66 protein-coding genes and 1 pseudogene (1 of these 67 only partly in view) are annotated in these 80,905 nt (G+C 62.7%); 49 read left to right on the top strand and 18 right to left on the bottom strand.

Going from position 1 to position 80,905, the window contains the following annotated elements; all coding sequences use genetic code 11:
* Nucleotides 1-390: the 3' end of a mechanosensitive ion channel family protein gene (locus QRN22_RS22010; protein WP_042554937.1), read on the top strand. It extends 447 nt beyond the left edge of the window; the window shows 390 of its 837 coding nt (coding positions 448-837); its start codon lies off the left edge, out of view; it ends in the stop codon at nt 388-390.
* A gap of 61 nt (nt 391-451) precedes the next feature.
* Here the strand turns inward: QRN22_RS22010 and QRN22_RS22015 are convergent, their stop codons facing one another.
* Nucleotides 452-1,996 (bottom strand): AmpG family muropeptide MFS transporter, encoded by a 1,545-nt coding sequence (locus tag QRN22_RS22015; RefSeq protein ID WP_042554938.1) that lies wholly within the window; start codon nt 1,994-1,996, stop codon nt 452-454.
* 103 nt (nt 1,997-2,099) lie between these two features.
* Entirely contained in the window at nt 2,100-2,468 is a 369-nt protein-coding gene (locus QRN22_RS22020) for an MGMT family protein (protein WP_042554939.1), read from the bottom strand.
* 149 nt (nt 2,469-2,617) lie between these two features.
* Between QRN22_RS22020 and QRN22_RS22025 the strand changes: the two genes are divergently transcribed.
* On the top strand, nt 2,618-3,622 hold the full coding sequence (locus QRN22_RS22025) for a DUF481 domain-containing protein (protein ID WP_042554940.1): 1,005 nt from the start codon (nt 2,618-2,620) through the stop codon (nt 3,620-3,622).
* 66 nt (nt 3,623-3,688) lie between these two features.
* On the opposite strand, the gene QRN22_RS22030 is transcribed toward QRN22_RS22025, so the two are convergent.
* The gene (locus QRN22_RS22030; RefSeq protein ID WP_042554941.1) at nt 3,689-4,447 is read right to left on the bottom strand and encodes an SDR family oxidoreductase; all 759 of its coding nucleotides are present in this window, start codon (nt 4,445-4,447) and stop codon (nt 3,689-3,691) included.
* A 92-nt stretch (nt 4,448-4,539) separates the two neighbouring features.
* Here QRN22_RS22030 and QRN22_RS22035 point away from each other — a divergent pair, with 92 nt between their 5' ends.
* From QRN22_RS22035 to QRN22_RS22065, 7 genes are all read left to right on the top strand, one after another.
* Nucleotides 4,540-5,271 carry a HugZ family pyridoxamine 5'-phosphate oxidase gene (locus QRN22_RS22035; RefSeq protein WP_042554942.1) on the top strand — a complete coding sequence of 244 codons (732 nt, stop codon included), beginning with the start codon at nt 4,540-4,542 and terminating at the stop codon, nt 5,269-5,271.
* A gap of 63 nt (nt 5,272-5,334) precedes the next feature.
* Nucleotides 5,335-5,799 (top strand): FxsA family protein, encoded by a 465-nt coding sequence (locus QRN22_RS22040; protein WP_042554943.1) that lies wholly within the window; start codon nt 5,335-5,337, stop codon nt 5,797-5,799.
* Nucleotides 5,800-6,071: 272 nt separating this feature from the next.
* Complete coding sequence (locus QRN22_RS22045) at nt 6,072-6,365, top strand: co-chaperone GroES (RefSeq protein ID WP_042554944.1); 294 nt, start codon at nt 6,072-6,074, stop codon at nt 6,363-6,365.
* 48 nt (nt 6,366-6,413) lie between these two features.
* A complete protein-coding gene (gene groL, locus QRN22_RS22050; protein WP_042554945.1) occupies nt 6,414-8,054 on the top strand; it encodes a chaperonin GroEL in 1,641 nt (546 codons plus the stop codon).
* A gap of 174 nt (nt 8,055-8,228) precedes the next feature.
* The gene (locus QRN22_RS22055) at nt 8,229-8,456 is read left to right on the top strand and encodes a hypothetical protein (RefSeq protein ID WP_042554946.1); all 228 of its coding nucleotides are present in this window, start codon (nt 8,229-8,231) and stop codon (nt 8,454-8,456) included.
* A gap of 112 nt (nt 8,457-8,568) precedes the next feature.
* Complete coding sequence (locus QRN22_RS22060) at nt 8,569-9,399, top strand: isocitrate lyase/PEP mutase family protein (protein WP_042554947.1); 831 nt, start codon at nt 8,569-8,571, stop codon at nt 9,397-9,399.
* A 2-nt stretch (nt 9,400-9,401) separates the two neighbouring features.
* Nucleotides 9,402-10,091, top strand: a complete 690-nt coding sequence (locus QRN22_RS22065) for an extensin-like domain-containing protein (RefSeq protein WP_042554948.1) — start codon at nt 9,402-9,404, stop codon at nt 10,089-10,091.
* Nucleotides 10,092-10,095: 4 nt separating this feature from the next.
* Here the strand turns inward: QRN22_RS22065 and QRN22_RS22070 are convergent, their stop codons facing one another.
* Entirely contained in the window at nt 10,096-10,509 is a 414-nt protein-coding gene (locus tag QRN22_RS22070; RefSeq protein ID WP_042554949.1) for a hypothetical protein, read from the bottom strand.
* 128 nt (nt 10,510-10,637) lie between these two features.
* Here QRN22_RS22070 and QRN22_RS22075 point away from each other — a divergent pair, with 128 nt between their 5' ends.
* The 4 genes from QRN22_RS22075 to QRN22_RS22090 all read left to right on the top strand — a co-directional run bounded on the left by QRN22_RS22075 (nt 10,638) and on the right by QRN22_RS22090 (nt 15,397).
* The gene (locus QRN22_RS22075; protein ID WP_373565168.1) at nt 10,638-11,384 is read left to right on the top strand and encodes a class I SAM-dependent methyltransferase; all 747 of its coding nucleotides are present in this window, start codon (nt 10,638-10,640) and stop codon (nt 11,382-11,384) included.
* A gap of 325 nt (nt 11,385-11,709) precedes the next feature.
* Nucleotides 11,710-12,219 carry a (2Fe-2S)-binding protein gene (locus tag QRN22_RS22080; RefSeq protein ID WP_042554951.1) on the top strand — a complete coding sequence of 170 codons (510 nt, stop codon included), beginning with the start codon at nt 11,710-11,712 and terminating at the stop codon, nt 12,217-12,219.
* Nucleotides 12,216-13,205: an FAD binding domain-containing protein gene (locus tag QRN22_RS22085; RefSeq protein WP_042554952.1), complete on the top strand. Its 990-nt coding sequence runs from the start codon at nt 12,216-12,218 to the stop codon at nt 13,203-13,205. Before QRN22_RS22080 ends, QRN22_RS22085 begins: the two co-directional genes overlap by 4 nt.
* Nucleotides 13,202-15,397, top strand: a complete 2,196-nt coding sequence (locus QRN22_RS22090) for a xanthine dehydrogenase family protein molybdopterin-binding subunit (protein WP_042554953.1) — start codon at nt 13,202-13,204, stop codon at nt 15,395-15,397. Before QRN22_RS22085 ends, QRN22_RS22090 begins: the two co-directional genes overlap by 4 nt.
* Here the strand turns inward: QRN22_RS22090 and QRN22_RS22095 are convergent.
* On the bottom strand, nt 15,375-16,340 hold the full coding sequence (locus QRN22_RS22095; protein ID WP_042554954.1) for a DMT family transporter: 966 nt from the start codon (nt 16,338-16,340) through the stop codon (nt 15,375-15,377). The two genes, QRN22_RS22090 and QRN22_RS22095, sit on opposite strands and share 23 nt — an antisense overlap.
* A 98-nt stretch (nt 16,341-16,438) precedes the next feature.
* Here QRN22_RS22095 and QRN22_RS22100 point away from each other — a divergent pair, with 98 nt between their 5' ends.
* The 7 genes from QRN22_RS22100 to QRN22_RS22130 all read left to right on the top strand — a co-directional run bounded on the left by QRN22_RS22100 (nt 16,439) and on the right by QRN22_RS22130 (nt 21,593).
* Entirely contained in the window at nt 16,439-17,293 is an 855-nt protein-coding gene (locus QRN22_RS22100; RefSeq protein ID WP_042554955.1) for a LysR family transcriptional regulator, read from the top strand.
* A gap of 91 nt (nt 17,294-17,384) precedes the next feature.
* Entirely contained in the window at nt 17,385-17,966 is a 582-nt protein-coding gene (locus QRN22_RS22105) for a TetR/AcrR family transcriptional regulator (protein WP_042554956.1), read from the top strand.
* 56 nt (nt 17,967-18,022) lie between these two features.
* On the top strand, nt 18,023-19,126 hold the full coding sequence (locus tag QRN22_RS22110; protein ID WP_042554957.1) for an alkene reductase: 1,104 nt from the start codon (nt 18,023-18,025) through the stop codon (nt 19,124-19,126).
* Nucleotides 19,127-19,197: 71 nt separating this feature from the next.
* The gene (locus QRN22_RS22115) at nt 19,198-19,941 is read left to right on the top strand and encodes an SDR family oxidoreductase (protein WP_042554958.1); all 744 of its coding nucleotides are present in this window, start codon (nt 19,198-19,200) and stop codon (nt 19,939-19,941) included.
* 64 nt (nt 19,942-20,005) lie between these two features.
* Entirely contained in the window at nt 20,006-20,392 is a 387-nt protein-coding gene (locus QRN22_RS22120) for a nuclear transport factor 2 family protein (RefSeq protein ID WP_042554959.1), read from the top strand.
* Nucleotides 20,393-20,453: 61 nt separating this feature from the next.
* Complete coding sequence (locus tag QRN22_RS22125; protein ID WP_042554960.1) at nt 20,454-21,119, top strand: SDR family oxidoreductase; 666 nt, start codon at nt 20,454-20,456, stop codon at nt 21,117-21,119.
* Nucleotides 21,120-21,155: 36 nt separating this feature from the next.
* Nucleotides 21,156-21,593 (top strand): SRPBCC family protein, encoded by a 438-nt coding sequence (locus QRN22_RS22130; RefSeq protein WP_042554961.1) that lies wholly within the window; start codon nt 21,156-21,158, stop codon nt 21,591-21,593.
* 101 nt (nt 21,594-21,694) lie between these two features.
* Here the strand turns inward: QRN22_RS22130 and QRN22_RS22135 are convergent, their stop codons facing one another.
* Nucleotides 21,695-22,489 (bottom strand): pirin family protein, encoded by a 795-nt coding sequence (locus tag QRN22_RS22135; RefSeq protein WP_156152740.1) that lies wholly within the window; start codon nt 22,487-22,489, stop codon nt 21,695-21,697.
* Nucleotides 22,490-22,716: 227 nt separating this feature from the next.
* Here QRN22_RS22135 and QRN22_RS22140 point away from each other — a divergent pair, with 227 nt between their 5' ends.
* A complete protein-coding gene (locus QRN22_RS22140; RefSeq protein WP_042554963.1) occupies nt 22,717-23,628 on the top strand; it encodes a LysR family transcriptional regulator in 912 nt (303 codons plus the stop codon).
* 27 nt (nt 23,629-23,655) lie between these two features.
* Here QRN22_RS22140 and QRN22_RS22145 read toward each other — a convergent pair whose 3' ends face one another.
* Complete coding sequence (locus tag QRN22_RS22145; protein WP_042554964.1) at nt 23,656-24,066, bottom strand: GFA family protein; 411 nt, start codon at nt 24,064-24,066, stop codon at nt 23,656-23,658.
* 90 nt (nt 24,067-24,156) lie between these two features.
* Entirely contained in the window at nt 24,157-24,792 is a 636-nt protein-coding gene (locus QRN22_RS22150) for a TetR/AcrR family transcriptional regulator (RefSeq protein ID WP_042554965.1), read from the bottom strand.
* 91 nt (nt 24,793-24,883) lie between these two features.
* On the opposite strand from QRN22_RS22150, the gene QRN22_RS22155 reads away from it, so the two are divergent.
* Both QRN22_RS22155 and QRN22_RS22160 read left to right on the top strand, forming a co-directional pair.
* Nucleotides 24,884-25,987, top strand: a complete 1,104-nt coding sequence (locus QRN22_RS22155; RefSeq protein ID WP_042554966.1) for an efflux RND transporter periplasmic adaptor subunit — start codon at nt 24,884-24,886, stop codon at nt 25,985-25,987.
* Between the two features lie 6 nt (nt 25,988-25,993).
* Nucleotides 25,994-29,086 carry an efflux RND transporter permease subunit gene (locus QRN22_RS22160; protein WP_042554967.1) on the top strand — a complete coding sequence of 1,031 codons (3,093 nt, stop codon included), beginning with the start codon at nt 25,994-25,996 and terminating at the stop codon, nt 29,084-29,086.
* A gap of 51 nt (nt 29,087-29,137) precedes the next feature.
* Here the strand turns inward: QRN22_RS22160 and QRN22_RS22165 are convergent, their stop codons facing one another.
* From QRN22_RS22165 to plsB, 3 genes are all read right to left on the bottom strand, one after another.
* Nucleotides 29,138-29,815 carry a DUF4197 domain-containing protein gene (locus tag QRN22_RS22165; protein WP_042554968.1) on the bottom strand — a complete coding sequence of 226 codons (678 nt, stop codon included), beginning with the start codon at nt 29,813-29,815 and terminating at the stop codon, nt 29,138-29,140.
* Nucleotides 29,816-29,936: 121 nt separating this feature from the next.
* The gene (locus QRN22_RS22170) at nt 29,937-31,037 is read right to left on the bottom strand and encodes a peptidoglycan-binding domain-containing protein (protein ID WP_156152741.1); all 1,101 of its coding nucleotides are present in this window, start codon (nt 31,035-31,037) and stop codon (nt 29,937-29,939) included.
* 110 nt (nt 31,038-31,147) lie between these two features.
* Entirely contained in the window at nt 31,148-33,631 is a 2,484-nt protein-coding gene (gene plsB, locus QRN22_RS22175; RefSeq protein WP_042554970.1) for a glycerol-3-phosphate 1-O-acyltransferase PlsB, read from the bottom strand.
* Nucleotides 33,632-33,967: 336 nt separating this feature from the next.
* Between plsB and QRN22_RS22180 the strand changes: the two genes are divergently transcribed.
* The 10 genes and pseudogenes from QRN22_RS22180 to QRN22_RS22225 all read left to right on the top strand — a co-directional run bounded on the left by QRN22_RS22180 (nt 33,968) and on the right by QRN22_RS22225 (nt 44,970).
* On the top strand, nt 33,968-35,236 hold the full coding sequence (locus QRN22_RS22180) for an SfnB family sulfur acquisition oxidoreductase (protein ID WP_285404034.1): 1,269 nt from the start codon (nt 33,968-33,970) through the stop codon (nt 35,234-35,236).
* A 3-nt stretch (nt 35,237-35,239) separates the two neighbouring features.
* Nucleotides 35,240-36,439 (top strand): SfnB family sulfur acquisition oxidoreductase, encoded by a 1,200-nt coding sequence (locus QRN22_RS22185; protein ID WP_042554644.1) that lies wholly within the window; start codon nt 35,240-35,242, stop codon nt 36,437-36,439.
* Complete coding sequence (locus tag QRN22_RS22190; RefSeq protein WP_042554645.1) at nt 36,439-37,839, top strand: LLM class flavin-dependent oxidoreductase; 1,401 nt, start codon at nt 36,439-36,441, stop codon at nt 37,837-37,839. Before QRN22_RS22185 ends, QRN22_RS22190 begins: the two co-directional genes overlap by 1 nt.
* Nucleotides 37,840-37,858: 19 nt before the next feature.
* The gene (locus QRN22_RS22195) at nt 37,859-38,653 is read left to right on the top strand and encodes a MetQ/NlpA family ABC transporter substrate-binding protein (RefSeq protein WP_042554646.1); all 795 of its coding nucleotides are present in this window, start codon (nt 37,859-37,861) and stop codon (nt 38,651-38,653) included.
* A gap of 53 nt (nt 38,654-38,706) precedes the next feature.
* Nucleotides 38,707-39,753 (top strand): annotated as a pseudogene (locus tag QRN22_RS22200) (methionine ABC transporter ATP-binding protein); the annotation flags it as partial.
* Entirely contained in the window at nt 39,737-40,390 is a 654-nt protein-coding gene (locus QRN22_RS22205; RefSeq protein WP_042554648.1) for a methionine ABC transporter permease, read from the top strand. The pseudogene QRN22_RS22200 and the gene QRN22_RS22205, both read left to right, overlap by 17 nt.
* Before the next feature lie 217 nt (nt 40,391-40,607).
* Nucleotides 40,608-41,210 carry an HAD-IA family hydrolase gene (locus QRN22_RS22210; RefSeq protein ID WP_197077030.1) on the top strand — a complete coding sequence of 201 codons (603 nt, stop codon included), beginning with the start codon at nt 40,608-40,610 and terminating at the stop codon, nt 41,208-41,210.
* 617 nt (nt 41,211-41,827) lie between these two features.
* Nucleotides 41,828-42,607, top strand: a complete 780-nt coding sequence (locus QRN22_RS22215; protein WP_197077031.1) for a cytochrome b family protein — start codon at nt 41,828-41,830, stop codon at nt 42,605-42,607.
* Nucleotides 42,608-42,644: 37 nt separating this feature from the next.
* The gene (locus tag QRN22_RS22220) at nt 42,645-44,000 is read left to right on the top strand and encodes a GntT/GntP/DsdX family permease (RefSeq protein ID WP_042554650.1); all 1,356 of its coding nucleotides are present in this window, start codon (nt 42,645-42,647) and stop codon (nt 43,998-44,000) included.
* A 37-nt stretch (nt 44,001-44,037) separates the two neighbouring features.
* The gene (locus QRN22_RS22225; protein ID WP_042554651.1) at nt 44,038-44,970 is read left to right on the top strand and encodes an SMP-30/gluconolactonase/LRE family protein; all 933 of its coding nucleotides are present in this window, start codon (nt 44,038-44,040) and stop codon (nt 44,968-44,970) included.
* 54 nt (nt 44,971-45,024) lie between these two features.
* On the opposite strand, the gene QRN22_RS22230 is transcribed toward QRN22_RS22225, so the two are convergent.
* The 4 genes from QRN22_RS22230 to QRN22_RS22245 form a co-directional block, all read right to left on the bottom strand.
* Complete coding sequence (locus tag QRN22_RS22230; protein ID WP_042554652.1) at nt 45,025-45,963, bottom strand: LysR family transcriptional regulator; 939 nt, start codon at nt 45,961-45,963, stop codon at nt 45,025-45,027.
* 112 nt (nt 45,964-46,075) lie between these two features.
* On the bottom strand, nt 46,076-47,599 hold the full coding sequence (locus QRN22_RS22235) for a tripartite tricarboxylate transporter permease (RefSeq protein ID WP_042554653.1): 1,524 nt from the start codon (nt 47,597-47,599) through the stop codon (nt 46,076-46,078).
* Nucleotides 47,596-48,126, bottom strand: coding sequence for a tripartite tricarboxylate transporter TctB family protein (locus QRN22_RS22240; protein WP_042554654.1), 531 nt, complete (start codon nt 48,124-48,126; stop codon nt 47,596-47,598). Before QRN22_RS22240 ends, QRN22_RS22235 begins: the two co-directional genes overlap by 4 nt.
* Nucleotides 48,127-48,193: 67 nt before the next feature.
* Nucleotides 48,194-49,204 carry a Bug family tripartite tricarboxylate transporter substrate binding protein gene (locus QRN22_RS22245; protein ID WP_197077032.1) on the bottom strand — a complete coding sequence of 337 codons (1,011 nt, stop codon included), beginning with the start codon at nt 49,202-49,204 and terminating at the stop codon, nt 48,194-48,196.
* Nucleotides 49,205-49,461: 257 nt separating this feature from the next.
* Between QRN22_RS22245 and QRN22_RS22250 the strand changes: the two genes are divergently transcribed.
* The 10 genes from QRN22_RS22250 (at nt 49,462) to QRN22_RS22295 (ending at nt 60,177) form a co-directional block, all read left to right on the top strand.
* Nucleotides 49,462-49,830 (top strand): hypothetical protein, encoded by a 369-nt coding sequence (locus QRN22_RS22250; RefSeq protein ID WP_042554655.1) that lies wholly within the window; start codon nt 49,462-49,464, stop codon nt 49,828-49,830.
* Complete coding sequence (locus QRN22_RS22255; protein ID WP_042554656.1) at nt 49,827-50,843, top strand: 4-hydroxythreonine-4-phosphate dehydrogenase PdxA; 1,017 nt, start codon at nt 49,827-49,829, stop codon at nt 50,841-50,843. Before QRN22_RS22250 ends, QRN22_RS22255 begins: the two co-directional genes overlap by 4 nt.
* Nucleotides 50,844-50,981: 138 nt before the next feature.
* Nucleotides 50,982-51,509, top strand: a complete 528-nt coding sequence (locus tag QRN22_RS22260; RefSeq protein WP_042554657.1) for a TRAP transporter small permease — start codon at nt 50,982-50,984, stop codon at nt 51,507-51,509.
* On the top strand, nt 51,506-52,786 hold the full coding sequence (locus QRN22_RS22265; protein WP_042554658.1) for a TRAP transporter large permease subunit: 1,281 nt from the start codon (nt 51,506-51,508) through the stop codon (nt 52,784-52,786). The genes QRN22_RS22260 and QRN22_RS22265 overlap by 4 nt, the downstream gene beginning before the upstream one ends.
* A gap of 32 nt (nt 52,787-52,818) precedes the next feature.
* Nucleotides 52,819-53,808, top strand: a complete 990-nt coding sequence (locus tag QRN22_RS22270) for a TRAP transporter substrate-binding protein (protein ID WP_052493817.1) — start codon at nt 52,819-52,821, stop codon at nt 53,806-53,808.
* Between the two features lie 52 nt (nt 53,809-53,860).
* Nucleotides 53,861-54,787, top strand: a complete 927-nt coding sequence (locus tag QRN22_RS22275; RefSeq protein ID WP_042554659.1) for a YncE family protein — start codon at nt 53,861-53,863, stop codon at nt 54,785-54,787.
* 26 nt (nt 54,788-54,813) lie between these two features.
* Entirely contained in the window at nt 54,814-55,824 is a 1,011-nt protein-coding gene (locus QRN22_RS22280; RefSeq protein WP_042554660.1) for a TRAP transporter substrate-binding protein, read from the top strand.
* Between the two features lies 1 nt (nt 55,825).
* Nucleotides 55,826-56,785, top strand: a complete 960-nt coding sequence (locus tag QRN22_RS22285; RefSeq protein ID WP_042554661.1) for an amidohydrolase family protein — start codon at nt 55,826-55,828, stop codon at nt 56,783-56,785.
* A gap of 865 nt (nt 56,786-57,650) precedes the next feature.
* Complete coding sequence (locus QRN22_RS22290) at nt 57,651-58,970, top strand: MFS transporter (RefSeq protein WP_042554662.1); 1,320 nt, start codon at nt 57,651-57,653, stop codon at nt 58,968-58,970.
* A 31-nt stretch (nt 58,971-59,001) separates the two neighbouring features.
* The gene (locus QRN22_RS22295; protein WP_042554663.1) at nt 59,002-60,177 is read left to right on the top strand and encodes an L-rhamnonate dehydratase; all 1,176 of its coding nucleotides are present in this window, start codon (nt 59,002-59,004) and stop codon (nt 60,175-60,177) included.
* A gap of 21 nt (nt 60,178-60,198) precedes the next feature.
* Here QRN22_RS22295 and QRN22_RS22300 read toward each other — a convergent pair whose 3' ends face one another.
* Nucleotides 60,199-61,104: a LysR family transcriptional regulator gene (locus QRN22_RS22300; protein ID WP_042554664.1), complete on the bottom strand. Its 906-nt coding sequence runs from the start codon at nt 61,102-61,104 to the stop codon at nt 60,199-60,201.
* Between the two features lie 147 nt (nt 61,105-61,251).
* Between QRN22_RS22300 and QRN22_RS22305 the strand changes: the two genes are divergently transcribed.
* The gene (locus QRN22_RS22305; RefSeq protein ID WP_042554665.1) at nt 61,252-62,214 is read left to right on the top strand and encodes a DMT family transporter; all 963 of its coding nucleotides are present in this window, start codon (nt 61,252-61,254) and stop codon (nt 62,212-62,214) included.
* Here QRN22_RS22305 and QRN22_RS22310 read toward each other — a convergent pair.
* Both QRN22_RS22310 and QRN22_RS22315 read right to left on the bottom strand, forming a co-directional pair.
* The gene (locus QRN22_RS22310; protein WP_042554673.1) at nt 62,211-63,587 is read right to left on the bottom strand and encodes a M16 family metallopeptidase; all 1,377 of its coding nucleotides are present in this window, start codon (nt 63,585-63,587) and stop codon (nt 62,211-62,213) included. The two genes, QRN22_RS22305 and QRN22_RS22310, sit on opposite strands and share 4 nt — an antisense overlap.
* Before the next feature lie 17 nt (nt 63,588-63,604).
* Entirely contained in the window at nt 63,605-65,248 is a 1,644-nt protein-coding gene (locus QRN22_RS22315) for a Na/Pi cotransporter family protein (protein ID WP_042554666.1), read from the bottom strand.
* A gap of 414 nt (nt 65,249-65,662) precedes the next feature.
* Here QRN22_RS22315 and QRN22_RS22320 point away from each other — a divergent pair, with 414 nt between their 5' ends.
* The 5 genes from QRN22_RS22320 to QRN22_RS26490 all read left to right on the top strand — a co-directional run bounded on the left by QRN22_RS22320 (nt 65,663) and on the right by QRN22_RS26490 (nt 80,766).
* On the top strand, nt 65,663-66,799 hold the full coding sequence (locus QRN22_RS22320; RefSeq protein ID WP_042554667.1) for an RNA ligase RtcB family protein: 1,137 nt from the start codon (nt 65,663-65,665) through the stop codon (nt 66,797-66,799).
* On the top strand, nt 66,799-67,419 hold the full coding sequence (prfH, locus tag QRN22_RS22325) for a peptide chain release factor H (protein ID WP_042554668.1): 621 nt from the start codon (nt 66,799-66,801) through the stop codon (nt 67,417-67,419). The genes QRN22_RS22320 and prfH overlap by 1 nt, the downstream gene beginning before the upstream one ends.
* A 766-nt stretch (nt 67,420-68,185) precedes the next feature.
* On the top strand, nt 68,186-80,182 hold the full coding sequence (locus QRN22_RS22330) for a hemagglutinin repeat-containing protein (RefSeq protein ID WP_502945153.1): 11,997 nt from the start codon (nt 68,186-68,188) through the stop codon (nt 80,180-80,182).
* A gap of 7 nt (nt 80,183-80,189) precedes the next feature.
* Nucleotides 80,190-80,483: a hypothetical protein gene (locus tag QRN22_RS22335; protein WP_024651179.1), complete on the top strand. Its 294-nt coding sequence runs from the start codon at nt 80,190-80,192 to the stop codon at nt 80,481-80,483.
* Nucleotides 80,484-80,562: 79 nt separating this feature from the next.
* Nucleotides 80,563-80,766, top strand: coding sequence for an endonuclease toxin domain-containing protein (locus tag QRN22_RS26490; protein WP_082045735.1), 204 nt, complete (start codon nt 80,563-80,565; stop codon nt 80,764-80,766).
* Nucleotides 80,767-80,905 lie beyond the last annotated feature (139 nt).

Here is an 80,905-nt window from a genome sequence, read left to right on the forward strand (position 1 = left end):
TTGCGTACCGGCGACAACAAGGTGGTGATCGTGCCCAACGGCACGCTGTCCAACGGCATCATCACCAACCACTCACGGCAGACGACCCGCCAGGTGCTGTACGACGTGAAGCTCGATTATGACGCTGACCTGTCCAAGGCCCGAGACGTGTTGCTGGCGCTGTCCAAGGACGCGCGGGTGCATCAGGATCCGGCACCGGTCGTGGTGGTGTCCAGCCTGGGCGAGACCTCGATCAACCTGTCGCTGCGCATGTGGACCTCGGCCGGCGACTACTGGCCGGTGATCTTCATGCTCAATGAAAGCGTGCGTGATCGCCTGCGTGCCGAGGGTGTCGAACTGGCGCAGCCACCACGCATGGTGCAGGTGCAGCAGCAGGGCAGGTCGGGTTGATAGCAGCCCCTCTGCCAGACATGAAAAAGCCGACGGTCGTCGGCTTTTTCATGGGCCGAAGTCAGGCTTCGGGCTTCTCGGGTTCGCTGCTCGGCGCCATCGGCCGGCCGCCATGGCGGTGCCACTGGACCAGGATCAGGATCAGGGTCGGAACGCCCATCAGCGCGGTGATCAGGAAGAAGTCGGCATAGCCGTACTTTTCCACCAGCACGCCCGAGTAGCCGCCGATCAGGCGTGGCAGCAGCAGCATGATCGAGCTGAGCAGGGCGTACTGGGTGGCCGAGAACTTCAGGTTGGTGAGGCTCGACAGGTAGGCGACGAAGGCGGCAGTGGCCAGCCCCGAGCTGAAGTTGTCGGCGGAGATGGTGAAGATCAGCATCTGCAGATCCGCGCCCATGCCGGCCAGCATCAGGAACAGCAGGTTGGTTGCCGCCGAAGCCACGCCGCCGATGAAGAGGATCGGCATGATGCCGAAGCGCACGATCAGCAGGCCGCCGGCACCGGCACCGACCAGGGTCATGATCAAGCCGAACAGCTTGCTGACGCTGGCGATCTGATCCTTGGTGAAACCCTGGTCGATGTAGAACACGTTGGCCATTACGCCCATCACCGTGTCGGACATGCGATAGGTGGCGATCAATCCGAGCAGCAGCAAGGCCTGCCAGCGGTAGCGCAGGATGAAGTCGTTGACCGGAGTCAGCACGGGAGCCAGGCCGCGGCGGCCGAAGGTCGACAGGCACAGGCAGGTGAGGATGGTGTAGAGGATGGCGCGCAGGAAGGCACGGTCCTCGAGCAGCAGATCCAGCAGGGTGGCTTCACCGGTGATCAGGCTGGGGAAGTCGGTATTGTACAACTGGGTGAACATGGCCGGTACCGAGACCAGCAGGACGATCAGCACCAGCACCGAAGCGATCTGGTGGCTGAATCCGTACTTGGCGGCTGCCAGCTGGGTCTTCAGGGAGACGTCGGGCTCCTTCATCCACAGGCTGGTGAGCAGGCCCGGCAGCATCAGCAGGGCGAACAGCAGATAGGTCCCGGCCCAGGCAGCGTGCTGGTAAAGCAGGGTGGTGGAGCCCAGCCCTTCGGCCACGTAAAGCGCGCCGGCGGTGGCCAGCAGCGCCGCGACCCGGTAACCGGCCATGTAGCTGGCAGCCAGAGCGGCCTGGCGGGTGTCGTCGACGATCTCCAGGCGGTAGGCATCGACGGCGATGTCCTGGGTCGCCGAAGCGAAGGCCACCAGCACCGCCAGGGCGATCAGCCAGGTCAGGTGGGTATGCGGATCGCACAGCGCCATACCCGCGAGGCCGATGGCGATCAGAATTTGCGACAGCACCAGCCAGGAGCGGCGCCTGCCCAACTTGCCGAGCAGTGGCAGGCGCCATTGGTCGAGCAATGGCGACCACACCCATTTGAATGCATAGGCCAGGCCGATCAGGCTGGCGAAACCGATGGTTTCCCGCGCCACGCCTGCTTCGCGCAACCACACGGAAAGTGTCGAGAACACCAGCATGTAAGGCAGGCCAGCGGCGAACCCGAGCAGCAGGAGAACCAGTGTCGAAGGACTGGAATAGGCGGCGATCGCGTCGCGCCAGCTTTTACGATGCATTGAACGGGGTCGGCCTGGAGGGAGAAGACATGAACAAATGGCGCACTCTAGGGGCTAGGGTCGGGTCAGTGCAAGCCAGCCATGCCGTGGTCGCATCGAGGTGTCAGGCCTCGTGCTCCAGAGGGCGCCAGCCATGACGTCGGATATCCACCCGACCATTGTGGGATAGCACCCCTTCGACGCGCAATCGGGCGCGTTGTTCAACACCGCTTGGCGTGTCGTCCGTCAGGCTCAGACGGCCCCCTGCGGCGACTACCCGGTGCCAGGGCAGGACGGTGCCGTCAGGCAGCTGGCTCAGCGTACGGCCCACCCAACGGGCGGCGCGACCCAGCCCGGCGAGGTCCGCCAATTGACCATAAGTGACCACCTTGCCGGTGGGTACCTGAGCGAGTGCCAGGTACAGGGCATCGCGGCGAGCCTGCTGATCCGCATCGGCCAGTGGCATGCTGTAATCCGCTTGTCGTTTGGCCATGGCTGGCTCCTGGGGGCGTGACCGCCTGGCGCGGCATTTTCTGCGCCCCATCGTGAACTCGCGTGAATTCCGTCGGTCATTTCTTGCTCATATAACGGGTATGCGGATAATGCCCGATTTATCGCGAACCGGAGCACCAGCATCCGCTTATGTTTACTCGAACTCTGTTGTGCCTGAGCCTCAGTACGGCGGCGATGCCGCTGATGGCCGATACCGTCTGGATGAAGAACGGTGACCGTCTGACCGGAACCATCAAGGTTCTCGATGGCGGCAAGCTGCTTCTGGAAACCGATTACGGTGGTTCCATTCCTCTGGACTGGAAAAAGATCGCGACACTCGACAGCGAACAGGAGTTGCTGGTCAAGGAGAACGACATCACTGGCGAGCGGGCCAAGTCGCTGCAGGCCTCCGACGCTGGCAAGGTCACCCTCGCCAACGGCGATGCGCCGAAGACCGTCGAGCTGGCGAGCATCAAGCAGATCATGAAGCCCAAGCCCTTCGTCGAAGACTTCATGTGGAAGGGCAACGTCGACGTGGCCATGGATTACAAGCGCGCCGAGAGCGACACCGATGACTACGACATCGATGTGAAGACCCAGGCGCGGCATGGCAAATGGCGCCACAACGCCACGCTGGACTACAACCGCGAGCTTCGCAACGACGTGGTCAGCACCGACAACTGGGGCACCGAGTACGCCCTGGACCGCTTCCTCGACGAGCAATGGTTCTGGCAGGGGCGTCTGGAGTACAAGCGCGACAAGATCGAAGATCTGGAGCGTCAGCGCACCATCGGTACCGGTCCGGGTTACCAGTTCTGGGACAACGAGCTGGGCGCGTTCTCCGTTGCCGGGCTGCTCAACCGTTCCGACTACGAATACTCCAATGGCGAGAAAGACAATTTCTACGCCATCAGCATGCGCTGGGATTACAACCGTTACCTGATCGGCAAGACCTTCGAGCTGTTCAGCACCGGTGAGCTGGGCAAGCCGCTGGCCAGCGCCGCCGACTACTCCCTGGATGCCGAAGTGGGCCTGCGTTACAAGGTCACCGACTGGGCATCCCTGAACATGAAGGCCTCGAAGGATCAGGTCAGCGGTTCGGAAGGCGACAAGGACGAGACCCGCTACACCGTTGGTTTCGGGGTAGGTTGGTAATCCGCCCCAAGTGCCGCATGCAAAAAAGCCCTGCATTATGCAGGGCTTTTTCGTGGGCCATGGCTATTACAGGCGAACGCCACCATCGAGCTCGAGAATGCGCCCGGTGAAGTAGTCGTTTTCCAGCAGGTAGGCCACCGAATGGGCAATTTCCCGAGGCTTGCCCAGGCGCTTGAGCGGAATGACCGCCGTCATGCGCTCCAGTACTTCGGGTTTCATGCTGGCGACCATGTCGGTTTCGATGAAACCCGGCGCCACCCCCGCCACACGGATGCCATAACGGGCCAGCTCGCGGGCCCAGACCACGGTGTCGGCGGCGACGCCGGCCTTGGCGGCCGAGTAGTTGGCCTGACCGACGTTGCCGGCCCGGGAAACCGATGAAATGTTGATAATCGCCCCTTCGTTCTGCAGTTCGATCATCTTCGCCGCCACTTCCCGCGTGCACAGGAACACGCCGGTCAGGTTCACGTCGATCACCGACTGCCACTGTGCCAGGCTCATCTTGCTCATTTCGCCGTCCTTGACCTTGATGGTCAGGCCGTCGCGCAGAATCCCGGCGTTGTTGACCAGGCCATTGATCGAGCCGAAGTCTTCGGCGATCTGGGCGATGGTCTGGGTGACCTGCTCTTCACTGGCCACGTTGCACAGATAGGTGCGGGCCTGAACGCCCAGCGCCCGGCAGGCCGCTGCGGTGTCATCGAGTTTCTCCTGGTTGAGATCGACCAGGGCCAGACGCACCCGTTTCTCGGCGAGGTACTCGGCCATGGCCCGGCCAAGGCCCTGACCGCCGCCGGTGATGATGATGACCTTGTCTTCGAGTTGCATGCCAATCCCCTTCGAATCAGTTTGGCGGGATGCCGTTACCGCACTGTAGCGATTATCCTAAGCGCTTGTCTGCGTCCGTCGGGAGTCTTGATATGAGTGTGCAAGCCAATCGCCAGGCCCGGGAGTTGCTGCTCGGGGAGTACCGTGGCGCGTTGTCCACTCACTCCAGAGCGATGCCCGGCTTTCCTTTCGGCTCGGTGGTGCCCTACTGCCTGGATGCTCAGGGTTGGCCGCTGATCCTGATCAGCCGCATTGCCCAGCACACCCATAACCTCAAGGCGGACGCGAAGTGCTCGCTGTTGGTCGGGGAGCGCGGTGCCGAAGACGTTCAGGCGGTGGGGCGTCTGACCCTGCTGGCCGAAGCGAAGACGCTCCATGAGGCTGCCGATATCGAAGCGGCCGCCGAGCGCTATTACCGGTACTTTCCCGAATCACGCGGTTATCACAGTGCCCACGACTTCGATTTCTGGCGCTTGCAGCCCGTACGCTGGCGTTACATCGGCGGTTTCGGCGCGATTCACTGGCTCGATCAGGTGGCGCTGGATAACCACTTCGCCGGTGACACCGAGCTGCGCATGCTCGAACACATGAACAGCGACCATGCCGACGCCATTGCGCATTACGTCGCCCTGAGCGGGCTGCCCGCTACGGAACCTGCGCGGATGGTGGGTATCGACAGTGAGGGATTTCACCTGCGTATAGGCCACAGCCTCTACTGGCTGGCCTTTCCAATATCCTGTAACACTGCCGGGGAGGTGCGCGAAGCCTTGGTGCGCCTGGCGCGGGCCGACACGTGGCCAGAGCAATTCGAGACTTCAGCTTGAATTAAGCGCAACACCCCATACTTACCTCCTACTGGAAGTCGTTCTTCCGTCAAGGAAACCGCGATGCGCATTTTCATGTTGTTGTTCCTGCTGTTCCCGATTCTGGAACTGGCAGTGCTTATTTCGGTGGGCAGTGCCATTGGCGTGCTGCCGACCATTGCCTTGGTGATCGCGACGTCGATCTTCGGTGGCCTGATGCTGCGTATTGCCGGCATCACGACTGCCTGGCGTGCCCGCGAAAGGCTGGCCCGTGGTGAAATGCCCGACCAGGAGGTTCTGCAGGGCTTGATGATGGCGGTTGGTGGCGGTCTGCTGCTGCTCCCGGGCTTCATCACCGATGTCATCGGCCTGCTGTGTCTGCTGCCGTTCACCCGTCGCAAGCTGGTCGAACGCGTGCGTCGCCGGGCCGCCGAGCAGGCCGAGCGTCAGCGCGCCTTCGCCGACGACCTGGCTGCGCGCAATGGCCAGCCGGGCTCCGGTGGCCATCGTCCGAACGTGCTCGAAGGCGAGTACGAACGCCGCGACTGACCGAGCCCGGTTTCGCTGCAAGCGAGCCCCGATCTGGCCACGCCAGTTCGGGGCTCGCCGTTTTCGCACGGACGATTTTCGTTCCCCAGGCGGGAAAAAAATTCACCCCGCACCCTTGAATTGCTCTTGTTCGACCTTATGTAGCGGTCACCGCAAGGTTTTTCAGCGTATCTGCGCTGAAACATATTTCGGCGTTACGTGTAGTGCGCAGCGCCATGATCCTGCCGGTGAGAACACCGGTTGAAGTCAACAACTATTGGGAGAGATCGACAATGAAGCTTCGTCCTTTGCATGACCGCGTCGTGATCCGTCGCAGCGAAGAAGAAACCAAAACCGCTGGCGGTATCGTGCTGCCGGGCTCGGCCGCTGAGAAGCCGAATCAGGGCGAAATCGTTGCTGTTGGCACTGGCCGCGTTCTGGATAGCGGTGAAGTCCGTGCACTGGCCGTCAAGGTCGGTGACAAAGTGGTTTTCGGCCCTTACTCGGGTAGCAACACTGTCAAAGTCGACGGCGAAGACCTGCTGGTGATGAGCGAGAACGAAATCCTCGCTGTTGTCGAAGCCTGATTTCCCGCGAATCTCCGTTTAACCGTCAAGAATTGAGGATCAATTTCCATGGCTGCTAAAGAAGTTAAGTTCGGCGACTCCGCCCGCAAGAAAATGCTCGCCGGTGTGAACGTCCTGGCTGATGCCGTCAAAGCGACTCTGGGCCCGAAAGGCCGCAACGTGGTTCTGGAAAAGAGCTTCGGCGCTCCGACCATCACCAAGGACGGCGTTTCCGTCGCCAAAGAAATCGAGCTGAAAGATCGCTTCGAGAACATGGGCGCTCAGCTGGTCAAGGACGTTGCGTCCAAGGCCAACGACGCTGCCGGTGACGGCACCACCACCGCTACCGTTCTGGCTCAGGCCATCGTCAACGAAGGCCTGAAAGCCGTCGCTGCCGGCATGAACCCGATGGACCTCAAGCGTGGTATCGACAAAGCCACCATCGCCATCGTCAAAGAGCTGAAGAACCTGTCCAAGCCTTGCGCTGACACCAAGGCAATCGCTCAGGTCGGTACCATTTCGGCCAACTCCGACAACTCCATCGGCGACATCATTGCCGAAGCCATGGAAAAAGTCGGTAAAGAAGGCGTGATCACCGTTGAAGAAGGCTCTGGCCTGGAAAACGAACTGTCCGTCGTCGAAGGCATGCAGTTCGACCGTGGCTACCTGTCCCCTTACTTCATCAACAAGCCGGACACCATGGTTGCCGAGCTGGACAGCCCGCTGATCCTGCTGGTCGACAAGAAGATCTCCAACATCCGCGAAATGCTGCCGGTGCTGGAAGCTGTCGCCAAAGCTGGTCGTCCGCTGCTGATCGTTGCTGAAGACGTCGAAGGCGAAGCGCTGGCTACCCTGGTCGTCAACAACATGCGCGGCATCGTCAAGGTCGCTGCCGTCAAGGCGCCGGGCTTCGGTGATCGCCGCAAGGCCATGCTGCAAGACATCGCCATCCTGACTGGCGGTACCGTGATTTCCGAAGAAGTCGGTCTGAGCCTGGAAAGCGCCACTCTGGAGCACCTGGGTCAAGCCAAGCGCGTTGTCCTGAACAAGGAAAACACCACCGTCATCGACGGCGCTGGCCAGCAAGCCGACATCGAATCGCGCGTTGCGCAGATTCGCAAGCAGGTCGAAGACACTTCGTCCGACTACGACAAAGAGAAACTGCAAGAGCGTCTGGCCAAACTGGCTGGCGGTGTTGCCGTGATCAAGGTCGGTGCCGGTACCGAAGTCGAGATGAAAGAGAAGAAAGCCCGCGTTGAAGACGCCCTGCACGCTACCCGCGCAGCCGTCGAAGAAGGTGTGGTGCCTGGCGGTGGCGTTGCCCTGGTGCGCGCGCTGCAGTCGATCTCCGAGCTCAAGGGCGACAACGAAGACCAGAACGTCGGTATCGCTCTGCTGCGTCGCGCTGTCGAAGCGCCGCTGCGTCAGATCGTTGCCAACGCCGGTGACGAGCCGAGCGTCGTGGTCGACAAGGTCAAGCAGGGTTCGGGCAACTACGGCTACAACGCTGCAACTGGCGTCTACGGCGACATGATCGAGATGGGCATTCTCGATCCGGCCAAGGTCACCCGTTCCGCGCTGCAAGCTGCTGCGTCCATCGGTAGCCTGATGATCACCACCGAGGCGATGATCGCTGAAGTGCCTGACGACAAAGGCGCTCCGGCCATGCCTGACATGGGCGGCATGGGTGGCATGGGCGGCATGATGTAAGCCACCCGGCACCTGCAGTAACGAGAAACCCCGCGCTTGCCGCGGGGTTTTTTTATCTGTAGTTTCTGGCGACCGCCATGGCGGTATACCGTTCGTCTTGAGAAAAGTTGCAACTGCTTATCGTGATCTAGTGTTAGCAGACGGCGTTTGCAGCGCCATCAAGAGGTTGCACTCATGAGATTAGAAATAGCGCGAGGTTTGTTCCTTGTGGCGGCGCTCAGTGTATCGGTGGCAGCGGCTGCTTCCTGGTACGAACCTGGCCATGGCGTGGTGAGCAGCCATGGGCGCAGCTATTGTGCCAACCCCGATCTCAAACGCACCTCGGCGGCCCAGGCGCAGGCCAGTCAGAATCTGCTCTGGTTGGTGTTGGGCCTGTCTCAGGGCATGCGACCGCAAGGTTGAAAAAACCCACTCTCGTTCCGTTGGCAAAATAGTGAATTTCTCCACGGCTGGAAAACTCCGATACCCTGCGAGCTGACCCGAGCACATCGGCCAGATTTCAGGGAGTTCCAGCATGTCCGCACAACAGCGCCTCGGCGAACGCTTCAGTCAGTTGCATCGACAGGATGGTCTGCTGGTGCTGCCCAACCCCTGGGATGCCGGCTCGGCGAAGATGCTCGCCAGCCTCGGCTTCCAGGCGCTGGCCACCACCAGCGCCGGGTTGGCGTTTTCTCTGGGCTGGCGTGACGCGGAAGGCGCGATATCCCGTGACGAAGCCCTGGCCAATGCCCGGGATATCGTCGCCGCCACGGCCCTGCCGGTGGCCGCGGATCTGGAAAACGGTTACGGCGACAGCCCCCAGGACTGTGCCGAGACCCTGCGTCTGGCGGCAGCGGTCGGCCTGGTCGGTGGCTCCATCGAGGACGCCACCGGGCGCGCCGATGCCCCCATCTATGCGTTCGAGCTGGCAGTGGAGCGCATCCATGCCGCGGTCGCCGCTGCTCGTAGCCTGGGCTTTGCCTTCACCCTGACCGCGCGGGCAGAGAACTACCTGCACGGCCGCGCGGATCTGGACGACACCATCCGCCGTCTGGTGGCCTACGCCGAGGCGGGAGCCGACGTGCTCTATGCGCCGGGTCTGACAAGTCGCGAGGAGATCAGCGCGGTGGTGCAGGCGGTCGCGCCAAGACCTGTCAACGTGCTGGTCGGCTCGCCAAGCCTGAACCTGTCGCTGGACGAATTGGCCGAGCTCGGCGTCAAGCGCGTGAGCCTCGGCTCCAACCTGGCGCGGGTGGCTTATGGCGCCTTTCTGCAAGCCGCCACGGGGCTTGCCGACGGCGGCGATCTGCGTGGTGCCCAGCAAGCGGTGTCGTTCGACCGAATCAATGATCTGTTTCGCGGCTGAGCATGCGCAATTTTCTGATCGCGTTGCTGTTGCTCGTCATGGTGGGCGGGCCGCTGGCGCTGTACCGGCAGTGGATCGACGTGCCGCCACGCTGGAACCCCTGGGCACCGCTGGACCTGCGCGATGCGCCGAACTGGCTGACCGGCTACAAGCTTGGACGCCTGCAGGGCGATCCGGCGCTGTGCCGCACGGTGCTGGATACCTCGTCGCTGCGCTATGTGGCGTTGGCCGACAGCACACCTGCGGCCGACTGCCCGCTGACCAACACGGTGCGCGTGCAGGGCAGCGATGTACGCTTGAGCAGCAGTTTCATCGCCACCTGCCCGGTGGCGGCGGCATTCGCCCTGTTCGAGCGGCACGGTTTGCAGCCGGCGGCGCAGGAGGTGTTCGGCCAGCGCGTCACCCAGATCGACCATGTCGGCAGCTTCGCCTGCCGCACCATCGCCGGCAGTCAGCGGCGAAGCCAGCACGCTTCGGCCAATGCCCTGGATATCGTCGGCTTCCGCCTGGCCGATGGCAGCCGCATCAGCGTGCTGCGTGATTGGCCCGGCAGCGATGACAAATCGCTGTTTCTGCGCCAGGTACAGAAGGCTGCCTGCGCGAGCTTCAACACCACCCTGGGCCCCGACTACAACGCGGCTCACCGCGACCACTTCCATCTGGATATGGGCATGTTTCGGATGTGCCGCTGAGCGCTCAGACGGCCAGGCGTTGTTGCAGCGTCAGACGGCCGAGCAGCAGTTCCCAGGGATTCAGTGATTCCGCGAGCAACGCGTTGGTCTTGCTCCGTTCGCTTTCATCAAGCGTTGTCAGGGACTGCGGTTGCAGGGCCAGCTGATCGAGGGTGAGGGCACTGTCGGTGTCGTGCACCGAACAGACGAACTGGCGCTGCATCATCACATCTTCGAGGGTGCGAATGCCTTGTACCGGGGCCTCATCCGCCGCTGCCGGCGCGGGGAGCGGGAGCGTGCTATTGGCAGGGCTTTCCATCGACAACAGCACGCTGCGCAGAATCTGGTCGTACAGCGCCGAGCTGGCACTCGAGGGTGTACCGGCTTTCTGAGACGCGACCCGGGTATCACCGGGAATACGGGAGATGACATCGAACATCAGGCGGCGGGCTCTGGCAAACTATCGCATAGACAGGCTATCGGCCGATCAAGGCCCACATTGAGCCCTTTACCGTTATCGATGGACGATCCGCAATGAGTGAAAGACAGCCCGCCGCGCGTATCCGCATGGAGGCCCTCGCCCCGCACCTGCATGAAGCAGCGCAACAGTGGGCGCAGCGCCTCGGGTTGCCGGTGGAGGGGGAGGCCGAGTTCGCGCTGCAGCTGGGCGAAGCCGGCTTGCAACTGGTCGAACTTGGCCCTCAGGCGCCGGGGCCGGTGCGGGTGGATTTCGTCGAGGGCGCGGTCGCGCACCGGCGTCAGTTCGGGGGTGGTGCCGGGCAGATGATCGCCAAGGCCGTGGGCATCCAGCCGGGCATCCGGCCCCGGATGCTGGATGCCACCGCTGGTCTCGGACGCGATGCCTTCGTGCTCGCCAGCCTCGGTTGCACCGTCAGCCTGATCGAGCGCCAGCCGCTGATCGGCGCGCTGCTCGAGGACGGCCTGCTGCGGGCTGCCGCCGATGCCGAGGTGGCGGCCATCGTCGCGCGCATGCGTCTGCTGCAGGGCAACGCCATTTCCATCATGGCCGACTGGCAAGAGCAAGCGCCTCAGGTGATCTACCTAGACCCGATGTTTCCCCATCGCGACAAGAGCGCACTGGTGAAGAAGGAGATGCGCCTGTTCAGGCCTTTCGTTGGAGACGATCCGGATGCTCCGGCGTTGCTGGAAGCGGCCCTCGAACTCGCCAGCCACCGCGTGGTGGTCAAACGCCCACGCAAGGCGCCGATCATCGAGGGGGCGAAACCAGGTTATGCACTGGAGGGTAAGTCCAGCCGTTACGACATTTACCCGCTGAAGAAACTCACGCCTTAGAACCTGTTCACGATCTTTCGGCTCGACTTCAGCGCTTTAGCTGCAAAGTGGGGCGAAAGCAGCCGTTCGCCGATCCATTGTGGGAGCGCGCCATGCGCGCGAAAAATCGCGGGCATGGACTGGGCGTCCCCGCCCGCTCCCACAGATACTGCGCCGATGACCGCTAACGCCTTGTAGCAGTCTCTCTACTGTCGCCTAGAAAGATCGTGAACAGGTTCTTGAGCGAACCGCTCTGCGGTCTCGATCCAACCTGAACGTTTTTACCGGCACCTACCTCAGATTCTGAACGGATGCACCAGACATCCGAGCGAACCGAGGTAGCCCCATGAGCGAGACCATCACTGACGGCTCACAACGCCGTGCGATTTCCCTGTCGTTGAACGGCAGCCCCCTCAACATCGAGGTGTATCCGTGGATCACGGCCCTCGATCTGCTGCGTGAAGAACTCGACCTGATCGGCACCAAGAAGGGCTGTGATCACGGTCAGTGCGGTGCCTGCACGGTGCTGCTCGACGGCCGCAGGGTCAACGCCTGCCTGACCCTGGCGGTGATGCTCGACGGTCATGAACTGACGACCATCGAAGGTCTGGCGCAAAACGGTGAACTGCACCCGATGCAGCGCGCTTTCGTCAAACACGATGCCTTCCAGTGCGGCTACTGCACGCCCGGACAGATCTGTTCGGCGGTCGGGCTGGCGGCTGAAGGGCGCATCGACGATGCCGCTGACATTCGCGAGCGGATGAGCGGCAACCTCTGCCGTTGCGGTGCCTACAGCAACATCGTCGCCGCCATCGAAGAAGCCTTGCCGGCCTGTGAAAAGGCGGTGCGCCCATGACGCCTTTCGCCTACAGCAAACCCCAGGGCATCGACGAAGCCGTGCGCCTGGCCGGGCCGGACAGCCTGTTCATCGCCGGTGGCACCAACATCGTCGACCTGATGAAGGAAAACCTGGTGCGGCCCAAGCGGCTGATCGACATCAATGCCTTGCCCCTGCGCGATGTGGTGGCCACCGCCGATGGTGGCCTGCGCATCGGAGCGCTGGTCAGCAATGCCGATCTGGCCTGGCACCCGGAGGTGGAGGGTCGCTATCCGCTGCTCAGCCAGGCGCTGTTGTCCGGTGCCTCGCCGCAGTTGCGCAACATGGCCAGTGCCGGCGGCAACCTGCTGCAGCGTACCCGCTGCCATTACTTCTACGACAGCCAGGTGCCGTGCAACAAGCGCGAGCCCGGCAGTGGTTGCCCGGCGCGCGAGGGCCTCAACCGCTACCACGCGCTATTCGGTGCCAGTGAGCACTGCGTGGCGGTGCACCCCTCGGACTTCTGCGTGGCGCTCGCCGCGCTCGACGCTCAGGTGGTGATCATCGGCCCTGGCGGCGAGCGCCGCGTGCCCTTCGCCGACTTCCATCGCCTGCCGGGCGATACCCCACAGCAGGACACCGTGCTGGAGGCGGGTGAGCTGATCCTGGCCATCGAGTTGCCGGCCGAGGGTTTCGCCTCCCATCACGCCTACCTCAAGTTGCGTGATCGGGCCTCGTTCGCCTTCGCCCTGGTATCGGTGGCGGCGGCGCTGAAGTTCGATGCCGATGGGCAGATCCGCCAGGCGCGCCTGGCCCTGGGCGGGGTTGCGCACAAACCCTGGCGGCGCATCGAGGTGGAGGACAGCCTGGTCGGCCTGACCGCCAGCAACGAGCACTTCGAGGCGGCCGCCGAGTTGCTTCTCCGCGATGCTCAGCCGCTGATCCACAACGGCTTCAAGGTGGAGCTGGCGCGCCGCGCCATCGTTCGCGCCCTGACCACCGCCGCAGAAGGAGACCGCCCATGAACGCGCCTACGCTCGGCAAACCCCTCGACCGTGTCGACGGCCCGCTGAAGGTCAGTGGCCAGGCCCGTTATGCGGCTGAATATCCCGCCGATGATCTGCTGCAAGGCAGCGTGATCTGCAGCGTGATCGCACGCGGCCGCATCACCCGCATCGATGCCTCGGCAGCCGAGGCTCTGCCTGGGGTCAAACGGGTGCTCAGCCATGAAAATCGTCCGCCAATGGCGCAGGACGATGAGAGTTATGAAGACGACGACGCGGCCGACGGCTCGCCCTTTCGTCCGCTGTTCAACGCGCGCGTGCGCTACAGCGGCCAGCCCGTGGCACTGGTGGTCGCCGACAGTCTGGAGCTCGCTCGCCATGCCGCTTCGCTGGTGCGCATCGAGTACCAGCAGCAGCCTCATGCCACGGACCTTCTGCAGGTGCTCGACAGTGCCCATGCAGCGCCGGCCGAACTGCCGGAGCGTCGTGGCGACGCCGATGCGATCATCGCGGGTGCACCGCTGCGCCTGGAGCTCGAATACGAGCTACCCAACGAGTATCACCACCCCATGGAGCCCCATGCCTCGACGGTGATCTACCAGGCCGACGGTAGCTTGCTGGTGCACGACAAGACCCAGGGGCCGCAGAACAGCCAGCAGTACCTGGCCAGCGTGCTCAAGCTCGACCCTGCGCGGGTGCGTATTCTGTCGTCCTTCGTTGGCGGCGCGTTCGGTTCGGGGCTGCGCCCGCAGTATCAGTTGCCACTGGCGGCCATGGCGGCCTTGACCTTGCAGCAATCGGTACGTGTCACGCTCACCCGCCAGCAGATGTTCACCTTCGGCTATCGCCCCCGTACCGTGCAGCGGCTGCAACTGGGCGCAGCCGCCGACGGCAGGCTGCAGGGGCTGGTGCACGAAGTGATCGGCCAGACCTCGCGCTTCGAAGACTTCACCGAACACGTCGCCGAGTGGTCGGGCATGCTCTACCACTGCGACCATCTGCGCCTGGCCTATCGTTTGGCGCCACTGGACGTTTACACCCCGCTGGACATGCGCGCGCCTGGCGCCGCGACAGGGCTGTTCGCCCTGGAATCGGCCATGGACGAACTGGCCTGGGCGGCTGGCGTCGACCCCGTGCAACTGCGCCTGACCAACTACGCGGAAACCAACCAGAACGAAGGCAAGCCATACTCCAGCAAGGAGCTGCGTGCCTGCTACCAACAGGGCGCCGACGCTTTCGGCTGGAGCAAGCGCAGCCCGCAACCGCGCAGCATGCGCGTGGGTAATCAACTGATCGGCTACGGCATGGCCACCGGGGTGTGGGAAGCCATGCAGATGCCGGCCAGTGCCCGCGCCACGCTGACCTCCGATGGTCGTCTGATCGTCGCCAGCGCGACCTGCGACATCGGCCCTGGCACTGCCACGGTCATGACTCAGATCGCCGCCGACACCCTCGGTATGGATCCCGCCCGTGTCGAGTTCCGACTTGGCGATTCGAGCCTGCCCAAGGCGCCGTTGCAGGGCGGCTCCTTCACCGTATCTTCGGTCGGCAGTGCGGTGCGCGAAGCCTGTCTGGCGCTGGCTGAACAGCTCTGCGATGCTGCCCGGCAACTGCCCGGGGCGCCCTTCAGCGATGCCAGCGCATTGCGTTTCGCCGGCGGTCGCGTGCAGCAGGGCGAGGATACCGAGCGGTCGGTAGATCTCGACACGCTGCTGGCTCGCCACGGCAGCCTCGAAGCTGAGGTGCAGGCACAGCCCGGCAAACTGCGCGAGCGCTATGCCAGCGCCACCCACTCGGCGGTGTTCGTCGAGGTGCAGGTGGATGAGGCCTTGGGCACCGTGCGGGTTACCCGGGTGGTCAGTGCGATTGCCGCTGGCCGGGTGATCAATGCCAAGACCGCGCGCAGCCAGATTCTCGGTGGTGTGGTCTGGGGTATCGGCATGGCCCTGCACGAGGAGGCGATGATCGATCACGAGCTGGGTCGCTGCATGAACCACAACCTGGCCGATTATCACCTGCCGGTGCATGCGGACATCGGTGATATCGAGGTGATCTTCGTCGACGAGGACGACCCGATCGTCAACCCGCTGGGCTCCAAGGGCGTTGGTGAAATCGGTATCGTCGGCGTCGCTGCGGCAGTGGCCAATGCGGTCTATCACGCCACCGGCAAGCGTATCCGCCAGTTGCCGATCACCCTCGACAAGCTGCTTTGAGCGACGCAGATGACGGGTCCGCCGCGGCAGGCCCGTCATCGCGTTGTCCCGGTTCGCTACGCACCACCAGCCAGATACCCACTCCAGAAATCACCGTGCCCAGGCCCATCAGCCAGGACAGCGGCTCACCGAACATCGCCCAGGCCCACACCAGGGTCACTGCCGGGCTCAGGTACAGCACGCTGGCCACCCGGGTTGGCGTCGAGCGCTTCAGGCACAGCCAGTACAAGCCGTAGCCGCCGGTGGTGGAAATGCTCGTCCACAGCACGCTCAGGGCGAAACCAGTGGAGGGCAGCGGCATCAGGCTGCCGTCCATTGCGGCCAGCAGCGCAAACGGCACGCAACAGATGCAGCACTGCAGCCACAGGTTGCCGAGCAGGTCGAGCGACGATGTGGCCTTGGTGCGTTTCTGCCACAGAGTGGCGATCGCCAGCGAGAGCATGCCCAGCAGTGGTAAACCATAGACCCACAACTGCGCATCGCCCCAAGCCAGCGCATCCGAGGTGACCAGCACCACGCCCGTCAGACCGATGATCAGGCCGAGCCAGGTGCGCCAACCCAGATGTTGCTGGAACACCAGCACGCTGAGCAGGGCGACCCCCATGGGCAGCAGGTCGGCCAGTAGGGCGGCGAGCCCGGCAGGCACGCCCAGGGCGATGCCCTGAACCACACCGGCCAGGTAACCGCCCATCGCCAGCAAACCGATGCCGGCGTGGCTCAGCAGGGTGGCAGGCGAGGCGTGGCGCAGGCGCGGTAACGCCCAGGGCGCCAGCAGCAGCGCGAACAGCAGGCTGCGCCAGAACACTACCAGCATGGCGGGTGCATGATCGAGGGAGAAGCGGGCGCCGATAAAGCCCGAGCTCCAGATCACCACCAGCGCCGCTTCGAGTACCAGCAGCGGAATGGCGACGTGCCAGAGGTGAGCGGTGGGTGCAGAGGACATGGCAGATGACCGGACGAAGGGTGTAGGTCCAGGCTACGAAAGGGAGGTAATCTAATAAATCAAAATGTATTGAATCAATCGTTCGGATTTTTTGAATTATGAGCGCCATACTCGACATCGAACTGATCCGCACCTTCCACACGGTGGCGCGCAGCGGCCGCTTCAAGGCCGCCGCCGAGCAACTGCACAAGAGTCCGGCGGCGATCAGCGTGCATATCCAGCGCCTGGAAGCGGTCGCCGGGGGCCGGTTGTTCGACCGCGACAATCAGTCGGTGGCGTTGACCGTGCTGGGCAAACGGCTGTTGCGCTCGACCAGAGAACTGCTCAGCACCCACGACCGGGTGCTCGCCGAGCTGCACGGCCCGCGGCTGGTCGGGCGCATTCGACTGGGAATACCCGACGAGTACGCCGCCCATGTGATCCGCGACATCCTGCCGGTCTTCGCGGCGGCCTGGCCCAACGTGGTGCTGGAGGTGAAGACCGCCTCCAGCTACACGCTGCGTGACCAGGTGCAGGCCGGCAAGCTGCATGCTGCGGTGCTCAACCTGCCGCTGCAGCAGCGCGAGCCCAGAGCCCAGGCGCTGGTCGCCACCACGCCGGTATGGGTCGCGGCGGCGTCCCATCCGCAGCCCGGAAAAGGCATCATCCCACTGGCCATTCACGCCGCCGACTGCCCGTACCGCAGCCTGATGCTGGAGTCGCTGAAAGTGGCCGGTCACACCTGGCGGGTGGTGCTGGAAAGCCCGTCCAGCCAGGCCATCAGGGCCTGCGTCGAGTCGGGGCTGGCAATTACCCTGATGGATCGCGCGAAAATGAGCAGCGCCATGCGCATCGTCGAGGAACTGCCCCAGGCCGCTGAGCACCAAGTGGTGTTCCTGCGCTCATCCACGGCGCGCGACAACGAGGCGATCGAGCTGCTTGCCCAGGCCATTCATCAGCATTTCCGGCTGTGAGCAGGGTGCCTGCAGCGAATGCCTTCACCCAGGGTTTCGCGTGTAGCGACTTGTAGACGACCGGTCTATTTTTGTCTATCATGCGCGGCATATGAAAAAACCAGCTCAAGACATGCGACAGCACATCATCGATGTGGCCAAGTCGCTGATGACCAATAAAGGCTACACCGCCGTGGGCCTGGCAGAGGTATTGAGTACCGCTGGCGTGCCCAAGGGGTCGTTCTACTACTACTTCAAGTCGAAGGAAGAGTTCGGCCAGGCGTTGCTGGAAGAGTACTTCTCCGAATACCTGGGGCGTGTCGATACGCTCATGGCGCGGCCGGGTAGCGGCGCCGAGCGTCTACTGGCCTACTTCAACTACTGGACGGAGACTCAGGGCACCGAGCTTCCCGAGGGCAAGTGCCTGGTCGTGAAGCTGGGCGCAGAGGTCTGCGATCTGTCCGAAGACATGCGTGGCGTTCTCGAAAGAGGGACGGCGAAGATCATTCAGCGCATCACCGCCTGTGTCGACATGGGCGTCGCCGATGGCAGCGTCGATGCGGATGGAAATAGCAGAGACTTCGCTGAATCGCTCTATCAACTCTGGCTGGGGGCCAGTCTCCTGGTGAAGGTGAACAAGTCCACCGAGTCTTTCGACACCGCCATGAGCATGACCAAGCGCCTGCTTCGTTAGCATGCGCTTTTTTTTACCCGGTGACTAGACGACCGGTCTACTTTTGGATGATTCAGATGACTGACAACAGCGCACTTACCGATCTTTTCTCGCCCACCCGAATGGGCTCCATCGAACTGGCGAACCGTATCGTCATGGCGCCGGTAACGCGCAGCCGCTACGACGAGGACGGTGTACCCGGCGAACTGCATGCCACCTACTACGCGCAGCGTGCCACCGCTGGATTGATCGTGGCCGAGGCCACCAACATCTCTGCCCAGGGCCGAGGTTATGCCGCCACACCCGGCATCTGGAGCGATGAGCAGGTGGCGGGCTGGCGCAAGGTCACGGATGCGGTGCATGCGGCAGGAGGCAAGATCGTCAGCCAGCTCTGGCACGTCGGGCGCTTTTCCAGTGTCGAGCTGCAGCCCGGTGGGCAGGCGCCGGTAGCACCGTCGGCGATCGGGGCCGAAGGCAACACCTATACGACGGCAGGCTTTGTCCCCGTATCGATGCCGCGGGCGCTGGAGACCGATGAAATTTCCGGAATCATCGATCAGTACAGGCTCGCCGCTGCAAACGCCAAGCGGGCAGGCTTCGATGGCGTCGAGGTCCACTCCGCCAACAGCTACCTGCTCGACCAGTTTCTGCGGGATTCCACCAACCAGCGTACCGACCGATACGGTGGCTCGATCGAGAACCGCGCGCGCCTCACCCTGGAAGTCACTCGTGCCGTCATCGAGATCTGGGGCAGTGATCGGGTCGGCATCCGCTTGTCGCCGGTGACTCCTGATGCCGGCAATACGCCGCCCGACAGCAACGTCATGGCGCTGCATGGCTATCTCATCGAGCAACTCAATCACCTGAGTCTGGCCTATCTGCACGTCGTCGAAGGCGCGACGGCCACCTCCCGCGAGGTGCCGCCGGGCGTGGACATGGATGCCTTGAGCGGCCTGTTCGATGGCCCTTTCATCGGCAACAACAACTACGACCTGGACATGGCCATCGAGCGCCGCGGCCAGGGGAAGATCGATGCAGTGGCCTTTGGTCGTCTGTTCATCTCGAACCCCGACCTGGTGCAGCGCTTGCGCGTCGGCGCCGAGCTGACCATCGCGCCGCGTGAGTCCTATTACGGCGGTGGCGCCAAGGGCTACACCGATTGGCCCATCGGCAACTACTGAGCCGAGCCCTCGCTCGGCCCGTCACCGCTTTCTCTCTCAGCCAGCATCACCGTTGAACGGTAAAGGTGGATATGAATCATCTCAGCAATAAAACAGCGATCGTCACCGGCGCCTCATCCGGCATCGGCGCAGCGACGGCCAGGGCACTCGCGGCGCGGGGCGCCAATGTCGTCGCCGCTGCCTTGGACGACGAGGGGCTGACAGCCCTGGTCAGCGAGCTTCGTGCCTCGGGCCATGCCGCGGTGAGTTGCGTGACCGATGTGACGAGTCTCGAAGACACCAAGCGCCTCGCGCAATTTGCCGTAGAGACCTACGGCTCGGTGGATATCTTGGTCAACAACGCCGGCTTGATGCTGTTCTCCAATTGGCTCGACGTCGCTGTCGAGGATTGGAACGCCATGATCGACGTGAACATCAAGGGCTATCTCAACACCATTGCCGCGGTGCTGCCTCTGATGATCGAGCGCAAGTCCGGCCAGATTCTCAACATGGATTCGGTTGCCGGGCACCAGGTGGGCGCCGCTGCCGGTGTTTACAGCGCCACGAAGTTTTTCGTGCAGGCCATGACGGAATCGATGCGCAAGGAGCTGGGCGTCCACCACGGCATCCGTGCCAGCACCATCAGCCCGGGCGTTATCAACACCGGCTGGGCAGACAAGGTCACCGACCCTGAAGGCCGCAAGGCTGCCAGGGCGCTCAATGAAATCGCCATCGCGCCCGAAGACATCAGCCGTGCGGTGCTTTACGCACTCGATCAGCCGGCCAACGTCACCGTGAACGATTTGATCATCTCGCCAACCCGCCAGGATTGGTGATCGCCCCGGCAATCCCGCGATTCACCCATCGAACAGCGCAACTCAACCACAGGAGCACTCATTCATGAGCAACAACATCAAGGCAGTCGCCACTCGCGATTACAACGCCGTCATCGAGACGGCCAGCAAATACGTCGAAGGCCTGCGCGCCGGGAGCGTGGCGACCATCGAGCAGGCGTTCCACCCGGATGCGGTGATGTACGGCTTCACCAACGGTCAACTGCTCGGCGGCCCGATCAGCAATCTGTATCGGTTCGTCGAAACCAATGGCGATGCACCGGACATCACCACCCGCCTGGACGTGCTGGCAATCACTCCAACGACGGCTGTCGTGCGGGTCGACATGGAGAAGGACGCTATCGGTGCCGACTACAACGACTACCTGACGCTGCTCAAGGTCGACGGCAACTGGAAGGTCATCGCCAAGGTCTACCACCAGTTCGAAGGTTGATCCGCTACTGGTATCCGCGCCGCTGAAGCAGCGGCGCTCCCTCTCATTTCAGGAGAATCCCATGTCCAGAGTATTTATCGTCGGTGCGGCCGGTAAGGTGGGCAAGCGTCTGGTAAAGATCCTCGGTACTGTCGGTCATGATGTCGTCGCGCTGCATCGCAAGGCCGAGCAGGCGCAGGAACTCGAGGCGCTTGGCGCAACGGCGGTTCATGCAAACCTCACCGAACTGCAAGCCTCGTCTCTGGCCGCGATGATGACGGGCAGCGACGTCGTGGTGTTCACCGCTGGCGCTGGTGGCGCCGGTATGGCGTTAACCAACGCGATCGATGGCAAGGGGCTGGAAACCAGCGTGGCTGCAGCCCGGTTGGCGGGCGTGCGGCGCTTTCTGTTGGTGTCTGCGTTCCCGGAAGCGATGCGCGGCGAAGAAACCTCCGAAGGTTTCGAGAACTACATGAAGGTAAAGAAAAGCGCCGACGTGCACCTGGCGTCTTCCGAACTGGATTGGGTCATCGTCAGGCCGGGCACGCTACTCGACGAGCCGGGTAGCGGTAACGTTCATGCCGGTCTGGCCATCCCCTATGGCGAGATTGCGCGCGACGATGTGGCCGAGTTTCTCGCCGCACTGATCGACAAGCCCGAGCTGACGCGGCAGATCATCGAACTCACGCAGGGGCCCACCGCCGTCCCCGTGGCTGTCAGTCAGCTAATTCCGGTACGGGCGTCGTGATGGCATGGACCGCGAAGCGGTTTGGGAGAGCGATGCATGGCATCCGTTGAATACAGCGCCGTTCTGAACGGCAGTGCGCAGCAAACCTGGCAGGTGCTGAGGCAGTTCGGTGGTATCGCCACCTGGCATCCGGCGATAGCCCGAAGCGAAATGGAGGATGGCAGGTCGGAGCGCGCCGTCGGTGCGATCCGCCGGCTCGTTCTCACGGACGGGGCGGTATTGCGTGAGCGACTGCTGTCGATGGATGAAACCGACATGAGTCTTTCCTACCAGTTCGAAGAGTCGCCTCTGCCTCTCGATAATTATCGCGCACAGGTAAGGGTGCTCGGCGCAGATGACGGTTCCCGATGCGTGGTCGAGTGGAAGGCGACCTTCGATGTGCGCGAAGCGGGTACCACCGCCCATTTCGAAGGTGTGATCAACGAGTTGATCATCGGCGGCCATAACAGCCTGGCGGCTTTCCTGCAAAAATGACCGTCGGCTGCGGAGCCCGGTTGGCGACCGATGTCGCCATGGCAATCATGCTGCGGTACCGGGTGGTTGACCTGATGGTCGACCACCCGGTTAGCTTGTCATTATCTGAAAATGGGCATCGGGCCTGACGGCCCCTGAGCCTTTTTCTGTTCACGCAATTGGCGGCCAAGTTCGGCGATCCTGGTTTCTCCGGCAACTAGCGCTTCTGCATTGGTATGCACCGAGTAATGGCCGAGTTGCAGTGGGTAGGGATGCGGTGCGGCGGAGCCGATCACGAACACGGCATCTTCCTCCCCGGCCGTCAGCCGTATGGCCTCGTTACCCGCCTCGAATACCACCATCTCGCCTGCGTCGACCCGCTCGGGCGAGGTCAGCCTGCCACGGCTGACACTCAGCCACAGGGACTCGTGCTGCGCCTGTGGCCTGTATTCCCAGGTTTCGCCCTTGGCGATGGTCACCAGCAGGTAAGTGATGTTTTCAGGTGCGCGAACAGGGCTGCGCACGCCTTCGTAGCTGCCAAGAATTACCCGTGCCGGCCCTGCCTGGGGCATGGCGGCAGCTTCCAGATATTGGCTGTCGACGGCTGCGTTTTCCAGGTGAGGGGGCAGTGCCACCCACAGCTGGAAGCCCTGAACGCGTTTGGACGTGCCGGCACTCATTTCTTTGCCATGCCAGACGCCGCCACCCGCACGCATCCATTCGACGCCACCGTAGGCAATTTCACCCTTGGCGGCATCAGGGTCGTCGAAGTGCAGATTTCCTTCGGTGATTACGGTGACGGTGGCGATTCCCGAGTGGGGGTGCATCGGCATCTGGCCGACGAACGAGCTGTCCGCCTCGAACAAGTCGAGAAAAACGAAGGGCTTGATGACATGGCCAAGGTCGGAGGGGCTCATCAGGCGCACGATCGGTCCATGTCCATGGCCTCGAGTGCGATGGCTTATCTGGCGTGTCGCTGTGCTGTGGGAAAGCGCTGAACTGTTCATGGTGATCCTCTGAATGCATGGCCCCGCTGCCTGTATGGGGGGCGACGACTGATGGCGTGGAAGGATCATATGGGTTCTTGATTGGTATGATTAGAGCCTGCAATTGATTTTAACCAAGCCATTTATGGAGTAATCCCGTGTTCGATCTGAACGATGTCGCCCTATTCATTCAGGTCGTCGAGGCGGGAAGCTTCGCGGGGGCAGCGCGGCGTATGGGGGTTCCATCCAACACCCTGAGCCGGCGTGTCAAACAGCTGGAAGAAACCCTGGGAGTGCGTCTGTTGCACCGCTCCACACGCAAGCTGGCGCTCACCGATGCAGGTCGTTCGCTCTTCGAGCAAAGCGTCGCGCAGGTTGCTGATTTGCTGGAGGTCAGTCGACGCTTCACCGATGGCAGTCAGGAACCGGCAGGGCAGATACGGGTTGCCGTCACTGCAGATTTTTTCGACCTGTTCCAGATGGCGTTCATCGCCCGTTTTCTCGAGCGATACCCGCGGGTCCAGCTGGATTTTCTGCTCAGCGACAATCGGGTCGACCTGATCGCCGAGGGCATCGATCTGGCATTCAGGGCCGGCGCATTGCCGGACTCCAGTTTCGTCGCACGAAAAATCCTCACGGACAGCCGCATGCTTGCTGCCAGCCCCGGGTACCTGCAGAAACACGGCATACCCGATGATATTCATGCGTTGGCGCAACATTCCTGCATCCACCCATCCAACCGTTCGGGGCAAACGGCATGGCACTTTCCCGGGCCACAGGGGGATATCCCGATCCAGGTGAGCGGGCGCTTTTGCGCGAACACGGCACAGGCTCAGTTGAAGGCCGCCGTTGCCGGGCTGGGCATATGTTTCCTGCCTCGGCCCATCCTCTACACGAGCCTGAAGCTGGGAGAACTCGTCGAGGTACTGCCTGACCGCAGGCAGCAGGGCAACGACATGTTCATCGTTTATCCCAGCAAGCGACAAATCCCGCACGCTGTCAGCGTGTTCGCCGACGAGGCGGTCGCCTACCTGCTCGAAGAGACCGAGAAGAGGTACCTCGGCGCTTGAGTGGCCAGGCTCCGATGTGCTGAACGGCTAGTTTTCCCCAGTCAGCTGGTCCTCCATGCGGCCCGAGGCCTCGCGGTCGTGCTGGTAGTGGCTCTTGAAAGGGAAGGGAGGGAGCCAGGATTCGCGCCGGGTCGTCCAGCTTTCGTAGCTCGGCAGCAATTGGTCCGGGGCATCGAGTGCGCCCAGGTGCACGTCGATTTCGTCGGCGCTCCGGGCGAATACCGATGAGCCACAGCGGGGGCAGAAGAAGCGCCCGGCATAATCCGCGGTTTCGCCGCTGATGGTCACGGCCTCTTCAGGAAATATTGCGGCCGCGTAGAACAGTGCGCCGTGATGCTTGCGGCAGTCGAGGCAATGGCAGAGGCCGACCCGGTACGGACGGCCACGAGCCTCCAAGCGTACCTGGCCGCACAGGCAGCCACCGGTGAATCGATCCATACGCACCTCCTTCGATATAAACACCGGCTGCCGCTCGCAAACGCTCAACGTTATCTAGACGGTAGCAGCCAGGCGCAGATCGAGGTGCGATCAGGCCCGGTACGCGCGCAGGAACATCCGTACTGCTTCCTGAGCATGCTGTTCCAGCTCGGCCGCGCTTGGAGGGGCACCACAACCGATCAGCAGGCGAAAGTTGGCGCAGCCCTTGAACAGAGAAAAGAACTGGTCCGCGGCTACCTTGGGCGACTCGATGGATAGCTGGCCATTCTGGTTCGCCTTGCTCAGCAAGCGCTCCATTTCCGCCAGCAGCGGTTGTGGGCCCGCCTCATAAAAGACTTTCGCCAGCAGCGGGTCCTTGCTGCCGAGGCTGGTCATCAGGCGATGCAGTTCGACCGACTCGGCACTGTTGATCAGGCGGTTGAAGCCGCTGGCGATATTGAGCAGGACCGTCTCGAGATCGGCATGTTCGGGCAGCTCGAACAGCAGCTCGGGCAGCTGCTCCTCGCACTTGGCCTTCACCGCCGCGCAGAACAGCGTCTCCTTGTCGGTGAAGTGGCTGTACACGGTGAGCTTGGAAACACCGGCGTGGGCGGCAATGGCGTCCATGCTGCTGCCGGCATAGCCGTAACGCAGGAACAGGCATTTCGCGGCTTCGAGGATGGCTTCGCGCTTGGCGGGATCTTTGGGGCGGCCGGGGCCGCTGGTAGGCAACGAAGTATTCGACATAGGGCGATTTTAATTCTGGACTGGTGAGTACGCTATTTTTAATATACTCGGCAGTACAAATATTAAAAAGTTCCCCGGAAGGACGCTCATCATGTTCCGCCATGCTCTGTCTCGCGTTGTGCCTATCTGTCTTGTTCTGTCCCTGGTCGCCTGCAGCAATGCGGAGGCTCCGCAGCCGGGCATTCGTCCCGCCATGGTGGCGCAGCCGCAACTGGCGACGGAGCTGGTGGATTCCTATCCCGGCGAGATAAGAGCGCGGCTGGAGCCGGAACTGGCGTTCCGCATCGGCGGCAAGGTGACCAGGCGCCTGGTCGAGGTAGGGCAGCGGGTCGACAAGGATGCCGCGCTGGCCGAGCTCGACCCCCAGGACGTGCGCCTGCAACTGGACGCCTCCCGTGCCCAACTGCAGTCGGCGGAGTCCAATCTGCAACTGGCCCGTGCCGAGCGTGATCGCTACCGCACCCTCCAGCAGCGCGGGATGATCAGCAAGTCGCAGTCCGATAATGCCGAAAACACCTTCCGCGCCGCCGAGGCTCGCCTGCGCCAGGTACGTGCCGAACTCAACGTCGCCGATAACCAGGCCGGTTATGCAGTGCTCAAGACGCCGCAGAGTGGCGTGATCCTGCAACGCAGCGCCGAGGTCGGTCAGGTGGTGTCGGCCGGCCAGACGGTGTTCGTGCTGGCAGCCGATGGTGAGCGCGAGGTGCTGATCGATCTGCCCGAGCAGGTGATCGGCAGCCTGAGCATCGGTCAGGAGGTCGCCGTGGAACTCTGGTCGCAGCCTGGCGAACGCCTGGCCGGGCGCATCCGTGAACTCTCGCCGGCGGCCGATCCGCGCTCGCGTACCTATGCCGCGCGCATCGCCCTGCAGCAGCGCGACGCGCAGGTTGAACTTGGCCAGAGCGCCCGGGTGTTCATCGCCCGCAACGGCGATGTACCGCTGGCGGTGCCGTTGTCGGCACTGACCGCCGAGAAGGATCAGCCCTACGTCTGGGTGGTCGATCCGCAAACCTCGACGCTCAAGCGTACTGCGGTGCGAGTTGGCCCCTATGGTGAAAAACTGGTGCCGGTGCTGGACGGTCTGAAGGCCAGCGACTGGGTGGTGGTAGCCGGCGTGCAGGTGCTGCTGGACGGGCAGCGGATACGTCCGGTGGACCGAGACAACCGAGCGGTTGACCTGGCAGCGAAGGAGTAAGCGTCGATGTCCTTCAACCTTTCCGCCTGGGCGCTGCATCACCGGCAGATCGTCCTGTACCTGATGTTGCTGCTGGGCATCGTTGGCGCCCTGTCGTACTCCAAGCTCGGGCAGAGCGAGGACCCGCCATTCACCTTCAAGGCCATGGTGGTGAAAACCAACTGGCCCGGCGCCACCGCCGAGCAGGTGGCGCGGCAGGTTACCGAACGCATCGAGAAGAAGCTGATGGAGACCGGCGAGTACGATCGCATCGTGTCCTTCTCACGGCCTGGCGAATCTCAGGTCACCTTCCTGGCTCGCGATTCCATGCATTCCAACGAGATTCCCGAGCTCTGGTACCAGCTACGCAAGAAGATCGCCGATATTCGCCACACCCTGCCAGGCGGTATCCAGGGGCCGTTCTTCAACGACGAGTTCGGCACCACCTTCGGCAACATCTACGCGCTGACCGGCAGCGGTTTCGATTACGCGGTGCTCAAGGATTATGCCGACCGCGTGCAACTGCAACTGCAGCGGGTCAAGGACGTCGGCAAGGTCGAGCTGGTCGGCCTGCAGGACGAAAAGATCTGGATCGAACTGTCCAACACCAAGCTGGCCACTCTTGGCCTGCCGCTCGCTGCCGTGCAGCAGGCCCTCGAACAGCAGAACGCGATGGCCGTGGCGGGCTTCTTCGAGACCGGCTCCGACCGCGTGCAGTTGCGGGTCAGCGGCAGTTTCGAGACGGTCGAGCAGATCCGCGATTTCCCCATTCGCGTGGCCGATCGCACCTTCCGCATTGGCGACGTCGCCGAGATCAACCGTGGCTTCAACGATCCACCCGCGCCACGCATGCGTTTCATGGGTGAAGATGCCATCGGCCTGGCGGTGTCGATGAAGCCCGGTGGCGACATTCTGGTCCTCGGCAAGGCGCTGGAGGGTGAGTTCACGCGGTTGCAGAACAACCTGCCGGCGGGCATGCAGTTGCGCAAGGTGTCGGACCAGCCGGCAGCGGTGAAGACCGGCGTCGGTGAGTTCGTCAAGGTGCTCACCGAGGCGCTGATCATCGTGCTGCTGGTTAGCTTCTTCTCCCTGGGCATGCGTACCGGGCTGGTGGTGGCGCTGTCGATTCCCCTGGTGCTGGCGATGACCTTCGCCGCCATGTACTACCTGAACATCGGCCTGCACAAGATTTCCCTGGGAGCACTGGTGCTGGCGCTGGGCCTGCTGGTGGACGACGCGATCATTGCCGTGGAAATCATGGCGATCAAGATGGAGCAGGGCTACGACCGTCTCAAGGCGGCCAGCTTCGCCTGGACGAGTACGGCGTTTCCGATGCTCACCGGCACCCTGATCACCGCCGCAGGCTTTCTGCCGATCGCCACGGCGCAGTCGGGCACTGGCGAGTACACCCGCTCGATCTTCCAGGTGGTGACCATCGCATTGTTGATGTCCTGGGTTGCTGCGGTGATGTTCGTGCCTTATCTGGGCGCTCGTTTCCTGCCGGATCTGGCCAAGCAGGCGGCTCAGAAACACGGTGGCAGCGGTGCAGGGCACGATCCCTATGACACGGCGTTCTACAAGCGCGTCCGGCGCGTGGTCGACTGGTGCGTGCGACGGCGCAAGACGGTGATCGTGCTGACCCTGGCGCTGTTCGTCGGCTCGATCCTGCTGTTCCGCTTCGTGCCGCAGCAGTTCTTCCCGGCATCGGGGCGACTGGAGCTGATGGTCGACTTCAAACTGGCCGAAGGCGCTTCGTTGATCGCCACCGAGGCCGAGGTGCGGCGTCTCGAGGAGCGCCTGGCCGGGCATCCCGGTGTGGATAACTACGTGGCTTACGTGGGGACCGGCTCACCGCGTTTCTACCTGCCGCTGGATCAGCAACTGCCGGCGACCAGCTTCGCGCAGATCGTCGTACTGGCGAAAACCATCGAGGATCGCGAGGCCGTGCGCAGCTGGCTGATCGGCGTGTTGAACGATGAGTTCCCGAGCCTGCGCACGCGCATCTCGCGTCTGGAGAACGGGCCGCCGGTGGGCTACCCCGTGCAGTTCCGGGTTTCCGGCGAGCATATCGACGAAGTCCGCGGGCTGGCCCGGCAAGTCGCCGACAAGGTGCGTGACAACCCTTATGTGGTCAACGTGCATCTGGACTGGGAAGAGCCGAGCAAGGTGGTGTACCTGAATATCGATCAGGACCGCGCCCGGGCGCTGGGCGTCAGCACTGCCGACGTGTCGAAGTTCCTGCGCAGCGCGTTGAATGGCTCATCGGTCAGCGATTACCGCGAGGACAACGAACTGATCGAGATTCTTCTGCGCGGCACGCCAGTGGAGCGTCAGGCGCTGGAGTTACTGCCGAGCCTGGCGGTGCCGACCGAGAGTGGCAAGAGTGTGGCGCTGTCGCAGATCGCCACCCTCGAATACGGCTTCGAGGAGGGGGTGATCTGGCACCGCAATCGCCTGCCGACCGTGACCGTGCGTGCCGATATCTACGGTCCGCAGCAGCCCGCGACGCTGACCCAGCAGATTCTGCCGACGCTGGACGACGTGCGTGCGCACCTCCCGGATGGCTACCTGCTGGAAGTGGGAGGCACGGTGGAGGACTCCTCCAGAGGCCAGGCTTCGGTGAATGCCGGCGTGCCGCTGTTCGTGGTGGTGGTACTGACGCTGTTGATGCTGCAGCTCAAGAGTTTCTCGCGGTCGATCATGGTGTTTCTCACCGCGCCTCTCGGGCTGATCGGCGTGACCCTGTTCCTGCTGCTGTTCGGCCAACCGTTCGGCTTCGTGGCCATGCTCGGCACCATTGCGCTGTCAGGCATGATCATGCGCAACTCGGTGATTCTGGTCGACCAGATCGAGCAGGACAGAGCGGCGGGGCTGGATACCTGGGATGCCATCGTCGAAGCCACGGTACGGCGCTTCCGGCCCATCGTGCTGACCGCCCTGGCGGCGGTACTGGCGATGATTCCCCTGTCGCGCAGCGTGTTCTTCGGGCCGATGGCGGTGGCGATCATGGGCGGTTTGATCGTGGCCACGGCGCTGACCCTGTTGTTCCTGCCTGCGCTCTACGCCGGATGGTTCAGGGTCAAGCCCGGTGAAAAGCTGCAAATCGCAAGCGACACCTGACGGCAAGTGCCTGACTGTGCCGTGTGCGCGGTCAGGCCTGTTACCGAGGTTTCAGAGCGCGCCGAAGACCTTCTTCGCCAGGCTGGTGGCGGCGGCTGCGGGGTTCTCGCGGATACCGGCTTCCTGCTTGGCGATCATGTCGAACAGGCCGTCGAGTGCCTGTTCGGTCACGTAGCTTTCGATATTCGCGCTCTTGGCGTCGAGCACGCCGAAGGTAGCGGCCTGGCTGGCGAAGCTGTTGTACTGTTTGGCCAGGCCGACCTGGTCGGTGGCCTGCTTGACGATGGGCAGGAACTTGGCGCGGATCTGCTCGCGGCTGCTCTTGTTCAGGTATTGAGTCGCCGAGTCCTGCGGGCCGGAGAGAATGCTCTTGGCGTCCTGCACGGTCATCTTCTTGACCGCGTCGACCAGCAGCGCCTGGGCTTGTGGCACGGCAGCTTCGGCGGCCTTGTTCATGCTGGTTTCAAGCTGCTCGACCTGAGCGCCCATGCCCATCATCTTCATGGTCTTGGCGGCCTTGCCGAGCTTGCCCGGCAACTCGATACGCACCTCGGGGTTGCCACTGAAGCCACCCGGCTTGCCGAGTTGCTGCACGGCCACTTTGGCGCCTTGGGTGAGTGCATCTTTCAGGCCGCCGCTGGCGTCCTGCTGGCTGAGGTCGGAAAGCGACAGGGCGAACACGTTGGCGGACAGCAGCAGGCCGGCGACGAGAACAGGGATGCGGAGCATGGCGGTAACCTTCGAGCGGTGAGATATGCAGCGAGCTTAGCAGGCTGTCGATGTTCTCGGCGAAGGTTGAGGAGGGCGCGAAGGGGAGGCGGCACGCCCCGAGGGCGTGCCGGGTGCATCGTTACTGGACTTCGAGGGCGGTCAGGCTTTCCAGGGTCAGCGCGCCGACGGCCTGGCCATTGGCGGTCTGGTATTCGGTCAGCGCATCGAGGGTGCGCTTGCCGAGCTTGCCATCGACGGTGCCCGGGTTGAAACCGCGCTTGACCAGGCTCTGCTGCAGGCGGGTCACCAGGTTTTCATTGATATCGCCATCGCAGACGGTCTGGCGCGACACGATGCGGGCATTGCCTTCGAAGCGGGTGACCTGCAATTGGCGCTTCTCTTCCGGCACGATGATCTGGTTGGCTTCCACCGGGCGCACCACTTCGGTGGAGGCGACCTTGGTGTACTCCGGGTCCAGCGTCACTTCGATGGCCTGGGCGGGCTTGTCGACGATCCAGCGGGTCACGCTCTTGTATTGAGCCGGGTCGGTCTCGACGCGTACGGTTTCCGGGGACACCAGTTTCTTGACCTTGACCACTTCCTGCTTGGCCGGTACCTGGCGTGCGCAGAACGACATGGCGCCGGTGCCGCTCGAGTAGCGAGTGCCGGCTGCGCGACACTGGTCGAGCACGGTCTTGGCTTCTTCGAGGGTGATGGTTTCCTGGGCATTTTCGTAGACCGCCGGGACGACGATGTAGCGCTTGACCTCAGGACGGATCTTCACCTGCTCGGATACCACGCGGTAGGTCGGCGGCTCGATGCGGTAGGTCTTGGTGCCTTCACGGGTGACCACCTGCTTGAAGCCCTTGTCGAGCTCGGCAGGGGTGACGGTGATCTTGTTGACCGAGTCCTTGACCACGATCTCCTGGGTGCTCTGCACCGGGCGCGGTCTGACCTGGGCATGAACCCAGCACTGACCGGGCTGGATTTCGTATTCCTGAGGCTCCTGGGCGCTCGCAGCGGCAGCCGTCGGTTTGGCCGGCACGGGCTGGCTGCCTGGTGCGGCGACGGTTGCAGCCTGTGCTGCCGGCTGCGCTGCGGCGGGCGCGGTAGTGGCCTGCTGAGCGACTGGTGCCGGTTGTGCCGGCTTTTCTTCGTTATTGGTCGATGTGGCCGAAGGCTGCATGGCGCAACCCGAAACCATGATCGCCAGTGATCCCAGAATTGTGTAATAACGCACGAAAATCCCTGCCCTAAATGGCCCCAACGACGCATCTTAGGGACTGTTGCAGTAAAGCTCAATAACGGACGAGGCCTATCGTCGTGTCAGATCGACATGACGGTCCGCCCCTAGAGTCCGTCGAGCAACTCCTCGCTGCGATCCATGGTTACCTGACGGATCGACAGGCGAATTTCCGCGGGCAGCACGCGCTTGGCGGCGCCTTCTGCCAACTCGGCGAACTCCGGGTGGTGGCTGAGTTTGCCGGCTTCGTCCTTGCGCAGCACGCCCTGGTCGAGCAGGGTCTGGATGAAGTGGCGGAACAGGCTCTTGTCGAAGAATTCCGGGGCGTTCAAGCCGTGCAGGATCGACAGGCGCTGGGCCATGACCGTGCACAGGTCCTCCAGCTCCTCGGCGCTGATGCTGTTCTGCCCGGCATTGAGCAGCAGGGCGCTGGCCATGTAGAAGCGCTGCAGCGTCTGGGCGATGGCGCGGGACAGCAGGGTCAGCAGCACGAAGTGCCGCGAGCTCGGCGCCGGGCGCACGTACAGGTCGTTCTCGACCTTGAGCAGACCCTGTTCGACGAAGGCCTCCAGCCACTGATCGACCACGCCTTCGAGTTCATCCGCGGACCAGCGGATGTACAGCTCGGCCTGCAGGTAGGGATACAGCGCGTGAACGAAGCGCAGGATCTGTTCGCGGCTCATCCGCCCGCTGCTCTGGAAGAAGCTCGCCAACAGGCCGGGCAGGGCGAAGATGTGCAGCACGTTGTTGCGGTAGTAGGTCATCAGGATGGCGTTCTGCTCATCCAGATAGAGAATGCGCCCCAGGGCATCCTTCTGCTCGGAAAGCAATTCCATGCCGCGCACGTATTCGATCAGGGCCAGGCCGTCGCCTTCCGGCACGGTGGTATGCGGCGAGTAGGGCACGCGGCGCAGCAGGCTCTGATACAGGTCGAGGATGCGGGTCAGGGCGCGCTCATCGAGGGCCAGCTTGCTGGTGGAGAGCAGCGCCAGGGCCACCAGGTTGACGGGGTTGATCGCTGCCGCTTCGTTGAGGCGCTGAGCCACCCGCTCGCCGAGGCGGTTGGTGGTCTCGTTGAGCCAGGCCGGGCGATAGTCCGGCCCCAGGTTCTGGTCGCGCCAGTCCGGCTGTTGCCCGTCGAGAAAGCTGTCGAGCTTGATCGGCTCGCCGAAGTTGACCCAGACATGGCCGAAGCGCTGCTTGAGCGCGCCGATGACCTTGAAGATATCGAAGATCGATTCCTTCTTCTTGCTCGCACCACGCAGCTCGCCCAGATAGGTGCGGCCTTCCAGCACCCGCTCGTAGCCGATGTACACGGGCACGAACACCACCGGCAGGCGATGGCTCTGCAGATAACTGCGCAGGGTGATGGCGAGCATGCCGGTTTTCGGCCGCAGCATGCGGCCGGTGCGCGAACGACCACCCTCGACGAAGTACTCCACCGGATAACCCTTGCTGATCAGGGTGTGCAGGTACTCGTTGAACACGGCCGTATAGAGCGGGTTGCCCTTGAAGGTACGGCGCATGAAGAACGCACCGCCGCGGCGCAGCAGGCCACCGATGACCGGCATGTTGAGGTTGATGCCGGCAGCGATGTGCGGCGGCGTCAGGCCGTTGCGGAACAGCAGGTAGGACAGCAGCAGGTAGTCGATATGGCTGCGGTGGCAGGGCACGTAGATCACCTCGTGACCCTGGGCGATGTCCTGCACGCCTTCGATATGGTTGACCTTGATGCCGTCGTAGATCTTGTTCCAGAACCAGGACAGGATCAGCTCGAGAAAACGGATCGCCGTGTAGGTGTAATCCGACGCGATCTCGTTGCCGTAACGCAGGGCGAGGGCCTCGGCCTTGTGCACCGGAATGTTCTCGCGCTCGGCCTCTTCGGCGATCGCCTGGCGAACTTGCGGGCCATGTACCAGGCCCTTGACCAGATTGCGCCGGTGCGACACGTCCGGGCCGATGACCGCGGCCTTCTGGTTGCGAAAGTGCACCCGCAGGATGCGGTGAACCATGCGCAGGGTGCGCTCCTGGCCCTTGTTCTGCGCGATCAGCTCGCGCAACTGGATGGGGGTGGAAAACTGCACGCGGGTGGTGCGGCCGAGGATCAGAATGCTGACCAGACGGCGCAGGCGGCCGGTGACCGCCCAACTGTCGGCGAACAGCAGCTTCCAGGCGCTGGTTTCGTGATCCGGCGACTGGCCCCAGAACACGCTGACCGGAATGATCTGCGCTTCTTCCGCGCTGTTTTCGCCAAGGGCCGTGACCATTCGCTGCAAGGTCGGCGAAATGCCGCGCTTGTCCTGACGGCCGAGCCAGTCGGGTTCCGGGGTCAGGTAGAAGAACGCCGCCGGTTCCATCAGCTCGCCGACTGCCACCGGCAGCACCGGCCGCGGCAAACCAGCCTTGGTGCATTCTCGATCGAGTACCGCCAGATCGCTCACCGAAGGCTGCTGCAGCACGTAGAACACCGGCTTGCTGCGGTCGAGCTTGAGGGTGAACGCCGACTGGTTGATGGTTTCCGAGCGCACCCACAGGTACAGGAGGCGGCGCAGGGTACCGAATGCGAGACGGCGAAGCGGGGAGCGGGTCATACGAGATCTGGCTGTGGCGACGAGCCTGTGCTCGGGGGCGCTAGTGTGCCGGATCACCGCCCTGTCGGCAAAATCTTGTAAAAGTTGGCGTTTCGTCGCGAAAAGTTCATTTGACAGCTACCTGCTGGTGCACGAGGCAGTCCCGCGCAGGTGGCGAGATCGCCTCGGCGGCGAATCTGCATGCTCCGGTCACGGGAGGGGCGGAGTACGACGCGTCTGCCTAAGCTTATTCGAATAAGCTATTTAATTATTTTTCATCCATTCAATTAGGGTATATCGACTCCGCGTCGTGGCCCTCGTTTGGTAAGGCGCGACGTCTTGCAAATCGAGGTGTGTATGGTTCATCCGACGGCTGCCGAAAGCGGTTCGCCCGCGCTGCAGAATACATCAGGCGACGCCCTGGACCTGGCGCCGCGCCTTGCCCCAGCGCGCATTCTGCGCAACGACGAAGAGGCGCTGCAGGCGGCGCACGAACTGGCCGAGGCGGCGCGCGATCAGGCCATCGAGCGTGACCGCGAGCGTCAGTTGCCCTGGACCCTGATCGAGCAGTTCACCGCCAGTGGCCTGGGCAGCATCGCCGTGCCCCGGGAGTTCGGCGGCCCGCAGGTGTCCTATCGCACCATCGCCGAGGTCTTTCGGGTGATTTCCGCGGTGGACCCGGCCCTCGGGCAGATTCCCCAGAATCAGTTCGGCATGCTCGCCCTGCTGCAGTTGCTGGGCACCCCGGCGCAGCGCCAGCGGCTGTTCGGCAGCGTGCTGCAGGGCTGGCGCATCGGCAACGCCGGGCCGGAGCGCAGCAGCAAGCACACGCTGGATCTGCGTGCCCGGGTAGAACACGACGGTCAGCGTTACCTGCTCACTGGCGAGAAGTTCTACTCCACCGGCGCCATTTTCGCCCACTGGGTCGCCGTAAAGGCACTGGATGAGCAGGGGCAGCCGGTGCTCGCGCTTATCCAGCGTGGGCGTCAGGGGTTGCGCATCGTCGATGACTGGTCCGGCTTCGGTCAGCGCACCACGGCCAGTGGCACGGTGCTGCTGGACCGGGTCGAGGTGGATGCCGAGAACCTGATCCCGCTTTGGCAGTTCGGCGAACGCCCCAGCATTCAGGGCGCCGCCTCCCAGCTCATCCAGGCCGCCATCGATGCCGGTATCGCTGCTGGCGCGCTGCGCGACGCGATTGCCTTCGTCCGCGAGAAATCCCGGCCCTGGGTCGATGCCAATGTCGAGCGGGCCAGTGACGACCCCTACGTGATCGCCGACATCGGCCGTTTGCATGTGGATCTGCATGCTGCCGAGGCGCTGCTGCGCAAGGCGGCTGGGGTGCTCGACGATGTCAGTGCCGACGTCATCGATGCCGATGCGGCCGCGCGCGCGTCGATTGCGGTCGCCGAAGCCAAGGTGCTGACCACCGAGATCAGTCTGCTGGCCAGCGAAAAGCTGCTGGAGCTGGCCGGCAGCCGCGCCACCCTGGCCGAGTTCGGCCTCGACCGGCACTGGCGCAACGCCCGTACCCATACCCTGCACGACCCGGTGCGCTGGAAGTACCACGCCGTTGGTGCCTACCACCTCAACGGGCGTCACCCCGCCCGTCACTCCTGGATCTGAGCCATGAACGCATCCTTGAATCCCGCGCCGGCACTGATCGGCAGTGACGCCGAAGCGCTGGAGATCGCCAATGCCCTGTCCGAGGTATTTCGCGCCGGCTCCGCCCAGCGAGACCGTGAACGCCTGCTGCCGCAAGCCGAACTGGAACTGTTCAGCCGCTCCGGTTTATGGGCGATCAGCGTGCCGAAGGCATTTGGTGGCGCCGGAGTTTCCAGTGTCACCCTGGCCAGGGTGATCGCGCGAATAGCCCAGGCCGATGGCTCGCTCGGGCAGATCCCCCAGAACCATTTCTATGCCCTGGAAGTGCTGCGCATCAACGGCAACGTCGAGCAGCAGCGCCGCCTGTATGGCGAAGTACTGCAGGGCGTGCGCTTCGGCAACGCGCTCGCGGAGCTGGGCACCAAAACCTCGCAGGATCGCACCACGCGGCTGATCGCCGATGGCGAGAACTTCCGCATCGACGGGCGCAAGTTCTACGCCACCGGTGCCCTGTATGCCCAGCGCATCCCCACCCTGGCGGTAGACGAGCAGGGCATCGGCCACCTGGCGTTCGTGCCTCGCCATGCCCCAGGGCTGGAAATCATCGATGACTGGAGCGGCTTCGGTCAGCGCACCACGGGCAGTGGCTCGGTGCTGTTGCAGCAGGTGCCGGTAGCTGCCGCCGATGTGGTGCCGTTCCAGGCTTCGTTCGAGCGCCCGACCACGGTCGGCCCCTTCGCCCAGTTGCTGCATGCCGCCATCGATATCGGTATCGCCCGTGCAGCCTACGAGGACACCCTGAGCTTCGTGCGCAACAGTTCCCGGCCGTGGATCGACTCGGGCGTGGACAAGGCCAGCGATGATCCGCTGACCCTCAAGGCGATAGGCCGGCTGGCCATTCATCTGCATGCCGCCGAAGCGCTGCTCGAACGCGCCGGCGAACACCTCGACCGCGCCCAGGCTGCGCCCGATGCGGCCAGTGTGGCGGCAGCCTCCATCGCCGTGGCCGAGGCGCGGGCCATCGGTACCGAGGCTTCGCTGGCGCTGTCCAGCAAACTGCTCGAACTGGCCGGCAGCCGCGGCACCCTGGCCGAGCACAATCTGGATCGCCACTGGCGCAATGCGCGGACCCACACCCTGCACGATCCGGTGCGCTGGAAGTACCACGCGGTGGGCAACTACTACCTCAACGACGCGCTGCCGCCGCGCCGGGGAACCATCTGATGGCCCGGCAGATTCTCCTCAACGCCTTCAACATGAACAGCGTGGGGCATATCCATCACGGTTTGTGGACGCACCCGCGGGACAATTCCACGGCCTTCAATACGCTGCAGTACTGGACCGATCTGGCCAGGCTGCTCGAGCGCGGGCTGTTCGACGGTCTGTTCATCGCCGATATCCTCGGTGTCTACGACGTGTACGGGCAGGGCGTCGATCTGACCTTGCAAGAGGCCATCCAGCTACCGGTCAATGATCCGCTGCTGCTGGTCTCGGCCATGGCCGGGGTTACCCGGCACCTGGGCTTCGGGGTGACCGCCAACCTGACCTATGAAGCGCCGTACCCGTTCGCCCGGCGTCTTTCCACCCTCGATCACCTGAGTGGCGGCAGGGTGGGTTGGAACATCGTCACCGGCTATCTGGAAAGCGCCGCCAAGGCCATGGGCCTGGGCCAGCAGGTCGAGCATGACCGCCGCTATGATCAGGCCGACGAGTACCTCGAGGTGCTCTACAAACTGCTCGAGGGCAGTTGGCAGGACGATGCACTGGTCGTCGACCGCGCTCGGCGTGTCTATGCCCAGCCCGGCAAGGTGCACAAGGTGGTGCACCAGGGCGAGTTCTATCAGGTCGAGGGTTACCACCTCAGCCAGCCGTCGCCGCAACGCACCCCGGTGCTGTTCCAGGCCGGTTCATCGGCGCGCGGGCTGCGCTTCGCCGGTCAGCATGCCGAGTGCGTATTCATCGGTGGGCACAACAAGACCGCGGTGCGCGAGCAGGTCGACAAGGTGCGCGCCAGCGCATTGAGCGCCGGTCGCCCGGCCGAGGCGATCAAGGTGTTCATGGGCATCAGCGTGATCGTCGCCGCTACCGAGGCCGATGCTCGCGACAAGCATGCCGAATACCTACGCTACGCCAGTGCTGAGGCGGGGCTGGCGCATTTTTCCAGTTCCACCGGCATCGACTTCGCCGAGTACGGCCTGGACGAACCGATTCGTTACCAGAAGACCAATGCCATCGAGTCGGTGGTCAAGGCCTTTACCGCACCGGACAGTGGCTGGACCAAGCGCCGGCTGCTGGAGCAGCACGCCCTCGGTGGCCGCTACCCGGTGCTGGTCGGCTCGCCCTCGCAGGTAGCCGATCAACTGCAGGCCTGGTTCGAGGAGACCGGCCTGGACGGCTTCAACCTGACCCGCATCGTTTCGCCGGAAAGCTACGCCGACTTCATCGAACTGGTGGTGCCCGAACTGCAGAACCGCGGCCTGTACAAGACCGCCTACGCCGATGGCAGCCTGCGCCACAAGCTGTTCGGCCAGGGCCCACGCCTGCCGGAAAACCACAGCGGCGCCGCCTGGCGACGGGCTGACGCTGCACCGCCAATCGCCAATGCGGCCAACCACTCTCACTGATCGACCAAGGATGAAAGCCATGTCTACATTATTGAAAACCCTCGCGCTGGGTACCCTGCTGAGCGTTTCCGGTCTGGCCGCAGCAGCGCAGCCACTGAAGCTCGGCACCACCGCTGCCTTCGCCCCGGCTCTGGAGGTGGCGGTCGCCGAAGCCAAGAAGCAGGGGCTCGAAGTGGAGCTGATCGAGTTCAGCGACTGGATCGCGCCCAACGTCAGCCTTGCCGCTGGCGATATCGACGTGAACTACTTCCAGCACGTGCCGTTCCTCGAGAATGCCAACAAGGATGGCGGCTACGATCTGGTGCCCTACGCGCCGGGCGTGATCAACAACGTCGGCCTGTACTCGAAGCGGTACAGCGACTTCGCCAGCCTGCCCAAGGGCGCCAAGGTGGCGATCGCCAACGACCCGGTAAATGGCGGGCGTGGTCTGCAACTGCTGCAGAAGGCCGGGCTGATTACCCTCAAACCCGGCGTTGGCTACCGGGCCACCCTCGAAGACGTGACCAGCAACCCGAAGGACATCCGCATCATCGAACTGGAAGCCGTGCAACTGGTGCGTGCGCTCGATGAGGTCGATCTGGCCCAGGGCTATCCGCAATACATCCGCCTGGCCGGCACCCACGATCCCGAATCGGCACTGTTGTTCGATGGCGTGGACAACCCCGAGTACATCATCCAGTTCGTCATCCAGCCAGCCAGCAAGAACGATGAGCGTCTGCGCAAGTTCGTCGATATCTACCAGCACTCGCCGGAGGTCCGTGCGGCCCTCGACAAGGCCCACGGCAAGCTCTACCAGCCAGGCTGGAAAAGCTGAGCATGAGTGGTTTCGATCCCCACCTGCAGCAGGTCGCTCAGGCCCGCCAGGACAGCGAAGCGCAACTGCGCTTCGTCGGCCTCAACAAGGTTTACGCGAGCAACGAGGGCACGGTCCAGGCGCTGCGTGATATCGACCTGGCCATCAACCGCGCCGAGGTGTTCGGCATCATCGGCCGCAGCGGCGCCGGCAAGTCTTCGTTGATCCGCACCATCAATCGCCTGGAAACGCCGAGCAGCGGCCAGGTGCTGATCGATGGCGAAGACATCGGCCTGCTCGATGAAGATCACTTGGTACAGCTGCGCCGACGCATCGGCATGATCTTCCAGCATTTCAACCTGATGTCGGCCAAGACCGTGTGGCAGAACGTCGAACTGCCGTTGCGGGTCGCCGGCGTGCCGCGCGAGCAGCGCCAACGCAAGGTGCGCGAGTTGCTGGAGCTGGTCGGCCTGCAGGACAAGCATGGCGTCTACCCGGCGCAGTTGTCCGGCGGCCAGAAGCAGCGCGTGGGGATCGCTCGCGCGCTGGTGCACGATCCGCAGATCCTGCTCTGCGACGAGGCGACGTCGGCCCTCGATCCGGAAACCACCCAGGCGATCCTCGGCCTGTTGCGCGAGATCAACGAGCGCCTGGGGCTGACCATCGTGCTGATCACTCACGAGATGGCGGTGATCCGCGATATCTGCGACCGCGTGGTGGTGCTCGAACAGGGCGAAGTGGTCGAGCAGGGCGAGGTCTGGCGCGTGTTCGGCTCGCCACGGCATGCGGTCACCCGCACCTTGCTGGCGCCGTTGCGCCATGGCCTGCCGGCGGACGTCCAGGCGCGCCTGCGCGCCCACCAGCAAAACCCTGAGGATGCCCTGGTGCTGCGCCTGCAGTTTTCCGGCAGCAACCCCGAGCCGGATCTGGGCGCAGTGGCCGGGGCGCTCGGTGGGCGTCTGGCATTGCTCGATGGTGGAATCGAACGCATCCAGGGCCATGCCCTGGGCTACCTGCTACTGGCAGTGAGTGCTTCACCGCACAGCCATGAAGCGCTCTTGAACAACGCCCGTCAGTTGGCGGATCACGTGGAGGTACTGGGGTATGTCGCTGCTGCTTGATCGTCTCTGGCAGGCGTTTCTCGACACCCTGCTGATGGTCGGCGTGTCGTCGCTGCTGGCCTTGCTCGCGGGCATTCCGCTGGCGGTATTTCTGGTCACCAGCAGCAAGGGCGGGATCTTCGAGGCACCGCGGCTGAATCAGTTGCTGGGCAGTTTCGTCAACCTGTTCCGCTCGATTCCCTTCCTGATCCTGATGGTCGCACTGATCCCGTTCACCCGCTGGGTGGTAGGTACCAGTTACGGCGTATGGGCCGCCGTGGTACCGCTGACCATCGCGGCTACCCCGTTCTTCGCGCGGATCGCCGAGGTCAGTCTGCGTGAGGTCGATCATGGCCTGATCGAAGCGGCCCAGGCCATGGGCTGCCGCCGCTGGCACATCGTCTGGCACGTGCTGTTGCCCGAGGCGCTACCGGGCATCGTCGGCGGCTTCACCATCACCCTGGTGACCATGATCAACTCCTCGGCCATGGCGGGCGCCATCGGTGCTGGTGGCCTCGGCGACCTGGCTTACCGCTACGGTTATCAGCGCTTCGACAGCCAGGTGATGTTGACCGTGATCGTCGCTCTGGTGGTGCTGGTCAGCCTGATCCAGTTCGCGGGCGACCGGCTGGCGCGGGGCCTGAACAAGCGGGCTTGACGCGTTCGCCGTTGGTTTTGGTGGGCTGAAGCCCACCCTGCGCCCATCCTGCAGTCTACCCTTCAGGCCGTTGCTCAGGCGCTGTGCGGGAATGGCTGCGGGACGCTCTGCGTCCGATGTATAGCCCAGACTGGCGCAGAGCGGCCCGGCCTAGGCTTCCCACGCTGGGGCGTAGGAACCAGCAAACCAGTTTTGGGTTATCAGGAGAGTTGCCAGCGTGTTCAGTGCTCTGATGGTCGATGTGGATGGCGTTCTGATTTGCGGTCGTCCCGCTGACGGTAAACCTTGGGCATTCTCCCTTGAAGAGGACCTGGGTGTTTCACCTGTGGATCTTCAGCGAGAGTTCTTCACTCCTTACTGGAACGATATCGTCCTAGGTCGTTGCGCCTTGGTCGATCATTTGAAAACTGCTTTGGCAAAGGTAGCGCCAGCTCTGTCCTGCGATGACTTTATTGCCTACTGGTTCGAAAACGATGCGCGTCTGAACGGTGACCTGCTGGCCGAGCTTCGCCAACTGCGCGCTGGCGGGGTAAAGGTCTATCTGGCGACCAATCAGGAGCATGTTCGCGCGGCATACCTATCCGACACGCTCGGCCTGGGTCATGACGTTGACGGTATTTACTACTCCGCTGCATTAGGTCACCGCAAACCCGATCGAGCTTTCTTCGAGCAGGCAGCCTTGCTGTCTGGATTTTCGGTTGAGAAGTTGCTGCTGATCGACGACACCCCTGCGAACGTCACGGCTGCACAGGCTTCAGGATGGAGCGCCAATCTTTGGCGAGAGGGAGACTCTCTGCTCAAAATACTGAGTAAGTTCTGATCATATCTGTTGCGCGGGAATGCCTGTAGGGGGGCTCTGCGCCCGATGTCCAGCCCAGGCTGGCGCTGAGCGCCCAGGCCGAGGATCCGACGCAGGAGCTTGCAATCCATCAATGGAAACTGCGTCCCCGTCGCGGACGGCGATCCGCTCCAGCTCATTATCTGCGCGCATCAACCCCATGCAACCAGGCTGCGCTACCAATCATGATGCCGTGTACGCGTTCTGGTGCGTGGTGTTTTTGATCCCTGCTATAGCCGTGATGAATATCCGGATAAGAAACCTCTATTAGACGATGAGCACGCCTCTGCCCGACTATCGGGGTACGCGAATGGAATCAGCGCGCTTGAACGTTGATAAAAACAAGAAAGAGGAAGGATCATGGCAGCCGCTCGCCTTGTCCGAATTGAAGCCGCGGATTGTCCGCGCAGCGCCGGTCCGCCATGGACCCTGTGTGCATCCCCTGCAGTAGATTCGCCGTACGCCCCAGCCCCGCAGTGCCAGCCACTGTCCGCACCTACGCTCTACCACCCCATCTGCGCACGCATCGATCGCCCGTCGATCAAAGGCCCCGTCGTGTTTCCCGTACGCGGTCTCACACCGCTTCGTGGCGGCGTCTCGTGAGCGGCGTGCGGTGGATCGCCGGGCTGGGCTTGGCGCTGTTTCTCTGCTCTCTGGCCGGATGGGCAGTGGCCGAGCATTGGGACTGGCTGCGCCTGCCGCTGTCTGGCAGCGATGAGCACCGAATCGATGTGCGGGCCGCCTGGCATGGACGTGTGATGGTGGTGAGCTGGAGCGTGATGCTCCCCCTCGGCGTGCTCGCGGCACGCTATTTCAAGGTCATGCCGGGTCAGGGCTGGCCTGCGGTGCTCGATAACAAGCGCTGGTGGCGGATGCATCTGTGGCTGCAGGTGGGTGGCAGCCTGGCCGGGTTGCTGGGTGTGCTGCTGGTACTGGGTATGGCAACCCGGCAGACGGCGTTGGCGCAGTGGCATGCGCTGTGTGGCTGGCTGGTGATGCTGTGCGCGTGCGTCCAACTGGTCAGCGGGTTCTTGCGCGGCTCCAAGGGCGGGCCGACCTGTGAGCAATGGCAGGGCGATCACTACCAGATGACTTCGCACCGGGTGCGTTTCGAGCGGCTGCACAAGAGCATTGGCTGGTTGGCGTTGCTGCTGGCGCTGATCGCCACCCTGATAGGCATCACCATGGTCGATGCGCCGCGCTGGATGGCACTGTCCATCGCCGCCTGGTGGGCCGCGTTGTTCATGGTCGGCCTGTTGCTGCAGCGGGCAGGCCGCTGCATCGATACCTACCAGGCCATCTGGGGGCCTGCCCCTACCCACCCGGGCAATCGCCGCCGGCCTATCGGCTGGGGGGTACGTCGCTTGCCTGGAGACTGACTGGCGCTGCCAGACCTATAACAAGGAGATTACCTATATGGAAATGTTGACGCTGCTGATGCTTGGCGCGGGTGCCCTGAGCATTCTTCTTCTATTGATTCTGGTGGTCCGCATGCCGCCGTTCGTGGCCCTGCTACTGGTGGCTACCGGCCTGGCCCTGGCGGCAGGCGTGCCTGTCGAGCAACTGACCGAAGCCATCGAAGGAGGGCTGGGGAAAACCCTGGGGCACATTGCGGTGATCATTGCTCTGGGGGCGATGATCGGGCGCATGGTCGAACTGTCCGGTGGTGCTGAAGCGCTCGCCGGTTACATGGTGCGGCGCTTCGGCCAGCGACGCGTACCGATAGCCATGATGTTCACGGCCTTCGGGGTGGGGATTCCGGTGTTCTTCGAGGTCGGTGTGATCATGTTGATGCCGCTGGCCTACGGCCTGGCACGCTCGCGCGGCTTGCGCCTGGTGTCGCTGGCCCTGCCCATGTGCGCGGTGCTGCTGGTGGTGCATGCGTTGCTGCCACCACACCCTGGCATGGTCGCGGTGGCGGGGGAGCTGGGCATCGATATCGGCAGGATGCTGATGCTTGGCCTGCCGATTGCGGGGCTGACCAGCGTCGCGATCTTCCTCGCCAGCAAGGTGCTGACCCGTCGTCATCTGGCCATCAGCGACGATGTTGCCGCCAGCCTGACGAACGCCACGAGTACCGTCAGCAACGGAAGCCCGGCACTGCCACGGGCGGGGCTGGTCGCCAGCCTGATCGCGCTGCCCATCGCACTGATCATGCTCGGTACCCTGGCCTCGATGCTCATGCCGGAAAACGCGATGGGGCGCTCCCTGTTGATGTTCTTGGGTATTCCTTACGTCGCGCTGATGGTGGGTGTGCTGGCCTGCGCCTATCTGCTGGGCATTCGCAGAGGCATGCCGCTGGCGACGGTAAGCGAAGTGCTCGGTTCGGCGATTCCCGGCGTCGCCATGGTGATTCTGGTAACCGGTGCCGGTGGCGCCTTCGCCAGGGTTCTGGTGTCCACGGGCATCGGCGGGGCTTTGGCCGAGGCGCTGCAATCCACCGGCCTGCCGCTGCTGCTGATGGCCTTTTCCGTCACCCTGTTGCTGCGTGCCGCCCAGGGGCCCACGACGGTAGCCCTGATGACCACCGCTGGCATCATCGCGCCGCTGGTCGCGGAGGCATCCCTGAGCGCCAGCCAGCTGGCACTTCTCGGTCTGGCCATGGGGGCCGGCGGCATGGCGCTCTCCCACGTCAACGATCCGGGGTTCTGGATCGTCACGCGCATGCTCGGGCTGAGCGTGGCCGATGGCTTGCGCACCTGGACACCGCTTACCACCGTGGGTGGTTTCGTTGCGCTGATACTCATCCTGCTGCTGTGGCCGTGGGTCTGAGCCTGGCGGGATCGATCTTTTTCAGGAGATTCGAAACATGAGTGACCAACAGTTGCAGGCAACACCTGAAATTTTCGACGCACGAGCGGCCGAGCTGTTTCCCCCGGGCGCTGTCGTGCAGCGACTGGCCAGTGGTGCAACCTGGGGCGAGGGGCCGGTATGGATCGAGGACCAGGCCGCTCTGCTGTGGAGCGACATACCCAATGACCGCATGCTGCGCTGGAACGAGGAGCAGGGGCTCAGCGTGTGGCGAACGGGTGCCGAGTTCTGCAATGGCCATACGCTGGATCTGGATGGCTCGCTGTTGCACTGTTCCCACGGACTCAGGGCGATTCTACGTACTCGCCTCAGCGAGGGGCGTTCGCAGCCACTGGCCGACGACGAACTGGTGGTCAGCCACTATCAGGGGCGACGTCTGAATTCGCCCAACGATATCGTGGTCAAGGGGGACGGTTCGTTGTGGTTCACCGATCCACCGTACGGCATTCTCTCCGATCGAGAAGGGTACAGGGCCGAGCCCGAGCAGCGGCACAACCATGTATTCCGTTTCGACCCGATCATCGGTGCGCTGGAGATCGCCAGCGACCTGCTGGAAGAGCCCAACGGCCTGGCATTCTCACCGGATGAGCGGGTGCTCTACGTTTCCGATACCTCGGCGGCACTGCGTGCGGATGGCAATCATCAGGTCATCGCCTTCGATGTGCTGGGCGGGCGGGTGCTGGCCAATCCCAGAGTCTTCGCGGTGATCGAGCCTGGGCTGCCGGACGGCTTTCGTGTCGATGCCCGCGGCTGGCTGTTCATCAGCAGTGCCGACGGGGTGCAGGTCTACCACCCGGATGGAACCCGGCTGGCGCACATTCCCGTTCCCGAGAAGGTCGGCAACCTGACGTTCGGTGGTGCGAATGGTCGCTACCTGTTCATCGTCGCCAGCACCTCGCTGTATCGCCTGGAAGTACGGCCTGCGTTGTAGCTTGGAGGGTTCGGTCCGCGTAGCCTCGGTGGGCCGCTCCCCTAAGGGGACGTTCTAGTCCGCGGCGTGTTCTTCCTTCACCGCATCGATGAACGCCTGCATCGCCGAAGACTGGATGCGGTGGCGGCGGGTGATCAGGCCGTAGGGGGGCAGGCGGGGCACGAAGGTGATCGGTAGCACCTTGAGCAGGTGCTTGCCTGGATAGTCGTTGACCACCGAGACCGGGGTCACACCGATCATGTCGGTTTGCTGCAGCAGCGACAGCAGGGTCATGATCGAGGTGGTTTCGACGATGCTGCTGGGGATGTCGACCCGTGCATTGTGGAATGCCTGGTTGATGATGGTGCGCATCGGGCTCGGGTGCTGTTGCAGCACCCAGGTCAGGTCCTGCAACTCTTCCCAGGTCAGTTGCGTGGCGCCGGCCATGGGGTGCTGGGCCCCGGCGACCACGCACAGGGTTTCCTCGCCAAGGCTGTCGAACAGCAGATCATCGGTACGCGCGCCATCGGGAATCCTGCCGAGCACCACGTCGAGCTGATCCTGTTGCAGGGCCTGCACCAGCACGTCGCTGGTGTCGACCTGGATGCTCATGGACAACCTTGGATGGCTTTGCTTGAGGATGGCGATGGTGCGCGTCAGTAGCCCCGAGGCCAGTGCAGGAATGGCGCCGATGGTGACCCGGCCGAGGTTGCCCGACTCCAGCGCGACGAACTCCTCACGCATGCCCGAGAGCTCGGCGAAGATCATCTTGGCGTAGTAGATCGCCGTTTCGCCAAAGGCGGTGGCGCGCATGCCCCGCGGCAGTCGCTCGAACAGCTCGACGCCGAGCAGGCTCTCGGCCTCGTGAAGCATCTTGGTCGCCGCGGGTTGGGTCATGCCGATTTCTTCGGCGGCCCGGCGCAACGAGCCGAACTCCTGCAGGGCCAGCATCAGGCGCAACTGCCGCAGGCGCAGGCGGCTGTGGATGATGCTGGCGTCTGGAATGCGGGACATGGCGCGGCTCGTGACAGGGGCGATGGGCAAGGGTGACAAGAAATCGCGGCGCTCGCCAGTCATCAAGGAGCGCCCCGTTGCGGTTGCCAGGAACGAGCCGGCCTGCTGGCGATCACGAGACATGGCGAGCCTGCCCGGACCGGCGCAAGCCGAACATCGCCTTGAGGCCACGGGCCAGCAGCGGCCAGAACAGCATCACCAGAGCGGCGCTGGTCAGGCTGCCGACCAGCGGGTTGGACCAGAAGATCGACAATTGCCCGTCGGAGAACAGCATCGATTGGCGGAAGGCATCCTCGGCCTTGTCGCCCAGTACCGCGGCGAGGATCAATGGCGCGATGGGGTAGCCGAGCTTCTTGAACACATAACCCAGGGCGCCGAAAATCAGCATCAGGCCGACATCGAACATCGAGTTGTGCACCGAGTAGGCACCGATCGAGCAGATCATGATGATGATCGGCGCGATGATCGAGAACGGTATGCGCAGGATCGACGCGAACAGCGGCACCGTCGCCAGCACCACGATCAGACTGACCACGTTGCCCAGGTACATGCTGGCGATCAGGCCCCAGACGAAGTCGTGCTGTTCGACGAACAGTGTCGGCCCCGGGTGCAGGCCCCAGATCATCAGCCCACCGAGCATCACCGCAGCGGTGGCCGAGCCAGGAATGCCGAGGGTCAGCATGGGCAGCAGGGCGCTGGTGCCGGCGCTGTGGTCGGCGGTTTCCGGGGCGATCACGCCCTCCATCTCACCCTTGCCGAAGTTGTCGCGGTTCTTCGAGAAGCGTCGTGCCAGGCTGTAACTCATGAACGAAGCGGCGGTCGGCCCGCCGGGGGTGACGCCCATCCAGCAGCCGACCAGAGCGCTGCGTAGCCAGGTCAGCCAGTAGCGTGGCAGCTTGGCCCAGGTGCGCAGGATGGTCATCGGCGTGATGCGCGCACGCTCGCCACGAAACACCAGGCCTTCCTCGACCGTGCAGAGAATCTCGCCGATACCGAACAGGCCGATCACCGCCACCTCGAAGCTCAGGCCCGAGAGCAGCCAGGGCTGGTCGTAGGTCAGGCGCAGTTCGCCGGATACGGTGTCCATGCCAACGGCGGCCATGGCGAAGCCGATCATCATCGCCACCACGGTTTTCAGCGGCGGGTTCTTGCTCATGCCGATGAAGGTGCAGAACGCCAGCAGGTACACCGCGAAGAACTCCGGTGAGCTGAACGCCATGGCGAATTCGGCGATGCGCGTCGACAGGAAGGTCAGCAGCAGAACGCCGACCAGCGCACCGAGCAGCGCCGAGGTGAAGGCGGCGGTCAGGGCTTCACCGGCCTGGCCGTTGCGGGCCATGGGGTAACCGTCGAACGTGGTCGCTACCGACGAGGGCTCGCCGGGGATGTTGAACAGGATCGACGTGATCGAGCCGCCGAACAGCGCGCCCCAGTACATGCACGAGAGCAGGATGATCGCTGACACCGGTTCCATGGTGAAGGTCAGCGGCAGCAGCAGCGCCACGCCATTGGGGGCACCAAGACCGGGCAGCACGCCGACGAGGATGCCGAGCAACACGCCGATCACCATCAGGCCGATGTGATGCGGGGTGAGGATCAGCGCCATGCCCTGCATCAGAGAGTCGATTTCGCTCATCGCGGCGTCCCTCCGGCAATGGCCACCAGGTCACCCAGCACGCCGCTGTCCAGAGGCACCTTGAACCACAGGGCGAAGATCAGGTAGCTGGCCAGCGCCGCGCCGCAGGAAATCGCTGCCACGGTGGGTATTCCATAAGGGGTGCTGCGCTGGCGATCGCTCCACATGAACCAGGCGATGAAAACCGCCGAGGCCAGGTAGATACCGCTGAAGGGCATGACGACGACATACAGGACGATCGGCAGGAACACCGCCAGCACCTGGCGAAATGCCTTGCGGCTGACGAAGGCGGCGCTCATCGCGGGCGTGCGCAGCAGCGCCAGAATCAGGTTGCCGACACTGGCTGCGGTCATCAGCAGGCCGATGTAGAAGGGAAAATAACCGGCTTCGGGGCCGCTATCGCCCCAGCCGATGCCGATATCGATGCTGCCGACCATGACGATGCTGCCGAGGGCGGCGGTGAACAGCGCCAGGCCGATTTCCACCCAGCGGGTGGCTACCAGCGGCGTATCCGTGGTGTTGGACATGAGTGTTTCCTCGCTGTGGGCATACCCGTTACGGCGGCCAGCGCCGCCGTGCGACCTGCTGGCAGGACTAATCGCGCAGCCAGCCGGCCTGCTTGAACACGGGAATGACACGCTCGCGATCCTTCTCGATGTAGCTCACCAGTTCCTGCCCGGAAAGGAAGGTCGGGGCCAGGGCGGAGCGTTCGACGTAGGTCTTGAACTCCGGCGTCTGGCTGACCTTGCGCATCAGCTCGACGTAGAAGGCGCGCTGCTCGTCGCTGACGCCACCGGGCAGGAACACCGTTCTCGGAAAGCGGTACTGGTCGATGCCCAGGCCCTGCTCCTTGCAGGTCGGCACGTCGGCCCAGGACTGGGTTTCTGTGACCTTCTGGGTGTAGATCATGCGCTGCTGGCTGAACACGCACAGTGGTACCACCTGACCGCCACGCCACTGGCTGAGGCTTTCGGCCGGGTTGTTGAAGTTGGCAGCGATATGCTTGCCGGCCAGCTGGGTGGACGCTTCGCTGCCGCTCTTGAAGGGGATGTAGGTGATCTTGGTGGCTGCCTGCTGGCCGAGCAGCAGGGTCAGGGTCTGGTCGACATCCTTGGACTGGCTGCCGCCGATGCGCATCTTCGCCGCGTTCTTGGCCAGGTCCGCCTTGAATGCCGCGGCGTCCTTCCAGGGGGCGCCCTGATACGTCCAGAGAATGAAGTCGTCTTCGGCCACGGCGGCGACCGGGGTCAGATCGGTCCACTGATAGCCCAGCTTGGCCACCAGCGGCAGCAGGTAGACGTTATTGGTGCCGATCACCAGTTTGTGGGCGTCGCCATCGGCCAGCTTCATCTCGAGAAAGGCTTCGGCGCCGTTGCCGCCACCCTTGTTGAACACCACGGTGTTGACGTCGAGCAGCTTGTGCTGGCTGATCGCCGACTGGATCACGCGGCCGAGCTGGTCGGTGCCGCCACCGGGGCCACCCGCGACGATGATCTCCACGTTCTTCTGCGGCTTCCAGTCTGCCAGGGCGGTGAGTGGGGCGGCGCAGAGCAGACTGCAGGCCGCGAGCAGGGCGGGAACATAACGCGTACGGGCAATGTGCATGGGGGTTACCTCATTGTTGTCGTTGTTATGGGTTACGCCGAGTCTGCAAAGCGAGTCGATAAGCGTCTACTCAAAAGAACTGATACTCCGATAGCCTCAGGTTATGCCGCCGGCCCGGTAGAGCGATAACTCCAGGCTATGTCCGTATGAGAAGCTTTGATTAGACGGTTATCGTTGAGCGGGCCGATAGTTCGCTCAACCCGGCTGACCGTTCGTCGCTCGGTACTACAAGAACAACAATGCAGAGGTAGTTCCCCATGGCTCAGGTTCAACCTGTCGCCCTGCCGGTGCACGCTTCCCTGAATCAGTCGCTGACAGGCAGGCCGTGCCGCGCACACTGGCGTATCGTCTTCGCCTTCATCGTTTTCGCGTCGATCGTCCTGATCGCTCTTGGCACAGGGGCTGGCGCCATGCCGAGCGTGCAGGCGCTGATGCTCTGCAGCCTGCCTCTGGCTGCCGCGTCGTGGCAGTTCTCTCCTTCTTTCAGCAACGGTGGCTGCCAGCCCATAGCCACCGGGCCATTGCCTGCACAGCAGGTACCCCTTTTCTACCGTAACGCACGGCGCACCGTGCCCGATGTCATCCGCATGCCGGACGCATCTTCTGACCTGAGGACAAGCGCATGAGCAACTCGACCCTTCCCCGTCTGGCCATGGTTCTGGGTGATCCCGCCGGCATCGGTCCGGAGCTGATCGCCCGCCTGCTGGCCGAGCCGGAGGTACGCCGCAAGGCCCAGGTGCTGTTGATCGCCGACGAGGCCGAAGTGCGCCGCGGCATGGATATCGCCGGGCTGTCGTTCCCTTATCGCCTCATCGAGTCGACCGATGCGCTGCAGTTCACTGACGACACGCCGCTGCTACTGCCGTTTCGTGGTGGTGCCGAAGGCGACTTCCCGCGCAGCGAGGCCAGCGTGATCGGCGGTCGCTACAGCCTCGATACCCTGGAGCAGGCGTTGCGCCTGACCGCAGATGGAGTCACCGATGCCATTGTGTTCGGTCCGCTGAACAAGACCTCGCTGCACATGGCCGGCATGGGCCACAGCGACGAGCTGCACTGGTTCGCCGAATACCTGGGTTTCGAAGGGCCGTTCTGCGAGTTCAACGTGCTCGACAACCTGTGGACTTCACGAGTGACTTCCCACGTGGCGCTGGCCGAGGTGCCGGGGCTGCTCAGTCAGGATCGGGTGATCGAGGCGATCCGCCTGATCGACACCGCGCTCAAGCGCAATGGCCTGGCAAAACCGCGCATCGGCGTTTGCGGCCTGAACCCGCACAACGGCGACAACGGCAGCTTCGGCCGTGAAGAACTGGACATCATCGGCCCTGCGGTGGAGCGCGCTCGCGAGCAAGGCATCGAGGCCATCGGTCCTTACCCGGGCGACACCATCTTTCTCAAGGTGCAGGGCGACAGCCAGGCCTTCGATGCGGTGGTGACCATGTACCACGACCAGGGCCAGATCGCGATCAAGCTGATGGGCTTCTCCCGGGGCGTGACGGTGCAGGGCGGTCTGCCGATCCCGATCACCACGCCGGCTCACGGTACCGCCTTCGACATCGCCGGGCAGGGCAGGGCCAATGTCGGGGCGACCCGTCAGGCCTTCGAGATCGCCTGTCGCATGGGGAGTCGCCAGCGGGGCTGATCGTACCAACGCTGTTTCCGAGAACAACAATAACAAGGAGCCATTCATGGCTAGCTCACTTCGCAATGATCGGCGGCCCCTGTGGCCGTCGGCGGGCCGCTCTGTGCGCGGCGCAAAGGGTCAGGGGGAGGATCTGCCATGCGCCTGCTGACGCTGCTGATGTCCCGTCTGTTCGAAACCATCGTGGTGTTCTGCATGGGCACCATGGTGATTCTGGTGTTCTTCAACGTGGTGCTGCGCTACGGCTTCAACTCCGGTATCGCCCTGTCGGACGAGGGCGCCCGCTACCTGTTCGTGTGGCTGACCTTCATCGGTGCGGTGGTCGCCCTGCGTGACAACGCGCACCTGGGCATCGACTTGCTGTATCGCCGCCTGCCCGCGTTCGGCCAGCGTGTCTGCGCGGTGCTCGCCGAGCTGATGATGCTGTTCTGCGTCAGCCTGTTCCTGATCGGTAGCTACAAGCAGACCGTGATCAACATGGACAACCTGTCGCCCGTGGCCAACCTGCCGCTGGGGCTGATGTACGCCGCCGGTGTGGTGTGCAGCCTGGGCATGGCGGCAATCATGATCAAACGCCTGTACCTGCTGCTGTTCCGCCATATCGACCCGGACAAGGTCATGCCGCTGAGCCCTGAAGACGCACTGATCTCCGAGGTGTCGAAATGACCATCGTGGTATTCCTCGGCTCCCTGCTGGGTGCCATGGCCATGCGCATTCCCGTGGCGTTCGCGCTGCTGGTGGCCGGCGTCGCACTGATGATCCAGCTGGACACCTTCGACGCGCAGATTCTCGCCCAGAACCTGATCAGCGGCGCCGACAGCTTCCCGCTGCTGGCCATCCCGTTCTTCATGCTGGCGGGGGAACTGATGAACGCTGGCGGCCTGTCGCGACGCATCGTCGCCCTGCCCATGGCGCTGGTTGGCCACAAGCGTGGCGGCCTGGGATTCGTGGCGATCATCGCTGCCATGGTGATGGCTTCGCTGTCCGGCTCGGCCGTGGCGGACACCGCCGCCGTGGCGGCGATGCTCATGCCGATGATGCGCAAGGCCGGCTACGACCCGAACCGTTCGGCCGGGCTGATCGCCGCAGGTGGCATCATCGCGCCGGTGATCCCGCCGTCGATTCCCCTGGTGGTATTCGGTGTCGCCGGTGGCGTATCGATCACCAAACTGTTCATGGCTGGCATCGTACCGGGGCTGATGATGGGCCTGGCGCTGTGGATGACCTGGTGGTGGCTGGCGCGCAAAAGCGATCTGCCTTGTGGCGAGAAGGCGCCGTTCAGTGAAGTCTGGAAGGCCTTCCTCGATGGTATCTGGGCCTTGCTGCTGCCGGTACTGATCATCGGTGGTCTGAAGATGGGCATCTTCACTCCGACCGAGGCCGCTGCCGTGGCGGCGGTGTATGCACTGTTCATCTCGCTGTTCGTGTACCGCGAGCTGAAGGTCCGCGACCTGTTCAAGGTGTTCCTCGACGCCGGGCGTACCAGTGCGGTGGTGATGTTCCTGGTGGCCGCAGCGCTGGTCTCGTCCTGGCTGATGACCATCGCCGAGCTGCCGATGCTGGTCAGTGGGCTGCTCGAGCCACTGATCGATCGTCCGCAACTGCTGCTCGTGGTGATCATGGTGATCGTCCTGCTGGTCGGCACCACCATGGACCTGATGCCGATCGTGCTGATCCTCACGCCGGTGTTCATGCCGGTGATCAAGATGGCCGGTATCGACCCGGTGTACTTCGGCATCCTGTTCATCCTCAACACTTCCATCGGCCTGATCACGCCGCCAATCGGCAACGTGCTCAGCGTGATGAGCGGCGTCGGCAAGGTGCCGCTCGACGGTGTGATGCGTGGCGTGACGCCCTTCCTGTTCGCTCACCTGGGGGTTCTGGCGCTGCTGGTCATTTTCCCCGAACTGGTAATGACGCCCATGCGCTGGTTCCTCCCCTGAGTCTGGTTTTCCCTCACTGCAAGGAAGTAACGATGAAAAACAACAAGAAGAAAATGGTGCATCTGTGCGGCTGCGTTCTGTTGCTGGCCTGTTCGGTCTGGCGAGCCGATGCGGCGACCACCCTGCGTTTCGGCTTCGCCGGCTCGGACAGCGACACCCAGAGCCTGGCGGCGAAGGAGTTCGCCCATCGGGTCAAGGACGGCTCCAACGGTGAGCTGCTGGTGCGCCCGTACGGCAACAGCATGCTGGGCAACGACCAGGCGATGATCGCCGGCGTGCGCGGTGGCACCATCGAACTGGAAATGTCCGGCACGCCCAACTTCAGTGGGCTGACGCCACGCATGTCGGTACTCGATCTGCCCTTCGTGTTCGCCGACAGCGCGCATGCCTATCGGGTGCTGGACGGCGAGATCGGTCAGAAGCTGCTCGACGAACTGGAGGCCCACAACCTCAAGGGCCTGGCCTACTGGGAAGTGGGTTTCCGGGACATCACCAACTCGCGCAAGCCGGTGCGCGTGCCGGACGATGTCAAGGGCCTGAAGATCCGCACCTCCAGCAACCCGTCGCAGATCGAGGCGTTCCGCCTGCTGGGCGCCAACCCGCAGCCGCTGCCGCTGGCCGAACTCTACAACGCGCTGGAAATGCGTGCCGTCGATGCCCAGGAACATCCGCTGAGCATCACCTGGTCATCGGGTTTCTACGAGGTGCAGAAGTACCTGTCACAGACCCATCACGCCTACACCGCGCTGATCGTGGTGATGAACAAGAAGAAGTTCGACGCCATGCCGGAGGCTCAGCAGAAGCTGCTGGTCGATTCGGCCCGTGCCGCCGGTCGCTTGCAGCGGCAGATGAATGCCGAGAACGACGGCAAGTTCCTCGTCGAGCTCGAAGCCAAGGGCATGCAGATCGAAAAGGACGTCGACCGCGAAGCCTTCCGCAAGGCCGTTTCCGCCCCGTTGCGCGAGACCTTCATCAAGCAGTACGGCAGTGATTTGCTCGAGGCCATCGACGCTCAGCGTTGAATGCCATTCACAGGTTCGCGGTGCCCTGGCACCGCTTCTAGGAAGCAAGACCATGAGTCAGGAAATTCTTCTTCTGGTGCAGAAATGCGCCCACACCTTCAGCTTCTACGATGTCGAAAGCGGTGATGCGATCAAGCACATCCGCCTGCCGGAGTTCCCCCACGAGTTCGTGGTCGATTCGCGCAATCGCTTCGCCTATGTCGGCCATTACGGCATCGAAACCTCCAGCCATGAAGGCGAGGGTGGCTGCTCGGTGTTCGTCATCGATCTGGAAAAGGGCGAGCACGTGCGCACCCTGAGCATCTGGCCGTTCCGCCGCCCCCACGGTTTGGCGATGGACGATCAGGATCGCCTCTATGTGCTCAGCGAGGGCGACTCGACCCTGCTGATCTTCGATCAGCCACACATCAAGAACACGCCGGATCGGGCGATTCCATCCGGCGGCTACAAGAGCCACCTGGTGGCGCTGACCCGCAGTGGCGAAACCGCCTTCGCCCTGAACCTGCTGAGCAACACCATCACTCGCCTCAAACCGCAGGACCCGACCGTCGCGCCGCTGCCCGTGCAGCCGGGGAGCATGCCCGAGGGCAACTGCTTCAGCCGCGACGAGCGCATTCTCTACGTCGCCACCCGCGGCGATAACAGCATCGTCGCCGTGGATGTCGAGAGCCTGGAAGTGACTCGCCGCGGGCGCACCGGCGCCGACCCGACGCGCATCTATCTGGATCGCCAGGATCGTCTGTACGTGACCAATTATGCGGAGCATTCGATCTCGGTGTTCAACCCTGCGCTGGAAGAAATCCACCGTATCGAGCTGGACACCCATGCCATCGCCATGAGCCTGCACCCAACCCGCGATCTGGCCTTCGTCACCCTCAAGGATCAGCGCGTGGGCATGCTGGATCTGCAGACCTTCACCTTCCAGCGTTACTTCCACACCCTGCTCGAACCCGATGTATCCCAGGTCATCGTGCGCTGAAGTCCCGTCATTATCGGAGAGTCCCCATGAGCAACGCTTTCATTCGCGGTGTCGCCGCCCTCAGCCTGGCGCTGTTGCTGCCGGGCGCGGCGGCCCAGGCACAGGAGCGCAGTTTCAAACTGAGTGCCGGTGACCCCATCGATGCCCCCGGGCCCCAGGGCGCCAAGCTGTTCGCCGAACACCTGAAAGCCGGTAGCGACGGTGCGCTGAACGTCAAGGTGTTCCCTTCGGCCATGCTCGGCAACGATGTGCAGATGCTCGGTGCGCTACCGGCCGGCACCGTCGAGTTCGCCCTGGCGGGGGCGCCGACGCTGGTCGGCCTGGTCAAGGATTTCGGCGTGCTGGATCTGCCCTACCAGTTCAATTCCACCGCCGAAGTGGATGCCATGCTCGACGGGCCCATGGGCCAGCAACTGCTGGCCAAGCTGGAAGAAAAGGGCCTGGTCGGCCTGGGCTTCTGGGAGATCGGCTTCCGCAACCTGACCAACAGCAAGCGGCCCATCGAGAAATGGGAAGATCTCCAGGGCCTGAAAATTCGCACCGTGCAGAGCCCGGTCTTCCGTACCTTCTTCGATCACCTGGGGGCCAACGCCCAGCCGATGCCGATCAACGAAGTGTTCAGTGCCCTGGAGATGCACGCCATCGATGGCCAGGAAAACCCCATCTCGCTGATCGCCACCCAGCGTTACAACGAGGTGCAGAAGTACCTGACCCTCAGTGAACACATCTACACCGCCTACGTGCTGCTGATGAGCAAGAAGACCTGGGATGCGCTGGACGATACCCAGCGTGCTCAGGTGCGCAAGGCCGCCGAGCAGGCGCGCAGCGAACAGCGCCAGCTGGCACGTCAGGCCAATAGCGAGAAACTGGCCGAGTTGAAGGCATCGGGCATGCAGGTCAACGCCCTCAGCGACGAGCAGCGCCAGCGCTTCGTCGACCAGGCGAAGATCGTCACCGAGCAGGTGCGTGGCAGCATCGACGCCGACTTCGTGAGCGCCTGGCAGGCCGAACTGCAGCGCATTCGCGAGGCCAACTGAGATGCCCGATTGCCTGCATCAGCGTCTCGGCCTGGCCCATGCCGCCGATGGGCAGCGATTGATCGATGCCCACCATCACCTGTGGAACCTCGACACCCATCGCTACCCCTGGCTGCAGGACGAAGTCGATCAGCACTTCTTTCTCGGCGACTACGCGCCCCTGCGCCGCAACTATCTGCCCGAAGATTATCTGGCCGACAGCGCCGGCCAGCAGGTATTGGCCACGGTGCATTGCGAAGCCGAGCACGAGCGTGCCGATCAGGTGGCGGAAACCCGTTGGGTGCACGAGCAGCATGCGCGTTACGGCTTTCCCAACGCGGTGGTGGCCCATGTCTGGTTCCACCGCCCGGACTGCGAGGAGATCCTTGGCCGGCATCTGCAGTACCCGCTGCTGCGTGGTATTCGCAGCAAGCCGGTGACGGCCACGCGCCCCGAACTGGCTGCCAGCGTGCGTGGCCAGGCCGGCAGCATGCAGGACGAGGCCTGGCTGCGCGGCTTCGCCCTGTTGGCCAAACACGGTTTGTCCTGGGACCTGCGTGTGCCGTACTGGCACCTGCAGGAAGCGGCGCAGGTCGCCGCCGCCTTTCCCGAGGTACCCATCGTGCTCAACCACATGGGCTTCCCCTGGGATCGCAGCGCGGCCGGGCTCGAAGGTTGGCGCACCGGCATGCAGGCGCTGGCGGCGCAGCCGAATGTCCGCGTGAAGATTTCCGAGCTTGGCCTACGTGATGAACCGTGGACGCTGCAGAGCAACCGCGGCGTGATCGAGGAAACCTTGGCGCTGTTCGGTATCGAACGCTGCCTGTTCGCCAGTAACTATCCGGTGGCTGGTTTGCGCATCGGTTACGGCGAGTTGGTCACGGCCCTGAACACCGTGCTCGAGGGCTACGACAGCACGCAACGCGATGCCTTCTTCTGGCGTAACGCCAGGGACTTCTACCGGATCCAACTGAAGGGCTAGCGATGCCGCTGGCAGAGGCGAGATGGTGGTTGCGGTCAATTTGGTGGGCTGAAGCCCACCCTACGCCTCCGTCCCCATGGATCGTTCCTCAGGCTCCGCGTGGGAATGCCTCCCGGGACGCTCCGCGTCCGCTTCTGAGGGGGCCGCGGTGCCGCTGGCAAGGGCGAGATCGTGGTTGCGGTCAATTTGGTGGGCTGAAGCCCACCCTACGCCTACGTCCCCATGGATCGTTCCTCACGCTCCGAGTGGGAATGCCTCCTGGGAAGCTCCGCGTCCGCTTCTGAGGGGGCCGCGGTGCTGCTGGCAAGGGCGAGATGGTGGTTGCGGTCAATTTGGTGGGCTGAAGCCCACCCTACGTCCCCATGGATCGTTCCTCAGGCTCCGCGTGGGAATGCCTCCCGGGACGCTCCGCGTCTGCTTCTGAGGGGGCCGCGGTGCTGCTGGTAGAGGCGAGATGGTGGTTGCGGTCAATTTGGTGGGCTGAAGCCCACCCTACGTCCCCGTAGATCGTTCCTCAGGCTCCGCGTGGGAATGCCTCCTGGGACGCTCCGCGTCCGCTTCTGAAGGGAACCGCGGTGCTGCTGGTAGAGGCGCTGGCTGCCGCTCGGTCTGGTGGGCTGAAGCGGGCCGCCGCCCGGCATTCGTTGCGGCCCTCACCGGGTGCGGTTAGCCGATAACGCGCGGATGGCTTTTGCCGTTCGAGGCATTTCCTGTGGTTATCACTGAATGCGCATAAGTGATTATTCGCCGCCAGAGGCTGTGGCTAGAGTCGGCGGCAACAGGCAGCGATGCCTGTCTCGATAGACCAATAAGAAGCCCGCCTTGAGTCCTCGCAAGGTGATGACCGGCAAAGAAGGAATGGACCATGACAACAAGAACATCGGCCGAGGCACTGACCTCCGCCATCACCAAAAGCCGCATGCGGCTCCTGCCTTTTCTGATTCTCATGTATGTACTGGCATTCATCGACCGGGCCAACGTCGGTTATGCGCGCAGCTACCTGCAGGCCGATACCGGGTTGAGCGATGCGGCCTTCGCCTTTGGCGCCAGCATTTTCTTCATCGGCTACGCCTTCTTCGAGGTGCCCAGCAACCTGATGCTGCATCGCCTTGGCGCCAAGGTCTGGCTGTGCCGGATCATGGTCACCTGGGGCCTGGTTTCCGCGGCGATGATGTTCGCCGACAGCGCCATGACCTTTTACGTGCTGCGCTTCCTGCTCGGCGTGGCGGAGGCCGGTTTCTTCCCCGGCATCATTCTCTATCTCACCTACTGGTTCCCGGCACGCAGTCGTGGCCAGGCACTGGGCATGTTCTATTTCGGCCTGCCGTTGGCGCTGGTGCTCGGCGGCCCGCTGTCGGGCTGGCTGCTGGAGTACCACGGGGTATTCGGCCTGACCAACTGGCAGTGGCTGTTCGTGGTCGAAGGCCTGCTTGCCTCCATCGTGGGGGTTGCCGCGTACTTCTATCTGGTCAACCGGCCCGGCGATGCGCGCTGGCTGAACGACGAGGAAAAGGCCGCCCTGGAAACCACCCTCGCCGAAGAGGATGCGCAGAAACAGACGCACAGTCCGCACGGCTTCCTCAGCGCCCTGCGCAATGGTCGTGTGCTCAGGTTCTGCCTGGTGTACTTCACCATCCAGATGAGCGTGTATGGCGTGGTGTTCTACCTGCCCACGCGGATCGCCAGTTTCCTCGACGGCAGCGTTGGTCTCAGTGTCGGTCTGATCACCGCCATTCCCTGGCTGTGCGCGCTGCTGGTCACGCGCCTGGTCACCCTTTATGCCGACCGCACCGGCCAGCATCGGCGCCTGGCGGTGTGCATGCTGGCGATGGCTGCCTGCGGTATCGCGGCCTCGGCGCTGGGTAGCAGCCTGGTGCCGGTGGTGATCGCCTTCTGTTTTGCGGCCGCCGGTTTCGTCGCCGTGCAGCCATTGTTCTGGACCATCCCGACCAGCTACCTGAGTGGCGCCGCTGCGGCCAGTGGTATCGCCCTGATCAACTCGCTGGGCAACCTCGGCGGCTTCGTCGCGCCGAACCTGAAGACCTTCATGGAGAGCCAGTTCGGTGACCCGCGTGCCGGGATGCTGGCCCTCGCCGTGGTCGCGGTGATCGGCGCTCTGATGATCCACCGCCTCAATCGTCCCTCAACCACCCCGGCAGCGCCGCTCGAGACCGCGCGCGTCTGATCGCCACTACATCGTGAAAGGAGCTGTGAACATGAAAATAAAATCCATCCGTACCCGTGTCTTCGAATGGAAAGGCAAGGTGGTACCGCCCCAGGCCCACTTCTGCACCAACGCCAGCGACATCCTCTTCGAACGCGGCGATGCCATGGGCTCGTTCCGTTTCCATGGCTGGCTGGTGGTGGAAGTGGAGACCGACAACGGCATCGTCGGTATCGGCAACTGCGCCCTGGCGCCCCGTGTGGCCAAGGAAATCATCGACACCTACCTGGCGCCCATCGCCATCGGCGAAGACCCCTTCGACAACGAATACATCTGGCAGAAGATGTACCGGCAGAGTCACGCCTGGGGCCGCAAGGGCATCGGCATGGCGGCGATCTCGGCGATCGACATCGCCATCTGGGACATCATGGGCAAGGCGGTGGGCAAGCCGGTGTTCAAGCTGCTCGGTGGGCGTACCAAGGAGAAAATCTGGACCTACGCCTCCAAGCTCTATGCCAATGACGATCTCGACCTGTTCCTCGAAGAGGCTCAGGGCTACCTCAACCAGGGTTTCACCGCGTTGAAGATGCGCTTTGGCTATGGTCCCAAGGACGGCCCGGCAGGCATGCGTCGTAACATCGAGCAGGTACGCGCCCTGCGTGAACTGGCCGGCCCGGATGTCGACATCATGCTCGAGTGCTACATGGGCTGGACCCTGGAATACGCCCGCCGCATGCTGCCGAAACTGGCCGAGTTCGAGCCGCGCTGGTTGGAAGAGCCGGTGATCGCCGATGACCTGGAAGGCTACATCGAGCTGAAGAAGATGGGCATCATGCCGATCTCCGGCGGCGAGCACGAGTTCACCTCCTATGGCTTCAAGGACATGCTCGAACGCCGCGCCGTGGATGTGATCCAGTACGACACCAACCGTGTCGGTGGCATCACCGCAGCACGCAAGATCAACGCCATGGCCGAAGCCTGGTCGGTGCCGGTGATCCCCCATGCCGGGCAGATGCACAACTACCACCTGACCATGTCGACCACCGCATCGCCGATGTCCGAGTTCTTCCCGGTGTTCGACGTCGAGGTCGGCAACGAACTGTTCTACTACGTGTTCAAGGGCGAGCCGGCACCGGTCAACGGCTATATCCAGCTGGACGACGATAAGCCAGGCCTGGGCCTGGAAATCTCCACCGAGTACCTGAGCGAGTTCAACATCATCGAGTGATAGCCGCTCGGCGCGTCGCCATCAGCCCCGGTTCGTCCGGGGCTTTTTGCGTGGGCCCAACCATGGGTGAGTCTGCGCCAATTCGATGAAGGCCTTGGTCGCCGGGGACGATTGCCGTGCATCCACCACCGCCAGGCCGACCCGACGCGGGCTCGCCGGCATCAGGGCGCGGGTCACGTAGGGGGCGTCCTCGCCGATGGGCAGCGACGAGGCGGCAACGATGCTGATCGCATCGCCACGCCCGACCAGTTCCAGGGTGCTGAGCAGTTGCGAGGTCCGGTAACGGATGTTGGGTTGCAGCCTGGCCGAGAGAAACAGCCGCGAGACGATCTCGCTGGAGCCGGCTTCGGTCAGCACGAAGGGATCGCTGCACAGTGCCTTGAGGGGCACGGCCGTTTCGAGGGCCAGTGCATGCTCGCGGGGCAGCAGGGCGACCATCTGGTCTTCGAGCAGCGGATAGGTATCGAAGCGTTCCTCGGGCAGCACCACGAAGCCGACGTCGATGCGCCTGTCCTCCAGCCATTGCAGTACCTGCCGATCCGGCCCTTCGTCGACGTGCACTTCGATGCCCGGATAGGCCAGCCGATAGGCCTGCAGGATGGCCGGCAGCAGGCGTATCGATGCCGTGGGGCCGAAGGAGCCGATACGCAGCGTGCCCTGTTTCATGCCCCGCGCATCCAGCGCTTCCTGGCGCATGGTTTCCGCCATGCCGAGCATCACCTGCGCTCTCTGCAGGAGCCGCGCGCCAATGTCGGTGAGCACGATGGGGCCCTGGTGTCGATGCAGCAGCTCGACGCCGAGCTCCTGCTCCAGTGCGCGAATGGCATGGGAAACCCCCGACTGCGAGATGCCGAGCTGTGCCGCCGCCGAGGTGAAACCGCCGCGTGCCGCGACGATGGCGAAGATTTCCAGTTGCGTGAGGGTCATCGCCGATAGCTGCTCATGAGTGATCGCTCATTTCCCTATGACTACGTATCTGCAGAAGTATGCCCGAGCTGCGCCTATTCGTCCGCTGCCCCGACACCCGGGGTCTGCGCATGGGCGTGGTTCCCTCTCACTTGCCGTAGAACAACCATGCACGAAAACTCGACGATTCGCTTTTCACCGGACCTGCCGACTTACCTCAAGCTGGCGCTGGTCGCGATCATATGGGGCGGCACCTTCGTCGCTGGCCGCTACATGTCCAGTGACCTGAGCCCGGTGCTGCTGGCCAGTTTGCGTTTCATTCTCGCCGCGCTGGTACTGGTGGCTTTCCTGGCACTGTCGAAGCGTGGCTTCGTGCCAATGACCATGGGCCAGGCCGTGCAGGTCGTGCTGCTCGGCCTGGTCGGCATCTACGCCTACAACCTGTTCTTCTTCTCCGGCCTGAGCTACATCGACGCGTCACGGGCATCGCTGATCGTCGCCAGCAATCCTGCGCTGATGGCGCTCTGTGGTTACCTGTTCTTCAGGGAGCGCATCTGCGCAGTGCAGATGGTCGGTATCGCGTTGTGCCTGCTCGGTGCCGGTGTGGTCATCTTCGCGCGGGCACCCCAGGGGCTGGCGTCCGGGCAGGGGCACTGGCTGGGCGATGCGCTGATCTTCGGCTGTGTGCTGAGCTGGGTGGTGTACAGCGTGTTTTGCAGGAGCGTGGTGCAGGCCATCGGTGCCTTGCACACCGTGTGCTATTCGGTGATAGCCGGCGCGCTGATGCTGAGCGCCACGGCGTTGTTCATGGGCGAGATGAACAGGGCCGCCTTGCGCAGCCTGTCCGTCACCGATGCGCTCTGCCTGGCGTACCTCGGGGTGCTGGGCTCGGCCGCTGCCTACGTGATGTATTACGACGCCATACAGCGAATCGGCGCGACCCGGGCAGGCACCTTCATCGCCCTCAACCCACTGACTGCGGTACTGGCCGGGGTGCTGTTGCTCGATGAGCGGCTGAGCATGGCGATGGTGTTGGGCGGTGCTCTGGTAATCCTCGGCATCCTGCTGTGCAACCGCCGGGCTGGGGCGTCGCGTACTGGTGACGCGACGAGGGCAAGCAAAGGCGCCTAGCGGCGTCCGCGCAGCAGCCCGAATAGCCCGACAACGGCCAGCAACAGCAGCAACACCACGGCGGCGGCGCTCACGTACAGGCCCGTGGTGCCCAGTAGCGGTCGTTCCACCCGTTGATAGGTGGACTGTTTGAGGAGCAGGTTCAGCGCCGCGTCGAGCTGTGCGGTATGGACCTGGCGCAGTTCTTTGGCGGGATCGGCGAAGCGACCCTCCTCGTAATCGGCCAACGAACTCCAGTAATAGTCGGCAAGGGCGCTGTTGCCCTGGGCGGTCCAGTTCTGGCGGGCGAGGGCGACGTTGCGCAAGCGCTCGACGGTGTCCGCATCCAGGCCGTCACGGCCGAGCCTGTGCAGCAGGTCGTGCAGGCGCTGCAGGGTTTGCTCGACATCGTCGCGTGCCACCTCGGCGTTGATGCTGAAGAAGCTGCTGCTGGCATAGGCACTGCGCTCTACGCTCGGCCCATAGGCCAGGCCGTGTTCGAGACGCAGATCGCGATACACCGCCCATTGCAGGCAGTCGCGCAGCAACTGCCAGGTGCCGTGGTCGAGTTCGCCGACCCAGGGTTCGGCGAAGATCAGGTGTACCTTGGCGGTTTCACCGACCAGGCCATTGATCAGGGTACGGTCGGGCTCGGCCTTGCCGGTGCTTTCCGGCAGTTCGCGCAACTCGGGCATGGGGCCGGGCGGCAGTTCGCCGAAGCGCCGTTCGAGGTAGGCGGGCAGGCGTCGATCGAGATCGCCGACCATGATCAGGGTCATGTTGTTGGCGACGTACCACTCGTTGCGCAGGCGCTCCAGGGCGTCGGCCGTCAGATGCGCCAGGCTGTCCGGCTCGGCGCAGGCCAGGCCCAGTTCCGCAGCCAGCTGGGCGGTGGCGTCATCCTTGCTGGCAGAGCTGCCGAGCAGGCGCTGCCAGGCTGCAGGGTGTTCGCCATTCTCATGGGCGATGACGCCCTTGGCGGCGTCGATGCGCGCCTCGTTCAGTTCGGTGTTGAACAGTGCGGAGAGCAACAGGTCGAGGGCAGCACGCTGATTGGCGGCCGGTACTTCGAGCACGAAGGTGGTGTCGCTATCCCGGGTGTAGGCATTCCAGTCACCGCCCAGGGCCTGCATGCGTTCTTCCAGCCCGGCTTCGCCGCTGTCGTCGATACCGCTGAACAACAGGTGTTCGAGCAGGTGCGGCAGCTCCTTGTGGCGACAGTCGAACTGATCGAAACCGACACCGACCACCAGGCGGATGGACACATGGCCGCGTTCGCTGGTGGGCTTGAGGATCAGTTGCAGGCCGTTGTCCAGGGGGTAACCTTCCACCTTGAGGCGGTCCGCCGCCAGCAGGTGGCTGCACAGCAACAGGCTCAGCAACAGCGTTAGCATGCGGCCGGTGGAGAGCACTACTCGCCACCTTCTTCGACGAGCAGGGCGCCGGTTTCATGGCTGCCGAGCACGGCGTAGGCACTGGCGCAGAACAGCGAGTTGAGGCGTTTCATGTCGTCGATCAGTTCCAGGTGTAGAGAGCTGGTTTCCAGACTCTTGACCACCTGCTTGTGCAGACGTTCGACATGTAAATGGGTCAGCCGGCGCTCCTGAATACGGAAGCGACGCTTCTCGCGCAGCAATTGGCGAGCGGCATCGGCGTCAGCGGAAAAGAACACCGACAGCCCCAGGCGCAGGTTGCCCAGCAGGCGTTCGTGCAGTTCGGTGAGTTCCACCAGGCCGCTTTCGGAGAAGGCGTGGCGCTGTGAGGTCTTCTCGTCCTGGATCTTGCCGAGCATGCGTTCGATGATGTCGCCGGCACGTTCCAGGTTCGACGAGAACTCGATGATCTCCGCCCAGCGCTGACTGTCGTGGTCGCTCAGCTCCTCTCTCTGTACCTGGGCGAGATACAGCTTCACCGCGGTGTAGAGGGCATCGATATCGTCGTCGAGGCGGCGCAGATCCTTGCCGAGAATCGGCTGGCTGCCACGCAGGGCGTCGAGCAGGTGGCCGAGCATGCTGTCGACCAGGTCACCGATGCGCAGGGTTTCACGGACCGCATTGGAGAGTGCCAGGCTCGGCGTGGACAGTGCGGTGGGATCGAGGTGGCGAGCCTTGGCGACCGCATTCATGTCCGGCCGATCCGGCAGCAGCCAGTTGCAGAAGCGCGCCATGAGGCCGAGGGTCGGCAGCATCAGCACGCAGCGCAGGCTGTTGTAGAGCACGTGAAAGCCGATGACCAGTTCTGCCGGATGCCATTTGAGGCTGTCCAGCCAGTGCACCAGTGGGTCCAGCACCGGAATCACCAGCAGCAGGCCGATCAGCTTGTAGAGCAGGCTGCCCAGGGCCACGCGACGCCCGGCCTGGCTCTGCATGCTGGCATTGAGAAAGGCCAGCACGCCGCTGCCGATATTGGCACCGATCACCAGACCGATGGCCACCGGCAGGCCGATCACACCGGCACCGGTCAGCGTCGCGGTGAGCAGCACCGCGGCCAGGCTCGAGTAGGAAATCAGTGCGAACAGTGCACCGACCACGGCGTCGAGCAGCAGGTCGCCGGTGAGCGAGGCGAACAGCACGTGAATGCCCTTGGCCTCGGTGATCGGCGTGGCGGCGGCGACGATCAACTGCAGCGCCAGAATCATCAGCCCGAGGCCGATGCCCACCCGGCCGAGCTGGCCGGCACGGGTCTGCTTGCGGGACAGGAAGAACACCACGCCGAGGAAGATCAGCAGGGGCGACAGCCAACTGAGGTCGAAGGTCAGCACCCGCGCCATCAGCGCGGTACCGACGTCGGCACCGAGCATGATCGCCAGCGCCGGGGTCAGCGCCATCAGACCCTGGCCGACGAATGAAGTGACCAGCAGCGCCGTGGCGTTGCTGCTTTGCACCAGGGCGGTCACGGCGATGCCGGCGACGAACGCCATGGGCCGTTTGCCGACGTTGTGGCTGAGCACGCGACGCAATTGCGAGCCGTATACCCGCAGGATCCCGGTACGCACGATATGGGTGCCCCAGATCAGCAGGGCAATGGCGGAAAGCAGATTGAGCAGAGTCAACATCACGCATCTCCCTGATACGCAGATTCGATCCCGACGCTTGGGATACTGCCGATGACGGAGTGCGATAGCCTGTGGTCACAGTCGACCTATCAGGCAGGTCTCTTTTTAGCTGTAGCTGCAGATCGCCGGTTTGCCAAGCGCAGGCTTTCGCGTTGCAGGGGCGTGGCATTGCCAGCGGCCCGGTGCCATCGCCAAACTCACCTCTGGGCGTTGCAAGAATCGAGCGATAAGCCTAGGATGCGCGCCTTCTCTCAACCGACGGCAAAGGAGGTACATCATGCAGCTACTGACTACCCTTTGCAGGTCGCGCCTGGCTTGATCGCTGTTTCCGCTATTCGCTAGCGGCTGCGCAACACCCGGGCCAAGGCCTGCCAATCCGAACATTTTTTCGTTTCAACCCATCAGGATTGGACTATGGGCACTTGCATTCGCACTTTGTCCGACGGCACCGTTTTGGTCGCCGCGGACGACACCTGGATCGAAGGAAAAGCGATCCAGCAACTCGAAACGACCGCTCGCCTGCCGGGCATGCATCGGGTCGCCGGCATGCCGGATCTGCACCCGGGGCGTGGCTATCCGGTCGGCGCGGCATTCTTTTCCGTGGGCCGCTTGTACCCGGCCCTGGTTGGCAACGACATCGGTTGTGGAATGGCGCTGTGGCGTACCGACAGCGCTATCGCCAAACTGAATCTGGACAAGCTGGAAAAGCGCATCGGCAACCTCGACGCGCCGCTGGACGACAGTTGGCGTGAGGTCATCGACGCCTTCGATCTTCCCCTCAGCGGCCATGAACGCTCGCTGGGCACCATTGGTGGCGGCAACCATTTCGCCGAGTTGCAACTGCTCGACGAAAGCTACGACGACGAGGCGATGGCGGCACTGGGCATCGACCGCAAGCACCTGCTGTTGCTGGTGCACAGCGGCTCGCGCGGGCTGGGCGAGTCGATTCTGCGCGAGCAGGTCGACCTGTTCGGGCATCAGGGGCTGGAGGCGGGCAGTGATGCCTGCGCCCATTACCTGAGTCGCCACGACGGCGCCTTGCGTTTTGCCGAGGCCAATCGTCAGTTGATCGCTCGGCGCATCCTCGAGCGTTTGCGTAGCGATGGCCAGGCGGTGCTGGACATCAACCACAACCTGGTCTCGTCGGCACGCGTCGATGGCGTTCAGGGCTGGTTGCACCGCAAGGGCGCGACGCCATCGGATCAGGGCGTTGTGGTGATTCCCGGTTCCCGTGGTGACTACAGCTATCTGGTGCAACCGCTGGCCGACGCGCGCAGCCTGTTCTCGCTGGCGCATGGTGCCGGTCGCAAATGGATGCGCAGTGAGTGCAAGGACCGTCTTGCCGCTCGCTACAGCGTCGAGCAACTGGGCCGGACCAGCCTCGGCAGCCGGGTCATCTGCGCCGACCGAGCGCTGATCTACGAGGAGGCGCCGGAGGCGTACAAGGCCATCGACTCGGTGATAGGCGCACTGCAGGGGGCCGGACTGATACGTGTGCTGGCGCGCCTGAAGCCGGTGCTGACCTACAAGACGCGTGGAGGGTGCTGCTGATGATCCTTCTGCAACTATCGGCGGCCCAGGGACCTGAGGAGTGCGCCCTGGCGGTGGCCAAGGCAGTGGTCAGGCTGCAGGCCGAGGCGCACGCCCAGGCTGTACAGGTGCGGGTTCTCGAAGAGGAGCCGGGGCCACGATCCGGCACCTTGCGTTCGGTATTGCTGGCGCTGGAAGGCGAGCAGGCGCACAGCCTTGTCGACTGCTGGACAGGGTCGCTGCAATGGACCTGCCCCAGCCCATACAGGCCAGGCCACGCCCGCAAGAACTGGTTCTTCGGTGGCGCGCGGTTCACCGCGCCAGCCCCGGAACTGGCCGGTGAAATCCGCTTCGAAACCCTGCGCTCGTCCGGCCCAGGCGGCCAGCACGTCAACACCACCGACTCGGCGGTGCGTGCTACGCATAGTGCCAGCGGCATCAGCGTCAAGGTCCAGAGCGAGCGCAGCCAGCATGCCAACAAGCGTCTGGCCGTTCTGCTGATTGGCCAGCGCCTCGCACAGCAGGCTCAGCAGAATGCCGATGCTGTACGCGCCGAGCGGCGCTCGTTTCACCGGCAGGTGGAGCGGGGCAACCCCAGGCGGGTATTTCGGGGCGAACGTTTCGAGCCCGTGAGTGGGTGATTCGCGATACTGAAAACGGGGCCTGAAACAGGCCCCGTTTTCATATTGCCGCTCAACGAAGGCTGCTTGTCGGCTGGCAACGCATCCGGGGCAGCAGGCTGTGTCGAGATCCACTTTGCTTGCGGTTCGTTAAGTGGGGGGCGCTTGATCGTTAGCGAAAACAGGGGCAGTTCTCCAGGGATCCGGCCTGCTTCCAGCTGTTTGCAATATTTTGCAATGATTGTCAGTCTGCTTTTTGGCGTCATTTTGTTGGCGATTGTTTGCGTGAGTCACGCGCTTCGCTGGCCGCCGTTGCACCTATCGATTATCGGCCATCTCGAGTCCTCGAGCGGTTGCCAGTGGAATACCCGTGCATTGTTCGCGGGCGTCAAATTCTGATTCTTGATGCTGATGAAATTTTGTCGCCCCTCGGGAGCGCCGCCTGCCGCTATGGCGCGGGTTTTAGCCGCGAAAAGGCCTGTGTTTTAATTTTCCGGTATCGAATCGACGCGTTACCTCGGGAATGGATGCATGGTTTTCCGCAATGGATCTGCGGCCTTATGGCTTGTCCGTTTTTTCGCTGACCAATCACTGCATCGATTGTGGCTAGGCGATCACCGGCGACGTCGGCGTGATCCAGCCCGGCGAGTATCTGACCACTGCCGTGACCTTCGCCCATTCCCTGGAACCACCCGATGCGATCGCCGAGCGCGATCACCCGGTGCACTTCCACCTCGACCTCTTCCTCTGATTTTTTGATTCGCCTGTGCCTCGGAGCACCCTGAACATGGACGTTCGCAGCCCATTGTTTCAAAACATCGCCCTGATTCTGGCGGGTGTGATGTTCCTCAACCCCATCGCCGCCACTGCCGCGCAACTGACCGTGGATGCGCAGGCGGGCGGCAACACCAGCCTGGGGCAGGCCGCCAATGGCGTGCCGATCGTCAACATCGCCACGCCCAACGGCAGCGGGCTGTCGCACAACAAGTTCACCGACTACAACGTCGGCCAGCAGGGGCTGATCCTCAACAACGCCACCGAGCGGCTGCAGAGCACCCAGCAAGGCGGCATCATCATTGGCAATTCCAATCTGCAGGGGCGTGCAGCAGGGGTCATCCTCAACGAAGTGACCGGCAGCAACCGCAGCCAGCTCAAGGGCTACACGGAAGTGGCCGGGCAGGCGGCGAACGTCATCGTCGCCAACCCCCATGGCATCACCTGCGACGGCTGCGGCTTCATCAACACCCCTCGGGCGACCCTGAGCACGGGTGCGCGGGTGATCGAAAACGGCCAACTGCGCAGCTTCGACGTCAATGGCGGCGACATCGCCATCGAAGGTGCAGGCCTCAACGCCAGCAACGTCGACCAGTTCGACCTGATCACCCGCAGCGCCAAGCTCAACGCCGAGATTCATGCCAAGCGCCTGAACGTCATCACCGGCCGCAACGACGTGGATGCCGCCACCCTGCAGGCCATCGCCAAGGCCGATGACGGCAGTGAAAAACCGCAACTGGCCATCGACAGCTCGGCCCTGGGCGGCATGTACGCCGGGGCGATTCGTCTGGTGGGTACCGAGGCGGGCGTGGGCGTGAAGCTGGCCGGCGACATGGCGGCCAGTGCCGGGGATATTCAGGTCGATGCCAATGGGCAACTGACCCTGTCACGCATCGCCGCCCGGGACAATCTGCACATCGTCGCCGGCAGTGCCGAGCTGACAGGGCCCGCTTATGCAGGCAGCAACGTCGCCATTCGCGCGACTGCTGAGCTGAGCAACAAGCAGAGTCTCGCCGCCGCCAATAGCATCGATATACAAGCCGGCCGCCTCGACAACGCGGGCATTATCGAAGCCGGCGTCAACAACGATAACAGCCGCAATGCATCCGGCGATGTGCGCATCGACGCGACCGAGGTCCGCAATGCCGGCCGAGCGCTTGCCAGCCGCGAGCTGAAGGTCGATACCAAGGCCTTGGACAACCAGGGCGGCGTGCTGAGCGGCCAGGCACTGGCGTCGGTCAAGGCCGGCAGCATGAACAACCAGCAAGGTCGTCTGCTGTCGCAAGGTGACGTTCAGGTCAGTGCCAGCTCTCTCGACAACGGCAATACCGGGCTCGTATCCGGTGGCAAGAGCGTTAGCCTGCAAGTCGGTGAGCTTGCCAACCGTGGTGGAGAAATCTCCAGCCAGAAGAGCGTAGCCATTTCCAGCACTGAATTGGATAACCGCTCCGGGCGGGTCATTGGCGAGCAAGGCGTAGACCTCGATGTCGCAGGCAGGATGCTCAATGCACAGGGCGTCGTGTCTTCCAATGTGCAGTTGGCCGTAAAAGCTGCGGAACTGAATAACAGCGGTTCGGGCACGCTCGTCAGCCAGGGCACGTTGAGTGCACGGGTCGATGGCGTTCTGGACAACAGTGCCGATGGGGCCCTGATTGCGAAGACCCAGCTGGACGTATCGGCAGGTGTCACCAACAACAGCAAGGCGGGCTTGCTCTCGGGCAACGTGCTTAACCTGAGCGGCGACGCGCTGGACAATCGCGGCGGTCGAATTCTCGCCGACGAGCAACTCGGTCTCAGCCTGTCGAGGGCAGATAACAGCGCGGGCGGAGTCATCGATAGCCGCGGCAGCCTGCATGCAACGACCACCTTGCTGAGCAACCAAAATGGCGGGCGTGTAATCGCCGATGGTGACCTGAACCTGCGTGCCGAACTCATCGAAAACGCTGCCCAGGGCAAGATCGCCAGCCAGGGTGACTTGACCGCTCAGGTCACCGAGTTCAATCAGCAAGGCGGCCAGTTGCTGAGTCAGGGCCGTCTCAGTCTGCAGGGGCAGCGCCTCGATAACGGTGGCGGTGGTCTGTTGGCGGCAGGCAACGGCATCGATTTGCGAGTCGCGTCTGTCGACAACCGGGGTGGCGAAATCTCCAGCGCCGGGCGAGTGAAGGTCACTGGCCAAACCTTCGATAACAGCGCATCGGGTTTGCTGCTTGGCGATAGTGGCCTGCAACTGGCCGTTCAGCGGGTGCTCAACCACACCAAAGGCGTTCTTGGCGGGCGAGATGGGTTGCTGCTCGATGGCGAGAGCCTGGATAACAGTGCCGGCGGAACGCTGAGCAGCCTTGCCGCATTGCAACTGAATCTGCGCGGCAAACTCGACAACCGGGAAGGCCTGGTAACCGGCGAAGGGCAGGTGAAGCTGACCGCCAATGAGCTGGATAACCGCAGTGGCGCACTGTCCAGTGCGGGTGACCTGGTCATCGAGGTCGCTCAGGTGGACAACCGCGCTGGGCGCCTACTGACCGACAGCCAGGTCGATATCGCGAGCGTGTCGCTGGACAATCGTCAGGCAGGCACCATCAGCGGCAAGACCGGAGTAGGCATCGACACCGATAGCCTGACCAACGACGATGCAGGCCGCATCACCAGCGGTGCAGGTCTGAACCTGATTGCCGATACGGTGAGTAGCAACGGCGGTCGTATTGCTGCCACCGGGCCTGTATCCGTTACCACTGGCAAATTGGATCAGCGTGCAGGGCAGTTGGTCAGCGAATCCACTCTGTCGGTGGATCTGGGTCAGGGCGCACTCGATAACAGTCAGGGCGGCTTGATTGCCAGTAAGGGTGTACTGGCTCTGAACAACGTTGGTGCTCTGAACAACAGTCAGAGTGGCGAGATATCCAGTGATCTCAGCTTCGTCCTGGCGGCCAAGTCGTTGGACAACAGTGGCGGTCGCGTCATCTCCGCGCAACAGTTGCAGGTGCGCATCGACGGGTTGTTGAAGAACAGCCTCAAAGGCCTGCTTTCCGGGATGTCGGGTGTGCAGCTGGCGGCGAATCGACTGGATAACAGTGCCGCAGGCCTGGTTACCAGCGGCGCCGATCTGGAAGTTGCCTCCCGCGAACTGGATAACCACGAGGGTGGAACCCTGTCGGCCGCTGCAGCGTTGCAGGTGCGCAGCGAACAGGTGAACAACTCGGCCGATGGCCTGCTGGCCAGCGGCAAAGCACTGAGCCTGGTGAGTGGTGGGCTGAACAACCAGAGCGGGCAGATCATCAGTCAGGGTGAACTGGTGGTCGGCGTCGACCAACTGCTCAATCGCAGTGGCGTGTTGAGCGCCAAGCAGCACCTGCAGCTCGGTGCTGGCACCGTTGCCAACCAGGGCGGGTTGATTTCCAGCACGAGCACGCTCGACCTGTCTGCCACCAGCCTGGACTCCAGTGAGCGAGGTGAAGTATCCGCCAAGGGCAATCTGTACCTGCGGGTCGCCGAACTCATTCAGCGCCAAGGCTCACTGATTGGCGAAGCGGGCGTCACCGTGGATCTGCAGGGTGGATCGCTGGACAACCGTGCTGGCCTCGTTTCCGCCGCTGGTCCTCTGCGTATCGATAACCTGAAGGCGTTGAATAACAGCCAGGGTGGAGAGCTCTTTTCGACGCAGTCCTACCTGCTGGCCGCTGAGAGCGTGAACAACAGCAACGGTGGCCAGCTGATCAGCAGCGGTACCCTGAGCCTGAACGCACAGACCATTCGCAACGATCAGGCAGGCTTGATCTCCGGCTGGCAAGGCCTGGCCATCAAGGGGGGCGCGCTGGACAACAGTGCCAAGGGCACAGTGTCGAGCAAGAATGGTGAGCTGAGTATCGAGCTCAGCGACCAGTTGGACAATCGCGACGAGGGCGCTCTGGTCAGCCAGGGCAATCAACGCGTCTCGAGCAAAGACCTGATCAACAGTGCAGGCATCATCTCGACTCAGGGAGCGCTCGAACTGAGTGTCTCGAATGAGCTCGACAACCGCGCCAAAGGCTTGATCAGCTCGCAAAGCACCATGCAGATCGAGGCGCTCAACACCGCCAACCAGGCAGGACAGATCGTCGCCGGCGAGGCGCTCGCCATTCGTGGTGAGAGCCTGGATAACACGGCAGGTGTGATCACCAGCAACGCAGGTATTCATCTGCAATTGGCAGGTGCACTGGTCAATCGCGACAACGCGCAGCTCGCCAGTGCGGGGCCGCTGCGAATCGAAGCGGCATCCGTCGATAACAGGGGCGCAACCCTGGCCAGCCAGAACGTGCTGCAGCTGCTTGCTGCCAGCTTGAACAACGCCGACGGCGGCACGCTGCTGGCCCGTCAGCAATTGGCGTTGCGCCTGACCGGCGCTCTGGACAACAGTCGCGATGGCTTGATTTACAGCCAGGCCGGTGAGCTGCTGGTCGAGGCACAGCGCATCCTCAACGACCAGGGCAATTTGCAAAGTGCCAGTAACCTGCAGGTTACCGCCACCGAGGCGTTCAGCAACCGCGATGGGCGACTGATCAGTAGCGGTGGCAACCTCAACGTGACGGCTGCGAGTCTCGACAATCAGCGTGGCGTGCTGGATAGCGCGGCAGGCCGGCTGCAATTGGCAGTTACCGGTGAGTTCGACAACCGCAGTGGTACTGCCCAGGGCCAAACGCTGGACGTAACCGCTGCAGACATCGACAACGAAGCGGGGCACCTGTCCGGCCTGAACGGCAACGCCGAAATCGACACCGGGTCGCTCAACAACCGTGACGGCGGGCTCTATGCACGGGGTGATCTCACCGTGCATGCGACGCATGTCAATAACGGCGGTGGCCAGGTAGCGGCGCGAGCAATCGATTTTAGCCTTGCCGGCGCGCTCGATAACCAGAGCGGCCTGATCGAAAGCGAACGCTCGCTCCTGCTGCAGGCTGGCAGCGTCGATAACCGACAGGGCCGCTTGCGTTCGCTGGGCAGCACTGGCTTCACCCGCATTAACGCCACGAGCCTGGACAACCGCAGCGGCCTGATCGAGACCGCCAACCAAGACCTCTCGGTGCAGGTAGGCAGCCTGGTCAACCAGGCTGGGCAGATCCGGCACATGGGCAGCGGGTCCTTCGGCCTGGCAACTGCGCAGGTGATGGCCGCGGGCGGCAGCTTCGTCACCGGCAGCGCACTCACCATCGACGCCAGCAGTTGGGTCAATGACAGCCTTCTGCAAGCAGCCAGCCTCGTTCTGAACATTGGTCATTTCACGCAGACGGCGACCGGCCGCCTGCTCGCTGCCACGTCTTTCACCGGCACCGGCGATACCTGGATCAACCAGGGTGTGTTGGCCAGTGACGGCAGCATGAGCGTTGCGCTCACCGGTGGTTACAGCGGTGGTGGTCGTCTGAGCAGCATCGGCAACCTGACGCTCGATGCCGCGAACCTGAATCTGTCGGAAAGCGCCCGTGTCAGCAGTGGTGCGAAGGCTGAAATCGACATCGTCGGTCAATCGAACAACCGAGGTGTCATCACCGCTGTTGACGGTCTCGCTATCAGCGCAGCCCAGCTTGAAAACTTCGGCACACTGGGTAGCAGCGCCGATCTTTCAGTCATCGCATCGACGCTCCGTAACGAAAGCGGCTTGATCTTCAGCGGCGCAGATATGGCGCTGCGCGCAGACGAACTCGTCAACTACCAGGCGGATATCTACAGCCTGGGCGGCCTGGATATCAGCGGCCGTGCCGACGGCAGCGAAAGCAACCTGATCGACAACAACTCCGGGACCGTGGAAAGCGCCGGTGATATGCGCCTCTACGCCAATACCTTGCGCAACCAGCGGGATCGCTTCGCCACTGAGCAGCAGCGTGTGTCGGGTAACATTCATGTATTCGAAGACGATACCTGCAGGGGTAACGGTTGTGCGTGGAAGTTCACTTCAGTTGAACGTTACGAAGATGTAATCGTTTCGGGGAGTGCCTCAGCTGCAGGCTTCATTGGCTCGGGTGGCAACTTCCAATTCAGCGGTAGCCTGTTGGATAACCGTCACAGCACGGTATCTGCAGGTGGTGATATCACCATTGGCACCGATGTGTTCAATAACATCGGTGCCGGTGGTGGTGAGGAGCGTTATTTTAACTCTGGTTTATATACGCGCGATCGGCCTACCTATTACAGGTTTATCAACCAGAAGAATTTGTATAACCAGTACAACGACCCAAACTCGCCTAACTATGCGCCGAGTGCACTGTCCCGCGACGAGATACTCGCCGCCTCTGCGGCTCAGGCCGGTCGTTACGAAACCTCGTCCTACACGGTGCAGGTAAGTGGAAGTGCCGTAGCTTCCGCCATCGTGCAGGCTGGTGGTGCAGTCAAGGTCACCGCCAGCCAGGAAATCAATAACAGCGTGCTGCGTTCGCAGACCGCCTACGTTGGCGATACTTCGAAGGGCGTGGATACCACGGTTGCTGCCAGCACCACGCCACTTGTCGCCATTACCACGCAACTGCCACCAGACCTCGCGCAAAAGCAGATCAATCCCCTGACTCTGCCCGGCTTCAGCCTGCCCACTGGCCAGAATGGCCTGTTCCGCCTCAATCAGCAGGGCGGGCAGCAAACCGGAGCGACGTCCGTAACTAGCATTGCCGGCCCTGCAGCCGTCGTCGGTCAGGGCATTGTCGTCGGCAGCCAGGAGCAACATGCCGCGGCTTCGGCCCTGAGTGGGCAGCAGATTGCCGTGCCAGGTGGCACCAGTGCTGGTCAGGTGCCAGTCGTTGCAGGCGTAACGGCACCGTTGGCCGTAGACGGTGTAGCCACGCTGGGCCAGCCGGTCGTGCCTGGCAGCAGCCACAAGTACCTGATCGAAACCAACCCGGCATTCGCCAGCCTGGGTAATTTCCTCAACTCCGACTACATGCTGAGCAGGTTGGGTTTCGATCCGGATCTGGCGCAAAAGCGCCTGGGTGATGGCCTCTACGAGCAGCGCCTGATCCGCGATGCCATCACGGCTCGCACCGGCCAGCGCTTTATCGCCGGGCTGGACAGCGACGAGGCCATGTTCCGCTACCTGATGAACAATGCCATCGCCAGCAAAGAGTCGCTGCAGCTCACCGTGGGCGTGAGTTTGAGCGCCGCTCAGGTAGCGGCGCTGACCCACGACATCGTGTGGATGGAAGAGGTCGAGGTCGCCGGGGAAAAGGTACTGGCCCCCGTGCTCTACATGGCACAGCCAGCAAACCGCCTGATGGCTAATGGTGCGCTGATCCAGGGCCGCGACGTGACGCTGATCAGTGGCGGCTCGCTGAACAACAGCGGCACCCTGCGTGCCAGCAATAACCTCTCGGCCACCGCCGCGAATATCGAAAACCGCGGCCTGATCGAGGCCGGCAACCGCCTCGAGCTGATGGCGACCGACAGCATTCGCAATGCCGCTGGCGGCATCATCTCCGGGCGTGACGTGAGCCTGGTCGCGCGTGATGGCGACATCATCAACGAGCGCACCATCACCACGATTACGGGCAGTAACCGGGACAATCAGTACCGCGCCGACGTAGCGACCGCCGCCTCGCGTATCGAAGCGGCCAATGACCTGAGCGCAATCGCGGGCCGCGATGTGCAGAGTTTGGGCAGCGTCATCAAGGCCGGCGGCGATGCCCGCATCGAAGCCGGGCGCGATGCCCTGATCGCCAGCCAGCGTGAACAGGACTCCTACAGTTACCAAGGGCGCCGTGAGCGGGGTAGTCAGTACCAGGTCACGCAGCATGGAAGCGACGTGCAGGTGGGCGGCGATCTAGCCATCAGCGCCGGCCGCGACCTCGGCGTGATTGCCAGCCGCGTCGAAGCGGCCGGGGATATCGACCTGAAGGCCGCGGAAAACATGGTGATCGCCGCGGCCGCGAACGAAAGCCATAAAGAGTCCTTCTACAAGCACGCTGGCAAGAAGGTCGAGCGCGCCGAGACCAGCGTCAGTCAGCAAGCATCGGTGATTGAAGCGGGCGGCAACTTCACCAGCGTGTCCGGCAACGACACCACGCTGATTGGCAGCCAGATCCACGCTAGCGAAGAGGCTTACCTTTACGCCGGTGGTGACATCGATCTCGATGCTGCCCAGAACTTCGATTACAGCTACTTCTACAAGAAGAAAAAAGGCGGCATGTTCAGCAGCAGTAAGCTGCAGATGTCCGAGTCCTCCAACAGCGAAGCGGTATCCTCCTACATTACCTCGGGGAGCGATCTGACGCTGCGTGCCGATAAGGACATCGCCGCACGCGGTGCCCAGCTGATCAGCGATTCGGACATCTATCTGCGCGCCGGTGGCGATGTCGTGCTCGATGCGGCCCAGAACTCCAGCAGCCAGGCCAACGCCAAGGCTAAAAGCGGTCTGTTCTCCAGCAAGGCGAAAACCAGCAGTTCTGAGTCAACGACGCTTACCGGCACTCGACTCGACGGCCAGAACATCGTCATCGAAGCCAATGACGATATTGCACTGCGCGCCGCAGGCCTGCGTGCTGACGACGCCATCATCCTGGATGCTGGGCGCGATGTATCGGTAGGTACTGCGGTGGCCTCGCAGCAGTCGAGTCAATCCAGCAAGTCCAGCTCGCTGAAATGGCACATCTTCGACTCGCTTGCCACCAATGGCTCTTTGACGCTCGAGCAGAAATCCAAGGGTGCCCAGTCGTCTTCCTCACAGGAGGTTGGCAGTACGCTCAGCGGCGCCACCATTGACGTGACCAGCGGCCGCGATACCGCGGTTCGGGGCAGCACCCTGGTCGCTGACAGCGATATCAACGTAGCGGCTGGGCGCAATCTGCTGATCGCCAGTGGTGAGGCCAAGGATGATTCCAGTGCTCGCTCCAGCTCGAAGAAGTCTGGAGAAATTGGCGATTGGTGGCAAGGCGCCACGGGCGTGGTCAGTATCAAGCAAAGCAGCCAGAACAGCACCACTCAGCAACTGGGTAGCCAGATCGCCTCGCTGGGTGGGGATGTCGAGCTGAAGGCTGGGGAAACCTACCGGCAGCAGGCCAGCCAGGTCATTGCACCGCAGGGCGATGTTTCGATCACGGCCAAGCGTGTCGACATCGAAGCAGGGTATGACCTGCTCAGTTCCAGCCAGAAGCAAAGCTCCAACCGTACCGCTCTTGGCGGCACAGTAAGCGTGCCGTTGATCGACGCTGTGCAGGGCGCGCAACGCATGATCAATGCTGCGGGTGACACCAAGGATGGGCGCTTGACTGCGTTGGCTGCCGCCAACACGGCGATGAGTGGTTACGAGGCTTATCAAAGTGCCCAGACCTTGGCGACTGGGAATTTCACGGGTGTCAAAATCAGTGTCAACCTGAGCAATAGCCAAAGCCAGAGTGGCGGAACTCAGTCCGGTCAGAATGTGGTCGCCAGCAGCGTCGCGGCAGGCCGCGACATCGCTATCAAGGCAACCGGTGATGGTGACGCCAGCAACCTGAACATTGTGGGTAGCACCATCGATGCGGGGCGTAACGTATCGCTCGATGCGGATGGCAGCATCAACCTCATCTCAGCGCAAAACACTGCCAATCAGGAGGGCAAGAACAGCAACAGCGGTTGGAGTGCAGGCGTTGGTTTCGGCGTGGGGCAGCAGAACGGCTTCACCATCGAGCTGGCGGCGAACAAAGGCAGAGGCTCGTCTGAAGGTGAGGCGATCACCCATGCCAATACCCTAGTAAACGCTGGCGAGAAAGTCGCCCTGAACAGTGGTGGTGACACCAATCTGAAAGGCGCTGTAGTCACCGCCAAGCAAGTTACCGCCGAAGTGGGTGGCGACTTGAATCTTGCCAGCCAACAAGACATCGACAACTACAAATCCAAACAGCAAAACGCGGGCGTTGGGCTGAGCCTGTGCATCCCGCCTTTCTGCGCGGGCGTGTCCACTGTCTCCGGAAGCTTTAGCCAGCAGAAAATCAATAGTGAGTATGCAAGTGTCGGTCAGCAAACGGGGATCAAGGCGGGCGATAACGGCTTCCAGATCAACGTTGGCGGCAATACGGATCTGCAAGGCGCCATCATCGCCAGCAATGACAAAGCCGTTGCGGACGGCAAGAACAGCCTGACGACCGGCACGCTGACGCATTCCGATATCGAGAACAAAGCCGAGTACAAGGGCAGCAGCATCAGCTTGAGCGGCAGCTACAGCACGGCTGCTCACGATAAAGAAGGCAATGTAATCGAGGGCAAGGATGGCAAACCTGTTCAGGAAGCCGCTGCGAATGCAGGCACACCAATTGCGCTAAGCGCCAGCGGCAAGGAAAAGAGCACAACACATAGCGGGATCAGTGGTGGGACCATCACCATCACCGACGAGGCGCAACAGCAGGAGCTGACAGGCCAGACTGCTGAGCAGGCAGTTGCCGATGTCAATCGTGATGTCTCCAGTGACAAGGACGGCAGCAATACCCTCAAACCGATCTTTGATCGCAAGGAAGTCGAAGCTGGCTTCGAGATCACTGAGCAGTTCGTACGTAATGTCGGCACTTTTCTCGAGCAGCGCTCGCTCGCCTCTACGGATGCCAAGAAGAAATTGGCTGAGGAGAACGCTAAGCCTGTTGAGCAGCGTGACAAAGTGAAAATCGATCAGCTCAAGGACATCATTGACAGTAATGCCACTTGGGAGATTGGTGGGCTAGGGCGGACTCTGGTTTCCGCTATCAGCGGTGCGGCCGGGGGCAATGTCACTGGTGGTGGATCACAGCTTCTTCAAGGCGCGGCGGTCAGCTATCTACAAGGCCTTGCCTCTGAAAAGGTCAAAGGCATTGCTGATGAGTTGAAATCCGATACGGCACGGGCGGCTTTGCACGCCATTGTCGGGTGCGCGGGTGCAGCGGCACAAAGCCAAAGTTGCGGTGCGGGCGCCTTGGGTGGCAGTGCGAGCGTGGTGCTGAACAACTTGATTGATCAGTTGAGCGATCAAACTGCTGAGAGCATGACGGATGCACAGAAGCAGAATCGCCTGAATCTGATTGGCAGCCTGGTCGCGGGTATTACGGCTGCCGCGGGGGGCGAGGCTGCGGTTGCGGCGAATGCGGCGCAGATTGAGACTGGAAATAACTATTTGCACCGCCCGGAGGCGCAGCGCAAAGCCAATTTAGAGCGTAGGCAGAGGGCTGGAAGCTTAACCACCGAGGAGGCTGTAGAGCTTGCTGAGATCCATAGGATTGATGAAGCACGTAACGAAGCAATTCGAGATATTTGTGCCAAAGGGAAAAAATCTGATGGTGCATGCTCTGCCTTGGTTGCTCAAGCAAAGCTAGCGTTAGCGTCTTATGATGAGCCTATTAGCTATAGTCTTGCTTGGAAAAGCGTCTATCAGGAGGACGCTGCGAATGTAGAAAAAATCCTACAAGGCCTCGATTCGGGGAGTATTACGCGCGATGCTGCTATAGCGGCGATAGCCAAGGAGTCAGGAAAGAGCTGGGAGGAGATAGCGGATCGGTATGATACGGTCATGGCTGTCCATTCAGTTGTTGCCGCTTTGGCAGGGGCGTATGGTGGACGGGGTATCTTTGACAGTCCAAGGGGTGCTGGTACATCAGGTGCAAAAGGTGGCGGTTCTAGTGGTTTCAGTGGCGGTAAACCAACTATTGTTGATGATCCATATAGCCCGAATGCTGTTACTGAAAGGTCTAGCGTCAATAGAGATTATTATGGTCGGGAAAATGCTGCCGATGAGTTTTCTGCTGGTCTTCCAGACTATGCAACTCATTCAACAGCAAAGAGCTATCAGTCAACGGCGCCAAGAGATCTGAGCGAGCAGACTTTGTGGAACAGAGTGACAGAAAATCCCTCTGCCGGTCGTGATACAAAATTAGCGGGCGATAAAGACTTCCCGCGGAGTGAGGGGTGGAGAAAAATGGAAGTAAGTCACCGTCTACCTGGCGGAGAAAATATAACCATCCACTACCAGTACAACTCCGTAACCGGTAAAGCATACGATATGAAAATTACTACGCCGCAACAGCTGCCCCCTGTGCTGCAGCCCGGTAGGACTATTGAGTGATGTGGATATGATTATTCGAGAAATTGGGCGAGAAGAGCCTGTACAGGTGTTTGGGATTTACTGGATAGAGAACGAGCGTTTTTACTGGGTCATTCCTTATGATGGCTACGGTGGCCTGATGGCACTCAGCGATAGAGAAGTCAATGTTGTTGACTCTTCTTTGTCAAGTGATCTTATCCTCTGCAAAGATGGGGGGGGAGGGGACATGATTCTGCATTGGGCAGCGGAAGATTTGATTGAAGAACTTGTGGAGCGTGATCCACTAGCAATGGTCGAGTTCTTAGAACGCATAAAAGGCTGATGGTGCAAAAGCAACTGGCGGGGCGGTAGACCGTGCTACTACTGGGATTGAGTGGGGCAAGGGTATTCAAGGTCAAGGAATGCCTTGGGAGGATTACCTTGGGACGCAACTGCCAGCAGGCTCTCTGCTACCGCCTAACTTCAAGACGTTTAACTTTTTTGACGAAACCACTGGTATAGCGATCAGCGCCAAAACACTTGATACGACGACTGCTGCCAAACTTGCTAATCCGGAACACGGAACAATAGGGGACAGACCACGATTATTTCTTCCATTTCGATAGCGGAACAATAGGGGACAGACCACGATTATTTCTTCCATTTCGATAGTGGTCTAGGCTTGTAAGTCTCTATGGAAGGAGTTTTTCATGCCACGTCGAGCGCGTATTTTGTTGCCAGGAATGTCACTCCATTTAATTCAGA

Source organism: Pseudomonas sp. MEJ086, from assembly GCF_030209025.1.
GTDB lineage: Bacteria > Pseudomonadota > Gammaproteobacteria > Pseudomonadales > Pseudomonadaceae > Aquipseudomonas > Aquipseudomonas fulva_A.

Excerpts from the sequence above, each read along its gene's own strand:
- QRN22_RS22015 (WP_042554938.1), bottom strand. The coding sequence starts at position 1,996 with ATGCATCGTAAAAGCTGGCGCGACGCGATCGCCGCCTATTCCAGTCCT.
- QRN22_RS22020 (WP_042554939.1), bottom strand. The coding sequence starts at position 2,468 with ATGGCCAAACGACAAGCGGATTACAGCATGCCACTGGCCGATGCGGAT.
- QRN22_RS22025 (WP_042554940.1), top strand. The coding sequence starts at position 2,618 with ATGTTTACTCGAACTCTGTTGTGCCTGAGCCTCAGTACGGCGGCGATG.
- QRN22_RS22030 (WP_042554941.1), bottom strand. The coding sequence starts at position 4,447 with ATGCAACTCGAAGACAAGGTCATCATCATCACCGGCGGCGGTCAGGGC.
- QRN22_RS22035 (WP_042554942.1), top strand. The coding sequence starts at position 4,540 with ATGAGTGTGCAAGCCAATCGCCAGGCCCGGGAGTTGCTGCTCGGGGAG.
- QRN22_RS22040 (WP_042554943.1), top strand. The coding sequence starts at position 5,335 with ATGCGCATTTTCATGTTGTTGTTCCTGCTGTTCCCGATTCTGGAACTG.
- QRN22_RS22045 (WP_042554944.1), top strand. The coding sequence starts at position 6,072 with ATGAAGCTTCGTCCTTTGCATGACCGCGTCGTGATCCGTCGCAGCGAA.
- groL (WP_042554945.1), top strand. The coding sequence starts at position 6,414 with ATGGCTGCTAAAGAAGTTAAGTTCGGCGACTCCGCCCGCAAGAAAATG.
- QRN22_RS22055 (WP_042554946.1), top strand. The coding sequence starts at position 8,229 with ATGAGATTAGAAATAGCGCGAGGTTTGTTCCTTGTGGCGGCGCTCAGT.
- QRN22_RS22060 (WP_042554947.1), top strand. The coding sequence starts at position 8,569 with ATGTCCGCACAACAGCGCCTCGGCGAACGCTTCAGTCAGTTGCATCGA.
- QRN22_RS22065 (WP_042554948.1), top strand. The coding sequence starts at position 9,402 with ATGCGCAATTTTCTGATCGCGTTGCTGTTGCTCGTCATGGTGGGCGGG.
- QRN22_RS22070 (WP_042554949.1), bottom strand. The coding sequence starts at position 10,509 with ATGTTCGATGTCATCTCCCGTATTCCCGGTGATACCCGGGTCGCGTCT.
- QRN22_RS22075 (WP_373565168.1), top strand. The coding sequence starts at position 10,638 with ATGGAGGCCCTCGCCCCGCACCTGCATGAAGCAGCGCAACAGTGGGCG.
- QRN22_RS22080 (WP_042554951.1), top strand. The coding sequence starts at position 11,710 with ATGAGCGAGACCATCACTGACGGCTCACAACGCCGTGCGATTTCCCTG.
- QRN22_RS22085 (WP_042554952.1), top strand. The coding sequence starts at position 12,216 with ATGACGCCTTTCGCCTACAGCAAACCCCAGGGCATCGACGAAGCCGTG.
- QRN22_RS22090 (WP_042554953.1), top strand. The coding sequence starts at position 13,202 with ATGAACGCGCCTACGCTCGGCAAACCCCTCGACCGTGTCGACGGCCCG.
- QRN22_RS22095 (WP_042554954.1), bottom strand. The coding sequence starts at position 16,340 with ATGTCCTCTGCACCCACCGCTCACCTCTGGCACGTCGCCATTCCGCTG.
- QRN22_RS22100 (WP_042554955.1), top strand. The coding sequence starts at position 16,439 with ATGAGCGCCATACTCGACATCGAACTGATCCGCACCTTCCACACGGTG.
- QRN22_RS22105 (WP_042554956.1), top strand. The coding sequence starts at position 17,385 with ATGAAAAAACCAGCTCAAGACATGCGACAGCACATCATCGATGTGGCC.
- QRN22_RS22110 (WP_042554957.1), top strand. The coding sequence starts at position 18,023 with ATGACTGACAACAGCGCACTTACCGATCTTTTCTCGCCCACCCGAATG.
- QRN22_RS22115 (WP_042554958.1), top strand. The coding sequence starts at position 19,198 with ATGAATCATCTCAGCAATAAAACAGCGATCGTCACCGGCGCCTCATCC.
- QRN22_RS22120 (WP_042554959.1), top strand. The coding sequence starts at position 20,006 with ATGAGCAACAACATCAAGGCAGTCGCCACTCGCGATTACAACGCCGTC.
- QRN22_RS22125 (WP_042554960.1), top strand. The coding sequence starts at position 20,454 with ATGTCCAGAGTATTTATCGTCGGTGCGGCCGGTAAGGTGGGCAAGCGT.
- QRN22_RS22130 (WP_042554961.1), top strand. The coding sequence starts at position 21,156 with ATGGCATCCGTTGAATACAGCGCCGTTCTGAACGGCAGTGCGCAGCAA.
- QRN22_RS22135 (WP_156152740.1), bottom strand. The coding sequence starts at position 22,489 with ATGAGCCCCTCCGACCTTGGCCATGTCATCAAGCCCTTCGTTTTTCTC.
- QRN22_RS22145 (WP_042554964.1), bottom strand. The coding sequence starts at position 24,066 with ATGGATCGATTCACCGGTGGCTGCCTGTGCGGCCAGGTACGCTTGGAG.
- QRN22_RS22150 (WP_042554965.1), bottom strand. The coding sequence starts at position 24,792 with ATGTCGAATACTTCGTTGCCTACCAGCGGCCCCGGCCGCCCCAAAGAT.
- QRN22_RS22155 (WP_042554966.1), top strand. The coding sequence starts at position 24,884 with ATGTTCCGCCATGCTCTGTCTCGCGTTGTGCCTATCTGTCTTGTTCTG.
- QRN22_RS22160 (WP_042554967.1), top strand. The coding sequence starts at position 25,994 with ATGTCCTTCAACCTTTCCGCCTGGGCGCTGCATCACCGGCAGATCGTC.
- QRN22_RS22165 (WP_042554968.1), bottom strand. The coding sequence starts at position 29,815 with ATGCTCCGCATCCCTGTTCTCGTCGCCGGCCTGCTGCTGTCCGCCAAC.
- plsB (WP_042554970.1), bottom strand. The coding sequence starts at position 33,631 with ATGACCCGCTCCCCGCTTCGCCGTCTCGCATTCGGTACCCTGCGCCGC.
- QRN22_RS22180 (WP_285404034.1), top strand. The coding sequence starts at position 33,968 with ATGGTTCATCCGACGGCTGCCGAAAGCGGTTCGCCCGCGCTGCAGAAT.
- QRN22_RS22185 (WP_042554644.1), top strand. The coding sequence starts at position 35,240 with ATGAACGCATCCTTGAATCCCGCGCCGGCACTGATCGGCAGTGACGCC.
- QRN22_RS22190 (WP_042554645.1), top strand. The coding sequence starts at position 36,439 with ATGGCCCGGCAGATTCTCCTCAACGCCTTCAACATGAACAGCGTGGGG.
- QRN22_RS22195 (WP_042554646.1), top strand. The coding sequence starts at position 37,859 with ATGTCTACATTATTGAAAACCCTCGCGCTGGGTACCCTGCTGAGCGTT.
- QRN22_RS22205 (WP_042554648.1), top strand. The coding sequence starts at position 39,737 with ATGTCGCTGCTGCTTGATCGTCTCTGGCAGGCGTTTCTCGACACCCTG.
- QRN22_RS22220 (WP_042554650.1), top strand. The coding sequence starts at position 42,645 with ATGGAAATGTTGACGCTGCTGATGCTTGGCGCGGGTGCCCTGAGCATT.
- QRN22_RS22225 (WP_042554651.1), top strand. The coding sequence starts at position 44,038 with ATGAGTGACCAACAGTTGCAGGCAACACCTGAAATTTTCGACGCACGA.
- QRN22_RS22230 (WP_042554652.1), bottom strand. The coding sequence starts at position 45,963 with ATGTCCCGCATTCCAGACGCCAGCATCATCCACAGCCGCCTGCGCCTG.
- QRN22_RS22235 (WP_042554653.1), bottom strand. The coding sequence starts at position 47,599 with ATGAGCGAAATCGACTCTCTGATGCAGGGCATGGCGCTGATCCTCACC.
- QRN22_RS22240 (WP_042554654.1), bottom strand. The coding sequence starts at position 48,126 with ATGTCCAACACCACGGATACGCCGCTGGTAGCCACCCGCTGGGTGGAA.
- QRN22_RS22245 (WP_197077032.1), bottom strand. The coding sequence starts at position 49,204 with ATGCACATTGCCCGTACGCGTTATGTTCCCGCCCTGCTCGCGGCCTGC.
- QRN22_RS22250 (WP_042554655.1), top strand. The coding sequence starts at position 49,462 with ATGGCTCAGGTTCAACCTGTCGCCCTGCCGGTGCACGCTTCCCTGAAT.
- QRN22_RS22255 (WP_042554656.1), top strand. The coding sequence starts at position 49,827 with ATGAGCAACTCGACCCTTCCCCGTCTGGCCATGGTTCTGGGTGATCCC.
- QRN22_RS22260 (WP_042554657.1), top strand. The coding sequence starts at position 50,982 with ATGCGCCTGCTGACGCTGCTGATGTCCCGTCTGTTCGAAACCATCGTG.
- QRN22_RS22265 (WP_042554658.1), top strand. The coding sequence starts at position 51,506 with ATGACCATCGTGGTATTCCTCGGCTCCCTGCTGGGTGCCATGGCCATG.
- QRN22_RS22270 (WP_052493817.1), top strand. The coding sequence starts at position 52,819 with ATGAAAAACAACAAGAAGAAAATGGTGCATCTGTGCGGCTGCGTTCTG.
- QRN22_RS22275 (WP_042554659.1), top strand. The coding sequence starts at position 53,861 with ATGAGTCAGGAAATTCTTCTTCTGGTGCAGAAATGCGCCCACACCTTC.
- QRN22_RS22280 (WP_042554660.1), top strand. The coding sequence starts at position 54,814 with ATGAGCAACGCTTTCATTCGCGGTGTCGCCGCCCTCAGCCTGGCGCTG.
- QRN22_RS22285 (WP_042554661.1), top strand. The coding sequence starts at position 55,826 with ATGCCCGATTGCCTGCATCAGCGTCTCGGCCTGGCCCATGCCGCCGAT.
- QRN22_RS22290 (WP_042554662.1), top strand. The coding sequence starts at position 57,651 with ATGACAACAAGAACATCGGCCGAGGCACTGACCTCCGCCATCACCAAA.
- QRN22_RS22295 (WP_042554663.1), top strand. The coding sequence starts at position 59,002 with ATGAAAATAAAATCCATCCGTACCCGTGTCTTCGAATGGAAAGGCAAG.
- QRN22_RS22300 (WP_042554664.1), bottom strand. The coding sequence starts at position 61,104 with ATGACCCTCACGCAACTGGAAATCTTCGCCATCGTCGCGGCACGCGGC.
- QRN22_RS22305 (WP_042554665.1), top strand. The coding sequence starts at position 61,252 with ATGCACGAAAACTCGACGATTCGCTTTTCACCGGACCTGCCGACTTAC.
- QRN22_RS22310 (WP_042554673.1), bottom strand. The coding sequence starts at position 63,587 with ATGCTAACGCTGTTGCTGAGCCTGTTGCTGTGCAGCCACCTGCTGGCG.
- QRN22_RS22315 (WP_042554666.1), bottom strand. The coding sequence starts at position 65,248 with ATGTTGACTCTGCTCAATCTGCTTTCCGCCATTGCCCTGCTGATCTGG.
- QRN22_RS22320 (WP_042554667.1), top strand. The coding sequence starts at position 65,663 with ATGGGCACTTGCATTCGCACTTTGTCCGACGGCACCGTTTTGGTCGCC.
- prfH (WP_042554668.1), top strand. The coding sequence starts at position 66,799 with ATGATCCTTCTGCAACTATCGGCGGCCCAGGGACCTGAGGAGTGCGCC.
- QRN22_RS22330 (WP_502945153.1), top strand. The coding sequence starts at position 68,186 with ATGGACGTTCGCAGCCCATTGTTTCAAAACATCGCCCTGATTCTGGCG.
- QRN22_RS22335 (WP_024651179.1), top strand. The coding sequence starts at position 80,190 with ATGATTATTCGAGAAATTGGGCGAGAAGAGCCTGTACAGGTGTTTGGG.
- QRN22_RS26490 (WP_082045735.1), top strand. The coding sequence starts at position 80,563 with ATGCCTTGGGAGGATTACCTTGGGACGCAACTGCCAGCAGGCTCTCTG.